Below are 115,343 nucleotides of genomic sequence, written 5' to 3'. Positions count from 1 at the left end.
GGTCGAGCATCTGCTGAACAACATTCAGGCTTCCGAATATCGTCAGGTCAACATCGAGGCACTGATGGAGCTGGCTGCCATCGCCGATCGCAATCCAGACCTCCAGATCGAGGAATACATTGTGCTGGATGTGCTGATCGGTCACGCCGTCCGACTCGCCTGGCTGGATCATCACCCTGATGCTGCGGATACCTACGATCAGCAAAAAGGAGTTGCTTGGCGATCGTTCTATGAAACCTCGCCCTATGTTTGCGCGAAATATATTGCGAAAGCACTGCGCTTCCTGACCGAACTGGGACAAGCCCCGATGCCTCGCGCTCCGATCTCAGCCTGAGAGAATCGAATTTTGCCAAATCCTCCCCGACTGAAAATCGATCGCCTACGATCTAAAGAAGGAGCGCGGCATTCGATCGCATCATTCCATTGTCATCACTATTGCCAGCAAATCAGATCATGCAGTTTATCGATCAGGCAGAAATTGAAGTTCAGTCAGGCTCAGGCGGAGATGGCATGGTTGCCTTCCGGCGCGAAAAATATGTGCCTGCGGGCGGTCCTGCGGGCGGCAATGGCGGTGCAGGTGGATCGGTTTATCTGAAAGCAGTTGAGCATCTGCAAACCCTGCTGGACTTTCAGTACGCCCGCATTTTTAAGGCAAAAAACGGTCAGCGCGGCGGTCCCAAAAACATGACCGGAGCTTCAGCAGACGATCTTTACATTGAAGTGCCTTGCGGCACAGTTGTTTACGACATCGAAACCGATGAGATTGTTGGAGATCTGGTCACGCCCGGACAAACCCTGCTCGTCGCGCAAGGCGGCAAAGGCGGGCTCGGCAACCGTCACTTTCTCAGCAACCGCAACCGCGCCCCCGAAAATGCTCTGCCCGGACTTCCCGGAGAAGAACGCGCCATTCGGCTGGAGCTGAAACTGCTGGCAGAAGTAGGAATTATTGGCTTACCCAATGCAGGCAAATCGACCCTGATTTCTGCCCTGTCTGCTGCCCGTCCCAAAATCGCCGATTATCCGTTTACCACCCTGATCCCTAACCTCGGCGTGGTGCGAAAGCCCACCGGAGACGGAACTGTTTTTGCCGACATTCCCGGACTGATCGAAGGGGCACACCAGGGAGCCGGACTGGGACACGACTTTCTGCGCCACATTGAACGAACCCGGCTGCTGCTGCACCTGATCGATGTGACTTCTGAAGACCCGATCGCTGCCTACGAAACGATCCAAGCTGAGCTTGAGGCATACGATCGCGGGTTACCCGATCGTCCCCAGATTCTTGCCGTTAACAAAATCGACGCTCTGCCGCCCGATAGCACGCTACCCAACGACCTCGCAGCCGAATTACACGATCGAAGCGGCTGTCCGGTCTTCATCATTTCTGCCGTTTCGGGAAGCGGACTGGATGAGCTGCTGCCAACAGTGTGGCAAATGCTTGACGAAATCAAAGCTTCTGAACCGAGTCAAACCGAGGACGAGGCGGGAATCGAAACCGAATTTGTCTGTCAGGAGCTTTAAACCTGGGCTCGCTGGAGGAAATTGCCGTTAGCTTTTAGCTTTGGGAGAAATTTGGTCTAGCTTGCTTTGGGCGTTTTGAAGCCGGTTCTGCGCTTTCTGGTAGACTGTCGTGCCGTTCTTCACTTTCTCAAGTTCGCGAATAATCCGCTGAAGGCTGACACTGAGCGATCGATTATTTGGGGGTGGGTTCGCCACCAGAATCTCGATTAATGCCTCTGCCTGCTCCAGAGCCTTCACTGAGTCCGCTTCTTGCTGCTTGCGAATCTGAATCTGCTCCAGATTATCCCGATACTGGGCAAGTTTTGTTTGCGCCTGCTGATAGCCTGCTGAATCTTCTGACGAGATTTTGGACAAGCGATCGATCGCCTCCTGCCACAAAGATTCCACCCGCTGCCATTCTTCAACCGGATGAGGTGGGTTTTGACTGGCTTCGGCAGCTCTCCGAGCAAACTGCGCTGCTGCCCCAATTTCACCCTGGCTCTGCAATGTGCTGGACTGCCCAATCACGGCAATAAACTCATTCTGAGCAGCATCAAGCTTTTGCGGAGCAAGTCTGCCTGCTAACGTTTCGGGCGGAATTTGAGCGAACTGCTCGATCGCTTTTTCCCATTGTCCGATCGCGGTTTGCTGAACCAGCAAGTTTTGAGCAGCGGCATATTGTTGTTTCGCGGCAGCGATTTGTTTTTCGGCTTCCAGCAATCTAGTTTCAGCGTTCTTTTCTTGAAACATTTTTGCCTGAAGGCGTCCGACTTCTGCTCTAGCAAGGTTAAATCCGGCGGCACTATAGGCAAAGACATACCAAGAGTTTGCACCCGCGACCTCTCGCCACTCGCTTTCTAACCAGATGGGTAGTCCATCAAGGTTTTTGTTTGCCTGCTCCAGCTTTTCCGATCCCCGGCTCAAATCGGCAAGAGAAGTCGATTGGTCTATTAGTTGTCTTGCTTGCTCAACCTGATTGATCGCGCCTTTAAACTGATTGTCGAACCGGATGTAGCTTGGCAGCAGCAGCAAAGGAGCCGATCGTGCGATCGGACGACGAATTGGAGGATAAGGCAAATTCACCAGCCACACCAACCCCACTGGAATGCTCGCTAGCAGAGCCAGCATGAGTGCGTAACGAGGCAATTGGGAAGCCTTGCGGAGTGGCTGATTTGGCTTTTGCTGTTCGGCTTTGAGCCGCTTTGCTTCTGCTGCCATTTCCGCTTCGATTTCTTTTTCTAAATCTGCTAATGTCTTAGGCTTGCTGCTAGAAGTGGGGGAAGTCGAGGAAGCGGTTTGACCAGAGGAAGTAGGTTTTTTCTGTTTCGAAAAGCGCAGCCTTTTCAGCGGATTCTTCATGGCATCGAGGATTGTGCTTAGGTTTAACTTGCCCAGGTTTAACTTGCCCGTGCTGCTGGCTTAAACATCAGATTCCAGTTGAGGCCGCTCAATTTCCCTTGCCTGTATCGTTTCCTTGCTGAACTGCGAATTTGCGATAACTCAAACTCCAGCCAACCTGATGCAAATTACAACCGAGACCTCCAATGAACAAAGAGAGATCGAATCGACCTCTCCTCCCTACTCTGCTATTCAGCAGCCTGACCAATGATCAGGAAATGGCGACATGAAGCAGTTCCCGCTGCGGGACGATCGGCGAAATATCCTGATTGCCACCCCTTGCTTAAACGGTCATTGCCACATCGGTTTGAGCAAAATTCATCATGCCAGAGTAGACCAAGCCGCGCTGCAAATCGAGGGTGAGAATCGTGCCGTCTCGGATGACCTCGGTTGCATTTTTCATGCCGACGATCACCGGGATTCCCAGCCGCAAGCCAATCACCGCTGCATGGCTAGTCAGGCTATCTTCTTCGGTCACAATTCCCGCTGCTTTGCGAATCGCTTCGACATAATCTGCATTGGTCTTTGGAACGACCAGAATTTCGCCCGAATTAAAGCTGCTTAGCTCCCGACCGTTCTGCACCACTCTGGCACAACCGCTTACTGATCCCTGACCAATGCCCACGCCTTTGCCCAGCACTGCCGTTACAACATCTACCTTGATCAGGTCTGTCGAGCCTGCCACACCTTGCAGCGTTCCTGCGGTCAGCACGACCAGATCGCCCTCTCGCAGCAAATTCTTTTCCTGAGCTACGTTAATTGCTGCCTGGAAGGTCTGACCCGTTGAAGGCAAATCCAGCACCAGGAGCGGACGCACACCCCATACGAGCTGAAGCTGTCGTGCGACATCGACATGGGGCGTTACTGCCAGGATCGGCTTATTGGGGCGAAATTTAGAAACGTTGCGGGCAGTGGCTCCGGTCTTGGTCAGAGTCATAATCGCGGCTGCCTGAAGCTGCTCAGCAATTCTTCCGACCGCCTGACTAATTGCGTTGGGGATCGATCGCCCCGCCATAATGTCAAAGCTGCGGTTTGGAGACTGATCCTGTTCGATTCGCATAGCGATTCTTGCCATCGTTTCGACTGCCATTACCGGATATTTGCCCACGGCAGTTTCGTTCGACAGCATTACCGCATCAGTTCCATCAAGGATGGCGTTTGCCACGTCGGAAATCTCGGCACGAGTCGGACGCGGATTGTTCACCATGCTGTCGAGCATTTGCGTTGCTGTAATCACCGGAATGCCCAGCCGATTAGAAGTTGCAATCAGCCGCTTTTGCAGCAGGGGCACTTCTTCCGCAGGCAGTTCCACGCCCAGATCGCCCCGTGCTACCATCACGCCATCGCAAAGCGAGAGAATTGCCTCCATTTGCTCGATCGCCTCATGCTTCTCAATCTTGGCGATCACCGGAACATTTTTACCCGCACTGGAAATCATCTCTTTGATCTCCAGCACATCCTGCGGATTTCGCACAAAGCTGAGCGCAACCCAATCTACACCCTGATCCAGCCCAAACATCAAATCTTCTCTGTCTTTGTCCGTCATTGCCCGGATCGACAGATAAACGCCGGGGAAATTAACTCCTTTGCTGTTCGATAACGGTCCACCGACAACAACGCGACAGTGCAATTCCTTGTTGACGCGATCGACCTTCTCCACCCGCATCTCCACGCGCCCATCGTCCAGCAAAATCGTTGCGCCTTCGGGGACTTCTTCCGCCAGCGGCCCATAGGTGACAGAACTAATTTCCTGGGTTCCCGGCAGCTTGCGGCTCGTCAGGATAAAGGGGTCGCCTTTCTCAAGCGTAATGGAGCCGTTTTCAAACTTACCCAGACGGATTTTCGGTCCCTGAAGGTCTTGCAAAATGCCAACGGGCTGATTCAGTTCAAACGAAATTTGCCGAATCAGACGAATGCTGCGCTGGTGGTCTTCGTGCGTCCCGTGGGAGAAGTTGAGCCGCAGTGTGGTTGCTCCCGCCTGAATCAATTCGCGTAAAACCTCTGGACTGCTTGTGGCAGGACCGATCGTTGCCACAATTTTGGTGCGATGAAGCGAATGGTGTGGTTGCATGAACGTTGATTTGGGCGATGAAAATTAGGCGGTGAAACGAAGGACACTCCTCTCGGAGCGGCAAAAGGGATAGTATCACGTTTAGGGAATGCGTTAACAGCAGTCTATCGGGTTCGCAGCAACAAGCAACACAAATTTGAGGAAATCCTCGAATTTTGAAGATTTCCTCACATTGGTTTCCTTACATTAGTTTCCTCTCATTAAGAGGGGGACTGGCGCAGCAGTTAACGCAGGCGAGTTCCCGTGCCTCCATCGGCGGGATCAAGGAATGGACGCAGATTTATCCCGCTGCGGCTGCTGCTTCGGGTTCTGGTTCCAGTTCCGGTCAGCGAAGAAAGGTCTAAGCCCACTGCCTGCCCAATCTGGTTCAGCAGCGACCCAGCACCGTCTCCCCTGTAGGTTGACACGGCAGCGGTATTTTGTCCGCCATCGGCTGTGCTGAGGTTGGCAAACACACGATCGCGGGTCGAGATCGGGTCTTGTCCTTCAGGAACCGTCAACACAATCCGGCAGCCCGGAACCTGCTCAGTCGTAACGCAAACCGTGTTATAGCCGTTTTCAACTGCCGTTTGCAGTTCCAGCAGCCCATCGGGACGGTAAAACTCCAGGCGACGGCTGATTTCCTGACAGCGACGATCGGCACTCCAGCCTCCGCCCATTTGTCCTGGTGCTGCCCAGGGATAGGCTTCTCCGGGCTGGCTCTGGGGGTTATACATGACCGTGTATTGCCCGTTCATCATCTGACAGGTGAAGCGGGTATCAGTGGTGGGGGTTGTCGTTGGGGAGGGCGAGGTCGTGGGGGGAGCCGACTGAATTTGAGCCACTAGCAAGCGATCGGGCTGCACACTCTCAGCCTGAGCAGGCACAGATCCATAACCAGACAGCACGGCGATCGTACTGATGCATACCGTTTGAACAAAATGGCGACGCTTCGGGTTAAACCAAACTCCTGGCATAGGAAACTCCTCTTTAGTAATTCAGTCAGAAGTAAATGAAATGCGAATCGAGCGACAGGGATAATCCTTTTTAACTCCTGATGTCGCCTCACCGCGACTGCGAATAATGCAGATGCGATCGGCTTGCGTCGCTAAGGTTCTTGAGATCGCTCATGGTAGAGTGCGACGTATTTTCGCTGTTAAGAGTGCCCACACTTGGCGATCGCTGGAAACAAATTTCAACAAAATATAGAATCTGAGCGGCTTTGGCGGATGAGGGGGGTGAGCAGGCGATCGCCAACCCTACTAACCAGCCTTATATCACAGCCGGTTCGATTTGCACTCATCAGCAAGAGTTATGTCGTTCGATAGAATTTAGGTAAACCTTTATGACGGAACCTCGACGTATTTTGTTACGATGTTTACTGGAAAAGGGCAGCCTTAAGTTGTAGTTGCTCTTACCCGCCTGCCGCTTTGGGAACGCGCAGAACGGGGTTTCTTCCACTGAGAAAACGACATTTATTTTAGACTGGCAGGGAAAGCCAGTCTTTTTTGCATTTTGGCTTCAACTTTAATTTCTTTCAACTCGCTCTCCCCGAAACGATGATTTCTCCCTTTACTGCTGCGCTTAAAGAATGGGCAGTTGCTGTTGATGCCCTCACTGCTGGAAGAACAATCGTCCTGCTTCGCAAAGGTGGGATTCGAGAACCGGGTGGCAAGTTTAAGATCGCCGATTCCCCCTTCTGGCTGTATCCCACCTATGAACATCAAAAGCCCCATTTACTCAAGCCGGGGTACGCAAATCGAGTCACGCCCGTCCCTTCGGGTTGGCATCCGGAGACGGTTAGGATTTCTGCGTGGGCTGAGATCACTGATCGCTTCGAGGTGAGTGATGCTGCGATCGTCGAAGCTCTGCTGCCCCTGCATATTTGGAATGAAGCCTTTGTAACGGAACGCCTGAAATGGAAGCCGCGTTTACCCCTATCGGTGCTGTTGCTGCGCGTTCACAGATTGCCGCAAGCGGTTGAAATTCCTTATTTGACTGAATATGGCGGCTGTAAATCGTGGATTAATTTGGCAGAAAGCTTATCTCCTGATGGAGCTCGTCCGGTTCTCGCGAATGCCGATTATCAGCAGCAGGTCGATGCGGTTCGGGCGGTGGCTTCGCAGTTCCCGGAAGGGGAAATCGCTGTGCCTGCAATCCCTCAAGACGAAAAGACAGGAGCAAGCAATGTCATCGTTTGAGCAGCGCATTTTTAGCAGAAGTTCGTTTTTTCCAGATGAAATTGTCGAGTTGCGTCAGGTCTGTTTCACTCCGGCTCGGGTTTTCACTCCCGGCAAATACATTGCGGGTCAACTACCTGATATCGCGTTTGAGCTGGGCTTGGTTGATCATTTGCCGCCTGTTAAAGGTAAAAGTGAAGAAGTTCAGCCTCCTAATCAACCTTTGAGGAAAAGGGCAGAAGGGGAATCAGGGGAGCCGGGATAATCGGGGGGATGGGTCGATCGATAGACGGTAGAGACAAAGTATTTGCGGTAATGTTTTTTGCAGGAAGTAAAAGTTCCTGGTGCAAATGCTTGCCTCTTAGAAAGGTTGTTTGAAAAGCAGTAATCCTTCCGAACTGCCCCTTTGTTTCCTAATCCTGGGGGAAACCGCGCCAGGTTATTCTGACTCTCAAAGTTTCCCAAAATTAGGGGATTTAGGGGACAATGTGGCACCTCTGCGACTGCTCAAACAGCCTCTGAAAGGTGTTTTGGTAACTGAATGGGAAAAGAAGTGAGAAGAGGAGTTTTCTGTGAATTCTAGTCTTGTTAAAAAAGAGGCAAATCTGCTGCACAAAGCCCTGATACCCCTCCTATCGATCGATGCCGGATTCACAGAGCTCATTCTGGTTGACATTGCCAAAATTATTCAAATTTGCGGGCGCAGCAATGGCGAACTGCGATCGACCGAACTGCTTGCTTATCTGGTGCTATACGCGCTGCTGAAGGAAGATGGCGAAAAGCTATATGCGGCTTTAAACCGATGGGATGTGACAGACGATCGCATCAAATATCAAAAAATTACGCTGCAAATCATGCTGAACCTGACGCAGGGACAGCCCGAAGATCGCCTGATGCTGCCTTCTGTTTTGAACCGATTAGACGAAGAAAAAAATACCCATTACCTCGACTCAATTACCAACGCAATTTATAAATTTGCTCAGACGATTGTAAAAGCTGATGACGCTATTTCGTTAGCAGAAATGGAAGCCCTCTCGCAGGTCTGGCAAATGCTTCATACTTATCAGAAGCTCGATCGCTATCAGGACGGTTTTCCTGCAACTAAAACGGCTGAATCAGCCGGGGAAGATGGAGTAAAGCCAGATGAAGCTGCATCAGAAGATCCAGCCCGGCTTCTCGAGAAAACGCTAACAGAACTGCAAGAATTAGTCGGTTTAGCCAACATCAAAGAAGAAGTTCAAACGCTCACAAATTTCCTGAAGGTGCAAAAGGTGCGAGCCGAACGCGGACTGGCACAAACCTCGGTTTCGCTGCACTGTGTTTTCTGCGGTCCACCGGGAACGGGCAAAACCACGGTGGCGCGATTAATGGGCAAGATTTTTCGCGGCTTGGGTTTTTTGAAGAAAGGCGAGCTCATCGAAACCGATCGCTCTGGAATGGTGGCAGGCTACGTCGGTCAAACAGCAAAAAAAGTGGATGATTTAATTAATTCTGCGCTGGATGGCGTCCTATTTATTGACGAAGCATACGCGTTGGTTCCTGAAGAATCAGGACGAGATTTTGGGCAAGAAGCGATCGATATTTTGCTCAAACGAATGGAAGATTACCGCGATCGAATGGTTGTGATTGTTGCTGGATACACCGATGAAATGACCCACTTTATTGGATCAAATCCAGGTTTAGAATCTCGGTTTAACCGTTATTTTTACTTCAAAGACTACACGCCCGAAGAACTGCTGGCAATCTACGAGAAAATGGGCGAAAAAAGCCACTTTAAACTGACTCCGACTGCCCGTGAAAAACTGCATCAGCTATTAGAAAATCTGTACGTTAACCGCGATCGAAACTTTGGAAACGGTCGTCTGATCAGAAATTTATTTGAAAAGACGATCGAGCGGCAGGCAAATCGCTTAGCAGTGTTGTCTAACTTTACCAACGAGATACTAATGACGATCGAACCCGATGATATTCCGACGCAGTTTGAAAGCGATCGAATGAGTATTACAAATCAGGCTTAAGCGGTTGTTTGAACAGTTGGCACTAGCGTTTTGCTTGCAGAATGACGATCGCGAGTCCGCCTGCGGCAAGTCCCCAGAAAGCGGAGCTAACACCAAGTAAGCTAATGCCCGATGCGGTCACGAGAAAGGTAATCAGGGCAGGTTCTCGGTGTTTCTCATTAGTCAGCGCGACGGCTAAGCTATTGCCGATCGTTCCCAGCAGAGCTAGCCCTGCGATCGCTAAAACCAACTCCTTGGGAAAGGCAGCAAAAACCGCACTTACTGTTCCACCCAATAGTCCAATCAGTGCGTAAAAGACTCCGGCAGCAACAGCGGCAATATATCGTTTTGAGGAGTCTTCGTGCGCTTCGCGTCCCAAGCAAATCGCGGCAGAAATGGCTGCCAGATTGATTGCATAGCCGCCAAAAGGCGCAAGAACCAGCGTTGCAGCTCCCGTCCAGCCAATCAGCGGCGAAATGGGAACCTGATAGCCAGAGGCACGGATCACGGCAACACCCGGAACATTTTGCGATGCCATTGTAATGACAAACAAAGGCAGGGCAACCCCAACCAAAGCGGCGATCGACCATTGAGGCGAAGTGAAAATTGGCTGACCGAACTGCAACTGAATGGTTTCAAAGTGCATTAATCCCTGGAGGCTAGCGATCGCCGTCCCGACCAGTAGAGCTACAATCACGGCATAGCGAGGCAGCAGGCGACGAGCCAGGAGGTAGGCGCAAAACATGGCAAAGCTCATGAGAAATCGCGTCTGCATCACAGTAAAGATCTCTAGCCCGAAGCGCAACAGAATTCCTGCCAGCATTCCAGAGGCGATCGACACCGGAATCCGATTCATCGCACGTTCAAACCAGCCGCTAAAGCCGCAGAGCGTCATCAGCACTGCCGAAATCAGAAAAGCTCCGACTGCTTCTGCCATTGGAATTCCGGCGGCTGCGGTCGTTAACATGGCGGCTCCCGGAGTAGACCAGGCGGTCGCGATCGGCACTTTGTAGCGCAGTGATAGCCCGATAGAGGTGATGCCCATGCCTAACCCTAGAGCCAGCATCCAGGAGCCAATCTCTGCCTCAGATGCACCCAGGGTTTGCGCTGCCTGAAACACAATCACCGCAGAACTCGTAAACCCGACTAATACCGTCACAAATCCAGCGACGATCGCCGAAAAAGAGAGGTCGTTGAAAAAGCTTTTTGCAGAAACCATTGCCCAAATCCCGTCGCTTAATCCCGCCCTTAAGCTACCAGTGCTGCGGCTCAGTTCTCTTGGACAAAATTGCTCTTGCGGTACTGTCCCGGCGTGATACCAAAGGTTTGTTTGAAACTGCGGTTCAGGTGGCTCTGGTCATAAAAACCGCTTTCTAGCGCAATCTCAGCCAGAGGCTTCCCACTGCGGAGCGATCGCTTTGCCTGCATGAGCTGCCAGTGCTTCTGATAGGCGTGGGGCGGCAAGCCCACCTGCTGCTGAAAACTGCGAATTAAGTAATAGGGACTTAACCCGACGAGATTAGCTAAAGTGTTGATCGAAACGGATTCCGCATAATGCGCTTCCAGGTATGCCCGGACTTGAGCAACGGCTTTTGATTCGGGCTGAGGCAGAGAAATTCGATCGCGGCAGGACGCATAACGTAGAAAAAGTTGAGACAAAGCTTTGAGTAAAAGGGACTGCTGTTCAAGCAGAGAAGCAGGTTGACTCAGGGCATGAAACAATTGATAAAATACGGTTTGCAGCGATCGATCCGCCACCACCGGTTCACGAAATGCAGGCATTTGCCCCTGCCATTCAAGCTGCGTCAGCACCGTTTCGACGATCGACAGGCTGAGGTACAGATCACAAAAGCTCCAGTGAGTTTGGGGCAGCACTGCTCCGGTATGCACAGTGCCCGGATTGATCAAATGAAAACTGCCGGGCGAGGCGATATAGGTTTGGCCTCCATGCTGAAAGCAGCCCTGACCGCTGAGGTTCATGCCGATCGTATAAGACTCATGAAAGTGTTTGCCAAAGCGATGGCGAGACAAGTGAGCGTGATACAGCTCAATTCCAGGAATACTTGATTCCCAGAGTCTGGCGAATTCTCTGTCTGGATGCTGGTCAGAATTCATCATTCACCTTGCCCCGCTCGCACTGTCCAACAACAAACCCCAACAACAAACTTCCCCCCAATTCTGAGAGGAAGCTGAATTTTAGCGAATTATCCTCAAGCGTTCATTGGATTAGAAGCGCATCACCCCCGGCGATCGAAGAAGATCCGTTACGCTGCGCTAATTCATCCTACTAAAGCAATCCGTTCAGGTATGCCTCGATCGCTGCATTGACCAGTTCCGTCATTGGTTTGCCCTGCTCGGTTGCCATGTCCTTGAGTCGCTGATACAGCTCAGGACGAACCGAAATTCGGTGGCGAGGCTTGCTAGTCGGGGCTATTTTCTCTTCCAGAACGGTGGGATCGTAGGTTGCCGCAAATTGACGCAGCGCCTCAAACCCGACGCGATGGCAGAAATCACCAAAGCTTTCCTCAGGCAGACGCGACTGCTTGAAGTAAATAAACAGCGGCTCCAGCGTCACCTCCAGATCATCGATCGCCATATTGTCCAAATAGGGAGCCGAGAGGCGCGTCTGGTTTGGCTCAGCACCTAGCCAGATTTGATAAGCATTCGGCGACTGACCCACAAAGCCCAGTTCTGCCAGATAAGGACGGGCACAACCGTTCGGGCAGCCTGTCATGCGGGTAACCAAGGATTCCTGCGGTAGTCCAACTTTGTTGAGCAGGGCGCGAATGCGATCGAGGATCGAAGGCATGATTCGCTCGGATTCCGTCACTGCCAGGCCGCAGGTAGGTAGCGCAGGACAAGCCATTGAGTAGCGAACGAGCGGATCAATTTCCGTCTCTTTTTTCACGCCGCAGCGATCGAGAATGCCTTGGATCTCGTCTTTGTTTGCTGGATCGATTTCCGACAGAATGACGTTGTGATTGGGCGTAAGGCGTATCGGCAGCGCAAATTTCTCCTCGATCTCGCGCAGAGCCGTCTTGAGCTGGAAGGAGCCTTCGTCCTTCACGCGCCCGTTTTCGATCGAGATGCCCAAAAACAGCTTGCCATCGCCCTGGTCGTGCCAGCCGAGGTAGTCTTCGTACTTGAACTCAGGCAGCGGTCTGAAGGGCTGAATCGGTTTGCCAAAATAGCCTTCGACCGTTTCGCGGAACTTGTCTACGCCCCAGTCGTGCAGCAGGTATTTCATCCGGGCATGCCTGCGGTTTGCCCGATCGCCGTGATCGCGCTGGGTTGCCAGGATCGCCTGCATCAGGTCATAGATATCGTCTTTGTCTACATAGCCGATTGGGTCTGCGGCACGGACGATCGTTTCTTCTTTATTGTGCGTCCGTCCCAGTCCGCCGCCTGCATAAACGTTGAAGCCTTCCAGCTCATCGCGATCGTTAAGGATGACCACCAGGCTCACATCCTGCGAGAACAAATCCACCGAGTTATCGCCCGGAACCGTGATGGCGATTTTGAACTTGCGCGGCATAAAGTACGTGCCGTACAGAGGTTCCTCGTTGTTAGGAATTGTCACTCCTTCACGAGTGCGCTGACGGGCTGCGATTACGTCCGGGTGAGGTTCTGCGGTAATTGCCTTCTCACCATCCAGCCAAATTTCGTAGTACGCACCTGTGTGGGGAGCCAGCAAATCGGCGATCCAATCGGCATATTCTTTAGCGTAGACGTAGGCAGGTTTATTCTTGTAGGTGGCAGGCGGAGCCATGACATTGCGGTTAATGTCGCCGCAGGCTCCTAACGTTGATCCCATGTTGCGAATCATCTCTGCCAGCACCGTTTTCAGGTTGCGCTTCAGAATGCCGTGGATCTGGAAGGCCTGGCGGGTAGTAACTCTCAGGGTGTGGTTGCCATACTGCTCCGAGAGGCGATCGAGCGTCAGGTAAAGCTGTGAAGGGATAAAACCGCCTGGACTGCGGGTTCGCAGCATAAACTGATAGTCTTTCTCCTGCCCTTTGACCCGGTTGTCGCGGTTGTCCTGCTGATAGGAGCCATGAAACTTGAGGATTTGAATCCCGTCTTCGCTAAAGTGGGTGGTGTCCTGAAGAATTTCTGTAGCGACAGGTTCTCGCAGCGCATGGCTACGCTCTTTAATTCCTTCGACTTTGGAAACTTTGGGTGCAGGAGAAATCGATCGCGGCGGAGTTGTAACCATTGCAATGAGCTAGTAAAGACAGAACAAGTGGCAAGAAAGAGTATTAATCTTGATCGGGAATTTGTAACCTGAGAATTTGCAACCTGGGAATTTATAACTTGGCGATGATGAACTCGCAGGATGGCGGACAGCGTTCGTTTATTCTAGGCTCTGTTTGACTTCATTGTCCTGACCTCATACCCGGTATCCCGATCGGAAATAAGGTGAATTTTGACATCATTACGATTCTAGCATCGCATTGCTGGAGTGAGTTTGTCTGCAGTGTTAGGAAAAGTTTGAGTTTGGTGAGTGAGGGGTAGGTGGCTTTAGCGGCGGGAAACGGCTTTTGAGTGTTTGAGATACCATCGCCAAGGCAGGTCAATGCCTTGAGTTAAGCCGATGCGGGTCGTTTGAACGAATTCGAGCTGACCGGAATCTAGCTGGGTTTGCCAGGCGGGGCTGCGGTGTTCGAGCCAGAGCGGGTTTCCTGGCTGAAGCGGCTGGGCGGTGAGGCTGGTGTCAATCCTGAGGAGGCGGCAGAGTTTTCCAGGTCCAGCGGCGGCGCGGTGAGGTTTGGCGGCATCGGGGGGAGTAATCCATTCCGGCAGTGTGTCAAGCTCCAGGGCACGGAACAAAACCGCGCTTGGTCTGCCTTCTAGATCAGTGACGACATTAAAACAGTGATACATGCCGTAGATGCGATAGACATAGCTCATCCCAGCTTTGCCGAATAGGACGCGGTTGCGATCGGTTTCCCTTCGGTAGGCGTGCATTGCTGGATCGTTGGGCGTGTAGGCTTCGGTTTCCACAATTAATCCCCGATAAATCTGTCCGTCGACAAACTGGCGCACGACAGTACAGCCCAGCAGGTCGGGAGCAACCTCGGTTGCATCACGGGAAAGCCATTCGGGGGCGATCGGGAAACCATCAGCGGATGGGGAAGCAGATAGCACAGGGGAAAACCAGAAGTTGCAGAATAAAAAATAAAGGCCTAACAAAGCACGATCGTAAAGAATATTAGTTCATCCTCGTTACCCCATCGATTTTTGCTCCACAATCGGATAAATTAATTTGGCTTTGATCCAGCAGTGCTGCATTTAGCCTGGTTTGATCCCGAAAGCCGAGAATATCCCTCCTTTGCCCGATCGTCTTTCGTGGATTGGATTCGGTAGAATCTCGATCAATGTCAACCTGCATTGTCAACCCGTCAACGTCAAAAACTAAAGGAGTGTGATTGCAACGATGGATGTCAAACTGATCTTATTGGCCCTGACCCCGGTTTTTATTGTGGCTTGCCTCTTCTTCGGCACGAGAAACGGCTTTTACGATACCGATAACTACCACGGAAATGGCTCTGCCCACTAACTCCTCAGTTGTCCGCTAAGGCACAATTAAATTCAGAATAAATTTAGAATAAAGTCAGGATTAATCCAGGCACGATCGGCGATGCCGCTCCGGTTTGCAGAGGCTTCACAGCCCTTTGAAAGGAGAGCAGGGATCGATCGGGTTTTTCCTAACTTTCACTTCTCCGGCATTGCGATAGATCCGGTTTGAGAGCATTATTCTCGTTTGCCCTTCGGGAAACTGCTTTGATCTCTTGCTGATGCTGCTACTGGTTACACGGAATCGCTGCTGTGGTCGAACTGGAATGCTTACCTTATGGAGCGGGTCAACAGGAAGAAGGGGTTGGTCTGCTGGTGCGAATGGGGTCGCATCGGATTCTGCTGGATTGCGGGTTAACAAATCTCGCGCCGCTGCTCCGTAATGCAGGTCAAAAACCGCCTGCTGATCTAGTGATTTGTACCCATGCCCATCCTGATCATGCCAGAGGGCTACTCGAACTGCATCGGGCGTTTCCTCAGATGCCGATTTATGCCAGTGAGGTAACGACACAGCTCCTACCGCTGAACTGGCTCGACCAGCCGGAAGTTTCTGCTTTTTGCCACGCCCTGCCCTGGCGATCGCCCGTTGAGTTTCGGGAAGGACTCAGTGCAGAGCTGGTTCCAGCAGGTCATCTGCCCGGGGCTGCTGCTATTTTGCTCACCCACACCACCCCAGAGCGATCGTATACGCTGTTTTACACCGGGGATTGCTTACTGTCGAATTCTCGTTTGGTAGATGGCCTGCCGCTGGAAGAGCTGCGCGGACTCAAGCCCGATGTGCTGATTATGGAAGGCAGCTATGGCACAGCCCGCTATCCCCACCGCAGACAGCAGGAAAACCAGCTTGCTGAACGGATTCATCACGCGATCGGCGAGGGTCAGTCGGTGCTGCTGCCGACTCCAACCCTGGGGCTGGGGCAGGAAATCTTGATGCTGCTGCGGAGCCATCATCACTTCACCGGACGCGATGTGGATATCTGGGTGGCGGGAAGCGTGGCACTGGGCTGCAATGCCTATCTGGAAATGCTGTCTCACTTTCCCAGTTCAGTGCAAAATTTTGCCCGGCATCAGCCCCTATTTTGGGATGAGCGTATTCGTCCTCGCGTGCGGCATTTGCACCTGAAGCAGAACGGTAAAAACGGGGGCAATAATGGCAACGGCAGTGCAGCCATGAATCGGTTTCCCTGCATTGTGTTGACCGACCAGGAAGCAGATCTGAGCGATTACTGCCTGCCCGATAGCGGTCCCTGGCTGCTGCTGGTTCCGCAACAGTTTGGGCGATCGGCGATCGACCCGGCTCTGCTGCAAATGCTGGAAGATTCGCCGACCCTAAATCGGTTGCTGCAAAGCGGACAATTATCGATCGAGTCTTATTTTCTGGGCGACCACTGCGACGGAACCGGAACCACTCAGCTCATTCATAATCTGCGCCCGCAGCACGTTATCTTTGTGCATGGTTCTCCGGCGTATCTTAGTGATTTAACCAGTCTGGAAGAACTGCAAAATCGCTATCATCTGCACACGCCTGCTGCCGGAATCCGAGTCGACCTGCCGATCGGTGAAACCTTTATTCAGCCTGCTGCCCCCGATGCCCGCTATGAAGGTGAACTTTCAGCTCAGGAAACGGCAGTCACGATCGTTGTACCCGCAGCCATTACCTCCGATCCCCGCTGGCAAAACTTTGCTGATACCGGGCTGATCGAGGCACGCTGGCAGGGTGAAGAACTGATTCTACGCGGACTGCATCAGCGTGAGCTATTGCATCAAAGCAGTGAGTCCAGCTTGCCCACCGATGTTGAATGCTGCGCAAACTGCCTTCACTTTCGGGGACAGCGATGCTGGAATCAGGCCTCGCCTTTATTTGGCTTTAAGGTAACGCCTGAAGGCTACTGTCCGGCGTTTGAGCCAGTTCCCGTGCGGCTGGACGATCGCTAGGGTCGCTCGAGTTAAGCCTCTAGGAATCTATCGCTTCACCCCAACCGGATATCAGCTTCGAATCGGCGAACTGTAGCCCCTAAACCACTAAAAATCGGGCAACCCAGCCGGATTACCCGATGCACAATTGGCTTAAACGCCTGAGTTCTGTTTAATACTGCGGTACAGACGGATCGATTTCCTGACTCCAAGCATTGATCCCGCCTTTAACGTTGATGCCGTCAATGCCAGACTGCTTCAAAACACCGATCGCTTTAGTCGATCGCCCGCCCATCTTGCAGTGAACAATCAGCTTGTGCCCGTTGACGAGTTCGCGCACTTTTTCAACGCCGCCACCCTCTTCGATATCTGGTAGAGGAACCAGCACCGAGCCGGGAATCTTGGCAATGTCGTACTCGTTCGGATTGCGAACATCGAGCAGCACATAGTCCGATGCGCTGCTATCGAGGATTTCTTTGAGCTGCTGAACGGTAATTTCTTCCATGGCTGCCTGTTGCTGTGCTTCTGCTGCTTTTGCTTGAGGAATGCCGCAAAACTCTTCGTAGTCAATCAGCTTCTCGATCACGGGACGAACCGGATTCGGGCGCAGTTTCAGTTCACGGAAGGTCATGTTTAGCGCATTGTAGAGCAGCAGCCGACCGCTCAGCGTTTGCCCCACGCCCATAATGATTTTCACCGTTTCCGTCGCCTGAACCACCCCAATCAGTCCGGGGAGAATGCCCAGTACACCACCCTCAGCGCAAGAGGGAACCAGTCCGGGTGGCGGCGGTTCAGGATAGAGGTCGCGATAGTTGGGTCCATCCTGATAGTTAAAGACCGTTGCTTGCCCTTCAAACCGGAAAATTGAGCCGTAGACGTTGGGCTTACCCGCCAGCACACAGGCATCGTTCACCAGATAGCGCGTCGGGAAGTTGTCTGTGCCGTCTACCACCACATCGTAGGGTTCGATAATGCCCAGCGCGTTTTCGGCAGAGAGACGAGTTTCGTAGAGGTCAACCTGACAGTAGGGATTGATTTCCAGAATGCGATCTTTTGCAGACTGAATTTTGGGCTTGCCAACCCACGACGTGCCGTGGATCACCTGCCGTTGAAGGTTCGAGAAATCGACTACGTCAAAATCAACGATGCCGATTCGCCCAATGCCTGCCGCCGCTAAATAGAGCAGCAGTGGAGAGCCGAGTCCGCCCGTGCCGATGCACAGAACACTCGCGGCTTTCAGGCGTTTTTGCCCCTCTAGCCCAACCTCCGGCAGGATCAGGTGACGCGAATAGCGTTCGTAGTCGTCTTTGGTTAATTGAATGTCATCCAGATTCGGATTCAGCATGATACGAGTAACACTGCATGAAGAGATACAAAGGTTTTGAGGGGATTGGGCGTGACTTGCCTTTTTCTATTACAGCAGGTCTGCTGCATTCTCGATCGCATGATGTTAAGAATCAGGATTTCTTTAGGGTTGGAGTGGGGAGTAGATGGGTGGATAGGGGGCAGGGGCAGGGGCGATAAAGGGTGAGGTTTAGAGCGTTTTGTGGGATTGAGCCAGTTTTCACGGATGCTGGGTAGAAATGGCTCGGAGATAATTCGCGTATTCGCCCTGATAACGATCGGTTGCCTGATGTCCCTCGTACCAAAGCCAAGAGTCTCGTTTACCTTGAGTATTGCTGTCATTTCGGGAGTATTTGGAGGGGGTCATGCTGGCTTAGCTCAGCCTGATCCTGCGGCAATTTCGTCTCTGACTGGAGGGCATACTGCTTCTACCGTATCTTCAGCACAGTTTACTTTTGCCCCGTTGTCGCCCTCATGCCCTTTCCCACCCATTCCCTTATCGGAATCGACTGACGAAATAATAAGTTTTTCCCTCTTCGTAAAACCTGCCACATCGGAGCCAGAGCAGGTTCAAAGCTCCCTGCTGGGGGAGAGTTCGGAAAACCAATGGCCGTTGGAAGCCGCAGGAATCAGTCCGGAAATTGTCAGGCTTATCCGCGCAGGGCAGCTTGAAGCGGCATTGGCGTTAGTACCAAAAATTCAGAATCCGTATGAGCGTGAGGCAACTCTAGCAAGTATTAGCGAGGCTTACCTTCAGCGCGGACAATTGCAGCAGGCAGAGACGATCGCGCTTGGTATTCCGGCTCCTTCCTTGCCAGAGGGCGAACTCCACGATGTCGAACCCTACGATGGTGAGTATCCTTTCGGGCGAGATTGGGCAATATCATCGGTCATCACCGCCTACATCAATGCCGGACAGTTAGACTCCGCTTTGGCATTGGTTAATCAGCGAGATGAGGAGGACAGGCTACCTTTTTTGCTTGACATTGCGGAGCATTATCAGGTGCAGGGTCAGCCAGCCAAGGCTTTAGCAGTGCTGGATCTTGCTCTAGCTAACTATCGCAGCGAAGAGGAAGAGAAAACGGAAGAACTCGCCAAATACTCCCTTGAAGCCGCCAATGCCATTCGCTTTACGACTCTTGCTAGGTTTATGGGAATTTATTCGGTGGCAGGAGGAGCGAGACAAGCTGCTGCATTAGCAAACGAACTGGTAACACTCGTTCAGAGCTTTACAAGGCAGACTTTGCTTACCCTATACATATTGCTGGGTACTGCCTACGTTTATGAAGCAGTAAACCAGAAGGAGCAAGCAAATTCTGTTCTTACGTTCGTTCTTCAGAGTACAGAAGCTCTGGAAGAATCGTATGTCAAAGCGATGATTTTATCTGGGGTAGCCAGAGTGTACACAGCCTTGGAAGAGAACGATCGCGCCCAGCAAGTTTTATATCAGGCTCAGGAGCTTGCTGATGCTGTCAGTGAAGCTTCTCAGCAGAGTGTCAGCACGGTGTCACTCATCCCAACCTATCTTGCACTCGGTCAACCTGAGAATGCCTTACGCATTACAGAAGCGATCGAACCCCTTGAATTACGTCAGCAAGTTCAGCAGGCGATTACTTGTGCCCAGGCAAATCCATCTCGGTAATCAGAAGTTCCTCGGGTTGAAACTGATGGGCTGAATCAAGCTGCCAGCCGCGAACGTCCTGTGCTTTACCCTGCTGCACAGAGACAATCACATAAACATATTCCGCCCAAGCCAGAACCCGATCGCATTCTGAAGGCACTGCATGATGATCCGGGTGAGAGTGATAGATACCCAGTACTGTCCAGCCTCGATCGCGGCAATATCTCTGAGCTTTGAGTAAATCTCTGGGATCGATCCAGTAGCGATCGGCTTTTGCGCCTTGTGCAATTTGGGCAGCCGGGATTTGTAGGGCGAGTTCGGCGGTTGCTTCCTTTGTCCAGGCGTTTGGCGTTTCGTAGATTTCGCAAACCTGTTTGTTGCCCAATTTGTTGCCCGATCGATCGCGTTGACCCAGCAGTAATCCGCAGCATTCTTCAGGATAGGTGCGCTCTGCCTGGGTTTGAATCTGGTGTAGCTGGGTTGGGGTCAGGTGCAGTGTCACGGGTTCTTTTCCCTTTATTCCCTGCCATTCTAGATCGGCTGCTTCGGGGTTCTCTCAGGAGAAATTTGAAGGATTAGGAAACTGGAGTTAATTTGCTGGGCTGAGACAGCAAGAGAGCCGATCGCCACAGACCACAGCGACAGACGATCGGGCAATAGTAGCGAATCAGGTTTTGCTGCCGTGCGCTGGGCAAAGTTTGAATCACATCATATTTGGCAATGGCTCTGGCAATTCGACGCGCATCATCGCTGGGGATGCCTGCTTGAGCCAACTTGCGCCAGTAGCGCAGCATCGTGTGTTTTGTGATGATGGTTTGGGCGATCGACTTTGCATCTTCGGGAGGGACACCGAGGGCAATCAGTTTTTGTGAATCAAAATGCAGCAGATTCATGGGGAGAATCAAGTCAGCCAGGGGCAGGCGAGTGATTTGCGGCTGGAGCTGAATCATAGAAGGCAGTGAAGCGAATGGTTTAGTTGATGAATGGTTTAGTTAATACAGTGATCCAAGCCTGCATGCGGGAGTTTCAGTCGTGACTCTATGATTTTCTGATGGAATTCTGCGTGATTTAAATCACTTTCGTGATTAAACTAGCGGTGTAGCAAGTAGCGGCCACTTGCCGATTGGGTAGGGATGAGCAATTTGCAACCTTTCTTCAGCCGCTTCGCTAGAATCCCCGCAATAATCATTAACACTTCAGCGATAATAGAACTACCACTGTGGGTGTTGCTGTCGCTTAGCGGTCAGTTTAAGCTTGCAGCAAAGCTGTCTCGTCTCGGGTGTTTTTTGGGAAGGTACTGTTTTGGGAATTGATCTTCGCAGCTACGTTTATCTCGACAACCTTCAGCCCCAGCACGCCGCTTACCTTGGGACGCAGGCATTAGGGTTTTTGCCCCTGCCGGGGGATTCCTCGCTCTGGGTGGAGATTGCGCCAGGAATTGAAATCAATCGCCTGATGGACATCGCCCTGAAGTCGGCTTCGGTGCGCCCGGGGGTGCTGTTTATTGAGCGATTGTATGGGCTGCTAGAAATTCACTCCAGTCGTCAGAGTGATACCCTGGCTGCCGGACGTGCAATTTTAGATTACATCGGGGTGAGTCCGCGAGACAGCCTTAAGCCCCGGATTATTTCCAGCCAGATTATTCGCAACATTGACGCTCACCATACCCAGCTCATTAACCGCACCCGCAAGGGAAATATGCTGCTTGCTGGGCAAACGCTCTACATTATGGAATGCGAACCTGCTGCTTATGCGGCTCTAGCTGCCAACGAAGCGGAAAAAGCAGCTTTGATCAACATTCTGCACATTTCAGCGGTGGGCAGCTTTGGGCGACTTTATCTCGGTGGCCAGGAGCAGGACATTATTGCGGCATCCAGGGCAGTGCTCGGTTCGCTGGAAAGCATATCTGGTCGGCAGCTTGAACTGGGCGGACGCAAAGAGTAATTCTTTTTTAGGTCAGCTTACAGCGAATCTATAGGAGGCACAGGCAGGGGCGCAGCGGGCATTATGGCAAATTCAGAACATCTGGCACTGCTGAAATGGGGAGCAATCGGCTGGCAAGACTGGCGACTGCACCATCCTGAAATTGACCCCGACTTGAACGAAGCGGATCTGCGCGGCTTTGATCTGAGCCGATTAGATTTGGGTCGGGCAAACCTGCGTCGAACGTCCCTGGCTTCGGCAAATCTGAGCCAGGCTGTGATGCGATCGGCTGACCTCACCCGTGCCAATTTATATGAGGCAATTCTGATTCACGCTGACCTGACCGAAGCAGACCTGAGCGATGCTCACCTGATTGGCACAACCGTAGATGGAGCTGATCTTCAAGGGGCAATTTTGCGGAATGCCGACCTGCGCGAAGCTAGTTTGATCCAGGCAGATCTGAGCCTGACGGATTTAATTGGAGCCGACCTCCGACAGGCAAATCTGCGATCGGCTGACCTCAGCGATACGAACCTGACGCGATCGGAGCTGTGCCGTGCGAATTTGAATGGGGCAAATCTCACCAGTGCCACCCTGAGCCGCGCCAATGCTTATCAGGCAGAACTTAATGCAGCTTTACTCTGCAAAGCAACGCTCTATAAAACTATCCTGGTCGAAGCTCGTCTGGTGAATGCAATTCTGACCGGGGCAACCCTGATTGAGGCGGCAGGCGATCGATCGGATTTAAGCTGGGCAAAATTGAGTAAGGCAAACCTGGCACAGGCAACATTCGCTGGAGCCAATTTGCGCGGAGCCGATCTAAGTCGTGCTTGCCTCAAGGAAGCGAACCTCAGCGGAGCCAATTTGCGCGGCGCAAACCTGACCCAGGCAGACCTGAGCGGGGCAAATTTAATGGCTGCCAACCTCACTGGCGCGAACCTGACGCTCACTCGTTTACAGAATACGATTTTGCCAGATGGTTCTCGTCATCACTAAGGTCATTACTAAGAAGGGGCAGATCAGACTACCCCAGGAAAAATAGATATGAGTAAAATAAAGGTAAGATGTGTAATATTTCGTAACTTAACAGCGGCGGCTCATCCATGACCTCAGCGACCTCCCTTTTTTCCCCAGTAGACGCAGATCTCCGGCTGCTGACTGAGAACCTGAAACAACTTGTGGGAGCCAGACACCCCATTCTTTACGCCGCAGCAGAATACCTTTTTGGGGCAGGAGGAAAACGGCTGAGACCTGCGATCGTCCTGCTGGTGGCAAGGGCAACGATGTCAGACGAAGAAATTACGCAAAAGCATCGCCGCCTCGCAGAAATTACTGAGATGATCCACACTGCGAGTCTGGTGCATGACGATGTAATTGATGAGTCCGAGCTGCGGCGGGGCGTGCCGACGGTTAACAGCAGCTTTGGCAATCGGGTTGCAGTGCTGGCAGGCGATTTTCTGTTTGCTCAGTCCTCCTGGTATCTGGCGAATCTGGATAATTTAGCAGTCGTGAAACTGCTCTCTGAAGTGATCCGCGACTTTGCAGAGGGCGAGATTCAGCAGGGACTCAATCGCTTTGATGCGAGTTTGTCGATCTCAGCCTATCTGGAAAAGAGCTATTACAAGACCGCTTCGCTAATGGCAAACAGCGCAAAAGCCTCTGCTCTCCTAAGTGGCGTTTCAGATGCACTGGCGCAGCAGCTTTATGAATACGGGCGTAATGTGGGCTTGGCATTTCAAATCGTGGATGACATTCTTGACTTCACTGCCTCTAGTGATGCCCTGGGTAAACCTGCTGGATCAGACCTGAAAAGCGGTAATTTAACGGCTCCGGTTCTCTTCGCAATGGAAGAAAAGCCTTATCTAGAAACCCTGATCGAGCGTGAGTTTGCTCAGGAAGGGGATCTGGAGCAGGCACTGGCACTTGTCTATGACAGTCACGGCATCGAACGCTCGCGGGAACTCGCCACCAAACACGCTCAGCAGGCGATCGCCAACCTCAGCGAACTGCCTGATTCAGACTCGCGCCAAACGCTGCTGGAGCTATGTGACTACGTTCTGAGCCGTTTATATTAATTGCTTCCATTAAGCGACTTTAAGCAAATCTCATAAACAGTTCCGCAGAATTGCGGGTCACGTTGGGCGATCGATTGAGCCACGCTGGAGCAAACCCTTTGCTCACAAACTCGCCGCCAAAGGCATTTGGCCTCCAGCCGCTATGACAGCTCGTCTATCCCAGATTCCTGCTGCTTTTGTCTCTCCCAATTTTTCGCGCGATCGTGCCCAACTCGCTCCTGTTAAGCTGATTGTCATCGGGGCGGGACGCTGGGGAACTCACCTCGTTCGCAATTTTCTCACCCTGCCGCAAGCAGAACTTCTGGCAGTGGTAGACCCGAATCTAGAACAGCTTCAGTCTTTGTCCGATCGCCTGGGACAGCATCATCGATTAGACGATCGCCCTTTGCTCACCGATTGGACAGAAGCCCTGGCGTTACCCGAAGTCGAAGCCGTCGTTGTGGCAACGCCCGCGATCAGCCATTTCTCCATTATTAAAGCCGCTTTGCAACAGGGCTGCCATGTGCTAGCAGAAAAGCCGCTAACGCTTGACCCCCGGGAATCAAGGCAGCTTTGTGAACTGGCAATACAGCAGCAGCGACAGCTTGTGGTCGATCACACCTATTTATTTCATCCGGCAGTGCAGCAGGGGCAGATCAGGATTCAGGCAGGTGATCTGGGTAATTTGCGCTATGGCTATGCCAGCCGAACTCACCTGGGTCCGGTGCGCCAGGATGTCGATGCTTTGTGGGATCTGGTGGTACATGACATTGCCATTTTCAACGCCTGGACGAGAGAAAGCCCGATCGCCGTTCAGGCTCAGGGAATGAGCTGGCTGCAACCGGGAATTTCTGATTTGGTGTGGGTGAACCTGAGCTATCCCAGTGGCTTTCGGGCAATGATTCATCTTTGCTGGGGCAATCCTGATAAGCAGCGGCGACTCTGTGCAGTAGGCGATCGCGGTACGCTGGTTTTTGACGAGCTAAATCCTGAATCGCCGTTAACCTTCCTGCCCGGCAGTTTCGCGTCTGCCAATTCTTCTGAAGGAATGCCATTTTCTCCGATCGCTCATCCATCTCAGCCCATTGCGATCGAGTCGCTTGAGCCGCTTCAGCAGGTCTGCCGCCATTTTCTCGACTGCGTGCAGCACAACACCCCTTCTGCCATATCCCCCGGAGAACTGGGAGCAGAACTGGTCGAAATTCTCACCGCGCTCACGGCATCGCTAAAGCAGGGTGGGCAGGAAATTAATTTAGTTCCCCAGCCTTGAGGGATTTAGGGGGCAATGTAGAAACCCCCACCCTGCTCAAACACCCTCTTAAACTAATAGCGAATCTGCAAAGTCACCGTTGCCTGAATGTCCTGCTCGCCTCCCACAACCGGCGTAGGGGCAGAGTCTGCGGCACCCATCGCGACATTCTGGCGGTACAGGGGCATTGGAGGCGGTTGCATAAAGGCATTGTTGATCTGAATGCTCACGACTTCTTCGCGGCTGAGTCCCAGCGCAGATAAAGCAGCATCTGCCTGCGTTTGGGCATCCTGCGTTGCTTCCCGGATTGCCTGCTGTCGTGCGGTTGCGATCGCCGCATCTTCTGCAATAAACGATACGCTATCGATCCGCGTTGCGCCTGCCCGCACTGCTTCGTCTAACAAAGTGCCTGCCCGCTCTGTGGGAATGCGGAAGCTCACCGTGTTGGTCGCCGTGTATCCTACGATTCTCTGGTTGCCGTTGTCGTAGTCGTAGCGCGGACTGAGATTGATTCCGGTAGTTTGCAGCTTGCTGACATTGCGCCCCCGTAAAAACTCCACCACCGCCGACGATCGCCGAGCGGCTTCTTGCTGCACTTCTTCTGCCGTTCTACCTTGCACTTCAACACCGAGCTGCACCTGAGTCAGGGTCGTGGCGATCGACTCAGTGCCTTGTCCGGTTACGGTAATGGTTCGTGTCATTGGCTGGGTTTCGTGGGCGAGAACAGGTAGAGTGAGCGAAATACTAGCAACCCCTAGCAAGAGCGGCACAGCAATGCCCAGGGTACGGCGGGAAAGACGAGACGTAATCTTCGACATGGTAATCTCCTCACATGGGTTCCTGATCGAATGACGATGGATTCAGGATGTTTCTACTCTGCCACGCCGATCGTCTCAGAGTGACTTTAGTTACAGTTTCGGAAACCCGCTAGGATGGAATTTTGCGATCGCCTGCCGCAAATCCCTTTTGGAACCGGAACTTTGACTTCTAACATGACTCACTCGACGCGAAAGCGATTTGGACAGCACTGGCTCCAGAGCGAAAAGGCTTTGACGCAAATCGTGAATGCTGCTGCCCTTCAGCCCACCGATCGCGTCCTGGAAATTGGTCCCGGAACGGGAATTCTTACTCGCAGGCTTCTGCCCCTGGCGCAGTCGGTTCTTTCAGTGGAAATCGATCGCGATTTGTGCAAGCTGTTGGTCAAACAGTTTGGTCAAACCAAAAATTTTTTGCTGCTTCAGGGCGATATTTTAAGCTTGAATCTGCCTGAACTGCTGACGAATGCTCCTGCCTTTCAAAATCCCAACAAAGTCGTTGCGAATATTCCCTACAACATCACCGGGCCAATCCTGGAACTGCTGCTGGGGACGATCGCTCACCCTAACCCAGAACCCTATGAGTCGATCGTCCTATTGATGCAAAAAGAAGTTGCCGAGCGGATCACGGCAAGTCCGGGTTCTAAAGCCTTTGGTGCGCTTTCGGTGCGCGTGCAATATCTGGCAGACTGCACCTGGATCGCAGACGTTCCAGCAAAAGCATTTCAACCACCGCCAAAGGTTGATTCCGCAGTTGTTCGCCTCACACCCCGATCGATCGCCTCCCCTGTAACTGACCCTCGCAAGCTCGATACGCTGGTAAAGCTAGGATTTGCCACCAAGCGCAAAATGCTGCGAAATAACCTGAAGAGTGTGATCGATCGCGACAAGCTGACTGAACTTTTGGAATCAATGCAGCTTAATTCTCAGGTACGTGCAGAAGATTTGAGCGTCGCAAATTGGGTAACGCTAAGTAATTCGCTAAGGGATGATTTGGGTGATGTGAAAGTGAATGATGAAGTGATCGAGGAAGAAACACACGAAAGCTCTTCTGATTAAGCGATCGGCTCATCCTAATTGCAATTCTGAGCTACGGTGTTCACATCAATCGATTCTGTTAGCGTTCCAGGCTTTGCAGCCCCCTAAATCCCCCACGAGTGGGGGACTTTGAACTCTTTGAGTTTTTCCCTGGAATTTCGCTATCGTTGGGTGTATTGCGTGACCTGGCGAGACAATCTTTGGAAGAAACCAATGGTAGAACCTGTAACCGCGATAACGGCAAGTGTAATCGCAAATCTGGCGTTTCAGAAGTTTGTTGAGGCGGGTGTTGGCAAAGTGGCTGAGAAGCTAACAGAAGGAGCCGTTGCCAAAATGGACGAGCTGCGAAAGCTGATCTGGAATAAGCTGCGGGGTCGATCGCCCAACATTGATTTTGCGTTAGAGAAGGTGGAACAGGGCGACAAAGCGGCTCTGAATACGATCGCCAAAAATCTGGACGTGGTGATGGATGAAGACCCGGAGTTTGCCACACAAGTTCAGACGATCGCCCATGAGATTACGCTGATGCTGGTAGAGGATAACAGCAGTACCGTGCAGAACAACTACGGCGGTACGAATTACCAGAACGTAATTAAAGGCGCATATAACACCAACTTTATTGGTGGAGAACACCATCACGGATAAACGCATTCTCTAGCCTTCACCCCGATGAGCGAAACGCAGCAAAACAATGACGCAGCAGAACAACTACGGGGGAATGAACAATCAGGTTAGAACGGCAGAAGATAATACAAACTTCATTGCTGAAAACATTTACTATCAGCAAGCCGCTCAACCGATCGAGGAGCCGATTTCGTTCAACGTTCCCTTTCCGCCGAACCCGTACTTCACTGGACGCGATGCATTACTGATGCAGTTGCATGAGGCTCTACAGCAGCGACGCGCCACGGCACTGTCAGGTTTGGGCGGCATTGGCAAGACGCAGATGGCGGTGGAATATGCTTATCACTATTTTGGGAAGCCGTATCAGTGGGTGTTTTGGGTGAGGGCAGATACCGAGCTGGAGCTGAGTACGGATTTTGGCAATCTGGCGCGTGCCCTGGCATTGCCGCAGCAGGAGGCGCAGGAAACCGAGAAAAAAATTGAGGCGGTGAAGCGTTGGTTTGCGAATCATAAAGACTGGCTGCTGATCTTTGACAACGCCGATCGCCCTGAACTGCTGCAAAAATTCCGTCCGCAAAATCCCCAGGGCTGTATTCTGGTCACGTCTCGCGCTCCCGTCCTGGATGCTGTGGGCATTGCTGAGGTGAAGCAGGTCTTGAAGCTGTCTCGGCAGGAGTCGATCGCCTTGCTGATGAAGCGTACCGGGCAGGAGCAGGGAACCGATGCCGAACGAACCGCAGCAGCGCAATTGGCGGCAGAGTTTGACGATTTGCCCCTGGCATTGGAGCAGGCAGGCGCATTTATCCGCGAACGGCAGATCCGCATTCAGGATTATTGGACGAGCTATCAGCAACAGCGATTCAAGCTGCTGGAACAGCATCCTGCCGGAGTCAACTATCCCGCCTCGGTGACGACGACCTGGGCAATTAACTTTCAAGCCATCCAGGAAACGGCTCCTGCTGCTGCCGATGTGCTTCAGTGGAGTGCGCTGCTGTCTGCCGATGCAATTCCCTATGAGCTGCTGGTGAAAGGAGCGAAACACCTAGGCGATCGGGTGCAGAATGCCCTGGCGGAGGCGGAGACAGACCCCCTGCAACTGGCAAATCTCCTCAATTCCCTGGCTTGCTATTCGCTGATTAAGCTGGAGCCTGCTGCCCAGTCCTACAGCATTCATCGCATGGTGCAGGCGGTATTGCGGCAACGGATGACTGATGACCAGTTGCAGCAGTGGGTGAACCGGGCGGTCGCCACTCTGAATGCAGCCTTTCCAGAAGTGGATTATGACCAGTGGACACAGTGTGCCCGTTTGCTACCTCACGTAGAGTCAATTCAACCCTATCTCCTCAATAAGCTAGAGGAGGCTGAAGCATTAGCACGATTGCTGAACCGGGCAGGATATTATCTCTACCAACGAGGACAGTACACGGAAGCAGAACCGCTCTTTCAACGATTGCTAGAGATTCGAGAAGCGCAGTTAGGAAAAGACTATCCTGCTGTTGCCACTAGCCTCAACAATCTGGCAGGACTCTACGACAGTCAGGGACGCTACTCGGAGGCAGAACCCCTCTACCAGCGATCGCTGAAGATTTATGAAGCGCAGTTGGGTAAAGACCATCCTGCTGTTGCCACTAGCCTCAACAATCTGGCAGGACTCTACGACAATCAGGGACGCTATCAAGAGGCAGAACCCGTTTACCTGAGCGCAATTTCCATCGCAGAGCAGCGGCTAGGAACCAATCATCCAAATACTATTCTGTTTCGAGCAAATTTGCAGCAGCTTCAGCAGAAACTCTCCGAGTCATTGAAGCCAAAGCCTGAGCCGTCGCGGGGCTGGGACTGGTTGAAATGGTGGCTGTCCTGAAGGGTAGTGTCGTCAGCGTGGTGTGCGGTTTTTGCCGTCTCCTAATCCTCGTCCTCTAGCAGCTTTCCCAGATTGTGAGTGTTCATCAACTCGCTGTACCGATCGGGCAGACTCTCTCTGAGAGTATCCTCAACGATGCTGCTTACTGTTTGATCGCTAAGACCTGCTAACGTCTTCAGCAGCCTATCCAGACTAGGCGAGATATACAGGCGCAGCTCTGCTTTCTTTTTCCTAGCCATCGAAGGTTCTTAATACACACCTAGCCTTTGCAACTCAACGATCGTAGCGGGGTTTCAGGATTATTCTTTGTTTTTGGCATTTCTATGTTGTACGAATTGCCGAATTTTCCTATAGTGAAATCAAGTTAAAAGCACCCAGAACCTTTATGACATCTAGGTTAACTTCCTATGGAGTTTCAAACATGATTACCCTTTCTGATGATGAGGTTGCTCTCATCCGTTCTCTGCTGACTTCCATTCGAGCCATCAAAGTGCGCGATATCGACAAAGCCCTGGTGATTCTCAGCAAAGCCGAACGCTTGTCAAATTCACGATCGACTCAAGAGGATCAGCCATGCTCGTTCTAAATGATGCTCAGGCGATCATCGTCAAAACCCTGCTGACTAAAATGCTGATCAACGACACCTATTCTGTGAGTCAGCTTGAAGAGGCAATTCGCTGGTTTGAGCGGGAAGACGGGCGGGTTTCCTGTCCCTTCGAGCAGGTCTGGAGCAAAAACTTAGCGCAGGAAATTGTTCGAGAGTTACGCGATCGACCTTAACCTCCCCCAGCCTTCAAAGTCCCCCACTCGCTCCTGTAGAGCGGCAGTAACCAATGGGGGATTTAGGGGGCAATGCAGGACAGTTGCGGCTCCTCAAATAACCTCTTGAGGGAGAATCAATTCATCCTGAAACCAAAGCTTGACTAAAGATCACCTTGAGCATTTATACTTAAAAACGAGGCTGGCGTTCACATTCGCCGCTTAGACCGAAATCCGAAAGATATTAATTCACCTGGGAGTGTAAAGTATCTTAAGATTGTCATAAGCATTTCTCATTTCAAGCCGAAATTAGCTGATCACACCAACTAGGAGGAAACCTATGGCACTTGTGCCAATGCGACTACTGCTGGATCACGCCGCCGAGAATGGATACGGCATTCCTGCGTTCAACGTCAACAACATGGAGCAAATCCAGGCAATCATGCAGGCTGCTGATGCCACAGATAGCCCTGTGATTCTGCAAGCTTCTCGTGGTGCCCGCAAGTACGCTGGGGAAAATTTCCTCCGTCACCTGATTCTGGCTGCGGTTGAGACCTATCCTCATATTCCGATCGTGATGCACCAGGATCACGGTAACGAGCCTGCAACCTGCTACTCCGCAATTAAGAACGGCTTCACCAGCGTCATGATGGACGGTTCGCTGGAAGCTGACGCCAAGACCCCCGCAAGCTACGAGTACAACGTTGCTGTCACCAGCGAAGTCGTGAAAGTCGCTCACGCGATCGGGGCTAGCGTTGAAGGTGAACTGGGTTGCCTCGGCTCGCTAGAAACCGGCAAAGGCGAAGCAGAAGATGGACACGGCTTTGAAGGTGAACTCGATCACTCCATGCTGCTGACCGACCCCGATGAAGCGGTTGACTTCGTTGAGCGGACTCAGGTTGACGCGCTGGCAGTCGCAATCGGAACCAGCCACGGCGCCTACAAGTTCACCCGCAAGCCGACCGGTGAAATTTTGGCAATCAGCCGCATCGAAGAAATCCACCGCCGCCTGCCCAACACCCACCTGGTAATGCACGGTTCTTCCTCGGTTCCCGAAGATCTGATTGCGCTGATTAACCAACACGGTGGTACTATCCCTGAAACCTACGGTGTACCCGTTGAAGAAATCCAGAAGGGTATCAAGAGCGGTGTACGGAAGGTGAACATCGATACGGATAACCGTTTGGCAATCACGGCAGCAGTCCGTGAAGCTCTGTCGGCAAATTCGAAGGAATTTGACCCCCGCCACTTCCTCAAGCCTTCGATCAAGTACATGCAGAAAGTGTGCGCCGATCGCTATCAGCAGTTCGAAACCGCAGGCAATGCGTCTAAGATCAAGCAGATTAGCCTGGAAGAGTACGCTGCCAAGTATGTGAAAGGCGAACTGGCTCAGGTGAGCAAGCGGACCGTGGGCGTGTAAGCTAACGTTCTGCCGTTTAGTTTAATCAATCAATCTGATCATCCTTTTCCTTCGATTCCGGGTAGGCTAGTCCTATCCGGTTTTTTGCTTGGGGTGTGCTAAAGCAAATGAACTATCCTGATCCCAAGAACCCGCACCCAATGCCGGGATTTCCTCAGATTTGTTTTATTCAAAACACAGTCTCTAATCCCAATATTTCGATCGGCGATTACACTTACTACGACGACCCGGAAGACTCCGAAAACTTTGAGCGCAATGTGCTATATCACTTTCCTTTTGTGGGGGATAAGCTGATGATCGGTAAGTTTTGCGCCATTGCGAGAGGAGTAAAGTTCGTGATGAATGGGGGAACCCATCGCATGTCTGGCTTCTCGACCTATCCGTTTGAGATTTTTGGGCAGGGGTGGGAACGGGTTGCTTCCAAGACCGATGATTCTGCTTATAAGGGCGATACGATAATTGGTAACGACGTTTGGATTGGCTACGAGGCGGTCATTATGCCGGGCGTGCAAATTGGGGATGGCGCGATCGTTGCAGCAAAAGCGATCGTTACGAAAGATGTGTTGCCTTACACGATTGTCGGCGGCAATCCGGCGAAGCAAATTCGGCAGCGATTCTCAGATGAAATCATTCAGCATTTACTAGAAATTGCCTGGTGGAACTGGGATATTGAGAAAATTACGAGGAATCTGGAAGCGATCGTGAATGCAGATATCGAAGCACTCGCAGCCTGTCGATAAATTCAGGAGAGTCAATTCATGATGCTCAAAAAAAGATTTGCGCTGCTTCAGTTTGCCATTGCTGGGCTGTGCCTTACTGCCGGGCAGACAATCGCCCAGACCCTTGCCCTCCCCGACCGTCTGATTGCGTTTAACTCACCGCAGGGTGAAGCTCTGCTGATAGAGAGTGCCGCCAGACAGGACTTTTGGAATCTCAGCTCGCAGTTTGTGACGCAGGTGAATCAAGCCTATTGCGGCGTTGCCAGTATGGTGATGATCCTGAATAGTCTGGGCATTCCCGCGCCGATCGCGCCTCAGTATGAACCCTATCGCGTTTTCACGCAGGACAATTTTTTTGACAGTGAAGCCGCCCGACAGGTGATCGCGCCTGAAGTGGTGCAGCGGCAGGGGCTGACCCTGGAAGAACTGGGAAAACTGCTCGAAAGCTACTCGGTGCAAGCCACGGTTCACCATGCGGGCGATACGTCGCTGGAAGAGTTTCGCAGACTGGTGATCGAAAACCTCAATCAGCCGCAGAACTATATTCTGATTAACTATTTGCGTCGAGAAATTGGACAAGAGCGAGGTGGGCACATTTCCCCGATCGCTGCCTATCATGCGGAAACCGATCGCTTTTTGATTCTGGATGTTGCCCGCTACAAATATCCTCCCGTTTGGGTGAGAGCCGATGAGCTTTGGCGATCGATGAACACGCTGGATACAACTTCAGGGAAAACCAGAGGCTTTGTTCTGGTCAGCCGAGGTCTGGTCGGTCGAGAATAATTTCAGTTCAGCGATCGCTCAGGCTGAAAAAGCTGAATCAGCCAGTTATCTTTTAACTCGTCCGTCACGACTTCCAGTGCGGCAAGCAAATCAACGTCTAAATCTCGGTTTTGAATATCGATCACGAGCTTGTACAGCAGCTCAAAATCAATCCGATCGTTTTCCTCCATTAGTCGATATACACCATTCGCCGCATTGTTCAACTTCTCGATTTCTTCGCGTCCTACTTTGCCTGTAATCGGTGGCTGTCGCCCATCACGCCATAGAAGAAACCGAGTGTCTTTGTGGCTGACAACTAATTCGTTGAAGTTTTTCAAACGGCTCGTGAATCCGCTGCCGTCGATTTGCAGAAATCCGATCGCCACCTTCTTAAGCTCAGACTGAAAAACACGATTTTCAGGCAATTTAGACTTACCTAATCGAAGACAGTCAATTTCAAAGGGCTGGATGAGCTGAAAAGCTTCGGCGATCGTCGTGAGTTTGCCAATATCGTCGCTGTCCGTAATAATTTGCAGTTTGTCATAGTCCTGCAAAAGTTCCGGTCTCTGCGATTTCAGATAGTCTAAAACCTGTCGTGTGGCATCAAGACGGACAATGAGAGTTTCATCAGAGCGATGAGCATTTCCATTCTGATAATGAGTGTTTTGATGAGGGTTGAACTCAGTATTCAGAAACGGCTGAAAAACGGGAGTCTCTCCATTTGTTTCTGTGCTGTAGATTGAGCCTAATCCGGTTGCGATCGCCTGAATTGCTTGCCGAAATTTGCTGAGCTCCTGCTCCAGGCGATCGAGTCGCTGTTCCGTAGAAATCGGGAATTCGGGGGAAGGATAGGATTCCGAAAATTCCTGAGCCGATCGCGGTAGGGGAATTCCGCGTGCCTTGTAGCGATAGTAGTCTGCTGCTCGATTCAGGGCGGCTCGAATCGGACGATGACTGAGAATTTGCTGAAGTTCTCCTGATGTAAATAGCTTTTCTAAATCAATGCCGATCGCCCTCACTTTAAGCTGCAAAATTTCCTTGATCTGCTGATTAGTTGGAGCTTCTAGAAAGACTTTGTGCTGCGAAATGCGATCGATCACTGAACCATCGAAAAAGGTTTGAAACTGCTGCCAGCGATCGGGAAACAGATTGAGAATAATCAAACTATTCGGAACGTAGGTAAAGACTTCTTTGACGGCTTCGCCAAATCGTTCCAGCAGATTTCGATTGCATTCCAGTCCTAATCCCTCAAGCTGATCAAATACAATGATTAGCGGTTCATCGAGCAGAGAAAGCTTGCTAAATACTGAGATTGCTTCTAATGAGAAATCCTCTTTGCTGAAGTCTGCGCTCCAGTTTTCTAAGCCGATTGATTCCGCATCTTCGCGCTCTAGCTCGTGAGCAACTAACCAGCGTGTTGCTAATTCTTTGCGTCGTGGTTCGGTATAGCTGCAAAATTTGATGATGCCTTTAATAATCTGCGCCGAGTAGCCCGATAACCCATATTGGCTTGTCCACCATTCATTGGTGCGTCGCTCAATATGCTGCCAGAGTTTGCGCTTCAAATCGGTTCCTTCTTTCGCCAAACTATAAAGCGCAAGCGGATTTTCTCCAATTCTCGAAAGAATGATTTCATCGTTATTGCTTTGCTGGGAAGTTGCCTGAAGAATTCTAACAAAGCTGTGTGCTAACAAATTCTCAAGCTGGGTAAAGCCATTTCCTGGAACAGTTTCGACAAACGATTTGAGAATGCGCGTGTAGATGTGATAGAGAACACTATCGGGATTATTCGGCTGACCGATAAACAGCAGACGATTCACCTGCAACAGCTCTTTTGCCAATCGCATGATCAAGTGCGTTTTGCCCGTTCCCGGTTCCCCGATCACTACGGCTCCCTGGCTCTGATGATTGCGATCGTCTCGGATATCATCGATCGTTGCCTTTAGCAATTCAAACTCATCCTGATAAATTTGCTTCAGGTCAGGATGGTCTTGAAAAGGATTATCAACCTTGCTGCTGCTAAAGGGATTCGGTTTATCTTTCAACGCCTTTTTCAGGGAGGACTGCGACTTCAGTTCCATAAGTTTCAGATAGAGCTGATAGGTAAATTCGGCATCGTAGCGGGCAGAGTGGGCTTGTTGGGGATTGAAGTATTTCTGGTTAACTTTTAAGTTTAATCGCTTACTTAAGTATTCGAGTGAGTAGCTGAGTAAATCGGGCAGATAATGCTGAGCCAGTTCATAAGTACAGCTAAACTGAATTTTCCTCCAGGTTAGTCCTGCTTTCCGACAGCTTTGCCGTAGAACCTGAATATCGTGATTTGCGGAGTGAAAAATCACCTGCTTTTGCTTTGCGAAATCAAAAAAGCTGGGCAGTATTGCCTGAAGCGGCTGTTTTTTAAGCTGGGTTTCTGTGTAGTTTGGATGGGCTGCGTCAAAAGCTTCGTAAACGAGCTGTCCTTCGCTGTTCAAAATCGCAATTTCGCGAACGATCTCGCTTCCCTCCGTGTCTACGACAATAAACTCTTTCACAGGTTTCTTTCACGGGTTTCTTTCACAGGTTGGCAATAGCTCAAATCAATCGAAGATTCATTTACACGCAAAGTTCTGTAGAGCGCGTACTCAGAGACTTACTGTAGAAGGTGGAATAGATTTCAGCAGTTATTTGTCTACTTCCCTTTATGGCTAAAGTCTTCGGTCGCATCACTGACGATTTACAAAAATTTATTCACGCGCAGCAAATCTTTTTCGTGGCGACTGCGCCCTTGAGCCCCGCTGGACACATCAATCTTTCACCCAAGGGGCTGGATAGCTTTCGCATTCTTTCACCCAATCGCGTTGCCTACCTTGACCTCACCGGAAGCGGTAACGAAACTTCTGCTCATCTAGCAGAAAATCAGCGAATTACGTTCATGTTCTGTGCTTTTCAAGGCAAGCCTTTAATCCTGCGGCTATATGGTCAGGGACGAGTGCTGACGCCGGATGCCCTCGACTGGCACACCCAGGCTGACTTGTTTCCCACGATTCCCGGAACCCGACAAATTATCATCGCCGAAATCGATCGCGTTCAGACTTCCTGCGGTACGGGCGTTCCGCTCTACGAGTTTGAGGGACAGCGATCGGACATCGTGGAATGGGCGCAAAAGAAAGGCGATCGGGGCATGTGGGACTACTGGCAGCTTAAAAATCAAACCAGCGTAGACGGTCTACCCACCCCGCTTGCAGGATGGATGGAGCGTAGCCAGCAGGAGATTGGCGGGAATTAGGCTCGATCGGGGCTAAACGATCGTGATTACTGTTAATTCAGGCGGGCAGAAGAGCCGTCCCGGTGGATAGGTTCCCAGTCCGCGATTCACATAAAGCAGATTAGAGCCGACCTGGTGCAATCCCTGCGCCCACTCCCAGTGCTGCAAAACTTTGTAGCAGTCTTCTTTCATATAAGGAATCCATTTGCGCCAGGTTTTGGGAACATAGCGACGCAGCCGCTGATAGCCTGTGGGAAAGGGTCCGAAACCGGGTAAAGCAATCTGACCGCCGTGGGTGTGCCCGGAAAGCTGAAGATCGACCCGCCAGGGCTGAAGTTTAGCGGCAGAGTCGGGATTGTGAGAAAGAACGATGCGGGGCGTTTCGGGGTGAAGCTGACTTAAGACTAAAGCAGGATTAAACTCACGCGACCAGAAATCTGCCAGTCCGACGATCGGAAGCTGTTGCCCTAGCGGGTAAGCAATTTCATTCCACAGCACCCGAATTCCAGCGCGAGTGAGGGCAGTTGTCACCTCGGTTCTGGATTGGGGCAGTTCCAGGTCGTGGTTTCCCAGCACCGCATAAATCCCCAACCGGCTCTCAAGCCGCTGAAGTCGATCGGCTAAGGCATAAATCGGAGTGGGGTCATCGGTGACATAATCGCCCGTGAGCACCACCAAATCTGGCCGAAGCGCATTGCTAGTTTCGATCGCCTCAGTGAGCATCTGCTCTGAAAGCCGGAGTCCGTCATAATGCAAGTCGGAGAGCTGTACAAACCGGATATTTTGGAGCTGGGGCGGTAACTGGGGAATGGCGATTGTGATCGCTTCAGTCCGAAGGGAGCCGGATAACAGCTTGTGCATGGGTGATATACGTTCTTCTGAACGGTCATCTCAGCTTACCAAATGGAGGTATCCGGCCTGGTGTTTGCTGTATCACAAGCTGCATCCGAATCTGGTTTGCTGCCTGATGCTAGTAACGAGTTCTGAAGTAACAAGTTCTGAAGTGACGAGTTCTCAGAACTGACGGGTTTTTAGTGGGGGTTTTTAGTGGGGATTGTATGGACAAGAGCAGGCAAACTGGCAGGAGCAGGAATCCAGGACAGGTTGTGTAAAGGCTTTGTGATAAATCAACAAGTATACTTATCAAAATGTCACATTCCCACGTATTTTTAGGAGGATTCAAGTCTCCTACTGTATAAAGTAATTGCAAATGAATTTCGTGCAGTGACGCGATAAGAGTTTTGACAAACTGTTGTCGATGCCATCTAGACGGAACAAAAGGCAAAATGGTAGAGATTCTACTGAGTGTTTTAGCTGGCCCTAATAAGATTTCAGGATTGACCCGAAGTTTTTACCTGAATCTCCGTATCCCTGAGTCGATCGAGAGAAATTAGGGCAAAGTTAAAGTCAAAGGGCATAGCGTGTATCCACAGAGATCCTACTGAGATGACTGTTGTACTACAAATTGGGGATCGATCGATCAAGGCTGAGGAACTGCTGCCGCTGATGGCGGGTTATCAGATGATGCCGCAGTTTGTTCAGGAACTCCTGATTGATCAGGCAATTCAAGCGATCGACTGTACAGAAGCAGAAATTGCCGAAGCACGTCAGCAATTCTACAGTCAAAACCAGCTCGAAGAAGCGGAAGCCCGGCAGTCGTGGCTAGCCTACTACGGTATGACTGAAGAGCAGCTCGATGCTCTGGCAAGCCGGGAAATGCGGATTGAGAAATTTAAACAGGCAACCTGGGGAAACAAGCTAGAGTCTTACTTCCTCAGCCGCAAAGACAGGCTCGATAAGGTCATTTACTCTCTAATTCGGGTTCAGGAACAGGACATTGGCGTTGCCCAAGAGCTTTATTTCCGGGTGTTGGAAGGCGAACAGAGCTTTGCTGAACTGGCACGCAGCTACTCAAAGGGTCCAGAAGCGCAGACCGACGGCTTGATCGGTCCGGTAGAGCTGAGCGTTCCCCACCCGACTCTGGCACAGCTTCTGATGCTCAGCCAGCCCGGTCATATTAGCCCTCCTACCCGTGTGGGCGAATGGATCGTCCTGGTTCGTCTGGAAAAATTTATTCCCGCCCAGCTTGACGAATCGATGCGGCGGAGATTGTTAAACGAATGTTTTAATACCTGGCTCAAGGAACAATTGGAACAAGTCGATTCCCTGAGTTTTAATCCTTCTACGGCTGCCCCCCTTGCCACATGACCTATACCAAATCCACTGTTCAAGACTTTGTCGCGGCTGTTCCGCCGTTCGACCAGCTTTCGCCCAGTGCCTTGTCCTACGCGACTGAGCGGTTTCAGCTCTTGCGTTACCGGATGGGGCAGGCGGTGCTGGTGCGCGATCGACTCCCCAATCAGGTCTGTATTGTTTATCAGGGACAGGTGCGGCTACTGGGCTATGATCCCCGGACGCAAAAGCCTGTGACGCTGCAACTGCTTCAGCCGGGAGCTATTTTTGGCTGGGTGGGGCTGGTGCGCGGTGTCCCTTGTGAAACGGTGATCGCCTCGACGGAAACAATCTGCCTCACCCTATCAGCCACCGATTTTCTGGCGTTGCTGGAGCGAGAACCGACCTTAGCCAGTGCGTTTCGCCAGCGTGCGCCGCTGATGGAAGTCTTTGACCTGCTGGGCACAGAGCTACACCGTCAGGCAAATGGCGATGCTGACTTGAAAGAGCTATCGTTTCAGGCAGAAACCGAAGCGGTGGTATGCAACCTGCCCCCCGGACGGACTCCGATCGCCCAGCTTGAACAAAATCGGATCTGGCTCGTAAGCGGCGGCGGCGAAATTGAAAATTTCCCGGTCGGAAGTCGGCTGACGCTAAACGGTCGGCTCAGCGGCGTTGAAGTGACGGGCAGCCGGCCTGCGCGAATTGTGGGCTTTCCAGAGATCCTGACCGAACAAATTGCTGATGCCACCCCGGAGCCGATCGAATCAGCGGCGATCGAGCCAGAGCTTGAAATTCCCTACGCGCCCGATCGTCCCGGAGAAGCTGATCCCAGTCTCACGGCGGATAAAAAATCCTCTGGGCGGCCCAATTATCCCTTTGTGCGCGGCAAGGGTGAGCTGGACGAAGCAATGGCTTGTATGCAGATGCTCTGCAAGCACTTCAATATGCCGTTCCGCAGCGATGTGGTGAAGCGCGTTTTGGTGAGTCAGTCGCAGCGGATGGGCGCCGTCTCCCTGGAGCTGTGTGGCGCGGTTGCCGAAATGATGGGCTTGAATGCTCAGCTTGTGGTAGCTCCAGCCAATGCGATCGGTCGTATCGAGGGTCCGGCTCTGCTGAAGTGGCAGGATGGAATTGTGCTGCTGTATGAAGCGAGCGAACGTGAACTGGTGATTGCTGATCCCCAAAGCGGCATTCGGCGACGCAAACCTGCGGATTTTGCTGAAACCTGGGGACAGCAGGGTGAGATCCTGCTGCTGAAATCGACCAAGCAAACGCCGCAGCAGCGATTTGGATTGAACTGGTTTTTGCCAGCCGTCCAGAAACACAAGCGGGTGCTGATCGAAGTCTTCATTGCCTCTTTCTTTGTGCAGCTCTTTGCCTTGGCGAATCCCCTGATGGTGCAGGTGATCATCGATAAGGTGATTGTGCAGAAAAGCATCGCCACGCTGCATGTTTTGGGGTTTCTGCTGCTGGCACTGGCACTCTTTGAGGCGCTTCTCACCAGTGTACGAACGTATTTGTTTGTGGACACCACGAACCGGATCGATATGTCGCTTGGCTCAGAGATTATCGATCACCTGCTGCGGCTGCCGCTGCGCTACTTTGAACGTCGTCCGGTTGGAGAACTGGCAACACGGATCAATGAGCTGGAAAATATTCGGCAGTTCCTCACCGGGACGGCTCTGACCGTGGTGCTGGATGCGATATTCTCCGTGATCTACATTGTGGTGATGTTTGTTTATAGCTGGCTGCTGACGCTGGTGTCGCTGCTGACGATTCCCCTGTTTATTCTGCTGGCAGTGTTCGCTTCACCCCTGATTCGTAACCAGCTTCGCGTTAAGGCGGAGCGAAACGCTGAAACCCAGTCTTATCTGGTGGAAGTGGTTTCAGGGATTCAGACCGTCAAAGCCCAGAATATGGAGCTACGGGCACGCTGGCAGTGGCAGCAACGCTATGCCCGATATGTCAGTGCAGGCTTTAAAACCGTTCTCACTTCCACGACTGCCGGGTCTGCCAGCAACTTCCTGAACCAGCTTTCGGGTCTGCTGGTGATCTGGGTCGGAGCTTATTTGGTGCTGCAAGGTCAGCTCTCACTCGGTCAGCTCATCGCCTTCCGAATTATTGCCGGATATGTGACGAGTCCGCTGCTGCGTCTGGCGCAACTTTGGCAAAACTTCCAGGAAGTGGGTCTGTCGATCGAACGACTCAGCGACATTGTAGACTCGGCTCCCGAAGCGGATGAAACCGATCGCCAAAATATCCCGATGCCTCCAATTCAGGGTCAGGTTAAGTTTGACGACGTTTCGTTCCGGTTTGGCACGAGTGGACCGTGGCAGCTCACCAACGTCAGTCTGGAGTTTCCTGCAGGCGCGTTTGTCGGGATTGTGGGTCAGAGCGGTTCCGGGAAGAGTACGCTGATGAAGCTGCTGCCCCGACTCTATGATTTGGAAGAAGGGCGAATCATTATCGACGGCTACGACATCAGCAAAGTCGAACTCTACTCGCTGCGACAGCAAATTGGCATCGTGCCTCAAGATACCCTGCTGTTTGAAGGTAGTGTGCAGGAGAATATTGCCCTCACCTGTCCCAATGCTTCGGCGGAAGAAATCATCCGGGCGGCTCAGGCGGCGGCGGCGCACGACTTCATCATGGAACTGCCCAACGGCTACAACACGCGAGTGGGTGAACGCGGAGCTTCCCTTTCGGGTGGACAGCGGCAGCGGATTGCGATCGCCCGCACGGTGCTGCAAAACCCGCGTCTGCTGATTCTGGACGAAGCGACCAGCGCACTGGACTATGACTCGGAGCGGCGCGTTTGCCTGAATTTGGCAGAGGTGTTTAGCGATCGAACCGTATTTTTCATCACGCACCGACTTAGCACAATTCGCAATGCCGATATTATTTTGATGATGGATAAAGGTTCGCCTGTTGAAATTGGTACGCATGATGAACTCATGGCGCTGCGGGGACGCTACTATGCCCTCTATCAGCAGCAGGAAGCTGAAATGTAGTGTGCATCTATCACGGATGGTTTCTCAGATATTCTCTAAGATGGATGCAGAGGGAGCCATTTCCGCTTTGGAATACACCGAGTCTTGCAGTTTTCCTTCACTCAGTCCCCCTTAATCCACGATCCGCAAAGGAGCTTTCTTGCAATGAACGGAAGGAACGGAGCCGGAAAAAACGGCAAATCGAGCAGTCTTGCCCCCCTGAAAGTGCCCGCTCACCAAAACGGCAACGGCAAACAGAGCCGGGCGGAGCTAGCAGAGACCGGAGCTGCTGAAGATAAGCTGATTCGGGCAGAATCCTTCGATCAGCCAATTCTGTTGCAGCAAACTAGTTTGTGGTCGCGCTGTATTCTCTGGGGGATTATGGGCGTGGCTGGCTTTGTGATCGTCTGGGCAGCGGTTGCTCAAATCGAAGAAGCCGTTCCTGCTGCCGGACAGCTCCAGCCTGAACAAAGCGTGCAGCCCATTCAGGCTCCGGTGGGCGGTGTGGTGCAGGAAATCCTGGTGAAAGATGGGCAGAGCGTGAACAAAGGCGATCTGCTGATTCGGTTTGACCCAACGGCTGCGGCAGCCCAGGAAAAATCGCTCGAACAGGTCAAAGCCTCGCTGACTCGCCAGAATCAGTTTTACCGTTCTCAGTTGGCGGGTTCTGTGGCTCCCAGTTTAGCGACCGCTCAGCAGCTTAATCTGTCTCCCGAAGTGCTGTCGCTCACCGAAAACCGCTCAGCTCTGCTGGCTGAAAATCAGCTTTATCGGGCACAGTTCGGCGGCAGCGGTGCAGGTCTTTCGCCAGAGCAGCAGATTCGTCTGCAAGCCAGCCAACAGGAATCTAGCACCAGAGCGGCGGCGGCTCAGTTTGAAGTGGCTCAGCTTCAACAGCAGCTTACCCAGACCGAACAGCAGCTTGCCTCGACCCGGCAAAGTCTAGCAATCGACGAAAAAATTTATAGCGATCTGGCTCCGCTATTGGTTGACGGCGGCATTGCCCGAATTCAGGTGGTGAAGCAAGAGCAGCAGGTGATTCAGTCCCGGTCAGAAGCCAATCGTTTGGCTCAGGAAGCGGCACGGCTGCGCTTTTCGATCGCCCAGGCTCAGCAAAAGCTGCAAAATACTGTTGCCACTACCAACACTGATCTGCTCAGCAAAATTGCTGAAAACGACAAAAGAATTGCGGACATTGATAGCCAAATCAATAAGGCGATTCTAGACAACGAAAACCGCATTTCTGAAATTGACAGCCAGCTCAGCCAGGCGAAACAAACCCTGCGCTATCAGGAACTTCGGGCGCCGATCGATGGCGTTGTCTTTGATCTGCAAGCTAAGGGATCCGGATTTGTCGCGAACAGTACCGAGCCGATTCTGAAAATTGTGCCGAGCAATGCGCTGGTGGCTGAGGTCTTTATCACCAATCAGGACATTGGCTTTGTTGCCGAAGGATTGCCGGTCGATGTGCGCGTAGACTCGTTTCCATTTAGTGAATTTGGCGATATCAAAGGCAAAATCATCAACATTGGCTCGGATGCGCTACCGCCGGATCAAAACCATCAGTTTTATCGTTTTCCGGCAAAGATTCAGCTTGATCAGCAGTATCTTGCAGTGAACGGCAACAAGATTCCGCTCCAATCCGGGATGTCGATCAGCGCGAACATCATTACCCGCAAGCGATCGGTGATGAGCATTTTTACCGATTCCTTCTCGCGGAAAGTGGATAGCGTTAGAACGGTTCGATAACTTCGAGAACGGTTCGATCGCCGTTTGGAACAACAATTCGCGATCGGCTTCTCGATGTGCTATTCTAAAAGAGACCTGGACTCATGCAATTACAACGCCCAAACTTTGTCAGGACCGGAAGGTAGCAGCAATACGGGATGCTTGCAATCGGCGTGAACTCCGGGTCTTTTTGTTGGATGGTTATTTGTTGAATAGTTTTAATTAAGTAATTCCATTGATTTTTATTGGGTAATTTCCCCTCAGGTGGTTGGGTAATTTCCCGCTCAGGAGCAGCGACGGAACCGATCGCATTTTGTAAGCTAGAGAAAAACTAGTCCTTGCAAACAGGAAGCTTCAGCGATGGCAGGTCTTGGTGATTTCGTTCAAAAAGCATTTTATTTAGGTGTGGGAGCTGCCTCCTACGCGGCTGAAAAAGCAGGCGGTAAACTAGCAGGTTTGCGGGTTCAGGCGCAAAAGCTGGCAGACGAGATGGTGGCACGCGGCGAGATTACTGCCGAAGATGCGAAGCGGATAGTCGATGAAATGATGAATCGGGCACAGCAAGAGCAGCCGTCTGTGAATGAGCCGCGATCGACCGAACCGCGCCGGATTGAGATTTTAACCGACGACGAACCTGAGCCTGCCGCGGACGCTGCCGCGGAGACGAAAGCCGCTGGACCGGAATCTAATGTCGATGACTTGCGAGCACAAGTTGCAAAACTTCAAGAAGAACTGCGGCGGCTCAAACGAGAGTAGAGTAGTCACAATAGGCAACTCACTAAACATTACCTTCGCAGTTTATGGATGGCTGGCAACAGGATTGGCTCCGGTCTTTAGACTCGGTGACGAAAGAAGTGGAGCAATTTTTTGAAAACGTTGGGCGTGAATTAGATGATTTCGCAGATGCTGTGATTGAGTTTTCCGAAGAAGTGATGGAAGAAGTGGAGCGATCGATCGTTCCGAAACTCGATCAGTTGGATCATCAAATTGCGGATTGGGTTGAACCCGTGATTCAGATAGTTCTGGGCATGGAAACCACGCTCGATCGTGCCGTTGAACCTGTGACGCACACCGTTGAACCCTGGCTGAATCAACATCCGGTTTGTATTGGCTGTCAGCATTACCACGGGCAAGTTTACGGCGGAAATTTGCTGATTTGTGCCATGCATCCCTTTGGCATAGAAGAGGGCGTTGATCAGTGCGTGGATAAAGAACTCGTTTCCTGGTCGTTTCCTGCCCTGCATTCCCAATCCTCTGACCTGACTGATGATCAGTACTAAGCGACTTGCCGATTTTTCTCTGAATATTCCGGGCGAGCTGCTGCTTATCCGTAGAAGGAATTGGTAGATGCACCCTGATTGTTCCCCTGGTTCATCCAGGGGATTTTTTATTTGTCGCCATCTTATTTGTCGCCATCTGGGTTCGCCTGTAACAGGTTCAACTTTTAACTGTAACCAGTTCAACCGCAACAAATTTTCGCACCGAGTTAATCAACCCGATTCGATCGCATTCACTCAATTCGCTGGTTTGAATCCTTCGTTCTTTCAGCTTGTTTGTTGCCAGCAGTTCTGCGCGATAGGTTCCCGCTAATAAACCCGATTCGATCGGCGGCGTAAAAGCCTGTCCATCTTTTTCTATCACTAAATTTCCAATACAAAATTCTGTAACTTCTCCTCGATCGTTCCACAGCAAGACTTCTTCTGCGGGAAAACAGGCTTGCTTAACCCGTTCATAAATCGATCGCTCTGTGGTTTTGTGATACAGGAAGGGATAATTTGACTCGATTGGAAAAGGGGCAAGCTGAGCTTTGATCGTATGTTGGGCAGTGGCCCAGGGCCGATAGCTTAATTCAAACTTGCCCGATCGCGAAACGGTTAGACGTACTTTATATTCCTGACTCGCTCCTCTGCTCAGCCTGCTTTCTCCATCCTTCATTGAAGAATTGAGAGAACCCATGGAGGACTGCCGGCATTCCGCTAACATTCGATCGGCTTGCTCTAGAAGTGCCTGCTCAAGGGTCACAAGATCGATCGCATTGCCAAAATAATCGGCGGATTGTTGCAAACGCTGAAGGTGACGCTCGAGCAAGAAATATCCGGTTGTGGGTGTCCAGAGAATGGTTTCGAGCAGATCAAAAGCGGGCTGCGATCGGGTGAGAATTTGCGCTTTGGTGTAGCACTCTTGCAGTTCGGCAGTGTCGGCTGAATCCCACACAATGCCACCTCCGGTTCCGTATTCTGCGGTGTGTGTGGTGCGATCAATCAGAATGGTGCGAATTGCGACGTTGAACTGAGCTTTCAGCGATGTCCCTGCTCCGGGTTGAATCCAACCGATCGTTCCGGTATAGAGCCTGCGAGGATCGGTTTCCAGTGCTGTAATAATTTCCATTGTGCGGGCTTTCGGCGCACCCGTAATCGAGGCAGGCGGAAACATTGCCTGAAAAATCTCGGTCATCGACGCAGCTGTATTACACTGCACAGTGCTGGTCATTTGCCACAGCGTCGGATATTGCTCCAGGTCAAACAGTCCGGGAACTGAGACAGAACCAACCTCGGCGATCTGTCCCATGTCGTTTCGCACCATGTCCACGATCATCAGATTTTCTGCCCGATTTTTCTCAGACAGAGTCAGTTCAATCGCCTGCTGACAGTCGCGCTCATGCCATAGCCCGCGGGCGATCGTACCTTTCATCGGACGCGAAACCAGCCGACGATTCTCCAGGGTAAAAAACAGTTCCGGGGATGCCGAGCAGATATACCAGTCGGGAAGCTGCAAAAACGCGCCATAGCCCGCACCCTGCGCCTGAATTAACTGCAAGAAAAGCTGAAACGGATCGCCCTTGAAAGCCGATCGCAGTCGAAATGTATAGTTGACCTGATAGGTATCTCCGGCGTGAATTCTGTGCTTAATTTGCTCAATTGCCGATCGATATTCTCCATCCCCAATTGATGGCTGCCAATCGAGCGGCGACAGAGAAACTGGATTCGCAGGCAGTTCAACAATCTGCGGCGGAGCAAATAGCCCAAACCAGATCAGGGGAAAATTAGCCGGGTGAACGGTCAGTGTTAGATCAAAGGCAGGAGCGGCTTCATAGGCAATCATTCCAGCAGCGTGAAGCGATTCGCGGGTGACCCGCTGTTCAATGTCTTGCAGCATGGGCACGACCTGATCGATCGCCTGGGTCGTGTAAATTGCGATCGGCTGCTGAAACAAAAGCCACTGACGGCGATCCGCATCGTGTAGCAAAATTGAATGATCAGACAGCGAAAAATCAGGCTGGGCAGCAGTCATCGGCTCTTTCCATCGCACAGGCTTTAATTATGGCGAATTTATAGCGAACCGATGGCGGACAAAAGTCGAATTTATAGCGAATTAAAGCGTTGCTGAATCGGGATATGAAGGGTGCAAATTTAGCTTCTGCATCGCCCCCTAAATCCGCCAATGCTGCGGGACTTTGAATTCTGGTTCCCCCCCAAGTTGGGGGACTAGGGGGCGTATCATACGCTTATTCAGCAACGCCCGAATTAATTACAGGTCGATCGTGCATTTTATTCGATCGCTGCTGTGAGTGTATTCGATTCTACAAACAATTCTATTCATAACAGTATTGTCATATATATTTTGAGGGATGAAGAAGCGATCGAGGATTGCCTAAAATCGCCTCAATTCATGAATTAATTCACGAATCAAATCATTAGATTCCAATCACTGATTCAAACTGACGATTTTCAGAACCTTCTAACCCTGATCCTCTGATTCTCTCAATCTGCTCCAAGCCCTATGGTGATTTGCATTGCAGAAGATCGTCAGCGCGAAGAAATTGCAGTCAAGCTGCTGCTGCTCAGTCTGGCAAAACACTGTCCCCATGTGCCAATTGAACTGTTCTTTCCGCCTGCTACGGAAGCGTTTAAAGCCTGGGCTGCTGCCCTGCCGCAGGTTCATCTCAGAACTACGCCGATCGCCACGGCTGCGGGATGGGATATTAAACCCTACGCGCTGCTGAAGCTGCTAACAGAAGGACACCGTGAAGTCTGGTGGATTGATTCCGACATTATCGTGACCCGCGATTTTCGACAAACGATCGCCCCCCTGACCGACGCTGATTTGGTAATTGCGGAAGAGGCGTTATACGGTCACTATCGCGATGAAGGCTATCGGGCGCGGGCGTGGGGATTTGCGCTCGGGCGCAGCTTGCCCTTCAATCTCAATTCGGGTGTGATGCGAGTGACGCAGGCGCATCGATTGTTGTTGCAGCAGTGGCAGCAGTTGCTCGAAACCGAGGTGTATCAGCAGGCACAGCAGCAGCCCTACGGTCAAAAGCCGTTTCATCTGTTTGGCGATCAGGACGTGTTGACTACACTGCTCAGCACTCAAGAGTTTGCCCATATTCCACTGCGGATTCTAAAGCGCGGCACAGCCATTATTCAATACTTTGGGCTTGCCGGATATACGATCGCCGAGCGGCTGCAAAATCTGGTTGACGGAATGCCGCCGTTTATCCACGCGCAGCGCGAAAAACCCTGGCATCGATCGCTTATTCCACCTGGGCTTAAGCCGTTGCGGCCCTATTTAGACTTTGTGCAAATGGATATTTCGCCCTATTGCTTTGCCGCAGCCCCGTATCGATCGCAGCTTGCCGAAGATCTGCCCTGGCTGGACGCGCACTCGCGCCTGGGCAAAATCCTACGTGGATTAGGCTTGGGAAATGCTGCATTCATAGGTTTGCCGATCGCCCTCGGCTACAGTGTAATTCGTGCGATTAAACAAATGCGGGGAATCGACGATCGGTTCGATCCGCAGCAGGCGTATCAGCGAGTGATTCTTGCTCAGACTGATGAACAAACAGCGGGAAAGGCGAGCGTGGAGAAAGTGGAAACAATATATTAACTGCTCTGGAGTTTCAGTCGGGTTTGGATCAGGTTAAACAAATGGTTGAGCTGCACAGGCTTCGTCAAGTATTCATCGGCTCCGGCTGTAAGACAGCGTTCGCGATCGCCCGGCATTGCCAGCGCAGTCAGCGCAAATATCGGAATATTCGCGGTTGCAGCATACCGACGCAGAGCATCGATCGCCTGTAGACCGTTCAGGCGGGGAAGCTGAATATCCATCAAAATCAGGTGGGGCAAATAGGATCGAGCGAGATCGATCGCCTCGATACCGTCTTTTGCCAGCAGGATGTGAAAGCCCTTTGCCTGCAAATAGTTCATCAGGGTCATAACATTATCGGGATGGTCTTCCGCCACCAGAATCACGGGCTGCATTGCACCCTGAGCACTCGTCGCGGCGGCGCAAACAGGTAAGCCCGAAGCCCGCTCAGCCGAAGACGAATGGGATTGCGAGAACCGCCAGGGCAACAAAATGGTGAAGCAGCTTCCTTGTCCCGGTTGGCTATCGACTAAAATTTGACCGCCATGCAGTTCCACAATTTGTTTGACCAGAACTAGCCCCAGACCCGTTCCTTCATAGCGACGAGAGAGGCTGCTATCAATTTGGACAAAAGCCTGGAATAGCTTTTCGAGATCGGCAGGGGCAATGCCAATTCCTGTATCGGTAACGCTGCACTGCAACCACTGTGTGGCTGGACTGCCCTTGGCCTTTAGCGTAATCGAGCCGCCCTCTGGTGTGAACTTGACTGCATTACTGAGCAGATTGATGAGCACTTGACGTATGCGACGTTCGTCTAATTGAATCGATGCAGAAGGATTAGCAAGCTCAAGATTGAGCGAAATGCTTTTTTCGTGTGCCTGATGCCTCACAAAGTCAAGACTGTCTTCGCAGAGTTCCTCGATCGAAACCGGAGCAATTTGAAGTTCAAGCTTGCCTGCCTCGATTTTTGCCAGATCGAGAATGTCGTTAATCAGCTCAAGCAGGTGACTGCCGCTGTTTTGAATTGTGACGAGAAACTGTCGCTGCTTGTCATTAATCGCTCCAAAAACTTCGGTTTGCAGCACTTCAGATAAGCCCATGATCGCGTTGAGCGGGGTTCGCAGTTCATGGCTCATATTCGCGAGAAATTCATCTTTCAGGCGGGTTGCTTGGGCAAGTTCCAGATTGGTTACTGCTAAATGCTCATTAGCGCGTCGGAGCTGTTCTTCAGCCTGCTGTCGCTGGTATTGCAGTGCCTTCTTCTCGGTAATATCTTCTGACATGCCGAGACTGTAAAGTGGATGACCTTGAGAATCACGCATCAGTGCGACCGTTACATTGCACCAGATGACTTCGCCCTGTTTACGAATAAAGCGTTTTTCCATTTGAAAACTGGTCTGTTCGCCGTTCATCAAGGTATCAACCCGCTGGAGATCCGGTTCAAGATCTTCGGGGTGAGTAATATCCCTCAGGGTAAGACTGGACATTTCCGCATCGTCATAGCCTAGAAGCTGTCGGTGCGCGGGATTGTAGCGCACCAGTTTGTACTGATCCTGCACATCGAAGATTATGATTCCCATCGGGGCATTTTCAAAAATGCTGCGAAGCTGCTCCTCGCTCTGCCGAAGGGTCAATTGGGAGCGTTCCAGGGCGTGAGTGCGTTCCTGAACCCGCCGTTCTAGCTCTTGATTAAGCTGCTGGAGGTCGGTCTGCATCTGCTCAAGGGCTGCTTCGCGCTGTTTGGCTTTAGTAATGTTGACGCCAATTCCTAATGCGGCATAGGTGTTGCGATCGGCAAGGAAAAGGGGGCGCTTTTGCCATTGATACCATTGCTGCTGCCCATTGATCGCGATCTCCTCTTCGGCGATAAATAGGGGCTGTCGGTTTTGAATGACTGCGGCATTCTGGGCCATAAATTCTTGCACGAGGTGCGGATCTTCGACCAGATCTGCAATTTTTTTGCCGATTAAATCTTCGACTGTAGTGCTGTAGTAATCTGCTAAGGCTTGATTCGCAAGCACATAGCGTCCTTCCAGGTCTTTCACAAAGATCAGGCTGGGATCGGTATCAATGACGGTACGAAGAAAATCTTGCTGCTGCTGAAGCTGTGCTTTGGCACGAACGCGATCGGTAATATCCTGCAAAATTCCGACCAGACGAACAGATTGAGCATCGTAGTACCAGCATCCTTTTTCACAGAGCCATTGAACTCGGTTGTCGAGGTGCTGCACCTGATATTCAATGCTGTAGCTCGATCGATCGGTGAGTGCAGTATTAATCGCGCGATTCACCTGTTCTTGATCGTCTGGGTGGAGTCGATCGCGCCATTGGCAATAAGAGACAGGGGAAATTACGGGAGAGATTTCGGCAGAGAGTCCAAGCAGGCGAGCAACTTGAGGATTCCACAAGACCTGATCGCGATCGAGATGCCATTCCCAGCAGCCAATTTCTGCCAGTTCAATCGCAGCCGCACAGGTATCAGACAGAAGGCTTTCGGGTCGGAAGGGTGCTTGATCAGTGAGACGATAGGAAGCTGGTTCTCTGAGCAGGCGATCGTTGGGAGAAGACATTGCATTTACGTTAGCAGGCAACTTGCGGTACTGCGAGGGCTAGGATAGCGAAAATCATCAGTTCTTGCGGTGCCTAATTTCCCTGTGAAAAATTAAAAAGTGACTCAAAAAATCATTAGCCAAGGCAAGACGACCGGGCAAGAACTGAGATCGATCAGGAAACGTTTCTCATCAATTTCGCAAAAACTCATTGCGGGCGATCGATTAAGGCAACATATCAGGCAACCTACTAAGGCAACATGTCCAAGATGCCCATCCGCCCAGGCAGAATTTCGAGCAATGCTCAGGGAGAATCATTCTGAGCGAGAACTTCCTGAAGCTTCGTGCGAAACTCACCCTTAGGATGCGCCCCTTTCACTTCTCCGATGATTTTGAAATCTGCTTCGGGCGACGCACAAATCAGGTAGGTGGGCCAGCCCATTTCTGCTTTATCAGGATATTGCGCCAGGAGAATTTTGCGATATTTGCGGTAGGTGGCAGTATCCTGCATCTTGACATCTACAAAGTCTAAACCCAGTTCTGAGACGACTTTCTGGTCATAAAATGCCATTTTGTGGCACAGTCCACAATCTTCTGAAGAAAATTTGATAACGGCTACACTCATAGATTTTCTCTGGTTCTCAAAAACGATCGAATTCGCTTGGGATAACGACTGTGCAATGACTCCTTCGATTCTATTGAATCAACCGGGGTCTGAAAACCAGTTTACAGGGGAGAGACTGCAAAGGCTTGGGGTGGGGAAGCTTGGGATAGGAAAGAGGGTTTGAGGAATCGCTTGCCAGAGCAGCAATGACTTTTCCCCGTTCAGTGATGTTGCCGATCGAACAAGGAAAACAAGAATGAGTCAGCCCCACGTGAGCGTTGTCATTCCTACCTACAACTGCGATCGATTCTTGCCCAAAGCGATTGAGAGCGTGCTGCGGCAAACCATGACTCAGCATGAAGCGATTGTGATTGATGATGGTTCAACGGATAACACAGCCGCTGTTTTGCAGCATTATCAGGACAGGTATGCTGTTTCGGCAAGATTGGCTGCTGCAATCAGGCGGATTCGCTCGGCGATTGTCGATGTCTGAAGAGACGAAACTGGTGCTCTGGCTGGCGCGATCGCGCTGTGAGGCAGAGTGGTTGTGGCAGGTGACGGTTAGCTATCGGCAGCGCGAAGACAACGCCACCCATAAAGAACTGCTCCAGGCAGAATCTCTGTCTGCCATTCTGGCTGAATTTTTTTCCCAGGGTGAGCTGCCAGAATCAATTCGGCTGCTAGAGAACTCGGTGTGCTACAACATGCTGGTCTGGCTTGCCTAGTATCTCTACCACACCGGACATTTGGCAGAGGCAGTGCGCTTTCTTAAGCAGGCTTATTTCTATTCCGCCTATTCTCCAATAGAGGCGATCGTTCACTAGGCAAATTGCTTCGCCGAGTTTTCTAAAAGCTGGCACAGCAAGTTTGACGTGCAGCAACTCCGGCGATCGAGCGAGTGGCGGCAATTAATCCAGTAGATTGTAGGAAGAAGTTCGGGGTGCTTAAAGGAAGCACTTGACCTGATGCCAGTTTTGCTGCTCATCCTGGCAGTAGTAGCAGCCTTCCCACCAGATGCACTGACGATAAGATTGCTCGACTTCTCTGCTTTTCCTGGGCTGCTCATCGCTCAACAGCGCAACAATTTCCTGCTTGCGATCGATCGTTTTGGCAGCAGCAGCATCGAGCGTTTTTTGCAGAGAGTGCTCAGTCAGGTTTGATGGGATCACAGTAAACCTCACAAGAAATGGCAGTAAACAAATATCAACAGCAGAGGAAGATTGAAGAATCTTAATCCCTTTATGTTCTGTTGTAACTCGCGAACCAAGGGCAAAAATAGACTCTTTAGTATTATTTAATTTCTATGATTGATATGACTAAAGCTCTATTGATGCGGTTCCAGGCTCTCGCGAATTTTAGACCCAGCCTTATATAAAGCTTGAACAGATAAAGCTTGAGCAGATAAAACTTGAACAGTAACCGCAGCCCGATCGGGTTCTGATTAAATCAGCGGCGGAGCAATCGTCCAGCCTGTTTCGCGCACAATTTTGCTTTCGGAGGGCGCAACCTGATTCCAGCGGTAGCCCATGTAGTGAGCGATCGCCATGACGTAAGGCTCCCAGCGACGGCGCATTTTAATATATTCCTGAACCCCTGCTTCGACATCGGGCACGGTTTCAATGTCTTCCTGGCGTAGCCGCTCGATCGCCTGAAGATATCGCTGTCGCAAAATAAAGTCATCCTCTCCAGCCATTTTGAAGCTGCGCTGGGGCAGAAACGTATAAGACAGTTCCATCAGCAAATGCTGTCCGCCGTTTGCCAGTCCTGCAACAACCGTGGAACGAATAAAGGCACGATAGCGATCGGGATGAAGAGCCGTATTAATCAGCGTCACCGTATCCATTGCCAGCCAGACAATTCGCGCGAGGGAATACAGGTCATTCTCAAAGCGAAAATAGTGAACGACAGGATAAGCATGGTGTGATTCCAGCAGGGTCAACAAGCTTTCGGCAATTTTCGCCACATCGTCGCGGGCATCGTTAAAGTCTCCGGCTGCGCCCATGCGGGCAACCAGTTCGGCGGCATTGGCTTTTCCCATTGTGCGGTGGTGCAGCATCAGCGCAAGGATATTTCGCTGACTCAACGCGCTGTAAATCGCCATCAGGTAGGTAATAGTGAGCGTAAAAATGGCAAATCCCAGCCCTGCTTCGATCACGGTTACGATCCGAACCCAGTCCGATCGCGGCACCAAATCGCCCACTCCTAGCGTCGTAAAGACATAGCCGCTGTAATACAGCGCCGTGCTAAAGCTAATCGGCGTCAGACCTTCGCTCGCCTGAATTTCCATCCCCAATTCTGTCCAGTACACGCAGGCAAAGCCTACAATCAAAAGCACAGTCCAGGCAGAAACCACCAAAATCAGCAGGGTTGGACCACAAAACGATAAAATTGCTGCACCGAATCGCTCCGATCGCTGAATCGCTGCTCCAAGCCTGGCAATTCGCTGAAATAGCCGCCAGGTTCCTTTGCTGATCGCCGTACTCAGCCATCCCTTACCGCTGCGGGGATAGAGCACGATCAAATAAATATCAATCAGCGAGATTAGAATCAGGACAACTCCAACCAATTGGATTAGCCTATCGAACAAGGGGTGCATAGTTACGGTGCGATACGATAACGGTGTGACGGCGCAAAATCAGCATTCACAGCCTAGACTGCCGGACTCAACTGCAAACCCTGCCGCAGGACTTAAATCATGAGTGCCCCTGTCTCTAACTCCTTTCGTTCTCCCGTCCCCATTGCCCCTCTCGATCAATACAATCAGCGTCTCGTTGAGCGGTTGCATCCACCGGACTGGATCAATCCTGAACCTGCCCGACGCTATGACCTGGTTGTAGTTGGCGGAGGCGCAGCCGGACTGGTGACGGCAGGGGGAGCGGCTTTGCTGGGTGCAAAAGTGGCTCTTGTTGAAAAGCATTTGCTGGGCGGAGACTGCACTAATGTGGGCTGTGTGCCTTCTAAAACGCTAATTCGATCGGCAAGAGTGGCAGAAACTGCGCGATCGGCAGCAGACTATGGCATCGAAACCGGAGCGGTAAAGGTTAATTTTGCGGCAGTGATGGAGCGGCTACGGCGCATTCGATCGGACATTAGCGTGCATGATTCTGCCCGTCGCTTTCAGGATGAGTTTGGCGTGGATGTGTTTTTTGGGATGGCAAGCTTTGCCGACTCAGACCGTATCACCGTTGCCGGAAAAACACTGTGCTTCAAAAAAGCTGTCTTGGCCACCGGAAGCTACCCCTCAATTCCCTTGATTCCCGGACTGGATGCCGCAGGTTATCTCACCAACGAAACCGTCTTTTCAATCACCGATCGCCCTGCAAACCTGGCAATTATCGGCGGCGGCTATATCGGCTGCGAAATGGCACAGACCTTCCAGCGGCTAGGTTTACAGGTGGCGCTGTTTGTGCGGGGCGATCGCCTTCTGAGTCAGGAAGATCCCGATGCGTCTGAGATTATTCGGCAGCAGCTTGAACAGGCGGGAATTCAAATTCTGCTTAACAGTAAGATCTTGGGTGTGAATGGTTCGGACACAGGTAAGACGATCGAATACGAACAAAATCAGCAAGCCCAGAAGATAACCATTGATGAAATTCTGGTGGCAACCGGGCGATCGGTCAACGTAGACGGCATGAACCTCGATCGCGTTAATGTGGAGTACAGCGATAAAGGCATTGTGGTGAATGATTATCTACAAACCACCAATCCCAGAATTTATGCGGTCGGTGATAGCTGCCTGAAATGGAAATTTACCCATGCCGCAAACGCAGCCGCACGAGTTTTATTACAGAATGCGCTGTTCGCAGTTGGCGGCATTGGACGCAAAAATATTAACTCTTTGGTGATGCCCTACACCGTTTACACTGAACCCGAAGTCGCCCACGTGGGAATGCATCTTGCAGAAATTCAGGCACAAAATATTCCCGTTGAAACCCTGTGCCAGCCTCTTACCAAAGTCGATCGCGCCGTGGTTGACAGTGAAACGATCGGCTTTGCCAAAGTCCATCTCAAGCGCGGAACCGATCGCATCTTGGGCGCAACGATTGTCAGTCCTCAGGCAGGTGAACTGATTACGCTCTTCACTCAGGCAATGACGAATGGATTGGGACTGAAAGCGATCGCCAAAACGATTTATCCCTACCCGACGCAGGCAGAACTCATTCGCAATCTGGCAGATGAGTACAGTATCCGGCAGCTTCAGTCGCTCAAGCCGATTACGTCTCGCTGGCTTGCCTGGACGCACGGCGGCTAGTGCAAATTAACGCTCCAAATCCTCGATCATCTTCGGCACACCTGCCGTCAAATTCTCATATCCTTCCGGTGTCACCAGCACATCATCTTCAATGCGAATGCCAATGCCGTGCCAGCGGGGATCAACGGCAGGCTGTCCTTCCGCAGGTTGAATGTGAGGTGAGATATAAATTCCAGGTTCCACAGTAAGCACCTGTCCCGGCTCTAGACTATGGGGTGTTTCGCCGTGCTGATAAACGCCCACATCATGCACATCCAGCCCCAGCCAGTGCCCGGTGCGGTGCATATAAAACGGCTTGTATTTCTCTTCTTGGATGATCTCCTCAATGTTGCCCTGAAGCAGTCCCAGATCAATTAATCCCTCTACGATCACTCGCACTGCAACATCGTGGGTTTGCTTGTAAGGATTGCCGGGATACACCTGGGCGATCGATTGACGCTGAGCCTCCAGCACAATTTCGTAAATTGCTTTTTGCTCCTCAGTGAATTTGCCGTTTACCGGAAAGGTGCGCGTGATATCGGAGTTGTAGTAGCCGTAGGCGCAGCCTGCATCAATTAACAGCAAGTCATCGTCCTGCATCTGGCGCGTGTTTTCGGTGTAGTGCAGAATGCAGGCATTTTCCCCTGATGCCACGATCGATGGATAAGCCGGACCGATCGCCCCCTGCAAACGAAAGGTATGCTCAATTTCCGCCTGCACCTGATATTCATAGTGACCCGGACGCGCAAAATCCATCGCTCGCTGGTGAGCCTCGATCGCAATTTCTGCCGCTTTTCGCATCAGATCCAGTTCGGCTGCGCTTTTAATTTGCCGCATCGGGTGGAGGAGGGCGATCGGATTTTCGAGTGCAACGGGACCGTAGCCCTTGCGGGGGTAGGTTCTCAAAAGCTGCTGCCAGTGCTTCAGAATCGTTTCGTTAAATGCTTTGTCGCGGCCAATCGAGTAAAAGATGCGATCGGCTGGCTCGAGATACTGGGGCAGTTTTTCTTCAAGTTCATCGATCGGATACACGATATCTGCGCCGAACTGTTCTTTGGCAGCTTCCACTCCGACTCGATAGCCCGACCAGGTTTCTTTCTCCAGATCCTTCGGGCGCACAAACAGAATAAATCGATGCTCTTCATGGTGCGGCGCAAGTACGGCAACGGCTCCCGGCTCATCGAATCCGGTCAGGTAATAAAAGTCGCTGTCCTGCCGAAAGTTGTACTCTACGTCATTGTGCATTGTTGCCAGCGGCGCACTGCGAAACACTGCCGTTCCTTTTCCCAGCTTTGCCATTAGGGTTGCGCGACGCTGAGCATATTCCGTTGCCGTAATCATGGGATTTGAGGATAGGGATTACATCAAGATTGCTAGTGTTCTCTACTTTAGCGAGTTCAGCTTTCAGATTCCAATCATCATGGACGATCGCCGCAAGATAGATTTATATTGATGGATAAAGCATTTGCAATTGATTTCTGCTTAAGCATTTTAAGCTTGTGCAGTGCGTAAGCCGGGTCAAACGACTTTTTATGAAACCCACCCAACCCTATCAGCCCTTCCTGCTCCGCATCCTCCACGGACTCATCGGAATTTTTGTGATTGGGGCGATCGTCACTGCCTACTGGACTTACGACACTTATGACAAACGCTGGGGCGGAATTGGACTGCCTCACTTTCCCGAAATCGAAGGTATTCATGGCACGTTTGGACTATACGCGCTGCTGCTGTTCCCGGTGTTTGCCATCTACGCACTGCGACGCGGACAAAAACGCCTGCTTCAGCCTGATTCCCTCACAAAACTGAGTCAATTTAATACGCCGATTGGGTGGTATACGCTGCATCGCGGTGCGAATACCCTGTCGCTGCTGGCTCTCACGTTTGCGCTGTTTTCCGGCAAGATGATGGACTCAGGCTGGCTACCTCGCGGCGAACTGAATCATCCTTGGTACTCCGTTCACCTCATTTCCTGGGTGGTGATGGTGCTGACGCTGGCAATTCATCTGCTGATGAGCGCGAAAGTAGGCGGTTTGCCTTTACTGCTCTCAATTTGGCAGTGGAAATTTCGCCCTGAAGAAAGCCCAAAACAGTGGCGATCGCACATTCAGAAATGGTGGTTTCAGATCCGGTCAGGTGATACCAGCAGTTTGCTTTGGGTCAGGCGATCGATGCTCTATCGAGGGCTGGAGGCAGCCATAATAATTAGCCTGATTTTTGCCTGGATTATTCCGCTGCTAAAGGGTTAGTAGCTGTTTTAAAGCTCGAAGAGGCTAGACAGAGATTCGTGGATCGATCGCTTGTCAAACTCATCAACTACAGGGGTTACGGCGATCAATTACCATTCTGATAGGAATAAATTCTTATCCTATCAACCGACTTGTCCTGAGAGTACGCTATCCTAGCTATTTAAGAGATTGATTGCCCATTGGAGTCTATGTTTCTGAACGTTCACGATCCTCTTGAAAATCAAAGCTGAGCTATCTTGATTTCACTCCTAACTCCTGAATTGCTCCAGACCCATTTGTTTCCAGCGCAGCAGTATCGATTTAGTAACGGGCTAACGCTAATTCATCAGCAAACGCCAGCCGCCCCAGTAGTTACCGTTGATGTGTGGGTGAAGGCGGGGGCAATCTTGGAGCCGGAACCCTGGTCGGGGATGGCACACTTTCTAGAACACATGATTTTCAAGGGAACCCATCAGCTTCCACCCGGCTTGTTTGATCAGATTATTGAAAGTCGCGGCGGCATGACCAATGCAGCAACGAGCCACGACTACGCCCATTTTTTCATTAACACAGCAGCGATTCACCTGCCCGAAACCCTGCCTCATCTGGCAGATTTGCTGCTGAATGCTCAGATTCCAGACGAGGAGTTTGATCTGGAGCGCGATGTCGTTTTAGAAGAAATTCGGCAATCGCTCGACGACCCAGACTATCTCGGCTATCAGTCGCTTGTCGAAAACATCTATCAGCGGCATCCCTACGGGCGTCCAATTCTGGGCGATGCTCAGCTTTTGCTCGCTCGCTCGCCCGACGAAATGCGCCATTTCCACCGCACTCACTATCAGCCGGAAAATATGACAGTGGTGATTGTCGGCGATGTGGCATGGGAACCGACGCTGGAAATAGTCAGCCGTTCCTTTGCTCAGTTTGCGCCGCGATCGAACTGTCCTTTGCCCGAGGTCGAAGCCGAACCGCCAATTACTGAGATTCGCCGACAGGAGCTTCATCTGCCTCGATTAGAGCAGGCGCGGCTGATGATGGCTTGGATAGGACCGGGCGTGGACCATTTGCGGAGTGCCTACGGGCTGGATCTGCTTTCGGTGCTGCTGGCAGGCGGGCGAACCTCGCGACTGGTGCGCGAACTGCGGGAAGAACGCTACCTGGTGCAGGACATTATGAGCAGCTTCTCGCTTCAGCAGGATTCGAGCCTGTTTACGATCACTGCCTGGTTAGAGCCGGAGCATCTGGGGCAGGTCGAGGCAATTATTGGCGATCGCTTAGCAGAGTTGGCTGAGGTTCCCCCGTCGCCCAGCGAATTAAACCGCTATCAGCGATTGCTCTGCAACGACTACGCCTTTTCAACCGAAACGGCAGGACAACTTGCCGGACTCTACGGTTACTACAGCACGATCGCCGAACCGCAAATCGCGACGGCATATCCGCAGGTGATTCAATCCTTCCAACCGGAGGAACTGCGAAACATTGCCCGTCAATACCTGTCGCCGCTACGCTATGCTGTAACGGTGCTGAAGCCCTGCTAAAGTCAGGAAAATTAGGGTCGGGAAAGAGAGAAATTTAATGCAAAATCGTATTGTGCATCGTGCTGTCCTGCCCAACGGGATGACCGTTTTGTGTACTGAAAATGCGGCAGCCGATATTGTGGCAGCGCGGGTGTTTATCCGGGCGGGTGGACGCTATGAGCCGATCGCTCAGGCAGGGCTTTCGCACCTGCTGGCAGCCGTGATCACCAAAGGAACCGATCGCCTTACGTCGCAGGAAATCGCCGAACGGGTTGAGTCCGTTGGGGCAAGTTTGGGAACCGATGCGGCGTCAGACTACTGTTTGCTCAGCCTCAAGACTGTGTCGGGCGACTTTCCCGAAATGCTAGAGCTGGCGGCAGAACTACTCCGATCGCCTGCCTTTCCCGAAATGGAAGTCGAGCTAGAGCGGCGGCTCACCCTGCAAGGAATTCGATCGATGCAGGAACAGCCCTTTTCCGTGGCAAACAATCAGTTACGGCAGGCGATGTACGGTGAGCACCCCTATGCCCTCCCCGGATTAGGAACCGCCGAAACCGTATCTAGCCTGACTCCGGCAGACCTGCATCATTATCACAAAACTTACTTCCGTCCCGATAATGTGGTGATTAGCATTGCCGGACGCATTCAGCCCGATGAAGCAATGGCACTGGTCGATCGCACGTTGGGCGACTGGGAACTTCCTTTGCAAACAGACGGATCGCCCTTGCCCCTGCCCACCCTGGAGCTGCCGCCCGTGACTCCAAACCCACAGTGGCTTGTAACCCTCCAGGACACACAGCAGGCGATCGTGATGCTGGGTTATCTAGCAAGCGAAGTTCACAATCGAGATCATTTAACCCTGAAGCTACTCAATACTTATCTGGGAAGCGGTCTATCGAGTCGGCTATTTGTCGAGCTGCGGGAAAAGCAAGGACTGGCTTATGAAGTGTCTGCCTTCTATCCTACCCGGATCGATACCTCCCACTTTGTTGCCTATATCGGCACTGCGCCAGATAATGCTGCCGTTGCGCTGGAAGGACTACGATCGGAAGTTGAGCGGCTGCAAACCGTTCAGCTCACCGACGAAGAACTTCAGGCGTCAAAAAACAAGCTGCTGGGACAATACGCCCTCGGCAAACAAACCAACGCTCAGCTTGCCCAAATCTCTGGCTGGTACGAAACGCTGAAATTGGGCATCGACTACGACGATCGCTTTCAGCAGCAAATCCCGACGATCACTGCTGAAGACATTCAGGCAGTCGCCAACCGCTATTTCACCCAGCCCTATGTGTCCCTTGTCGGGTCGGAAAAGGCGATCGATCAGGTGGAGCAGGTGAAGCGGTAATGGGTTTTTAGACGTGCCGCACATCGATAAGGGCGTTTCGCGAAACGTTATTTACCGCATCCAGGCATTTACTGCATCCAGACAGCCCGCTTGCACCAGGAGATATTTTTTGCCGTTCCGTAGGGTAATCTAAACAAAAATCTGTCGTTCATTTGCTAATGGGGAATCGCAATGAGAATTGCCGTTCTATTCGCAACTGTAATCCTGGCACTTTTTTGTTTCTTGTCTCCTGTTTCTGCTGATAATGTCGTGCCAACGGATCGAATTGACCCTAAAATGCAGCTGCTTGAAACGCGATCGTGCATTGGCTGCAATCTCCAAAATGTTGATCTGAGCGGTGAGGATTTGAGAGGCGTTAACCTGAGTCGTGCCAACCTGGAAAACGCAAATCTAAAGGGCGCAAAGATGATGGCGGTCGTACTGCGCGATGCTGACCTAAAACGAGCCGATTTGCGACAAGCCGATTTGTTGGCGGTCGATTTCACCGGAGCTAACCTGAAGGGCGCCCAATTTTCGCGAACTGATCTGGCAGCCGCTCGCATTTGCCGGACGATCGATCCCAATGGCAAGCTATCGCAGAGAGACTGCTAAAGTAGCTCATGCTTGAGATCTCGGAGGCTCGGTTTGGTCAAGGTTCCTTTTGTGAACGGCATCCTGAGCCTCAAGGGAATTCCCTTATTTGCGGTATCGCTGTGCTGCCAGCACCGTCGCGTATGGCGTTTCGTGCAGGTGTGCCTTGTTTGCAGAGCCAAACAGCTTCATTTTTTCGGTAATCACGTCCTGCATCGCAGCGATCGATTCTTCCATGCAGGGCAGCAGGTCGGCTTTGGGGGCAGTGCAGACTTCGGAGGCGATCGTCGTCATGTATGCCTGGCGTACTTCGGTATTGACGTTGAATTTGCAAACGCCCAGTTCGATCGATTTGCTGATCATTGGGGCAGGCAGTCCCGACGCGCCGTGCAGCACCAGCAAAACATGACCGACTCTTTCTCGAATGCGAATCAGGCGATCGAAGTCCAGACGGGGTTTGCTGCGGTATTCGCCGTGGACGTTGCCAATTGTGACTGCCAATGTATCAACCTGGGTTTGCCGCACAAATTCGCCTGCCTGAGTTGGGTCGGTCATTTTGGCTTCTTTCTCAGAAACCGATAGACCATCTTCCGTGCCGCTGATTCTGCCAATTTCCGCTTCAACGATCGCGCCCTGAGCATGGGCAAGCTGAGTCATTTCACGGGTAAAAGCAAGGTTCTCTTTGTAGGGCAAATGGGAGCCGTCTGCCATGATCGAACTCATTCCGGCAGTCAGGGCAAACTCGATCGCGCTGGCAGAAGTGCTGTGATCGAGATGGACAGAGACGGGGACAGAGGCAGTTCGGGCAGATTCTAAACAAAGTAAAACCAGGGGCGAGCCGCCATACTTCACTGCACTGGGATGAAGTTGCAGCATTGCTGGACTGCGGTTTGCTTCTGCCGCACCGATCACTGCCCGTACCCCCTCCAGGTTATAAACATTAAATGCTCCGATCGCGTAAATATTGCGGTGAGCGGTTTCTAACAGTTCCAGCGTAGAGGCAAGCATGGTAGTTTCCTGGCGTGAGAATGGATTGCTTGAGGCGGTGCGGTTTTTCCTGGGAGGGGAGCGATCGTTTCTTCAGCTTATGTCATCTGAGCGGGCGGAAAACGGCAGGAGTGAAATCATGGCTCTTATGGTCAAGAACTCTTATAGAACGGGCGCTTCACCACTGTTGCCGGATAGCTCTTGCCCCGAATCTCGACTTGCAGCACTCGATCGAGTTGCGCCAGTTCAGCTGCCACATAAGCCAGCGCGATCGGATAGCCCAGCGTTGGAGAAAGAGTGCCGCTCGTAATTTCGCCGATCGGTTTGCCTTCAGACAGTACCGGATAGCCGTGACGGGCAATGTTGCGGCCTTCGGTTCGCAGTCCGACCAGTCGTCGCTGCAGTCCGTTTTGTTTTTGCTGCTCCAGCACCGATCGCCCGATAAAGTCCCCTTTGCGATCGAGATGCACTAGCCAGCCTAAGCCTGCTTCCAGAGGCGTAGTGGTTTCGTCGATATCCATGCCGTAGAGTGCCATTGCTGCTTCTAGCCGCAGGGTGTCTCTTGCGCCCAAGCCACAGGGAACGACACCCACTGATCGCAGTTCTTCCCAAAGTGCTTCACCTACGCCCGGCTCAACCATCACTTCGTAGCCATCCTCGCCTGTGTAGCCTGTTCGTGCCAGAAATCCTGGCTGTCCCAAAACTGTGCCTTCGAGATGCCCGAATCGTTTTACCTGAAACAGGTTTTCCTGCACAAAGGCTTGCAGTTTTTCGATCGCCTGTGGACCCTGCACTGCAACCAGCACTTGGTCAGCTGACAAATCGATGAATTCAATCTGATTCAGGTCAAGATGCCTTTTGAGCCAATTGCGGTCTTTTCCGGTTGTTGCGGCATTGACGATCGTAGTCACGCGCTGCACTCCGTCTGGGGTTTCGCCCTGGTAGTAGATAATCAAATCGTCGATAATGCCACCACGATCGTTCAGCAGCACTGTATATTGAGCTTCTCCCGCCTGAAGCCGACTCAAATCAGAGGGCACAAGCAACTGCAATTGCTCAATCAGCCTCTTTCCCTGCAAGACAAACTTACCCATGTGGGAAATATCAAACATTCCAGCCGCCTGTCGGACTGCCTGATGTTCTTTGCTAATGCCCTCGTACTGCACAGGCATTTCCCAGCCGGAAAAGGGAACCATTCTGGCTTTTAGCTCCAGGTGGCGCAGGTGCAGCAGGGTTTTGAGGAGTGCAATATCAGAGGTAGGGTCTGCCATAGTGGAGAAGAGAAACAACGATATCTTCTTCCATTTTTAACGCTGATTCAGTCATGCGAAAGATCGAGGGGGCGAACCTTTCGTTACACTGCTCTATCAAGCGACCACAGCAGGCACAAATCTGTTTTGCGATTCTTTCAACGGGATCGTCTAGGGGTTGATACCTTACGATTTTCGATGATTGCTCTCGATTCAAATCCAACCTTGTTTAGCAACGTTTAGCGATGTTGAGCAATCTGTTGAGCAATTTATTTATCACAGACAATACCGCCTGGGTTGAATATCCATCCGAGTTGATTGAATATCTGGGTTGGGAATATCTGGGTTGAATAGATCGGAAACAGGGCTGCGCCTGGTAGTAATACCCGTTTGCAATTTGCCTCAGTCTTCGCGGCTCAGAACATTTTGTCATCCGGCAATTTTGCAGCATTAGGAACGATCGCCCCTCCCGCTTTTGCTCTTACGATCGCGAATAAAGCCGAAACATCAGTTGACTGCTCGCAGTTGCCGACTTGATCACCAGCGACAGCACACTGCGCCAAACCGTTAGATTACTGGGCAGTGCCAACGCCGATCGCATTCCCGCAACTAGAGCCTTTGTCAGTTGTCCAGCTTGATAGCTGCGCCACGCCTCCCCCAGTAAAAAGTTTTGCAAATGCTGCTTTGCCGTCATAGGCGGCTTGTCGTGTTTCTGGGGTAAGGCAGGAGGACAGCCTCGTTGCAGCGCATCGTGACCCTGCTGCTGTCGCTGTCGCTGAAATTCACGGGCAATCTGGTCAAAAAACTCGCGCTCGGTTGAACTGCGGGTATGGGTGATCGAAGTTTCATGCAGGCGGTAGTGATAACACATTCCGGGCAGATACCAGACGTTTGTGGCATCGCCCAGCCGGAGCTGCAAATCAATATCTTCAGCCGTGACGAAATAAGAGCGGAAGCCCTCGATCGATCGCACAATGTCCGTTCGTATCACAAAGGTGCAGAGATGGGTGCGCGCGGTTCCGGCTTGCAGTTCGCCCGTAATGTCTTCGATTTCCTGGCTCCAATTAAACGCGGTGACGGAAAGCCCTTTGGGATCGATCACGCGATATCCCCCACAGACGGCTCCTGCTTCTGGGTGCTGCATCAGCCAATTGATCTGCCTAAACAGCCGCCCGGCCGGATAGCAATCATCGGCATCACAGCGAGCGATAAACTTGCCCCGTGCTGCCGCAAGCCCAGTGTTCAGCGCGGTTGCAATGCCTTTGCCCTGGTTGTAAAGCACCACAAGGCGATCGTCCCGAATTTGTTTGAGGACTTTCAGCGATCGATCGGTCGAGCCGTCATCCACGACAATCAGCTCTAGCGGAATGCGGGTTTCCTGCAAGATCGATCGCACCGCCTCTCTGATGTAGGACTCTGCATTATAGAGCGGTAGGATGACACTGATGAGCACAGGCTGCGAGTTGGTAAGCACCACGGGTTTTTCCTCAAATTGGGCGGCTCTGAGAGGGATTGAGATCCTGGGAAATGACTGACAGGTTGTGGAACACACGCGGACGTTGCACAGCAAACGATCGAGTTCGGCTTCAGGGTTGTTTTATCAAGGTCGTTCGTCAAAGCGCAAGGCTTGGGGATCGGGGTTGGGTGGATCTAGGTTTGGTTCTGGTTGAGCGATGCCTCCTTTGATTTCAGCGATTTCAGCAGGGCGCAAGCCAGCAGCTTCCAGCCTTCGAGATAGTGCGGCAGCAGGCAAACTGCTTTTAAGCCGTAGAGCGCAGCCGTCGATCGATTGCCGCTTTCAAACGCCCACCAGCCGTATTGCAGCATAAACTGATGGCGCGATCGGCGGTCTTTTCCCGGTCGCCACAGATCGTCTGCTTCAAACCTGCCCTGAATCTTGCGGCGTTTCCAGGCGAGTTCGCAGGCTTTGCGGGCTTGCTGACGCTGAATTGCACAGGCTTGGGCACTGACTGAGCCAGGGTGCAGGCGATATCTCAAAACTGGAGCGGAGAGATTGGCAAGCTTCCCCAATTCGCCCAGCTTCAGCCACAAATCCACATCTTCCGCAGGCAGCAGGCTGGCGTCGTAGCCGCCGATTTGCACCAGTGCCGATCGCCGCATCATGGCTGTGGGGTGACAGATGCTGCCATGTCCGGCGAGGGCAGACTGCTGAATTGTGGGATCGTCAGAGGCAACGCTTAGCGTGGTCAGGAACCGTCCGCGATCGTCGATCATCTCATACGAACCGCCCACACAAACAACCTCCGCGTGATCCACTAGGAAAGAAACCTGCCGCTCGAACCGATCAGGAAGGGCAATATCATCGGCATCCATGCGGGCAATCAACTCGCCCCGGGCAGTTTGCAGCATTTCGTTGAGTGCTACGGCAAGTCCAGTATTAGGGCGGCTGTGGAGGCGAATTCGCTGATCCCGGGCGGCATACTGCTGCAAAATCTTCAGCGATCGATCGGTGGAGCCATCATCAATGATCAGGAATTCAAAATTGCTGAACGTTTGATTCAGGATGCTTTCGATCGCCTGCGCGACATATCGCTCTGCGTTGTAAACGGGCATCAGCACAGAAACCAAGGGAGCTGTCATGATTACAGGTGAGGGATACATAAGGATGGAGAACATCAAGAAGATGCGGAACATCAAGCAACTGGGAACGGTTTAATCAAGGCACAAGCCAACAGGTTCCAGCTTTCCAATGAGCCTGGATTAAGGGCAACGGCTTGAATGCCGTATTGCAGAGCCGACCGCCGCTGTCGATTGCCAAATGCCCACCAGCCGTATTTGACTGCAAATGCATGGCGGGAAGCGCGATCGGGCGTGGGTCGCCAGCCGCAAACCACCGTAGCTTGAGGTTTATCGCGAATCAGTCCCTTTTGCCAGGCGCGATCGAGCACGGTTTGAACTTCGTGGGGCGGCAAAGCCTGATACCGATCGCAAATCGAATTGCCGTGCAGCCGATACTGAACTACCGCTTTGGGCAGATTGGCGAGTGCGCCAATTTCGCTCAGCCGTAGCCACAAATCCAGATCTTCCGCCAGGGGCAAGCTTTCGTCGTAGCCGCCAACCTGAAGCACTGCCGATCGCCGCATTAGCGCGGTGGGATGTAAAAAGCTCACTTGTCCCGCTTGCAGCAGTGACCTGATTTCCTCGTTTCGCTCTGCCAGCGGGATCTCGGTCATGAGCCGTCCCTCGCGATCGATGAGCTGAAACGCGCCCCCGACCCAGACGACATCCGGCGACTGCTGCAAAAAAGCGACCTGGCGGGCAAGCCGATCGGGAAGTGCCACATCGTCGGAGTCCATCACCGCAATGAACTCGCCCTGTGCCTCACGCAGCAGCTCATTCCGCGTCTGGGGAATTCCACGATTTTCGCGGCTGATCAGCCGAATCCGTGAATCTTGTGCTGCATAGTGCTGAAGAATCGGCAGCGATCGATCGGTTGAGCCGTCATCTAAAACAATCAGCTCAAAATCGCGAAAGCTCTGCTGCAAGATACTTTCGATCGCTTGTCCCACAAAGCGTTCTGTATTGTGTACCGCCATCAGAACCGAAACGATCGGGCGTGTCTGCTCCCGGTGGTCTGGCTGGTGTTCTGGATGCTGCGGCAGGCGATCGATTGATTTCATACTGTCTCGACCTCTGGCAGTGGTTTGATCAGCGCGCAGATCAGCAGCTTCCAGCCGTTCAGGTTGAGCGGTAGCGTTCGCACTGCTTTGATGCCATACACGATTGCCGCCTGCCGATCGCCCCGGAGAAAGAATCTCCAGCCATAGTCGGTCACAAACTCGTGGCGCGAAGGACGATCGATCGGTCGCCAGGGTGGAGCTTCTTTAAACTTGCCGCTGATGCCACGCCGCTCCCAAGCACGCCGACAGGCTTCTCGCCGATCGTCGGTTTGCCGCAGCTGATTGCTTTCGCTAATCGATTTTGGATGCAGCCGATATTGCAGCACGGTTTGCTTCAGGTTCGCCAATTGCCCCACTTCGCCCAGCCGCAAAAACAGATCCAGATCACCAACCGTTGCCATTGTTTCGTCGTAGCCCCCGACCTGAAGCAGAGCCGATCGCCGAATCAGAGCGCAGGGGTGATTGATCGGGGTAATGCCCGACAAAGCGGAGGCTTGAATATCGCGATCGTGTTCTAGCACCTCGCGGTGAACCAGGAAGCGTCCGGCTTCGTCGATCCAGTCCTGTGAACCGCCTACGCAGACAACCTCTGGGTGAGCTGTTAGAAATTCGACCTGCTGTTTCAGGCGATCGGGCAGGGCGATATCATCCCCGTCCATAACCGCCACAAATTTGCCCCGTGCCTGATCAATTAACTCGTTTCGAGTTTTGGCAACGCCCCGATTTTCCCGCCGCGTTAAGCGAATTCGGGCATCTTGCGCGGCATATTTTTCTAAGATTTTTCCCGCTCGATCGGTAGAACCATCGTCAATAATCACAAACTCAAAATCTGTAAAAGTTTGATTCAAAATACTTTCGATGGCTGCCCGAAGAAAACGCTCATTGTTGTAAACCGACATCAACACGCTAACGGCGGGAGGGGAAATGTTCATAGTCCTCCTGTAAGCCCTTCTTCTGTAAACCATCCTCTTGTAGCCTATTCTCCTGTAACCCAATGGATTGCAGATGAGACTGCGGATTGGGCTGCGGCATTCCACGACCCAAAAGCTGCCACTGGCGGGGCTGATAAAAGAACCCCCGATTCAGGTGAGATGCGCTCTCGACCGTGAACGGCAGCGACTCGTAGGAGTCTAGAAGATAGAGTAAACCGTCCTTAATAAAGGCATTCAGCGTGTAGGAACCGGGAAGCAATCCCAGATAAGGCAGTGCCAGGCGCAGTTCATAAATTCCGGGCGCAACTTCAAACATTTCATCGTCGTATGCACTGCTTAGGTGAAGTGCCAGGCTGTTATCCCGGGCGGGTTGATAGACGGCAAGAAAAAGGCTGAGCTTTTGAATCGGTTTAACGACGCGACAGCGCACACAAAAGGATACAGGCTCCCCGCTAATCGGCGCAGCGATCGTGTTTCCGGCGGCATCGCGGCAATCGATCGATAAGATATCGGCTCCGGCACTATCGGTTTCAGGTCTTGCAGGTAATACCAGCGGAAAAGTGTCAGACGATCGCTGAATCGAAAACAAATCTTGCTCATAGCGATCCATGATTTCGCGGGCATTTCCGGCGGCAATTAAACGCCCCTGGTTGAGATAAATCCCAGAAGAACAAATGTTGAGAATGCCCTGGAAGAAATGGGTGACCAAAACAAATGCCGTTCCCTGCTGGAGTAGATCCGCAAGCCGCCGCTCGCACTTGGCACGAAATCGCGCATCTCCGACTGCCAGCACTTCATCGATCAGCAAAACATCGGGGTTGGTGTGAACCGCGCAGGCAAATCCTAACCGCGCTGCCATGCCAGAACTGTAGCTGTATACAGGCGCGTCAATGGCTTCGCCGATCTCGGCAAATTCGACCACCTGCTCAAATCGTGCATCGATCTCGCGGGTGGATAAACCCAGAATCGACATATTGGCATAGATATTTTCGCGCCCGCTCAGAACAGGGCTGAAGCCCGCTCCCAGTGCCAGCAGTGGGGCAACTCGTCCGCGCACCCAGATCGAACCTGTATCGGGCCTGATCAGACCGCTAATCATTCTCAGCAGGGTGGTTTTGCCGCTGCCGTTTGCCCCCACCAAGCCCAACGCCTCGCCGCGTCGCAGTTGCAGGTTAATGTCTTGCAGTGCCCAAAACTCTCCGGCGCGAAGCCGATCGGGTCTTTTCGTTCCGGTTAGCTCGGAGCCAATGTCCTGGATGCCGTAAAACAGCGATCGTTTCAGGCTGCGGCAGAATTTTTTTGACACGCCCTGCACCGACAAGATGACATCACTCGATTCATCTGTGTCCCCAGCGTGGTGTATCCCGTTCTGGAAATGATTTTGAGTCCAGTCCATCATGCGCTAATTCGCTCGATCATAAACGGCATCGCAACTCGATACACGAGCCAGCCTAGCAGCAGCACCAGCAGCGCGGTCAGGCTTGCCAACCAGAAAGCCCCGGGGTTAGACACCGTGCCGATCGTTGCCAGTTCTCTTGTCGTCATCAGTAGGGGAGTGACAGGGTTTAGCTTCACCAGCATGGCAAACAGACCGGACTGGGGCAAGGGATACAGCACCGGCGTGATAAATAGCCACCCCGTCAGCAGCAGGGTTAAACCTCTGGAAATATCCTCATACAGTCCACCAAACGGAGCCAGCAGCAGCCCAATGCCTGTCCCGAAGCCAACCAGGTGGAGCAGTGCCACGGGGGCGACGATCACCGCCCAGGTAACAGGCATTTTGAACCAGAGGAACAGTGCCACAATCAGCACCAGCTTGATTAAAAAATTGAACCCGACTTGCCCCAGTTGAGAAAGCACCAACGCTTCGCGAGGAAAGTTAATCCGCGACAGCAGATACTTGGCATTCAGGATTGCTTGCACCTGCCCGGTCACAGATTCAGCAAAGGTTTGCCAGAGGGCCATACTCAGCATCACATACGCTGGATAGGGCAAGTCGGTCGCGCCCACGTTGAGCACTTGGGCATTGTTTGCCAGTGTCAAACCCGCCGCAGTGGCGATCGGCGGCACAAACGCCCAAAAAATGCCAAGCAGTGACTGCCGATACTGGGCACGGATATCGCGCACCAGCAGCCGCCATGCTAGCTCTCGCGCTGCCAGCAGATCCCGCCTCATTGCACCGATCAGCTTGAGCGGATGGCGCAGCAGGCTATCAGCGGAATAGAATGCTTCAGCGGAATGACCTTCAGCGAAATGATTCTTAGCCAAAGAATCGGGTCGCAATCCCGGTAGATGCTCGCTCTGCTGGGGCATAAGTATATGAGTATAAGTACGGAGGCAAAAGCGATCGCTACGAGAAAATTAGCAGTGATATTCCTGACACCGCAAGCGTAACTCAGAAAGTTGACCGTAATTCTGCTGAAACTTCATCAAAAGTTCAAGAAGTCTTTACAGAAATTTCTTTAAGTCGTGCAGCACGGATGTTTGTACCGCAATCCTTGCGACCGAGTGAGCAACTGTTAGGGCAAATCAAGGCTGGGCACACTTATAGATAAACTTTGTTAGTCGTTGTCGTTTATGAAACGCCGCCCAATTGTAAGGTACACGGTTGCTGCTGCTGTTGCCGGGGTTGCTGCGACGAGGTCGATTACCCCGCAGGGGAAACTGCTTCGCATCGCTCCTGATTCAGCCCTGGGGCAAACTGCTGCGGATGCACCTTCTGATTCAACATCTTCTGATGCAACCTCTGATCCGGCATCCACGGTTCGCTGGCGCATTGCAACGAGCTACCCGAAATTGCTTGACCTGCTGTATGGAGCCGTCGAACTTTTCTGTCAGCGCGTTAGTGAACTAACCGACGGACGCTTTGTGATCACGCCCTATCCTGCGGGTGATATTGTTCCAGCCCTGGAGGTGCTCGATGCGGTTTCTCAAGGCACGATCGAGTGCGGTCATACGTTTAGCACTTATTACATTGAACAAAGTCCTGCATTAGCATTTAGTGCTGGAGTTCCGTTTGGTTTTACGGCGCAGCAGCAAAGTGCCTGGCTCTACGAAGGCGGTGGGTTAGAAGCGATTCGTCGGGTTTATCAAAGATTTAACGTGATCAATTTTCCGGCAGGCAATACAGGGGCTCAGATGGGCGGCTGGTTTCAACGCGAAATTCAGCGCACTTCGGATTTCAAAGGATTAAAGATGCGGATTTCCGGGCTAGCCGGGCAAATCATGAGTCGCCTGGGTGCAGAAATTAAAATGTTGGCGGCTGATGAGATTGTTCAAGCCTTTGTTCAAGGAGAAGTAGAAGCGGTTGAACTGACTGGACCCTACGACGATTCAAAATTAGGACTGCACAAAGCTGCTCGGTTTTACTACTATCCTGCCTGGTGGCAGCCGAGTGAATCGGTGGATGTAATTATCAATCTGGAGCAGTGGAATCAATTGTCGCCGCAGTTTCAAAAGGTCATTGAGATTGCTGCGATCGAAGCAAACATTTTGACACTAGCAAAATACAATGCTGGAAACACCAAAATGTTGCAGCGGTTAAAAGCAGAAGGAGTTCAATTAAAGTCTTTGAATACAGAGATTTTAGAAGCGGCTGAGCAAGCAACATTCGCGTTCTACGAGGACATTGCCAGTCGGGATCCTGAGTTCAGTCAAGTTTATCAGCCGTGGAAAACTTTCCGCGATCGAATTTATCAGTGGCATCGCATCAACGAACTTAGCTTCGCCAATTTTGCGTTCACCCATGATGCTTAGCCTCATCATTTCCGCTTTTGAATGTGCTGCCTTCTCTGTTCTTCCAATCGTTTTTCTCTATTGCTATGAAACGTCGTCAATTTGCGCGTCAGGCTGCGATCGCGACTGCAAGTGCCACGCTAGCTGCCTGTACTCAGAAAGCTGCCCCAACCATCTCTTCCCAGGCTGCCGTTTCTGAAACCCCTATGATCCGCTGGCGGATGGCAACAAGCTGGACAAAATCGATTCCGATCGTCTTTAGCGGTGCTGAGATTATTGTTCAACGAGTGGCTGAAATGACTAACGGGCGGTTTGTCATCACCCCTTATGCCGCCGATGAAATTGTTTCCGGGTTGAAAGTGATGGATGCCGTTCAGGCGGGTACGGTAGAGTGCGGCCATACCTTGAGTTACTACTACACCCAAAAGAATCCGGCTCTGGCATTTGCTTCCACGATGCCGTTTGGTCTTACGGCTTATCAACAAAATGCCTGGATGTATGAAGGCGGAGGCTTGGAAGCCCTGAATCAAGTCTATGCAGCCTTTGGATTAATCGGGTTTCCTGCTGGCAATACCGGAGTCCAAATGGGAGGTTGGTTTAACCGCCAGGTCAACACCGTTGCTGATCTGAAAGGGTTAAAGATGCGGATTCCTGGCTTAGGTGGACAAGTCTTGGCCAAGCTGGGAGTCGAGGTGAAGCTTCTGGCAGGAGGGCAAATCTACGCGGCTTTAGAAAAAGGCGAAATCGATGCCGCAGAATGGCAGGGTCCAAACGATGACGAAAACCTTGGACTGGATCGGGTTGCGTCTTTTTACTACTATCCGGGCTGGTGGGAACCCGGCACAAATTATGCGGTGCTGATCAATCTTCAGGAATGGAATCAATTGCCTCAACGATATCAGCAGATTTTCCAAGCCGCTGCTGCTGAAGCAAACCTAAAAGTTCTCGCCCAATATGATATGGCGAATAGTGAACGGTTGAACCAACTGCTGGCAAAGGGAACCCAGCTCCTTCCCTTTAATTCTGAAATTCTCAAAGCGGCTCACAAAACTGCTTTTGAAATCTATGAAGAACTGGCGATCGAACACGCGGAATTCAAAAAAATTTACCAGAATTGGAATGAATTTCGATCGCAAATCCATCAATGGAATCGCATCAATGAATTGAGCTTCTCCAGTTTTGCCATCAATCGAAACCAGCCTTCTAGCCTATCGTGAGAACTCTTCATGCGTTACAAATATTTTCAGCCCCTTGAGGCATTGATTCAAAAAGCGACTGGCGTTAAACCAAGCCTAAACAATCGAATCAAGCATCTCAAGTTAGGAGAAAAGCTGAATTTAGGATTTGGAACGCTGGTCGTGCTCACTTTTCTGGTGGTTGGTCGCACGTATTTAAGCAGTGTTCAGGCAACAGCCAATATCAATCAAACACAAACGGTTAGAATGCCTTCTGCTTTGGCTTCTGCGACAGCGCAGACCAACTTGCTGAGAATGCTTTCTGATGTCCGGGGATATCTGGCAACCGGAGATTCCGAATACCGTTTTCGCTATCAAAAAACGCGCCAGTCGTTTGAAACAGACTTAACGACGCTGAATAATTTACTCAGCGACCAGGCGACAAGTAAAAATCAGCAGCAACTGCAAAATCTGAAGCAAATTTACCAGCAGTGGTCGGTGCTGCCCGATCGCCTCTTTAAGCTCCACGACGATACGATCGAAAATCAGCCTGCCCTGAAGTTATTAGATCAGGAAGGTGAACTTTTAATTGTCGGTATTTCTAACCAAATGCAGCAGATGCTAGAAGAGCAGGAAGGTCAATTAGCCTCTGCGGAAGCTGCAATTTTGTTCAGGGACATGCTGGAGTTTCGCAACTCTTTTGCGCTCTTAGTGTCGGCACTGCGAACCTATATTGTAGTTCGTGAACCTACCTTTCGATTTGAATACGGCAGGAATTTGCAAGCAAATCGACAAGCCTGGGAGCGGTTAACCAAAAAAAAGAATGAGATGACCCTCAGCCAGCAAGCGTCGCTGCAAAAGATTGCTCAACAGCGGCAATCCTTCCTCAATCTACCGGAAACGATGTTCAAGGCGGTAGCAAGCGATCGCTACCGGAATGATTTATATCTGTTTAATTCTGAAGCAGAGCCGCTGGCAACTGAAATGTTGTCTATTCTGAATGAGATTGTGCAAGATCAGCAGACTGCACTGACACAAGAACTAGAAGTCGGAAATGCCAGTCTCACCGATGCTCAATGGAAAAATCTTTTCACCGGATTGATCGCCGTAGGTTTAAGTGTTGGCATGACGGTATTTTTTCGACGGCACATTGCTCAACCCGTGCAGCGATTGACCGAAGCCACCAGTCGAATTACAGCAGGCGATTTTGACGTGAGTGCACCCGTTGAATCTCAGGATGAAATTGGACAACTTGCCCTGACCTTCAATCAAATGACAAAATCGCTCAAAGAATCCCGCGATCAGCTCGAACATTACAATCGCAACTTAGAGCATGAAGTCAGGGATAGAACGCAAGAATTGCAGGAAAAAAACCAGCAGCTCGAACAGGCATTTGATGATCTGAAACAGACGCAAGCCCAACTGGTGCAAACCGAAAAAATGTCCAGTTTAGGGCAGCTCGTAGCGGGCATTGCCCATGAGATTAATAATCCGGTCAATTTCATTCACGGCAATGTGAATTTTGTTGATCAATATGCCCAGGATTTGCTGGGATTGGTTCATCTTTATCAGTTGCAGTATCCAGAACCCGGCTTAGAAATTCAAGACAGACTAAAAGACATTGATTTTCAGTTTCTCGAAACGGATCTCACTCGAGTGCTGGCTTCGATCAAGGTCGGAACAGAACGCATCCGAGAAATCATCAAATCGCTGCGCCTGTTCTCCCGGCTGGACGAAGCAGAAGTCAAAAACGTTGATTTGCATGAGGGTATTGATAGCACGCTGATGATTTTGCAGGGTCGCTTAAAAGCAAAAACCGATCGTCCTGCAATTGAAGTCATTAAACACTATGGTGCGCTGCCAAAAGTTGAGTGCCATGCCGGACAGCTCAATCAAGTGTTTATGAATCTTTTGAGTAATGCGATCGATGCACTCGAAGAATCAAATCACGATCGCTCCTTTACAACGATTGAGCAGCAGCGCAATACCATCTGGATACAAACTGAAGTAATGAAGAACGATCGCGTTAAAATCACCATTGCGGATAACGGAATCGGGATGTCAGAAGTCGTGCGATCGCGCCTGTTTGACCCTTTTTTCACAACAAAGCCCGTTGGCAAAGGCACAGGCTTAGGGCTAGCCATCAGCTACCAAATCATCACCGAGAAACACAATGGACAACTGTACTGTGATTCTACACCCGCAAAAGGAACCAGATTTTGCATTGAAATTCCAAAGCAACAGCCCTTTGCATGATCGGAGGAGTCTTTGAGTTCTCCCTGGCTGCTAAAGAACCCTACTTGCCGCCGCTTTTTTTCGCTTTGTAGCCCATCTGCGTCAGGAGTTCGACGAGCTTTTGAGTATGGTCGCCCTGAATCTCCATTTCGTTGTCTTTCAGTGTTCCGCCTGTGCCGCACTGGGCTTTGAGCTTCTTTAATAAATCTGCCAGCGTTTCAGGCTTTGCTTGAAATCCGCTAATGACGGTGACGGTTTTGCCGCCTTTGCCCTTGCGGGTTGCCTGCACGCGAAGATTTTGCTGGTTGGGCGGCAGTTCCTGAACCGGACGCTCGAAGGCATCGGTGTTGGGGTTGCCGAACTCGGAGTAAACTACGCGATTGGTTGCAGGGCTGTGAGCAGATGAATCTTTGCGTTTGGATGACATGGGCGTGATGAAATCTGTGGCTTTTTTGGTGGCTTTTCTATAAGAACCAGGGAGAAGCGAAGCGACCCAGTTTCCCCTTTCGAGGCGATCGTTTTTTGCAGACCCGGAACTTCTTTATAATAAGGACTGTTCCATTATCCCATTGGATTCCGTGACCTACACTCCCGTTCCCCCCTCCCAACCCCTTGACGCGACCCAACGCCCAGACACCCTAGGACGCTTCGGTAAGTTTGGCGGCAAATATGTCCCCGAAACGCTAATGCCTGCCCTGAGCGAACTGGAAACGGCTTTTTATCAGTACCGCAATGATCCAGAATTCCAGGCAGAGTTTCAAGGCTTGCTAAAGGACTATGTGGGCAGAGCAACACCGCTCTATTTTGCGGAACGGTTGACTCAGCACTATGCCAAACCCGACGGCACGGGCGCACAAATTTACCTGAAGCGGGAAGACCTCAACCACACCGGGGCACACAAGATTAACAATGCTCTGGGGCAGGTGTTGCTGGCAAAGCGAATGGGCAAACAGCGGATTATTGCAGAAACGGGAGCCGGACAGCACGGAGTCGCTACGGCAACGGTCTGCGCCCGGTTTGGTCTGCACTGCATTATCTACATGGGCGTGCATGACATGGAGCGGCAGGCGTTAAATGTGTTTCGGATGCGGCTGATGGGAGCAGAGGTGCGTCCGGTGGCATCGGGGACGGGAACTCTGAAGGATGCCACGTCTGAGGCAATTCGGGACTGGGTAACGAATGTGGAAAGTACGCACTATATTTTGGGGTCGGTGGCGGGTCCACATCCTTATCCGATGATTGTGCGCGACTTTCAGGCAGTGATCGGGCAGGAGACGCGGCAGCAGTGCATGGAGAAATGGGGCGGTCTGCCAGATATGCTGCTGGCTTGTGTGGGCGGCGGCTCGAACGCGATGGGGCTGTTTCACGAGTTTGTGAATGAACCCTCGGTGCGGCTCATTGGAATTGAGGCAGGCGGAGAGGGTGTCGATTCTGAAAAACACGCAGCAACGCTCACGCGGGGCAGAGTCGGCGTTTTGCACGGGGCGATGAGCTATTTGCTGCAAGACGAAGATGGACAGGTCGTAGAGCCATACTCAATCAGTGCCGGACTGGATTATCCGGGCGTTGGACCCGAACACAGCTTCCTCAAAGATGCCGGACGCGCTGAGTATTTCAGCATTTCTGACCAGGAAGCTCTGGAAGGACTGAAGCGACTTTCCTGCCTGGAGGGAATTATTCCTGCGCTGGAAACGGCTCACGCGATCGCCTTCCTCGACCAACTCTGTCCCCAGCTCACGGGCAGTCCCCGGATTGTGATCAACTGCTCTGGACGCGGCGATAAGGATATGCAGAACGTAGCCAAGTACCTGAGTTTGGGTTAAAGCATGACATTCACCGAGTTTCAGGTCTGCGATCGAGACATCTCAGATGAAATTTTGGCAGGCTATCTTGAGTCCGATGCACTGGCAGTGGATACCGAAACAATGGGTCTGCTGCCGATGCGCGATCGGCTCTGCGTCGTGCAGCTTTGCGATCCGCAGGGACGAGTGGCAGTGCTGCGAATTCAGCAGGGACAAACCGAAGCCCCTAATCTAAAGCGGCTTTTGGAAGCGGAGCAGGTGTTGAAAGCCTTTCACTTTGCCCGATTTGACCTGGCAACGATTCGCTATCACCTGGGAATCGAGGTCGCTCCGGTGTTTTGCACCAAGATTGCCAGCAAGCTTGCCCGCACCTATAGCCCCCGCCACGGACTTAAGGATGTGGTGCTGGAGCTAGAGCGGGTCGAACTCGACAAAACGGCACAAAGCTCCGACTGGGGCAATGCCGTAAATTTATCCGATGAGCAGTTGCGCTATGCCGCGAATGACGTGCGCTATTTGCTTAACATTCAGCAAAAATTAAAGGAGATGCTTCAGCGAGAAGGACGCTGGGAACTGGCGCAGGATTGCTTTCGCTGCTTACCCACGATCGTCTCCCTGGATCTGATGCAGTACCAGGGCATTTTTGAGCATTAGTTTCGAGCAATAATGTCAAGCAATAGTTTCGAGCAGCGGTAAAGTTGCGCCTCAGGGCTGGATTAGCGTTTCTTTGATCTTCCGGATGATTGGGCAAATTAACTGGCTCTCTTTGGGCGGCAGAGCCGATCGCAGCAGGTTCTCCAGTGCTGAGTACACAACCTCGCATCTGGGCTGAATTTTGCGTGATCGAGTAATAGTCTGGAACCAGATCAGTAAATCTTCCTGAAGCCAGGCTTCACCCAGCAGCATTGATTGCACTGCATGATGAAAGGTGTAGCGGACATCGTGCCGACACTGCACCGAAACATCTCTGCCCTCCATCTGAAAAATTTGGGGATGGGAAGCAGAAACGCGCTGATAAAGCTCGTTGAGAATTCGCTCTTCTGCTTGTGCGAGCTTGCTATAGAGCTGAAAGCGATCGATTGTCATCTGGGAAAGCTGTTCCAGTTCGACTAGCTCTTGATCTGTAGCGTAGCGACCATCAATTTCAGCAATGCGATCCAGTACATCAAACATCAAATGTTCTCCAGACCAGGTAGAATCACAAATTTATTCTTCCCGCTGCCATTTTGAGTGATTCGATCGGGTTGAAAAACTTAACACGTCTAAAAAGTGCCTTAGAAGGTTAAATGGGCGATTGGGGTGGGAGTGTGCTTGAGGCATAGGATAGGTTCTACATTGCCCCCCTAATTCCCCCCTAATGGGGGGACTTTGAAAGCAAGGATGATTCTTGAGGAAACTGATAATTTAACGCTCGGTTCCTCCCAGAATTAACCCGCAGGGGGCAGTTCGGCAGGTGGTTAACTCAGCAAACCGGAATGCTTCAACGGCTATAAATCTCCGTCATCTGACGCAGCCGATCGCTAATCTCCTGGGTCAGCAAGCCCGAGTCCGTGTATCGCCATCGCCACTGTCCGGCATTGGTGCTGGGATCGTTCATGCGGGCGCGGTTGTCCAGTCCCAGCACGTCCTGAAGCGGCAGGATTGCTAGATCTGCGACCGAGAACAGAGCCGCTGAGATAAATAGCCAGTTGATTTCCTGAATGTCTTCTGGTGTCGCGTAGCCCCAGTATTTTGTGACAAACTGCTTTTCGTGATCGCCGGCTTTTTGCCACCAGCCGATCGTCGTATCGTTGTCGTGCGTGCCAGGATAAACGACGCAGTTGGGGATATAGTGATGGGGCAGATAGGCGTTATCAGAACCGCCGCCAAAGGCGAACTGAAGAATTCGCATTCCGGGGAAGTCGAAGCGATCGCGCAGTTCCTCTACTTCGGGGGTAATGATGCCCAGATCTTCTGCCATCACCGGTAGAGAACCGACTGCCGCCTTCAGCGCCTCAAAGAATTTTGCGTCTGGGCCTTTGACCCATTTGCCATTAATCGCCGTAGTTTCTCCGGCAGGAACTTCCCAGTATGCCTCGAAGCCCCGGAAGTGATCGATGCGGACAATATCGACATAAAGCAGTGTTGCCTTAAACCGCGCAATCCACCAGGCAAAATTGGTGCTTTCGATCTGATTCCAGTCGTAAACCGGGTTGCCCCAGAGCTGACCCGTTGCGCTGAAGTAGTCCGGTGGCACTCCGGCAATATAGGCAGACTCTAGCGTTTGTGGATCGAGCTTAAAGGTTTCGGGGCTAGACCAGACATCCGAGCTGTTGTGGCAAACATAGATTGACACGTCGCCCACAATTTGAATGCCTTTGCCGTTGGCATACGCCCGCAGTTTGCGCCACTGCTCAAAGAACTGGAACTGCATGAATTTTTGAAAGGCAATGCTGTCCTTTAGTTCTTGCCGTTTGGCTTCGAGGGCATTGGGTTCGCGACGGGCGATCGATCGCTCCCACTGGCTCCAGGGCTTGCCGCCGTTTTCTTCCAGCAATGCCATAAACAGCACAAAGTCATCTAGCCACCAGGCTTGCTCCCGGCAAAACTGCTCGTATTCGGGATTCGGTTCTTTGTTGAGTTTTTGGGCAAAGCGATCGAATGCCTGCTTCAGGTAGCCGTACTTAACCGGAATTACGCGATCGAAATCCACGCGGCTATAGCCCGGTTCGCCTGATTCAGGGAGCGGCTGAAGCTGGTCAGCCTCCAGTAAGCCTTCTTCTGCCAGGGTTTCGAGGCTGATCATCAGCGGATTTCCGGCAAAGGCACTGAAATTCATAATGTAAGGCGAATGCTCGTCTCCGGTGGGTCCCAGCGGCAACACCTGCCATAGCTTTTGTCCGCTGCGCTCCAGAAAATCGATAAACTCATAAGCCGATCGTCCTAAATCCCCAATGCCAAATCGTCCGGGAAGGCAGGTGGGATGAAGTAGAATGCCACTGGCGCGTTGAAAGGTCACGGTTTTTTCCTGCTAGCGACTGATATTAATGAATGCAAAAGATTGTAGAGTTTGGAGCCGAAAATTTCCTCTTACCTGAGTTGATTTGCAGTGGATTTGCGATCGAATTCAGAAGGGCGATCGCATCTCTTCCAGGGCAAAATACCAACCTAACCAGTGAATTTACCGGGTGTAAAGGCAAAAATTGTAAGAATATCGAGATATTACGGAAAGGCTTTGCAAAGTTCCGGTGAAATCGGCGTCCTCCTCTAGGAGGATTGAATTTTTCATTTTTAGAATGGGCGCATCCAGAAAGCGCGGTTAAGCAACAGCCTTTTAAGCGGGTATTTGAGAAGTCTCTGAGGTTTGACATTGACTCTGCTATTTCCCTTTTTGCCCCCGCCGCTGGGGACTTTGAAACCTAGAGGAAGAGAGGTTCCCCTAGAATTCGGGGGCTAGGGAGGCGGATCACTGTTAGGATTTTTCAAACATCCTGCAAACTTCCGATTCAGGGTATTTCAAGCAGAGTATTTCACAAAATACTTTTATCAGATCTGCGGCTCTTTTCTGGAGAGTCGAGATCATCGCTTCAATCGCGAATTGGCTCAAGCGATCGATCGCCGCTCTGGTCATTTTCTTGAGATTGTCAGTGATGGCTACCACAACTTGAGCTAGTGAACTACGCTTGAATGAAAAGTCTGATTAACACTCCATCAGGGTCGCAACCCCGGAAATGTATCGCATCTACCCGCTCAGCCACCGTCTCCAGGTCACCCACCTGCTCTAGACTTACGATTTCCGCTTGATTGGTTGGCTCTCTGCCTTCAGTAAGACAGAGAGTTGGCTTGCAATTGGCACAATCGATCGAGAAGGTGAAAAACGGTCAATCCATTTTGCTCAGATGATCTGGCTGCACAACTGCTGCACAACCAGATTGCCAAGGACTTGCGACAGAATCCAGCGAACAGCCGATCGGTTTTTAGGGAAACATACTATGCAGAAGACACCACTCAACGACGATCCCCTTTGGTTTAAAGACGCAATCATTTACGAAGTGCCCGTGCGTGCCTTTGGTGACAGTGACGCAGACGGCATCGGCGATTTTCGCGGCTTAACTGAGAAGCTGGATTACATTCAGGATCTGGGAGTAACTGCCATTTGGATTCTGCCGTTTTTTCCGTCTCCCCTGCGCGACGATGGCTACGACATTTCCGACTACACCAGTGTTAACTCGATCTACGGCAACCTGGAAGATTTTCAGGCATTTCTGGATGCGGCTCACCAGCGCGGCATTCGCGTAATTATCGAGCTAATTATTAACCACACTTCCGATCAGCATCCTTGGTTTCAGCGTGCCCGCAAAGCACCTCCCGGCAGCCCGGAGCGCGATTTCTATGTCTGGAGCGACAATCCCCAGAAATACAAAGGGGTGCGGATTATCTTCAAAGACTTTGAAACCTCGAACTGGACATGGGACCCGGTGGCTCAGTCCTACTACTGGCATCGCTTTTATTCGCATCAGCCCGACCTTAACTTTGAGCATCCAGAACTGCAACGCGCCCTCTTCGATGTGGCGGACTTCTGGCTGAGCATGGGCGTGGATGGCATGCGCCTTGATGCAATTCCCTATCTGTACGAGCGGGAAGGCACAATTTGCGAAAATCTGCCCGAAACCCACGAATTTCTGAAGCGGCTGCGGAAATATGTAGACGAAAATTATCCCAATCGAATGCTGCTGGCAGAGGCAAACCAGTGGCCCGAAGATGCGGCGGAATATTATGGGCGGGGCGACGAGTGCCACATGAACTTCCATTTTCCGCTGATGCCGCGCTTGTTTATGTCGCTGCAAATGGAAGACAGCTTCCCGATTATCGACATTCTTCAGCAAACGCCGCAAATTCCCGATAACTGTCAGTGGGCGCTCTTCCTGCGAAACCACGACGAACTCACGCTGGAAATGGTGAGCGACGAAGACCGTGACTATATGTATCGCGTTTATGCTCAAGACCCGCAGGCGCGGATCAACTTAGGAATTCGGCGGCGGCTGGCTCCGCTGCTGGGCAATAACCGACGGCGGATTGAGCTGATGAACTGTTTGCTGATGGCACTGCCGGGTACGCCTGTGTTGTACTACGGCGACGAGATCGGCATGGGCGATAACATTTATCTGGGCGATCGCAACGGGGTGCGAACTCCAATGCAGTGGAGCGGCGATCGCAATGCCGGATTTAGCCGTACCAATCCACAAAAGCTGTATCTGCCTGTAATTGTTGACCCGGAATATCACTACGAAACGGTGAACGTCGAGGCACAGCGGGCAAACCCGAACTCGCTCTGGTGGTGGACGAAGCGGCTTCTGGCAATTCGCAGCCGTTACCGTGCCTTTGGGCGGGGAACCTTTGAACTGCTCTATCCTGAAAACCGCAAAGTGCTGGCGTTTACGCGCACCTATCACGATGAGCACATTCTGGTGGTGGCAAACCTGTCGCGCTTTGTGCAAACCGTGGAACTCGATCTGTCTGCCTTTAAGGGCATGGTTCCGGTCGAAATCTTTGGGCGCAATGAGTTTCCAGCGATCAACGACAAGCCCTATTTCCTCAGTTTGGGTCCCCACGCTTTCTTCTGGTTCACGATTCAGGTGCCGCAGGGTCAGGCTTCGATTCAGCCCATGAAGCAGCCGACCACGATCGCCGTGAATGGCGACTGGCGCGATGTTTTCCTGAAAGCCGAAGCCAGAAAATCTCTGGAAACTGCTCTGCCTGCCTATCTGCGAAGCTGTCACTGGTTTGGCAACAAAGCGCGGCTAATTCAAAATGCGACGGTGGTGGATGCTGTGCCGATCGAGCCGCCCCTGGAACTGTCGGACTCGCCCTATCCGCCCGTTGCTCCGTCACCTTACTATTTGCTGCTGACGCGGATCGACTACACCGAGGGAATGTCCGAAATCTGCGTGTTGCCGGTCGCCTATGGGGTAGGCAATGAACCAGGGCAGGCAATCGTTTATCTGGAAGGCAAAACTAGTTCTGGTGTGCTGTATGACGCGATGCACCAGCGCGACTTTCTCTCGATTCCGCTGGCGGCAATTACTCATAAATTGCAGTTTCGCGGTAGTGCAGGTGATATCGTTGCGGTGCAGGCAGAAGCCTTTGCTCAGATTGCCGCTACTCCCACCCATCCGGGCATGAACTCGAATCTAGAACCGCATCTGATGCGCGGCGAACGAAGCAATGCGATCGTGTCTTACGGCGATCGGTTTATCTTGAAGCTGTATCGCAAAACGGATCAGTGCATTAACCCAGATCTGGAGATCGGGCAGTTTCTTACCCGCAGTTCGGCATCGGTCGGGCTGCCCAACCCGGATAACTTTGCTCCGGTGGCAGGCTGGCTGGAATATCGGCGCAAAGGGGCTGAACCCATGACGATTGGCTTGCTGCTCAAAATGATTCCCGAAGCGCGAGATGCCTGGAGCTACACGCTCGACTCGATGCGCGACTGGTTTGATAACATTCTGACGCTGCCGCTGGAACAGATTACGCTAACTTTCCCAGCAGAGTCGATCGAAGAGGCTCTCGAACAAGACGTGCCCGACCTGGCTCATAAAACCATGAGCGGCTATCTGCTGGCAGCGGAACTGCTGGGACGACGCACCGCCGAAATGCACCTTGCCCTCGCATCCGAGCCAGATTATTCCGGCTTTGTACCCGAAGACTTCACGGCGTTTTACCAGCGATCGATCTACCAGTACATGAGAAACCAGGCGGGACAGGTGTTGCTAGAGCTGAAAAAGTACGTCGGACAGTTGCCCGAAGACTTGCAGCGTCAGGCCCAGTTCATTCTCAACTACCGGGAGCAGCTTTTAGGGCGATTCCGATCGGTGATCGATCAGCCGATTGCGACCATGCGGATGCGCTGTCACGGCAACTATCACCTGGAAGAGGTGCTGTACACAGGCAAAGATTTTGTGATTGTGGACTTTGAGGGCGAACCCACCCGACCCCTCACCGAACGCCGCATGAAACGATCGCCCCTGCGCGACATCGCCGGAATGCTGCAATCGTTCTACTATGCGTCCCAAATTGCGCTGCGACGCGAAATCGAAACCGGACTGATCCGCAACGAAACGCTGCCTGCAATGCAGGAATGGACTCGTTTCTTCTGCGCCTGGACGAGTGTAACGTTCCTCAAGTCCTATTTGGCAAGAACTGATCACGCGCCTTTCCTGCCGCGAACCTACTCAGAAATGCAGATTTTGCTCGATGCCTATCTGCTCGAAAAATCGGTGTACGAACTTGGCTATGAGCTGAGCAATCGCCTCGACTGGGTAGATATTCCGATGCGGCGCGTTTTGGAGCTGATGCGCTTGCCGCAGGAGTAGGTGGGTGGATGGGAAATAAGGTGATGGAAAGGTGGGGAACGGTAAACAGCAAAGGCTCTTCTGCTCCTTTCTTCCTTCTTCATTCCTTTATCTCCTTCTTCCCTCTCCCGCCTTTTCTTCCCAAACGTTCACCAATCGATCGATCGCCTGTTCCCAGGAGTGTTCTGCTGCAAATGTTCGAGCCTGTTCTCCCATTTGTTGACGCAGTGAAGGGCGATCGATCAGCGTTTTGAGTTTTTGGCTGAAATCGTTGATATTATCGGGTTCAAAAAGCTCGCCTGTTGTGCCGGGCTGAATGCTTTCGATAATGCCTCCGGCACGAGGGGCAAGGACTGGAATTCCTGCGGCGGCGGCTTCCAGAACGGTGAGACCCTTGGTTTCCTTCTGGGATGCGGTAATGTGCAGATCACTGTTGATCAGCAGAGCAGGGACATCTTCTGGGGAAATGCGTCCCAGTAAATGCACTTCGGGCAAAATCGCTCGGAGGCGATCGCGGATTTCAACTTCCATGGGTCCGTCTCCGGCAATCAGCAGGGCGATCGAGCTTCGATCAAGTGATGGAGCAAGCGTTTCAAATGCCTTGAGCGTAAATTTCCAGCCTTTGTCCGGCGTGAGGCGACCTAAAAAAGTGAGCTTGGTTTTGCGATCGACCGAGGGCAGATGATATTTTTCGGCAAAGAAGCGATCGTGTTTCAGTTCAGGACGATATTGGGAGAGATCAATTCCGAGAAACTCACCTCGAACAATATTTTTGATGCCCATTTGAATCAGTTTTCGACCTGCATCTTCACTGCTGACTAACGTTGCAGTATAGGAATTGTAGATGCCCCGCACAATCCGACGCGAAATCCGCTGAAGTATCGCGATGATGAATTTTGGAAGCGGCAAATAATCTTCGATGTATTCAATCAGATTGGTATGAAAGAAGCTAACGCAGGGAATCTGGTGCTGCTTTGCATACGCAACGCCAACCACTTTTTGCATACTGAGATGCAGGCGATCGGGTTCGTCCACGTGAATGATTTCTGGCTGAAACGCTTCTAGTTCTCGCATCAGTGCCGGATATGCCTTGCCGCTTATATTGCGCTCAAACTGCAAATCGAGAAACGGCTCACTCTGGAGCGGCACAATTTTCACCCCCGGTAGAATGTTGCCCACATACTGCTGCCAGTGGGGATATAGGGTGGCGATCGGCTGATAGTCGGGACACAGCACCAGCACTTGATGTCTATCCCGGCTCAGTTTTTGCAGCCTCTGCCAAACCGTTACCGTTACGCCATCGACCACAGGCAAAAATCCAGACGTGATAATTGCAATTTTCATCTAGAATCGGGTCAGCTAACTGGGTCAGAGCCTCGTTCAGAATATCACGGTGATTCATGCTTGAAGTTTGTTCCTGGACAGTGCCGCCTTCTAATCCGCAGCTTTCCGATCGGGAGGTTCACATTTGGCAGGCGGATTTGACTTGCTTGGATGCCGAAGTGGAAAAGCTGGCTCCCTTGCTGAGTGCAGACGAACAGCACCGTGCCGCCCAATTTCGATTTGAGCGCGATCGCAGAAAGTTTATTCTCGCTCGCGGCATCCTGCGAAACCTTTTGAGCCAGTACCTTCAGTGCGATCCGAGCACCCTCAGCTTTGAATATGGAAAATACGGCAAACCCACTCTCATCGGATCTAATCTGCTGTCATTTAATTTGGCGCATTCGGGCGATCGAGTGCTTTATGCCGTGACCCAGCATGACCCGATCGGCATTGATATCGAGCAGTTGCGTCCGGTGCAGCAGATTGAACAAATTGTCAGCCGCTATTTCTCGCCCGAAGAACGGCAGGCTTTTCAGTCGCTTCCGGTCAACCAGCAGCCGCTTGCTTTTTTTCGTGCCTGGACGGGGAAAGAAGCATTTTTGAAGGCGATCGGGAGCGGTTTATCGTTGCCGTTGGATCAGGTGGCAATCACCCTGTTACCCGGTCAACCTGCCGAACTGCTGGGACTTCCTGCCGGCCATTCGGTCAAACAATGGAAGCTGCATCAATTTGTGCCTGCTGCGGGGTATGTCGGGGCGATCGTCGTGCCGCAAAAATCTTTGCAGATTGGTTTCTGGCAGCTGTAAGTTTACACGTAATTCAATGTAAGTCTAATCGATCTGCTGAAGTCAGGTCATGGATTGAGTCACGACGATTGAGTCACTACGCCTTCTAACTCTTCGTCGGTTTGCTGGTAAAGCTGCCGCAGGTGTGCCAGAGTTTCGGGGTCGGGTTGCCAGAATCCGCGTCCCTGTGCCTCTAGCATTCGTCCGACGATGTTGCGAAACGCTTCTGGATTTGCCTGCCGCAGCCGTTCTACCATTTGAGCATCGAGCGCGTAGGTTGCGGCTGCCTGATCGTAGACCCAGGTTTCCTGAAAGTCAGTGGTTCCTGCCCAGCCTATCAAAGCTGTCATGCGCTGAGAAATTTCATACGCCCCGCCCGAACCCTGAGCGATCATTGCTTCTGCCCATTTGGGATTGAGCAGTTTCGTGCGATATTCCATTCGCAGCAAGTCTTCCAGCTTTCGGGGGGTGGTGTCGTTCGAGAAACTTTCCACAAAGCTGGTGGTCACGTTTCGATCGCCCTGCATCTCAGCCGCTTTTTTTAGTCCGCCCGTGTTCGCGTAGTATTCCTGAATGTCGGTCAAGCCATACTCGATTGAGTCAATCTGCTGCACAATGCGATCGGTGGTTTTCAGCAGCGTTTCCAGAATTTCTGGACGAGCCTGCCCTTTGTCTTGGCGTCCGTAGCTAAAGGTATTGCGCCCTGTCCAGGTTTGCCCCAATTCATCGCCCGATTCCCAGTTAGAATCTGTAATGCGATCGTTCACAAGTGAACCAAAATCACCGGAAGGGTTTGAGAACAGTCTTGCAGATGCGTTATCGATGCCCTTGGCTTGCAGAGCAAGAGCGTGTTTACGAATAAAATTTTGGTCGATCGGTTCCTCGATCGTGGATGCTCTGAGGAACAGATCGTCTAATAGCTCAATCACATTCACAAAGCTATCGCGAAAGATCCCAGAGAGGTTTCCCAGCACATCGATTCGGGGATGGTTCAGTTCTGAAAGCGGCTTTAGCTCATAGCGCACAACCCGCCCGGTTCCTTCTTTCACAGGCTCCGCCCCTACCAGTTCGAGAAGAATGCCGATCGATTCTCCTTTTGTTTTGATTGCGTCCAATCCCCAGAGCATGACGGCGATCGTTTCAGGGTAAGTGCCGTGCTCTTGCAAATGCTGAGCGATGAGCGTTTGGGCGATTTTTCGTCCCCGCTCGTAGGCGGCGGCTGAGGGCATCCGGTAGGGATCAAGCGCATGAATGTTGCGTCCGGTGGGCAAAACGCCGATTCCATCTCGCAGCAAATCACCGCCCGGAGCCGGAGGAATGTATTCGCCGTTGAGTCCGCGCAGCAGATTTGTGAGTTCGTCGGTGGTTTGGCTCAGCAGAGTTTTGATCTGGAGAGCGATTTGAATTTCAGAATCAGTCAATTGAGCTTGAGTTGGGTTAAGTGAATCTGTGCAAACGGCATGAATGATCTCATCGGGTAGTCGATCGCCAAAATAAGCTTGGAGATAGCTTTGCAATTCTTCAGCACCAGGAGTTTCCCCCAAGATGTGTAGACCAGAAGAAAAGAGCCGATTTTCTAACACCTGCAAATATTCATAAAGCCGAATCAGGTAATCATCAAACGCATGATTGCTAAACAGCCGAATATTTTCTGGCGTGAATTCAATTCCCGATCGCTTGGCTTCTGTAAAAGGACAATCTGTATCCAACCCTGAATCCAGAATCTTCTTGCAGATTGCCTCCTTCAGCAGATAATTCTTTTCTGGATCTTCGCGATACTCTGCAATGAAATCTCGCAGCGCAACCAGCTCCTTATACAGTCCGGCTCGACCATAGGGTGGCACGTTGTAAGACACTAAAACTCCATAGCCACGCCGCTTTGCCAGAATCGACTCTGAAGGATTATTCGCAGCATAAAGATAGAGATTTGGCAGATTTCCTAACAAAATATCCGACCAGGAATAGCCTGTATTGCCCAGCGGAGAACCAGGAAGCCATTCGACCGTGCCGTGCATTCCAAAATGAACGATCGCATCTGCCCTAAACTCATTTTGGAGCCATTTATAATAGGCAGCATATTGAGGATGAGGCGTAAGATCTCGCTCAAACATCAGCCGCATTGGATCACCCTGCAATCCTAAGGGAGGCTGCACGCCAATCCACAGATTTCCTAACTGAATGCCGCCAATCTGAAAGCGATCGCCGCTTGTTTTAATGCCACTTGCGATTAAAGACTGCCACTGTTTTTCAATCCGGCTTGTGAACAGATAGCCGAGCCATTTTTCCAGCGTTCTGGCATTAACTTGAACTGTATCCTCCTGCTCAGAGGCAAACGCTTCATCGGCCTGTTTGACCTGGCGAATTAATTCCTCTCCGTCTTCGGGCAATCGGCTGTCACCAAGCCAGTAGCCTTCGGTTTTCAGGGCCTGCAGCAGCTTGATCAGCGACTTTGGCACATTCAGCAGGGCTGCCGTTCCCGCTGCGCCGTATCCGGGCGGAAAGCCGTAGAGAATAATGGCAATCTTGCGTTCTGCGGCGGTTTTTTGTCGCAGCGCGATCCAGTTTTTGACCCGTCCGGTGAGCCGCTTAACTCGCTCTGGAATTAGATAAATTTCATCCCCCACCAATCCGCCCAAGGGCACGGTATCGATCGCTCCATCCAGCTCTGGCAGCGCGTACAATACCACACTCTGCAAACCGCCAATTCCCTGCCTTGTCCAGGAATGAATATCCTGAATCAGCAAGGGAGCCGCGACAAAATAAGGCACGTTCTTCGCGCTGAGAATTCGCTTTGCCACCTCTACCTGCCGACCCGCCTCCATCGAGCCTGCCGGACCTCCTACCAGCGGAAATCCAATGGTTGAAACGATCGCGTCAATTCTGGCGGCTTCTGGCATCAGCGATAGAATTTCCCGATTTCCCTGCTGTTGTTGCCGTTGCTCATCATCGGTCGTGAGCCAATCCCGCACTGCCACATGGCCCTCGACCCCGTTGATAAAAATCGGTAAGGGAATTAAACCGGCCGCTTCAAAGTGCCGAATCAACTGGGGAATATAGGGCTGCTTTGTAATAACGTGCTTGCGATAAAGCAAAATGGCAACGATCGGAGAACCAGCGCAAATATTTTCAGGAATCTCTGAATGAATATTTTTGTGAACCTCTGGGTGAATTCCTGGTTGAACCGAACTCGATCGCCCTAAATTATCCTGAAAGTACCAGTTTAGATACGCCTGCGGTGATGCAAAATAGCCTGAATAATCCGGGTGAAGCAAACCCATATTCGGCGTTTCAATGGTTTCTGGAATTTCTCCCACCGAAAGCCCCAGATATCGCTCCGCCAGAAACCAGAACAGAGCCGCAACGTTCCCAGAACCACCGGCATTCCAATAGCCGTAGATAATTAGCCAGTTGCGAAGATCCTGCACTTTGCCGATTGGTACATACTTGAGCAGTTTCGGTCCCACCTTTAAAAAGCTGAGATATCCGGCAAGTTTATCTTCTTCGCGCTGCGTGCCGCCAAATTTGCTGAGGATAAACTGTACAGGTTTTGGCATTCCCTTCGGTTTGTCGCCAATGCTGAATTTGCCGATTTGCGTCAGGCTCATCAGCTCCAGCGCAGACTCAAACACGAGCCGAATCGGAATGGATGCAATTCGATCGCGTAGCCACAAGACCTGATCATAATCAAACAGCAAACTGCCAAAAAAGACATCTGCGCTTTGTAATGCCTGTTCGACTTGCGCTGCCTGAGACGTGAGATCTCGATCGCTAAAGACCTGAATCTCCAGATCGGAACAGCGAGACTGCGCCTGCTGTGCTGCCTGACGGTATAAATCAGCGTTAAAAGATTCAAACCCCGCAATTAGAACAATTCGTTTCATGTCTCGCTTCGTGCCCTACTCAGTGCCATAGCAGAATCGCCCTGCCTTTAATTCTAAAGGGATGTTTGAGAAGTCACGATCGCGGCCTGACCTATCTCTCTGTTGCTTCTCTCTGTTGCTTCTCTCTGTTGCTTCTCTCTGTCGCCTTAGTGTCGCCTTAGTAAGGATGTTGACAAAACCACGCCCTCAACAAACAGGTGATGAAAAATAACCCCTCACCGGGCTGGGAAGGGGCTGTTTAGGAATCTACAAAGTAACGAATCTCTGCAAGGGGGCGAATGAGTTGAGCGACTAGCCGTTGAGCCAGCGAGCTGCATCCTTCGCGTGGTAGGTGAGAATCAGGTCTGCGCCCGATCGCTTGAAGCCAGTTAGCGTTTCCATCACGACGCGCTGTTCATCGACCCAGCCGTTTAGCGCCGCCGCTTTCACCATTGCATACTCGCCAGAGACATTGTAGGCAGCGACAGGCAGATTGGTTGCCTGCTTCACGCGCCAGATAATGTCCATATACGCCAGAGCAGGCTTCACCATAAGCATATCTGCACCTTCGGCAATGTCGAGTTCGATTTCCTTCAGGGCCTCCTTGCCATTTGCCGGGTCCATCTGATAGGTGCGACGATCGCCAAACTGTGGAGTAGACTCTGCTGCATCGCGGAACGGACCATAGTATGCCGAAGCATATTTTGCAGCGTAGGACATGATCGGAATATCCTGATAGCCTGCTTCATCCAGACCCGATCGAATTGCCTGCACAAAGCCATCCATCATCCCGGAGGGCGCGATAATATCAGCTCCTGCTTTTGCCTGCGCCACAGCCGTTTTTTTCAGCAGTTCTAGCGTGGGATCATTCAGCACGCGCCCGGTCAGGTCGCCCACTTGCAAATAGCCGCAGTGACCGTGGGAGGTATATTCACACAGGCAAGTGTCGTTGATGACGATCAGATCAGGGACGGCTTCCTTTACCGCAGTGGTTGCGCGTTGAACAATGCCGCACTCATGCCATGCGTCGGTGGCATCGGTGTCTTTGTCGGCGGGAATGCCAAACAGAATAATCGCGGGAATTCCCAGGTCGTAAACTTCTTTTGCTTCTTCGACAATTTTGTCAACCGAAAGCTGATAAACGCCCGGCATCGATCGCACCTCGTTAGCAATCGACTCACCCGGAACCGCAAAAAGCGGATAAATCAGATCGCTGGTCGTCAAAACGTTTTCCTGCACCATGCGGCGGAGCTGCGGATGGCTACGAAGGCGACGGGGGCGATGGGTCGGAAACATAGATTTACTAAAAGAAGTCTGCTTGCTGATTCTTAAAAGTTTAGAACCTGAACGCCCCCCTTACCTCTACGGGAGTTACAAACCGTAAAGATACGCTTGATCAAATGCGCTTACTGCGACCTGAGCTTCACAAACTGAAACGTAATCGTTCCAGCGATCGTTCTCAGCAGCGAGAGCACTAGGGCAAAACGATTGGGGCAAAAGGACTGGGCAAAACGAAAAATCCCTGCCTAATCTCCTGAGATATGAACAACCAGTTCCCTGCGGTGGCTGTGATCTCGATGCTCCCACACATAAATACCCTGCCAGGTTCCCAGTACAAGACGACCGTTTGCGATCGGAATTTGCTCTGAAGTGTGAGTCAGGACGGTGCGAATATGGGCAGGCATATCATCCGGTCCTTCGGTGCTGTGAATGTAGTTGTACCCGTCGGGCACCAGTTTCGCCAGAAAGTTAGACAAATCTTTTAACACGTCTGGATCAGCATTTTCCTGAATAATCAGACTGGCAGAAGTATGGCGAAGAAACAGCGTACAAAGCCCGGTTTGAATTCCCGCATCAGCAACGATCGCCGCGACTTTTGAGGTGATTTTATGGAGAGATTTGCCGTTGGTCTGAATGGTAATCGCTTGCTGATAGTGAGCCATAGCGCGGTGTTAAGAGCCTGTTTTTATTTCTGTTCCTGTCTTTATTGTAAAATTCTTATTGTAAAATTTCCGCTGTTCATCTTGCTTCATTTCGATATTCTGGTGGGCTTCACTAATTCTTGGCGTCTTATCCAGCAGTGTCATGAAGCCATGTCCCTTTTGCTTGTTTTTGATCTAGGGATACACTATCTAGCGATACACTTCAACTCGTTTGCGCTAGTATGTTGAGATTTTTTAAAAATTTACAGTTTTGATTCATTTTGGCATCACCGATTCTCAAACGTTTTTCTTTCATCGTTCGCTCGATCGCACAATGGCTTTTCAAGCTGTAAATGCTCGGAGACGACCCAAATTCAGCGAGATGACTGCGAACTTCAGAACCTTAAAAAGGGACGTCGGCGATCGGGACGTTATTATGCGAGATTTAATTTAAATATTTGCTAAATTCGCCAATTTGCCAGACTCGACAGAAAGATCGATTTTAACCAGCCGTCGTCTTAACTCAGGAACTTTCTACAAACAGCACCGTCAATACACGATGGAACCTACAGAATCACTGTGATTCTGCACTCATTTGAGGCTGTTGACCCATGCTGTTCAACTCTTCGTCTCGTCCCGCTAATCAGGGCAACCCATTTGCCAATCGCACCCGCTTGTTTAACTTTTCATCTGACTATGGCGACAGCCTGAAGAATGCCGAAAATATTGGCAGCATCAAGCGCGGCAAAAGCTACGACTATTCCGGGGACGTAGGCGGTGACGATCTCGATTTCTTTAAATTTAAGCTCGATCGCCGGGGCAAAATCTTTGCGACGCTCAACAACAAAAGCGATCGCGATGAACCGATCGCCATTAGCCTGCTAAATCGTCAGGGCAAAGTGGTGAAAGCCCAAGATAACTTTCTGTTTGCCAACGTTGAAGCAGGGGAGAGCCAGACGATCTCCGTGAGAGGACTGGCAAAAGGAACTTATTTTCTCCGCATTCAGAGCGAAAACGGACGGGACGAAGACTATGATCTGAACTTATCCCAGTCTGGCTCTTCCTCACCGACCCCGGGATTTGATCAGTCGGTCAATCTCGGTACGCTGCGACCGGGCGATCTTTTCTCTGAATCGGGAACGGTGGGCGGCAGCGACGTTGACTTTTACCGCTTCAGCGTAGACAACACCAGCCGCATTTCTGCCCGTCTCAGTAGCTCAGATTTCAACGCAGACCCGATCGCCTTCTCGATTCTAGACAGCCAGCGACGTACGGTAATGACCGAGAGCGGCAGATTTTTGTTTAGTAACGTGGAAGGCGGTGATAGTGACACGCTGTTTGCGCCCACCCTGGCTTCGGGAACGTACTATGTGCGGGTGCAGAGCGAACAGGGACGCAACGAACCCTATCAATTGTTGGTAGAGCGATCGACAGTGACGGTGACTCCAATTTAGCGTTCCTGCTCTGACTCGTCCCTCTAGGACGTGCTTTAACGCTTTCTAATGGTGGTTTACTTACCGATGGTAAGTGACTGATCCGAGCGCTTTTACAGCACATTCTGGGGGGACAGTTCACCGCTAGCTGATTTTAAACGTCCTCCTATCGAACGGGGGAAAATTTCCTGCGGCGATCTGCACAAACTCCTTTACTCGCTTCATGACTCGATCGCTTAAATCTGGCGCATCCGCATCAAACCATTCGATTGATCGATCGGCGTGAAACCAGGTACGCTGCTGCTTGGCAAATTGTCGGGTATGCAAAACGACGCGTGATTGTGCTTCTGTCAGTGAGATTTCACCGGAAAGAAACTGCCTGATTTCCTGATAGCCCAGGGTGTTGAGCAACGGTAAATCGACTCCATATTTCTGGCAAAGGCGATCGACTTCTTCGACAAAGCCATTGGCAATCATCTGAGCAGTACGCTGCTCAATGCGTCGCGTGAGCTGCTCCCAGTTCGCATCCAGCCCAATCTGCAAAATCGGATACGGGGGCGGTTGTTCGCCCTGCTGCTGCGAAATCGGACGACCCGTGACATAAAACACTTCTAATGCCCGCAAAGTTCTGACCCGATCGTTGCAGTGAATCTTTTCGGTCGAAACCGGATCAACCTGCCGCAGCATCGCATAGCACTGAGGTTGACCTAACGCCTGAAGCTGCGATCGAAGTTCGGGCTGCGGAGCTACTCTAGGAATTTTTAAGCCGCGCACGATTGATTTAATATACAGCCCCGTACCGCCCACCAGTAGAGGAATCGCGGTTTGCGACTGGTGCAGACGATCGATTTGTTGCTGTGCCAGGGTTTGATAATCTGCCAGAGTCAGCGTTTCGGTGGGGTTACAAAGGTCGATCAGGTGATGGGGAGCCTGCTGACGTTCGGCGATCGTGGGCTTGGCAGTGCCGATGTCAAACTCCCGGTAAATCTGCCGCGAATCGGCACTCAAAATCACGCCCGGAAGCTTTTGGGCTAAATCGATCGCCAAACTTGATTTTCCGGTTGCCGTTGCCCCACCGATCGCGATTAAAATAGGGACAGAAGCGTTTAGTACATCTGTATTTCTCTGACTCATTCTGGCTTGTTCAGGGGGGTCACAGGGACAGCAGCGCAAGTGGGGTGATTAGAAGGAGATTCGATCCCCTTTTAAAAGTTCGCCTCAGACCGCTCAGAAACCGTCTGAAACCCTTTTGTGCTAGAATTTCTGTATGATCTGATGTTTTGAGGTAAAAGTGGGCCTCAAGCAATTTTAGGAGCACTTCATTCATGACGACAAATTATGGTGCTGATCAGATTCAAGTCCTGGAGGGCTTGGAAGCAGTCCGCAAGCGTCCGGGCATGTATATCGGCAGCACAGGTCCGCGAGGTCTGCATCATCTAGTCTACGAAGTTGTGGATAACTCCGTTGATGAGGCGTTGGCAGGCTACTGTAAACAGATTGAAGTCAGCATTAATGCCGATGGCTCCGTCACCGTTACAGACGATGGACGCGGCATTCCCACCGATGTCGTCGCTCGCACAGGCAAATCAGCCCTCGAAACCGTACTCACCATTCTGCACGCAGGCGGTAAGTTTGGCGGCGGCGGCTATAAGGTGTCTGGTGGTCTGCACGGCGTGGGGATTTCGGTCGTAAACGCGCTGTCGGAATGGGTCGAAGTCACCGTTTGGCGCGACAAAAAACAGCACAAGATGCGGTTTGAGCGGGGCATCACCGCAGGCGAGATGCAGGTGCAGCCGACCCAAGAAAGCCGCACGGGAACATCGGTGATGTTCAAGCCTGATACTGATATCTTTACCACGGGCATCGAGTTTGACTACAACACGCTGGCGGGTCGTTTGCGGGAGCTGGCATATCTGAATGCCGGAGTCAAGATTACATTCAGGGACGATCGCCTGGAACTGCAAAAAGACGGCGAGACGCGGATCGAAACCTATTTCTATGCAGGCGGCATCCGCGAGTATGTCACCTACATGAACCACGACAAGCAAGCCATCCACGAAGAAGTGGTCTACGTGAGCGGCGAGCGCAATAACGTGCAGATCGAGGTGGCGTTGCAGTGGTGCGCCGATGCCTACACCGATAATCTGCTGGGCTTTGCGAACAACATTCGCACGATCGACGGTGGCACACACCTAGAAGGACTGAAAGCCGTCCTGACTCGTACCATGAATGCGATCGCCCGCAAGCGCAACAAGCTCAAAGAAAACGAGTCCAATCTGGCAGGCGAAAATATCCGGGAAGGTCTAACGGGCGTGATCTCGGTGAAAGTGCCTGACCCCGAATTTGAGGGACAAACCAAGACCAAACTGGGCAATACCGAAGTGCGTGGCATTGTCGATTCGCTCGTGGGTGAAACCCTGACCGAGTATCTGGAGTTCCGCCCCGGTGTAGCAGATTCGATTCTGGAAAAGGCGATTCAGGCGTTTAATGCGGCAGAGGCGGCGCGGCGTGCCCGTGAACTGGTGCGGCGTAAGTCGGTGCTGGAATCCTCGACGCTGCCCGGAAAACTGGCAGACTGTAGCTCTCGCGATCCCAGTGAATCCGAAATCTTCATCGTAGAAGGTGACTCCGCAGGCGGCTCGGCAAAGCAAGGGCGCGATCGACGCTTTCAGGCAATCCTCCCTTTGCGCGGCAAGATCCTCAACATCGAGAAAACCGACGACGCGAAGATCTATAAAAATGCCGAAATTCAGGCACTGATTACCGCGCTCGGTCTGGGCATCAAGGGCGAAGAGTTTGACGCTTCCCAGTTGCGCTATCACCGCATTGTGATTATGACCGATGCGGACGTAGACGGCGCCCACATTCGCACCCTGCTCTTGACCTTCTTCTACCGCTATCAGCGATCGATGGTCGATCAGGGCTATGTCTACATTGCCTGCCCGCCGCTTTATAAGGTGGAGCGGGGACGCAACCATTACTACTGCTACAGCGATCGAGAGCGAGATCAAATCATTGCCGGATTCCCAGAAAACGCCAAGTACGAAATTCAGCGATTTAAGGGTCTGGGTGAAATGATGCCGCAGCAACTCTGGGATACCACAATGAACCCGGAGACGCGTACCCTGAAGCGAGTCGAAATTGAAGACGCCGCCGAAGCAGACCGAATCTTTACCGTACTAATGGGCGATCGGGTGGCTCCCAGACGCGAGTTCATCGAAACCCACGGTTCGAAGATCAACCTGATGGATTTGGATATTTGATCTGGATATTGAAAGCTGATGGATTCGCGCAGGGTGAGGGATTCGCAGAAAAGCTAATTGTTGGGTTCGGAGTCAGATGCGCGTCGGCTCAGCGTCGTTTCACAGTCTCGTTTCACAGCAAAATTCAGCAATAGCACGGGTAGGATGACCTCAATCCTTTGCCCGTGCTGTTTTTATGTTTCCAGGTCTACAAGCCTTCTGGGAACTCACCGCTTGAGAAAACCATCAAATATAGTTCAAAGATCAGGCAGCGGCAAGCGGAATGCGCCGAATGCAGGGATAACTTCAACAAAGTGCAAAATTTCAATACATTCTTTGTAAAAGGATGGGAAATCGGGGGTAGTTTTGGGCAAGCTATTAAGAGAGCGATCGGAATCTACCTTAGGATAGATGTTAAGCTCGTATAGACCGAATCCCCGTTCCGTTTTCGTCATCCTTACACGCAATTCATCATGACTTTCAAGAGCCGCAATTTCAACTTCCCGATTTGGCAGTATCTCAACCAGCACGTCTTCGATAGCAACCGTCCGCTTATCTTGAGCCCTCACCGCTTCTGGAGACGGCATCATATCCACCATTTAGAGCGTTGCTGGTTCAGCTCCCATCCCGAAGAGCATTTTCGGAACTGAGCGGCTCAGGGTAAAAATCACCGAAACCTGCTAGGGCTGTATTTTCTTCACTACACAATACTAAAACGGAAAGGGGCTGATGCCCCTTATTTTTTAGCTTATCACGATTTAATTGAGCGCGATCGTTTATTCATCAGTTCCCGGTAGGACGGAGCGCAGAAGGCTGCTCCCTTGGTGAAGGCAGTGCTTCTCTAGCGGCGTATTCCTGCTTCGATCGCTGCTCTTGTTTCGTTTATGAACGCGGATGAATGCAGATTAGTTCTGCAAAACCGCTTTGCGCTACTTGAGCTGCAAACACTGTTCCGTGACCGACTTTGCCAGGGATCGCAGCATTTCGGTGGTCGCGCTCCAATTGACGCAGGCATCGGTAATGCTTTGCCCATAGGTCAACTGGCTGAGGTCTTGCGGAATCGGCTGCTTGCCCTCCACCAGATGACTTTCAACCATGACGCCCATAATGTGCTTTGAGCCTGCGGCAAGCTGTTCGGCAATGTTTTCCAGGACGAGGGGCTGGCGTTGGTGGTCTTTCCCAGCGTTGTCATGGCTACAATCGATCATCATGCGGGTGTTGAGCTTCAGGCGTGCCAGTTCCTTCGCTGCGTGCTGAACGTGATCAGTGTCGTAGTTGGGACCGTGCTTGCCGCCGCGCAGCACCAGATGCCCGTCAGGATTGCCCGTGGTCGTGACAATGCTTGCCAAGCCGTCTAGATTGATTCCCAGGAAACGATGGGGCTGACTGGCTGCCAACATCGCATTTGCCGCCGCTGAAAGACTGCCGTCGGTATTGTTTTTAAAGCCGATCGGCATGGATAGCCCCGATGCCATTTCGCGGTGAGTCTGGCTTTCGGTGGTGCGTGCGCCGATCGCCGTCCAGGAAATCACGTCTGCAATATACTGCGGAATAATGGGGTCGAGCAGTTCGGTTGCAGCGGGGAGTCCGAGCTGTGCCAGGTCGAGCAGGAGTTTGCGGGCAACACGCAGTCCAGTGTTGATGTCGTAGCTGCCGTTCAGGTGAGGATCGTTGATCAAGCCTTTCCAGCCGATCGTTGTGCGCGGCTTTTCAAAATAGACTCGCATGACAATTTCTAGATCGTCTTCGAGTTCCTTTCGCAGCACTGCTAGCTTTTCGCCATATTCCAGCGCAGCATTCACGTCGTGCACCGAGCAGGGTCCGACAATTACCAGCAGTCGTCGATCTTCTGCCTGCAAAATATGACGGATTCGATCGCGGGTTTCGGCGACCAGGGTGGCAGCGGTTTCAGTAATGGGTAGCTCGTGATGGAGCATCGCCGGACTGATCAACGGGCGGGTTTCAACAACGTGCAAATCAAAGATTTTGTGCATGGTCAACTCACAGGGTCGCGGTTCGCAAGAGCGGATGAATATGGGTGGCTGCGGTTCCTTTAGAGTTGCGCGCAGCACTAATCGAACTGATCAAAAGCCTGATTAAAACAGTTAGCCCCAAACATTCTACCGAATCCTGAGGGGTAACCCTGAGGGTTTACTTCAGCCTGAACTAAAGTTTTTCCAAGCTTCAAATCCAATTTTTAAATGGGGAATGAGGAGGTGGGCAGTTAATTTGGGTTTGAGGAAAGCGGGTGAAGGAACTGGATTGGTGTTTAGGGTGATTGAAGATTGAGAGATCTATGTTGGCTCATCGGCGGGTTGAGAAAGCGCGTCAGGGGGTTAATCCGACCGTGATTTGTCAGGTTTCGGTGGGGCGAGTTGGGGGATGTTCGGTTTTTGCGGGGGGATTCGCTGTTGCTGTCTAACCTTGTCGTGCCCGACCTGAATGCTTTCCTGGATGGGTGAAATTGCGGCGGCGATCGAGCGATACCAGACAGCGATACCAGACAATGAGTTAAAGGCATTACCATCGGGCGATCGGTGAGAAATCCGATAGGGTCGCTTTGTGAACCATTGTGAATTGTGAGCCATCTTGAATGGGCATAGAGGAGCAGCGCATGAGCCTGACTGAGCAAGTTTTGTCGCAGATTCCTGGCAATGTTTTAGCGGGGTTGCGGCAGGCCGATCTCCTGTGGCAGTCCTACAAATCTAATCAAACCGTGTTGCCCGTAACAGAAGTTGTGCGCGTCAATGCGAATGCTCTGGAGGCGACAGCGTGGGATGTAGTGATTTGTGGGGGGACGCTGGGAATTTTGCTGGGAGCAGCACTGGCACAACAAGGGTGGAAGGTTGCGCTGATCGAACGGGGAACACTGCGGGGACGCGACCAGGAATGGAATATTTCGCGCAAAGAGCTGCACGTTCTGACGGAAATGGAACTGCTGACCGCAGCAGAATTAGAACAAACGATCGCTACAGAATTTAATCCGGTAAACATTCGCTTTCATCAAGGCGTTAATCTTGCAGTGAACGACGTGCTGAACGTGGGCGTTGATCCGGTGTATTTGCTGGAGCGACTCAAGCAGCGATTTCTGGAAGCCGGGGGATATTTGCTGGAGAATACTGCTTTCATAGGAGCGATCGTTCACAAAAACGGGGTAAAGATTTCCGTTGAATCTCAAGATAAATTTCAAAGCAAATCCGAAACCGAATCCCGGACTGAATTCGAAAATCATGCAGGTGGGAATTCCAGTTTGACAGCGCGTTTACTAATCGATGCGATGGGGCACTTTTCGCCGATCGTCCGTCAGGTTCGCAGCGGGTCTAAGCCGGATGCCGTTTGTCTAGTGGTGGGAACCTGCGCGGAGGGCTTTACGGCGAACCAGACGGGCGATCTGTTTGCTTCAATGACACCCATTCAGAATCAGTGCCAGTATTTTTGGGAAGCGTTTCCGGCACGAGATGGACGCACAACTTATTTGTTTACCTATCTGGATGCTCATCCCGATCGCCCCAGCTTAGAGCAGCTCTTTGAGGATTACTTCACTTTGCTACCGAACTACCAACAGGTGGATCTGGCGCAGCTTCAGTTCAAGCGGGCTTTGTTCGGCTTTTTTCCCTGCTATCGGGAGAGTCCGCTACAGTCGCCCTGGGATCGGTTTCTGGCGATCGGGGATAGCAGCGGGGCACAGTCGCCTTTGAGCTTTGGCGGATTTGGCGCGATGATTCGGCATTTGCAGCGATTAACAGCGGGAACCGATGCCGCTCTGCGAAGTAATCAGCTCGACCGCCGATCGTTAAATCTGCTGCAACCCTATCAGCCCAGCCTCACCGTCACCTGGCTCTTTCAGCGGGCAATGAGCGTGGGCATGGAGCAGACGATCGATCCCAATCAAATTAATAGGCTGCTGTCTGCTGTCTTTGAGGAAATGCGGCAGCTTGGCGACCCGGTGCTGAAGCCGTTTCTTCAGGATGTGGTGCAGTTTCCTGCACTGTTTCAAACGCTGATGCAGGTTGGGGTCAAGCATCCGGCGATCGTGCTTAAAATTATTCCCCAGGTGGGAGTTGCTGCCCTGCTGGAGTGGACAAAACACTTCGCCAATCTGGGGCTGTATCATCTTCTGTCTTCTCTCCCTGCAAACCCCCTGATTTCCTCAACTCCCCTCGAAAAAACTCAGTCTGAGGCGTGGCAATATCGGCTCGATCGCTGGCGAGATGCCTGGAAATATGGCTCAGGAAAGGATTATTAAAGACCCGTTAAACTGGATAGGTGAGATACATTTTGAAAGGATACCCGCATGGACTTTCCCCTGGCGCGGCAGCGATTTTACCAGGAAATCCATCAGCCTGATGAAGAGATTAATCTGGCGCGTGCTGCCCTTTATCTGGCGCAAGAGGAATACCCGGATCTGGACGTTGAGGAATACCTGAACGCCCTGGATACGATGGCATCAGAAATCGCTGAACGACAGCCTCAAGAGGCTTACCCGCTTCGCACGATTAAAACTATCAACCAGTACCTTTACGAAGACCTCAAGTTTCACGGCAATACAGACGATTACTACGACCCGGATAACAGTTACCTGAATCAAGTGATCGATCGGCGGGCGGGAATTCCGATCACGCTGTCGCTGGTCTACCTGGAAGTGGCGAGGCGGCTAGGGTTTCCGATGGTCGGCGTGGGCATGCCGGGGCATTTTTTGATTCGTCCCGTGGTGGGTGAAATGCAGATTTTTGTCGATCCGTTTCGGCGGGGCGAAGTCATGTTTGCGGAGGACTGTCAGCAGCGGCTCAGCGAAATTTACGGCAGACCGATCGAACTCCGTCCCGAATTCCTGGAGCCTGTGACTGCCCGCTATTTTTTGGCGCGAATGCTGAACAACCTGAAAGCCATCTACCTGACCCGAAGCGACATTCCGCGATCGCTGGCAACCATTGAGCGAATTTTGCTGCTGTTTCCTGACTCGCCGACCGACCAGCGCGACCGAGGCTTGCTGTATTACCAAACCGGACGCTGGACTGAAGCCAGCCAAGATCTCGAAGACTATCTGCTGCAAACTCCCGATGCTCAGGATGCAGTCGTGGTGCAAGAGCTGCTGCGGCGGATGGGACGGGAGGTTTAGTCTTCTGTGGGAGCGTCTGCGGCGTTGAGATCCTGATAGGCAGCTTGGGTCAAGTCCTGCAAGGATTGGCGAGTGGAGGTAGGGTCGTCACGGAGGCGATTTTTGGATGTCTCTGAAGGTTCTGCGCTGAGCCAAAGCAGATATTCAATGTTTCCGGCGGGTCCAAGTAGGGGCGACCAGGTAAGCCCGCGATCGTGCCATCCCAGGGCTTCTGCGCACTGCAACACTTGCTCGATCGCCCCTGCCTGATCCTTGAGATCGCGCACAACGCCTTTTTTGCCAATTTTCTCTTTGCCCACTTCAAACTGAGGCTTGACCAGCAAAATGGCTTCGCGTGGGGTTTGCAGCAAATCCCAGAAAGCGGGCAGCACCTTGGTCAGGGAAATAAACGAGACATCGATCACGCCCAGATCCGGGTAGGGGCGATGCGAAGCAGTTCCCCCTTCGGGGTAATCGTCCCCATATAGCTCTTCCGGTTTCAGATAGCGCAGGTTGGTACGTTCCTTCAAAATCACACGCGGATCTTGCCGCAGTCTCCAGGCGACCTGTCCATAGCCCACATCAATGCCGTAAACCTGTTTTGCCCCTGCTTGCAGCAAACAGTCCGTGAAGCCCCCGGTCGAAATGCCGCCATCCAAACAAACACGATCGGCGATCGGAACTTGAAAAACCCGCAGTGCTTTTGCCAGCTTTTCACCCCCCCGTGACACGTAGGGCGATTTTTGCTTGACCTGAATCTGGGCTGCGGTGTCAACTTCGGTTCCTGGCTTATCCACTCGCTGCTGATTGACCATCACTTCTCCCGCCCGAATCAGCCGCTGTGCCTGCTGTCGAGAAGTGCAGAGATTCAGTTCAACTAAAAGCGCGTCAAGACGTTGTTTCGGCAAGGGTCAATCTCTTAGAACGTCAGGTCGGTGGTGGGCTGGCGGTTAATCGTGAGACGGACGATCGACAAGGTGAGAATCAGCAAAAACATCGCTAAACCGATCGTGCAGGCATAGCTAATTTCGAGATCCTGAAAGGCTTTCTCGTAGACGTAGTAAACCAGGGTTTTAGAGCTGCTGCGCGGTCCGCCCTGGGTCATGATAAACACTTCTTCAAAGACTTTGGTGGCAGAAATGGCTGAGATGACCCCCACGAGCAACAGATAGGGACGCATCAGGGGAACCGTAATATCCCAATGTTTGCGCCAGCCGTCGGAGCCGTCGATCGCCGCTGCTTCATACAAATCACCCGGAATGCTTTGAAGTCCCGCCAGATAGATCACCATGTAGTAGCCCAAGCCTTTCCAGATCGTGACGATCATGACGCTGAACAAGGCAAACCGAGGGCTGGTGAGCCAGGGAATGCCGTCCTGAGAGAGGTTGAGCCACTGCAAAAACTGATTGAACAAGCCGTTCTCAGCATAGAGCCATCGCCACGCAATTCCTGCTACCACCATCGAGATCACCACAGGAGTATAGTAGGCGGCACGAAACCAGCGAATGCCTTTGATTGGCTGATTCACCAGAATGGCTAAACCGAGGGGCAGCATCACCAGGATTGGGACAACGCCGACCAGATAGACGATCGTATTTCTCAGGGTTTTCCAAAAGATAGGATCGGTCAGAAGTCGCTGAAAATTCTCGAAGCCAATCCAGATCGGCGGCTCGGTAATGTCATATTCGTAGCGGGTGAAGCTGAGAAAAAACGCTTGCAGTGCCGGATAAAACACCGTCAGCCCCAGCAGCAGCAGCGCAGGCAGCAAAAACAAATAGGGCGTGAGACGATGCCAGGACGGTTTGGACGAAAAGGCACTCCAGGATTTCAACATAGGAGGCAGGCGTCGATCGATTAAAGGGGCGACAGATAAGGGGCGATAAGATTAAGTTGGCGAATCAAGCTGGCGAATCACGTGGCCGAATCTTCCGCCCGATCATAGCCCGTTTCGGTGGATCTGGCGATGTGAAGCAGTTCCCCTTTTGTTAAGCATTCCTTGAGAGAAAACGGCATCGAGAAGAATACGCCACAATAGAAGGGTTAAGCCTCGATCGAGATGAAATTGAAAGGTTATTTCCTATGGAAATGCACGAACTGATTACGCTGGCACTGATGCTGACTCCAGGGCTACTGCTGTCGATCCTGGTGATGGGCATTTTTGCCTTAGGCGGTTAAGCACTAGCGATCGGCTGCGATTCGGTGTATTTGTGGGATATTCCTTACTATATGCAAATTTCTGGGTTGCAGCTGACGCGGCTTGATTATCAGCAGAATGAATCATCTACCCCTGGGAAAGCCAGTTCCCGGCAATCGTCCCGCCCCCACGACTTCCCCGACCGGTTCGACCGAGATTCTCCATGTTCTGAAGTACAACATTACGGCTTTGGAAGAGGGCGTGCTGCTTAGCATTTGGGAACCCGCCGCGAGAAACGACACGCGGGTCAAGCCTTTTCTATATATGGTGAAATATCGATTGCCCTCTGAAGCAGATGCGCGAAAACTGCTGGCTCACTACATTTCTGCCTATAAAACGGGCAGCCTAACCGCTCATGGATTTTAGGAGGACGATCGATTTGCCGCAGCATTGCGCCGCAGCATTTCGGGTTTAATTCGCCGCAGTGCAGAAGCCGGAAAGCGTTGATCCCATTCTTCGTCTGAGAGGTGGGCGATCGTCTCTAATTCGGGAGCCACGTTCCAGGGATAGGGCTGAAACTCTGCAACGTCGGTTTCCTGGGCGAAACGCTGATTCCAGGGACAGACATCCTGGCAGATATCGCATCCGGCGATCCAGCCCTGCATTTTGCTAGCGATTTCGGGTGGGAGGGTGTCGGCGCGATTTTCGATCGTGTGATAAGCAATGCAGCGATTCGCGTCTACGACAAAGGGTTGCGTAATTGCTCCAGTCGGGCAGGCTTCTAGACAGCGGGTACAGGAGCCGCAGTGCTGCGTATGGGGGCGATCGGGCGGCAGTTCCAGATTGGTTAAAACCTCGCCCAGAAATACCCAGGAGCCATACTCGCGGGTGATCACATTGCTGTTTTTGGCAATCCAGCCGATGCCTGCCTGCTCTGCCCAGGCCTTATCCTGAATTGGCCCTGTATCAGCGTAGTATCGCGCCTCAATGCCTTCGCCCTGCGCCTGAAGCCACTGGGAAAATGCCTTGAGTTTTTTGTGCAGAATGCGGTGGTAGTCTCGTCCCCAGCCGTAGCGCGAAATTTTAGCGTACTGTTCGCCTTCAGGTCGTTGCTGGGGAGTGTAGTAGTTCAACGCGACGCAAATGACCGATCGCACCGAGGGCAACAGCGATCGCACGTCCTGCCGTCGGGGGTTTGCCATCCATTCCATATCTGCTGCATAGCCGCGATCGAGCCACTGTTGCAGCGCAGGAGGATGAGGCTCTACGGCATCAGCAGAGGCAATTCCTGCTTTGTGAAAGCCAATTTCTAAAGCTTTTTGCTTGATTGTGTCGCTATCAATGCAAATCATTACAGAATCCTGGGATTGAATGAGGCGTGAAAGAATGGGAAAGGCAATCGATCGGGCTATCCTGGAAGTAGCCTGAGTAGGATTACTCATTTAAACAGCTCTACCAGAGCTACAGGCATTCACCGATTTCCATTTTTTGATTCCCATTGTCATGGACTTCTTCCGCCAGTTTGCCAAATCTTTTCGCAGTGCAGCCAGCGATGATAGCTTTCTCTCTGGGCTGAAGCGCGTGGAGACGATCGTCGCCAAGATTTTGTCCCTGGCAATGGTGGTGGTCATTTTTGTCAGCGTGCTCGAGCTGTGTCTGTTTATTGGCAAGGAAGTGTTGCTTAACGACAAGCTGGCAGACCCCGAGCAGTTTCATACAGTGACGCTGATCAAGGTGTTTGGCTTGTTTCTCAACATTCTGATCGCGCTGGAAGTGCTGGAGAATATTACGGCGTATCTGAAAAAGCACGTTGTTCAGCTTGAACTAGTGGTGATCACATCATTAACCGCCGTTGCGCGAAAAATTATTATCTTCGACTTCTCAAAATCTGGCGGCCTGGAGCTGATGGCACTTGCGTTAGCAATCTTTGGATTGTCGATTAGCTACTGGATCGTGCGCCGCACCAATAAAAGCACCGGATCTTCCCACTAATTGAATCGGCATTCCTCCTGCTTTTTTGTGAACAGTTTTCTAGACAGATAGGATAGACTGTCATTTTGTGAATTTCTATAAACTGCGGGAGCATTGAGAGAATGGGCAAAAAGCCGATCGATCAAGGTATTGGCGTTGACAAACTAAACGGAAAAAAAGCGGACAAGGCAAGCAAAAAGCAGCGCGAGATTTTAGCTGAACCATTGGTTGCCCCAATTGCTGTTGCTCAGGAACCGCAAAAGAACCAGGACATTAAACCCGTCGCGCCAAAGAAGACCTGGACGATCGAAGATAGCGAGGAACTGTATCGCATTAATGGCTGGGGCGAGCCATATTTCTCGATTAACGCTGCCGGACACATCACCGTATCTCCGAGGGGCGATCGAGGCGGTTCGCTGGATCTGTATGATCTGGTTCATGCGTTGAAACAGCGCAATCTCGGTTTACCCTTGCTGATTCGCTTTTCTGACATTCTTGAAGACCGGATCGAGCGGCTCAATGCCTGCTTTTCCAAGGCGATCGCCAAGTATCGCTATCCGGGTGTGTATCGCGGCGTGTTTCCCGTCAAGTGTAACCAGCAACGGCATTTAGTCGAGGATCTGGTGCGCTTCGGCAAACCCCATCAGTTTGGGCTGGAGGCAGGCTCGAAACCAGAATTGCTGATTGCCCTGGCAACGCTGGATACGCGCGGTGCGCTGCTGATTTGCAATGGCTACAAAGATCGCGAATATATCGAAACGGCAATTCTGGCACAGCGATTGGGGCATACGCCGATTATCGTGCTGGAGCAGCTCGAGGAAGTTGATTTTGCGATCGAAGCGGCACGTAAACTTAATATTCAGCCGATTCTGGGCGTGCGGGCAAAACTGAGCGCAAAGGGCATCGGTCGCTGGGGAACGTCGGCAGGCGATCGGGCAAAGTTTGGCTTGACGGTTCCCGAAATTATCCAGACGGTGGAAAAGCTGCGTCAGGCAGGAATGCTCAATGCGCTACAGTTGCTGCACTTCCACATCGGTTCCCAAATTTCTGCGATTAGCGTCGTCAAAGACGCCCTGCGAGAAGCCAGCCAAATCTACGTCGAGCTTGCCCGCCTAGGTGCAGACATGAAGTATCTGGATGTGGGCGGCGGTCTAGGCGTGGACTATGACGGCTCCAAGACCAATTTCTACGCTTCCAAAAACTACAACATGCAGAACTACGCGAATGACGTAGTGGCAGCAATTAAGGACGCTTGCGAAGGTGCTAGTATTCCGGTTCCGACCCTAGTGAGCGAAAGCGGACGGGCGATCGCCTCTCATCAGTCAGTATTGGTATTTGACGTGCTGAGTACAAGCGAGGTTGTGGTCGAACAGCCAGAGCCGTCGCAGGAGCAAGACCATCTGGTAATTCGCAATCTCTACGAAACCTATCAGTCGATCAACGCTGATAATTATCAGGAGATGTATCACGACGCGACCCAGTTTAAGGAAGAAGCCGTAAGCCTGTTTGGTTTTGGCTATCTCAGCCTGACCGATCGCGCCCGGGCAGAACGACTTTACTGGTCATGCTGCGGCAAAATTCTGGAAATCGCCCGACAGCAGGACTATGTGCCCGACGACCTGGAAGATCTGGAAAAGATCATGGCATCGATCTACTACGTCAACCTATCGGTGTTTCAGTCGGCTCCCGATAGTTGGGCGATCGATCAGCTTTTCCCGATCATGCCCATCCATCGTTTAGACGAAGAACCGACCGAGCGCGCCACGTTAGCGGATCTCACCTGCGACAGCGACGGCAAAATCGACCAGTTCATCGACCTGCGCGACGTGAAATACGTCCTGGAACTGCACGACCTGGAGCTGATCGAGCAACCCGACCACCCAGACGGCACAAAACCCGTCTCCCGCTACGAGCCATACTATCTGGGAATGTTCCTCAGCGGTGCGTATCAGGAGATCATGGGCAACCTGCACAACTTGTTTGGCGACACGAACGCAGTGCACATCAAGCTAACGCCAAAGGGCTATCAGATTGTTCATGTGGTGAAGGGCGACACGATGACTGAAGTTCTGGGCTATGTTCAGTACGACTCAGAAGATCTGGTCGAAAAGATTCGGATGCGATCGGAGCAGGCTCTCCAGGAAAACCGCATCACCCTTCAGGAAGCACAGCTTTTGCTGCAAAACTACGAGCGCAGCTTGAGCGGCTATACCTATTTGTCCCTATAGAGTTTGTGCCTGTAGCTGCATTGTCAGAATGACCCAATTTGGGTCAAATATTTGTTTGAGAAGCCGTAGAGGTTTTGCATTGCCTCCTCTATTTGCGACTTCTCAAACATCTTTTCGTAAGGGCAAGCGCAGTGTGCCCCAAGTTTGAACTAGCTACAAAATGCGATTTAGTAGACTCTGCGGCTAGCAAAAGCGTAGTACAGCCAGAGGGCAATAACTGCACCAATTACAGCGATCGCCAGTCCGGTAAAGGTGAAACCGACTCCGCTTAATGCGAGAGAACCTGTCGTGAGCAGGGTGTAGAGTGTGCCACCGACAAAGGCACCAATAATTCCTAAAAGCATGGTTCCCAGGATACTGCTGCTCTGGTAGCCCGGATAGATTGCTTTTGCGATCGCACCCGCCAGTAGACCCATCACAATCCAAGCTAAGATACCCATACTGAAAATTCTCCTTTCCAACGAGATTTTAATTCAATATTCAAAGCTGCTTATTGTTGCTTTGGCGTGTTTGCTTTGTAAACCAATGTAACCCATGTACAATTGCAGTTTACCTAATCAGAGTTTCTTAATCAGACTCTCTAAAGAGTGAAAACTAGAGCGAAAACTTCTCCAGTCGAAGATAGAGCTGTATTATTCTTCTCTCTCTTGCGATACAAATACAATTGAATTGATTGGTTAGAAATATCTAATTCATGTCAGAAAAAGCCAATATAGATGGCAATTTAGCAGATGTTAACCTTAGCGTGACAGATGCTTCGTATCGCGACCTGCCTCCATCTCAGTCCAATCCCCCGATGGAACAAATGATGCGGCATTTGCAGCGATCGAACCAGATTGCCTGGCGAGCACGCCAGTTTGGACACCATCCCTTTGGGGCGATTCTCGTTGCGCCGGATCACGAAACCATCTTGCTGGAGCAGGGCAATGTGGATACAGTGAACCATGCTGAATCTGTCCTGATCCGCAGTGCTTACACTAACTTCAGCCCCGAATATCTCTGGGACTGTACGCTCTACACTACGGTTGAACCCTGTGCAATGTGTGCAGCAACACTTTATTGGGCAAATATCGGTCGCTTAGTGTATGGCATTGCCGAGGAGCAGCTTTTGCAGCTCACGGGAAACCACGCCCAAAATCCGACGCTGAATCTGCCCTGCCGTGAGGTCTTCAAACATGGACAGAAATCCATTCAAGTTTGGGGACCGATCGCCGAAGTGGAAGATGCGATCATCGAACTCCACCGCGATTTCTGGAATTCTCTTTAAGCGATTTCCTGGTTAATTCGATCGCCCTCAGTTAGGTCATGCTTTTACAGGTTAACTGAAGACGATCGCGGCAAACCCTATCGTTCTAGCACGCTCATAAACTTCCCTCGCGCAAACGGAGCCGGGATGATGGGCGTAAATTGCACTCGATCGGTTGCAATCCGCTTGACGTAGAACTCGTTGATCTGGTGATTCACCCATTCGCGTGAACCAATAATCCAAATCTGACCTTTTTCGTCAGGCGGAACGGGCAGCAGTTCGTTGAACTCTGTAGACATGATATTGATGCCTCGCTGTTTTGTGATGTTGAAGGGAAGAAAAGCTTAAGGCGTGGTGTCCTAACCACTTGTTTCGCTTCAGCAAGGCGATCGATCGTAAAATCAACACAGCCTGCCTCCTGCTCACTCCAGGAGTTAGGTTAGCTGGTTAGTGAGTGTGCCACCACTCCTAATCAGCGTTTCACCTTAAGCTTTATCTACTGGTACAAACATAACCAGTATCGTTCAGCATAAAGGAAGGATTTGCTGCACGCAAGCGTAGTGAGAGAGTTTTTGGGGCGAGAGAGTTTTTGGAGCGATTGTCCAGAGAGCTACTTTGTGCAGGGTTTTGTTAGAAGCCGATCGTTAGAGATAGTTTCCATTTTGTCATATTAGACGGAAAGGAAAGCACAAGCAGGTGAAGAAACGCTAAAAGATTAGCTTAGGAAGGGCGCTCGAACTATTATTCAGAAAAGCGATCGGGCTAATATCTAATTTTGATAATTAGACAGAATAAATCCTATCTATTGAGCGGTAAAAACAGACCAAAAAAATAAAGGATTTGGGCTAATGGCTGGAATTAGGGGGATTAGATGGAAAATTTGTCAGGCTAATGTGCGATCGGGAGGATTAGACAGAATTCATTCAGTCTAATGACTTCTACGAGGTGAATAGCCCGAATCAGCTCAGCCTAATTAAGAATTCGACCGCTAGATTATCTGTGGGGCGGTTATTAGTTTAAAGCTTTTCCGCTAGAGCAAATCTTCTAACAGGTTTGATGAGCCAAACTAAATGAGTGCGCTTGACATATCCTCTCGATAAAGTCGATAGAATGCTTGCAAGCAATTGTAAAGAATCTGGAGTATTTGATGAGTAAACTGGGTTGTACTTGCGGGCATATCATTTGTGACCAATCAGACTCATTACCCTACAAAGGTCGTGTTCTCAAAGACCAAGATCATGAAGCCGTTTTGGAGGGTATTGCTTCTGATGTAGCTTCATACATCAAGTCGCTTCTAGGTAAGGACAAGGGGGAGTGGATCGCCCAGTCTCCCTGGTTGCAAGGCAAGGAAAACGGCGCTGTAATCTGGGACATTATGATTCAGTATTGTTTGAAGTATCCAGTTGCTCTCTACGAGTGTGAAAACTGTGGACGGTTATGGGTACAAAAGGGTGTAAAGTCTCAAGATTTTGTCAGCTATGTGCCTGAGAATCCCGAAATTAGAGCGGTATTGCAATCTGAGCGTCATAATCGAGTGGAGTAGAATTTGTTGGATTATAGATTGGTTCCTGAAGCGGTCGAACAACTCTGGTGAAGAGGATTTCCGGGGTTGTCTGTGGGGTTGTAAAGGCTTTTGAAACCGCTGACCAGAACCGTTAGCTGGCTTCATTTCTGGGTTGAGACGGTAGTTGCTAGATCATCGGCTAGTGTTTAGCATCAAATTAAAGAAGGCGGCAAGCATTGAGGAGTACTTATGGTACAGATTGATCGAACTAATGCCGCGATCGTCGGGCTAGATTTGTATACAGTTGCAGAACGCCATCAGCCGGGTTTGGTTGAAGTAATTATCCAAGAGCAGATTAAATCTTGGCAATCCAATCCTTATTTTTTGTCAGCTAGTGTGCATCAAAGCTTAGACGGAGTGCGTGTCTTCACCTACAGCCAGTGGCAGCCTAAATTCGATCACCGCAGTTTGCCTCGTCCAGCTGTATTTAGTGAGTTTTACCCGCCGGATACTCTCCAGCTAGAAGTTTCTGCCAGTCAATCAGTATCAGGAGAGGTTGAAATTGTTGTAGGCGATCGCATTACGCATCTCGCTGAGTTTCGGATGATGCCATCAAATCAACCAGAAATGGTGAAGCGAACAACGGATGAACTTGAGCGAGCGATGAGTAATTCATCAGGATTAATTTCAGCAACATTTCACCGCAGTTTAGACGGAACGCGTATGTTCAATTATGGGCAATGGGAGAGCAAAGAGGCATTTGAGGCAATTCTCAAGCAGCCTGGGTTCAATCCAGATAAGCCGTATTGGGAGGGTTTAGCCCGTAACGAGTTTCATCTCTACAATGTTGTTCATGTAGAAACAAAAACAGCCTAACAACCCGTTGATCATTCAAACTTGGAGTCACAGAATGGTTGCGATTCAAAAGGACAACACTTTGCTGGCATCGATCGACTTATTCTCTACTTCCTTAGACAAGCAACAAGAACTTGCTGAACAGCTCTCAAATTATGTGCAATTTGTTGTTCAATCTCAGCTTGAATGTGCATCGGGTAGCGTGAATCGTAGCCTTGATGGAGAGCGAGTCATGTGCTATCTACAATGGAAAACAGAACAGGCATACATAGATTTTATAGAATCAGAGCAGGGATATTCAGGATTTAATTTATTGGATTCTCATGTGTATGAAGTTGTCGTTTCCCAGCCGGATGACGCAGATTTGACCATTAAAGCAGGACGATTATTGCACCTTGGAGAGTTCCGCCTATCACCTGAAAACCAGCCCCGTCTTGTAGCATTGGAAGCTGAGATTCCACCGATTTCGCTTCAACATTCCGATCTCTTATGTGTCAACTTTCATCGTTCACTAGATGGGACACGGACAATGAATTACGGGTTTTGGAGTACGCTAGAGCACTTCAATAGATTATTGAGTGAAGAACGGTTTGCGCCAGTGCGGGATTACTGGCGAGGGTTGGCAGAGAACGAGTTTCATGTGTATGAAATTGCAAGTGTTTTTGAGGAGTGATAAATGAGGTATTGTTACATTTTCTATAGTTGAACTTCTGGAGTTAATATTATGCTCACTAGTTTTTAGTTTGCCTGCGAAGAATTATCAACCATAAATCATTTTTTATACTGTGAGAAGAACTAAGTACGATAAGGAATAGTTGTCCTACCTAGCTTGAGTTGCTGAAAAGCATTGATGCAACTGAAAAAAACATTGCGCCCAGTATCCCAGCCTCCCTTTAGAGTGCCGCTTCGCGCTGTTCTGATTATTCCCTTTGTTTTGCAAGTTTCGATCGCGGTTGGGTTAACGGCTGTCTTCTCATTACGTAATGGTCAGAATGCAGTCAATGATGTTGCCTCTCAGTTGCGAGATGAAGTAACAGCACGGATCTCTCAACATTTAGCAGATTACGTCGAAACGCCCCAACTCGTTACAAAAATCAATGCGAATGCCGTTCAATTTAACACGATAAATTTGCAGAACGCAGCCAGCGTAGAGCGACATCTCTGGCAACAAATGCGCGTGTTTAACTCTTTACAACCGATCGCCTTTGGCAGTGAGCAAGGAACTATTCATTCGGTCGATCGGACGCCTGGTGGCTCTCTGGTCATCCGGGCGATTGATTCATCTACCAATGGTCAGTACCACACCTATAGCATTGATCAACAAGGTAACCGCGATCGCTTACTTCAGGTCAACACGACCTTCGATCCACGCAACCGCCCCTGGTACGTCGAAGCCGTTCAAGCTGGACAACCGACCTGGACTGACGTTTATCCCTACTTCTCATCAATGGGGTTAGCAATTAGTGCCACCCGTCCCTTTTATGATCAAACGGGGCAACTGTTGGGCGCGACCAATGCTACCCTATCTCTCGCTGAATTGGGCAACTATTTAAGCAACCTAAAAATTGGGCACTCTGGACAAACATACATTATGGAGCGGTCAGGTAATCTGATCGCGAGTTCTACCTCTGAGCAACCGTTTCTCCTGCAGCAGTCGAACGGAGAGGAGAAACGGAAACAGATAGCGGCGATCGCCAGTCGAGATCTAGTCACCCGGCAAACTACCCAGCACATCGAACGCTATTTCGGTAGCTTTGACAATATTCGTCGTAGTCAGCAACTTACTTATACCGTTGATGAGCAACAATACCTGATTCAGGTGGCTCCGTTTAGCGATCGATATGGGTTAGATTGGCTGATTGTGGTGGTCGTTCCAGAAGCCGACTTTATGGAACCCATTGAGGCGAATACCCGTACCACAATTTTGCTGTGTTTTATAGCATTGGTTGTGTCAACCCTAATGGGTATCTTGACTTCCTATTGGATTGCCCAACCTATTGCCCGTGTGATTGTAGCGGCTCAACAAATTTCTCATGGCAAGTTAGATCAAACCATAGCCGCTAGAAATATTAAAGAATTGGATGAACTCACTCAAGCCTTTAACCACATGTCTGCTCAGTTGCAAGCCTCGTTTACTGCACTAGAAGACGCTAACGAGGAACTAGAGGCGCGGGTCGAACAGCGAACGGCAGAACTACAGGAGCGATCGCTGCAACTGAAACAAGCTTTTGACTTTGAAGCAACGCTCAAACGCATTACTGACCAAGTGCGCGACACCCTAGACGAGTCGCAAATTTTGCAAACTGTTGTGCGAGAAGTAACAGCAGTACTGACTGCCGAATGTTGCTCAACCGCAATTTATGACTTGGAGCAAAATGTTTTACTCATTAGTTACGAGTATGCAAAACCCGATTGGGCTGCTAGCCAGGGGAAGCAGATCGCGCTAGATGAGGGCCCCCTTGGCATCCACTCACACCTCATACAAGGGCGAACTCTCCAATTTTGTCAGTTATTCCCCCGGTTTAATCGACTCCGCGCCAGCATTTTCGCCTGCCCTGTGTTTGGCGAACAAGGCATCTTGGCAGACATCTGGTTGTTTCGCCAACCTGACCAAATTTATAGTGATCTTGAAATTCGTCTGGTGCAACAGGTGGCAAATCAATGTGCGATCGCTATTCGTCAGGCACGGCTGTACCAAGCAGCCCAAAACCAGGTTGAAGAATTACAGAAATTACATTGCCTCAAAGACGACTTCTTGAGTACCGTGTCTCACGAACTGCGAACTCCCGTCTCTAATATGAAATTAGCCATTCACATGCTGCGATTGGCACCCAACTTAGAGCGACAACAGCAGTACCTCAACATTTTAGAAACAGAGTGTAAGCGAGAAGTTGAACTCATTAACGATCTACTCGATTTACAACGACTGGAAGCCAGCGACCAGCCGATCGCTCTAGAACCCATTGATTTAAAGGAATGGCTACCTCCCATCATCCAATCGTTTCGATCGCGACTGCACGATCGACAGCAAACCTTCACGCTAGATCTGCCTGCAACGCTACACGCTCTCTATTCCAACCCCGATAGCCTGGCGCGGCTTTTAGCAGAACTGCTCAACAATGCCTGCAAGTACACTCCTTCCCAATGCGAAATTTGCTTCACCCTTAGTCAAGACCTCGACGCATCTCATCCTGATCAATCCCCTTTGCTGATAACACGATTTGAGGTTCGTAACCAGGCAGAAATTCCCCCAGCCGAAATTCCTCACATTTTTGAGAAATTTTACCGTGTCCCCAATGCAGATTTATGGAATCAGGGTGGCACTGGTTTAGGACTGACACTGACCAAGAAATTGGTTGAGCAACTGGAAGGCGAAATTACAGTCAACAGCGAAAAGGGCTGGACAACCTTTAAGATTATGCTCAGAAATACTTTGTTGTAATTATCTTATTTCTGGGTTGCAAAGCTAGTAAGTAGTGGAGAGCGATCGCTTCTTTTGTATATTTAAGGCGATCGCACCAGACAACTAAAGTTGAGATTGATTATTGCCAGGGCTGAGCATTAAATCCGTGTTAGAAAAGCCTCGCTCTTAACTCCCAATGCATTCGGATGACGCTCCTCACGGAAAAGGATGTAGCGTCTTATCTACTGCACGTATGATTGTTCGGTAAAACGAGTTACATTGAGCGGTTTATTAACCTGGCAAGTATAGAGAGTGCATAAGGTCAGGCAGCATAAGCAATGGCAGGATGTTTAAAGTACCGCACGATGCGCCCCGGCAACTTCTGAAGCTTATGCAGATGAG

General features: G+C 51.4%; 97 protein-coding genes, 1 other RNA gene and 1 pseudogene (1 of these 99 running past the window's edge). 53 read left to right on the top strand and 46 right to left on the bottom strand.

Annotation, left to right across the window (positions count from 1 at the left end; translation table 11 throughout):
• Both NDI45_RS02520 and obgE read left to right on the top strand, forming a co-directional pair.
• A protein-coding gene (locus NDI45_RS02520) for a glycoside hydrolase family 15 protein (RefSeq protein ID WP_348246093.1) crosses the window boundary here: on the top strand, window positions 1-334 show its 3' portion. 2,957 nt of this gene lie to the left of the window's left edge; 334 of the gene's 3,291 nt are visible here — the last part of the coding sequence; its start codon lies off the left edge, out of view; its stop codon occupies window positions 332-334.
• Between the two features lie 119 nt (window positions 335-453).
• Complete coding sequence (gene obgE / locus NDI45_RS02515) at window positions 454-1,521, top strand: GTPase ObgE (RefSeq protein ID WP_190794526.1); 1,068 nt, start codon at window positions 454-456, stop codon at window positions 1,519-1,521.
• Between the two features lie 27 nt (window positions 1,522-1,548).
• On the opposite strand, the gene NDI45_RS02510 is transcribed toward obgE, so the two are convergent.
• From NDI45_RS02510 to NDI45_RS02500, 3 genes are all read right to left on the bottom strand, one after another.
• The gene (locus NDI45_RS02510) at window positions 1,549-2,859 is read right to left on the bottom strand and encodes a hypothetical protein (protein ID WP_190794525.1); all 1,311 of its coding nucleotides are present in this window, start codon (window positions 2,857-2,859) and stop codon (window positions 1,549-1,551) included.
• A gap of 322 nt (window positions 2,860-3,181) precedes the next feature.
• Window positions 3,182-4,969, bottom strand: a complete 1,788-nt coding sequence (pyk, locus tag NDI45_RS02505) for a pyruvate kinase (protein WP_190794524.1) — start codon at window positions 4,967-4,969, stop codon at window positions 3,182-3,184.
• Between the two features lie 224 nt (window positions 4,970-5,193).
• A complete protein-coding gene (locus tag NDI45_RS02500) occupies window positions 5,194-5,925 on the bottom strand; it encodes a COP23 domain-containing protein (RefSeq protein ID WP_190794523.1) in 732 nt (243 codons plus the stop codon).
• Window positions 5,926-6,507: 582 nt separating this feature from the next.
• On the opposite strand from NDI45_RS02500, the gene NDI45_RS02495 reads away from it, so the two are divergent.
• From NDI45_RS02495 to NDI45_RS02485, 3 genes and pseudogenes are all read left to right on the top strand, one after another.
• Window positions 6,508-7,149, top strand: a complete 642-nt coding sequence (locus tag NDI45_RS02495; protein WP_190794521.1) for a DUF1802 family protein — start codon at window positions 6,508-6,510, stop codon at window positions 7,147-7,149.
• Window positions 7,136-7,393 carry a hypothetical protein gene (locus NDI45_RS02490; RefSeq protein WP_190794520.1) on the top strand — a complete coding sequence of 86 codons (258 nt, stop codon included), beginning with the start codon at window positions 7,136-7,138 and terminating at the stop codon, window positions 7,391-7,393. Before NDI45_RS02495 ends, NDI45_RS02490 begins: the two co-directional genes overlap by 14 nt.
• A 910-nt stretch (window positions 7,394-8,303) precedes the next feature.
• Window positions 8,304-9,146 (top strand): annotated as a pseudogene (locus tag NDI45_RS02485) (AAA family ATPase); the annotation flags it as partial.
• Between the two features lie 22 nt (window positions 9,147-9,168).
• Here NDI45_RS02485 and NDI45_RS02480 read toward each other — a convergent pair.
• The 4 genes from NDI45_RS02480 to NDI45_RS02465 form a co-directional block, all read right to left on the bottom strand.
• Window positions 9,169-10,344, bottom strand: coding sequence for a benzoate/H(+) symporter BenE family transporter (locus NDI45_RS02480; RefSeq protein WP_190792197.1), 1,176 nt, complete (start codon window positions 10,342-10,344; stop codon window positions 9,169-9,171).
• A gap of 50 nt (window positions 10,345-10,394) precedes the next feature.
• Entirely contained in the window at window positions 10,395-11,243 is an 849-nt protein-coding gene (locus tag NDI45_RS02475) for an AraC family transcriptional regulator (RefSeq protein WP_348246089.1), read from the bottom strand.
• A gap of 169 nt (window positions 11,244-11,412) precedes the next feature.
• On the bottom strand, window positions 11,413-13,341 hold the full coding sequence (sir, locus tag NDI45_RS02470; protein WP_348246087.1) for a sulfite reductase, ferredoxin dependent: 1,929 nt from the start codon (window positions 13,339-13,341) through the stop codon (window positions 11,413-11,415).
• Between the two features lie 305 nt (window positions 13,342-13,646).
• Entirely contained in the window at window positions 13,647-14,273 is a 627-nt protein-coding gene (locus NDI45_RS02465; protein ID WP_347277882.1) for a DNA-3-methyladenine glycosylase, read from the bottom strand.
• Window positions 14,274-14,954: 681 nt separating this feature from the next.
• Between NDI45_RS02465 and NDI45_RS02460 the strand changes: the two genes are divergently transcribed.
• Window positions 14,955-16,637 carry an MBL fold metallo-hydrolase gene (locus NDI45_RS02460; RefSeq protein ID WP_347277881.1) on the top strand — a complete coding sequence of 561 codons (1,683 nt, stop codon included), beginning with the start codon at window positions 14,955-14,957 and terminating at the stop codon, window positions 16,635-16,637.
• 151 nt (window positions 16,638-16,788) lie between these two features.
• Here NDI45_RS02460 and moeB read toward each other — a convergent pair whose 3' ends face one another.
• Together moeB and NDI45_RS02450 are read right to left on the bottom strand one after the other, a co-directional pair.
• Window positions 16,789-17,961 carry a molybdopterin-synthase adenylyltransferase MoeB gene (moeB, locus tag NDI45_RS02455; RefSeq protein ID WP_348246084.1) on the bottom strand — a complete coding sequence of 391 codons (1,173 nt, stop codon included), beginning with the start codon at window positions 17,959-17,961 and terminating at the stop codon, window positions 16,789-16,791.
• A 219-nt stretch (window positions 17,962-18,180) separates the two neighbouring features.
• Complete coding sequence (locus tag NDI45_RS02450) at window positions 18,181-18,327, bottom strand: hypothetical protein (RefSeq protein ID WP_190792194.1); 147 nt, start codon at window positions 18,325-18,327, stop codon at window positions 18,181-18,183.
• Between the two features lie 246 nt (window positions 18,328-18,573).
• Between NDI45_RS02450 and NDI45_RS02445 the strand changes: the two genes are divergently transcribed.
• Complete coding sequence (locus NDI45_RS02445) at window positions 18,574-19,602, top strand: hypothetical protein (RefSeq protein WP_190792193.1); 1,029 nt, start codon at window positions 18,574-18,576, stop codon at window positions 19,600-19,602.
• Here the strand turns inward: NDI45_RS02445 and NDI45_RS02440 are convergent.
• Together NDI45_RS02440 and NDI45_RS02435 are read right to left on the bottom strand one after the other, a co-directional pair.
• Entirely contained in the window at window positions 19,571-20,083 is a 513-nt protein-coding gene (locus NDI45_RS02440; protein WP_190792192.1) for a Mov34/MPN/PAD-1 family protein, read from the bottom strand. The two genes, NDI45_RS02445 and NDI45_RS02440, sit on opposite strands and share 32 nt — an antisense overlap.
• Before the next feature lie 73 nt (window positions 20,084-20,156).
• Entirely contained in the window at window positions 20,157-20,531 is a 375-nt protein-coding gene (locus NDI45_RS02435; RefSeq protein ID WP_190792191.1) for a hypothetical protein, read from the bottom strand.
• Between the two features lie 352 nt (window positions 20,532-20,883).
• On the opposite strand from NDI45_RS02435, the gene NDI45_RS02430 reads away from it, so the two are divergent.
• The 4 genes from NDI45_RS02430 to NDI45_RS02415 all read left to right on the top strand — a co-directional run bounded on the left by NDI45_RS02430 (window position 20,884) and on the right by NDI45_RS02415 (window position 24,828).
• Window positions 20,884-21,525, top strand: a complete 642-nt coding sequence (locus NDI45_RS02430; protein WP_190792190.1) for a hypothetical protein — start codon at window positions 20,884-20,886, stop codon at window positions 21,523-21,525.
• 63 nt (window positions 21,526-21,588) lie between these two features.
• On the top strand, window positions 21,589-22,500 hold the full coding sequence (locus tag NDI45_RS02425; RefSeq protein ID WP_348246081.1) for a pentapeptide repeat-containing protein: 912 nt from the start codon (window positions 21,589-21,591) through the stop codon (window positions 22,498-22,500).
• A gap of 107 nt (window positions 22,501-22,607) precedes the next feature.
• On the top strand, window positions 22,608-23,579 hold the full coding sequence (gene sds, locus NDI45_RS02420; RefSeq protein WP_348246079.1) for a solanesyl diphosphate synthase: 972 nt from the start codon (window positions 22,608-22,610) through the stop codon (window positions 23,577-23,579).
• Window positions 23,580-23,721: 142 nt separating this feature from the next.
• Window positions 23,722-24,828 carry a Gfo/Idh/MocA family oxidoreductase gene (locus tag NDI45_RS02415; RefSeq protein ID WP_190790886.1) on the top strand — a complete coding sequence of 369 codons (1,107 nt, stop codon included), beginning with the start codon at window positions 23,722-23,724 and terminating at the stop codon, window positions 24,826-24,828.
• Between the two features lie 53 nt (window positions 24,829-24,881).
• Here the strand turns inward: NDI45_RS02415 and NDI45_RS02410 are convergent, their stop codons facing one another.
• Entirely contained in the window at window positions 24,882-25,625 is a 744-nt protein-coding gene (locus NDI45_RS02410) for an SIMPL domain-containing protein (RefSeq protein WP_190790887.1), read from the bottom strand.
• Window positions 25,626-25,799: 174 nt separating this feature from the next.
• Between NDI45_RS02410 and rsmA the strand changes: the two genes are divergently transcribed.
• The 3 genes from rsmA to fxsT all read left to right on the top strand — a co-directional run bounded on the left by rsmA (window position 25,800) and on the right by fxsT (window position 29,145).
• Window positions 25,800-26,681 (top strand): 16S rRNA (adenine(1518)-N(6)/adenine(1519)-N(6))-dimethyltransferase RsmA, encoded by an 882-nt coding sequence (gene rsmA, locus NDI45_RS02405; RefSeq protein WP_348246406.1) that lies wholly within the window; start codon window positions 25,800-25,802, stop codon window positions 26,679-26,681.
• Between the two features lie 192 nt (window positions 26,682-26,873).
• Window positions 26,874-27,305, top strand: coding sequence for a hypothetical protein (locus tag NDI45_RS02400; RefSeq protein ID WP_348246076.1), 432 nt, complete (start codon window positions 26,874-26,876; stop codon window positions 27,303-27,305).
• Between the two features lie 46 nt (window positions 27,306-27,351).
• On the top strand, window positions 27,352-29,145 hold the full coding sequence (fxsT, locus tag NDI45_RS02395; protein ID WP_348246074.1) for an FxSxx-COOH system tetratricopeptide repeat protein: 1,794 nt from the start codon (window positions 27,352-27,354) through the stop codon (window positions 29,143-29,145).
• Window positions 29,146-29,186: 41 nt separating this feature from the next.
• On the opposite strand, the gene NDI45_RS02390 is transcribed toward fxsT, so the two are convergent.
• Window positions 29,187-29,384, bottom strand: a complete 198-nt coding sequence (locus tag NDI45_RS02390) for a hypothetical protein (protein ID WP_348246072.1) — start codon at window positions 29,382-29,384, stop codon at window positions 29,187-29,189.
• Between the two features lie 182 nt (window positions 29,385-29,566).
• Between NDI45_RS02390 and NDI45_RS02385 the strand changes: the two genes are divergently transcribed.
• The 5 genes from NDI45_RS02385 to NDI45_RS02365 all read left to right on the top strand — a co-directional run bounded on the left by NDI45_RS02385 (window position 29,567) and on the right by NDI45_RS02365 (window position 32,826).
• Window positions 29,567-29,731: a hypothetical protein gene (locus tag NDI45_RS02385; protein WP_348246070.1), complete on the top strand. Its 165-nt coding sequence runs from the start codon at window positions 29,567-29,569 to the stop codon at window positions 29,729-29,731.
• A complete protein-coding gene (locus tag NDI45_RS02380; RefSeq protein WP_348246068.1) occupies window positions 29,719-29,925 on the top strand; it encodes a hypothetical protein in 207 nt (68 codons plus the stop codon). Before NDI45_RS02385 ends, NDI45_RS02380 begins: the two co-directional genes overlap by 13 nt.
• A 319-nt stretch (window positions 29,926-30,244) precedes the next feature.
• A complete protein-coding gene (gene fba, locus NDI45_RS02375) occupies window positions 30,245-31,324 on the top strand; it encodes a class II fructose-bisphosphate aldolase (RefSeq protein WP_190790893.1) in 1,080 nt (359 codons plus the stop codon).
• Window positions 31,325-31,431: 107 nt separating this feature from the next.
• Entirely contained in the window at window positions 31,432-32,064 is a 633-nt protein-coding gene (locus tag NDI45_RS02370) for a Vat family streptogramin A O-acetyltransferase (RefSeq protein ID WP_190790894.1), read from the top strand.
• A gap of 18 nt (window positions 32,065-32,082) precedes the next feature.
• Window positions 32,083-32,826 carry a phytochelatin synthase family protein gene (locus NDI45_RS02365; RefSeq protein ID WP_348246066.1) on the top strand — a complete coding sequence of 248 codons (744 nt, stop codon included), beginning with the start codon at window positions 32,083-32,085 and terminating at the stop codon, window positions 32,824-32,826.
• A 2-nt stretch (window positions 32,827-32,828) separates the two neighbouring features.
• On the opposite strand, the gene NDI45_RS02360 is transcribed toward NDI45_RS02365, so the two are convergent.
• Window positions 32,829-35,336: an exonuclease domain-containing protein gene (locus NDI45_RS02360; protein WP_348246064.1), complete on the bottom strand. Its 2,508-nt coding sequence runs from the start codon at window positions 35,334-35,336 to the stop codon at window positions 32,829-32,831.
• 149 nt (window positions 35,337-35,485) lie between these two features.
• Here NDI45_RS02360 and NDI45_RS02355 point away from each other — a divergent pair, with 149 nt between their 5' ends.
• Window positions 35,486-36,070, top strand: a complete 585-nt coding sequence (locus NDI45_RS02355; protein WP_348246062.1) for a pyridoxamine 5'-phosphate oxidase family protein — start codon at window positions 35,486-35,488, stop codon at window positions 36,068-36,070.
• Between the two features lie 12 nt (window positions 36,071-36,082).
• Here NDI45_RS02355 and NDI45_RS02350 read toward each other — a convergent pair whose 3' ends face one another.
• Entirely contained in the window at window positions 36,083-36,910 is an 828-nt protein-coding gene (locus NDI45_RS02350) for a metallophosphoesterase (protein WP_190792071.1), read from the bottom strand.
• Between the two features lie 585 nt (window positions 36,911-37,495).
• Between NDI45_RS02350 and NDI45_RS02345 the strand changes: the two genes are divergently transcribed.
• The 6 genes from NDI45_RS02345 (at window position 37,496) to NDI45_RS02320 (ending at window position 44,222) form a co-directional block, all read left to right on the top strand.
• The gene (locus NDI45_RS02345) at window positions 37,496-38,257 is read left to right on the top strand and encodes a peptidylprolyl isomerase (protein WP_190792070.1); all 762 of its coding nucleotides are present in this window, start codon (window positions 37,496-37,498) and stop codon (window positions 38,255-38,257) included.
• The gene (locus tag NDI45_RS02340) at window positions 38,254-41,235 is read left to right on the top strand and encodes a peptidase domain-containing ABC transporter (protein WP_190792069.1); all 2,982 of its coding nucleotides are present in this window, start codon (window positions 38,254-38,256) and stop codon (window positions 41,233-41,235) included. The genes NDI45_RS02345 and NDI45_RS02340 overlap by 4 nt, the downstream gene beginning before the upstream one ends.
• A gap of 144 nt (window positions 41,236-41,379) precedes the next feature.
• Entirely contained in the window at window positions 41,380-42,963 is a 1,584-nt protein-coding gene (locus NDI45_RS02335; protein ID WP_190789888.1) for an HlyD family type I secretion periplasmic adaptor subunit, read from the top strand.
• 72 nt (window positions 42,964-43,035) lie between these two features.
• Window positions 43,036-43,132, top strand: an RNA gene (gene ffs, locus NDI45_RS02330) — signal recognition particle sRNA small type.
• A gap of 170 nt (window positions 43,133-43,302) precedes the next feature.
• Window positions 43,303-43,698, top strand: a complete 396-nt coding sequence (locus tag NDI45_RS02325) for a hypothetical protein (protein WP_190789887.1) — start codon at window positions 43,303-43,305, stop codon at window positions 43,696-43,698.
• Window positions 43,699-43,742: 44 nt separating this feature from the next.
• Complete coding sequence (locus NDI45_RS02320) at window positions 43,743-44,222, top strand: hypothetical protein (RefSeq protein WP_348246058.1); 480 nt, start codon at window positions 43,743-43,745, stop codon at window positions 44,220-44,222.
• A 157-nt stretch (window positions 44,223-44,379) separates the two neighbouring features.
• Here NDI45_RS02320 and pabB read toward each other — a convergent pair whose 3' ends face one another.
• The gene (pabB, locus tag NDI45_RS02315; RefSeq protein ID WP_348246056.1) at window positions 44,380-46,233 is read right to left on the bottom strand and encodes an aminodeoxychorismate synthase component I; all 1,854 of its coding nucleotides are present in this window, start codon (window positions 46,231-46,233) and stop codon (window positions 44,380-44,382) included.
• Between the two features lie 489 nt (window positions 46,234-46,722).
• On the opposite strand from pabB, the gene NDI45_RS02310 reads away from it, so the two are divergent.
• Window positions 46,723-47,829 carry a nucleotide-diphospho-sugar transferase gene (locus NDI45_RS02310; RefSeq protein ID WP_348246054.1) on the top strand — a complete coding sequence of 369 codons (1,107 nt, stop codon included), beginning with the start codon at window positions 46,723-46,725 and terminating at the stop codon, window positions 47,827-47,829.
• Here the strand turns inward: NDI45_RS02310 and NDI45_RS02305 are convergent.
• Both NDI45_RS02305 and NDI45_RS02300 read right to left on the bottom strand, forming a co-directional pair.
• A complete protein-coding gene (locus tag NDI45_RS02305) occupies window positions 47,826-50,378 on the bottom strand; it encodes a PAS domain S-box protein (protein WP_348246052.1) in 2,553 nt (850 codons plus the stop codon). The two genes, NDI45_RS02310 and NDI45_RS02305, sit on opposite strands and share 4 nt — an antisense overlap.
• Before the next feature lie 283 nt (window positions 50,379-50,661).
• The gene (locus NDI45_RS02300; RefSeq protein WP_190793066.1) at window positions 50,662-50,982 is read right to left on the bottom strand and encodes a thioredoxin family protein; all 321 of its coding nucleotides are present in this window, start codon (window positions 50,980-50,982) and stop codon (window positions 50,662-50,664) included.
• 235 nt (window positions 50,983-51,217) lie between these two features.
• On the opposite strand from NDI45_RS02300, the gene NDI45_RS02295 reads away from it, so the two are divergent.
• Window positions 51,218-51,454 (top strand): glycosyltransferase, encoded by a 237-nt coding sequence (locus NDI45_RS02295; protein ID WP_199296681.1) that lies wholly within the window; start codon window positions 51,218-51,220, stop codon window positions 51,452-51,454.
• The gene (locus tag NDI45_RS02290) at window positions 51,447-51,686 is read left to right on the top strand and encodes a hypothetical protein (protein ID WP_199296680.1); all 240 of its coding nucleotides are present in this window, start codon (window positions 51,447-51,449) and stop codon (window positions 51,684-51,686) included. Before NDI45_RS02295 ends, NDI45_RS02290 begins: the two co-directional genes overlap by 8 nt.
• 219 nt (window positions 51,687-51,905) lie before the next feature.
• Here NDI45_RS02290 and NDI45_RS02285 read toward each other — a convergent pair whose 3' ends face one another.
• Together NDI45_RS02285 and NDI45_RS02280 are read right to left on the bottom strand one after the other, a co-directional pair.
• Window positions 51,906-52,130, bottom strand: coding sequence for a hypothetical protein (locus tag NDI45_RS02285; RefSeq protein WP_190793065.1), 225 nt, complete (start codon window positions 52,128-52,130; stop codon window positions 51,906-51,908).
• A gap of 272 nt (window positions 52,131-52,402) precedes the next feature.
• Window positions 52,403-53,527 (bottom strand): potassium channel family protein, encoded by a 1,125-nt coding sequence (locus tag NDI45_RS02280; protein WP_348246049.1) that lies wholly within the window; start codon window positions 53,525-53,527, stop codon window positions 52,403-52,405.
• Between the two features lie 129 nt (window positions 53,528-53,656).
• Here NDI45_RS02280 and NDI45_RS02275 point away from each other — a divergent pair, with 129 nt between their 5' ends.
• Window positions 53,657-55,213, top strand: a complete 1,557-nt coding sequence (locus NDI45_RS02275; RefSeq protein ID WP_348246047.1) for a mercuric reductase — start codon at window positions 53,657-53,659, stop codon at window positions 55,211-55,213.
• Window positions 55,214-55,219: 6 nt separating this feature from the next.
• On the opposite strand, the gene NDI45_RS02270 is transcribed toward NDI45_RS02275, so the two are convergent.
• The gene (locus NDI45_RS02270) at window positions 55,220-56,533 is read right to left on the bottom strand and encodes an aminopeptidase P N-terminal domain-containing protein (protein WP_190793062.1); all 1,314 of its coding nucleotides are present in this window, start codon (window positions 56,531-56,533) and stop codon (window positions 55,220-55,222) included.
• A gap of 191 nt (window positions 56,534-56,724) precedes the next feature.
• Here NDI45_RS02270 and NDI45_RS02265 point away from each other — a divergent pair, with 191 nt between their 5' ends.
• The 4 genes from NDI45_RS02265 to NDI45_RS02250 all read left to right on the top strand — a co-directional run bounded on the left by NDI45_RS02265 (window position 56,725) and on the right by NDI45_RS02250 (window position 60,870).
• Window positions 56,725-57,438, top strand: coding sequence for a cytochrome b/b6 domain-containing protein (locus tag NDI45_RS02265; RefSeq protein WP_190793061.1), 714 nt, complete (start codon window positions 56,725-56,727; stop codon window positions 57,436-57,438).
• A 236-nt stretch (window positions 57,439-57,674) separates the two neighbouring features.
• Window positions 57,675-58,955, top strand: a complete 1,281-nt coding sequence (locus tag NDI45_RS02260; protein WP_242067446.1) for a pitrilysin family protein — start codon at window positions 57,675-57,677, stop codon at window positions 58,953-58,955.
• A 37-nt stretch (window positions 58,956-58,992) separates the two neighbouring features.
• The gene (locus tag NDI45_RS02255; RefSeq protein ID WP_190793060.1) at window positions 58,993-60,279 is read left to right on the top strand and encodes a pitrilysin family protein; all 1,287 of its coding nucleotides are present in this window, start codon (window positions 58,993-58,995) and stop codon (window positions 60,277-60,279) included.
• A gap of 171 nt (window positions 60,280-60,450) precedes the next feature.
• A complete protein-coding gene (locus NDI45_RS02250; protein WP_199296679.1) occupies window positions 60,451-60,870 on the top strand; it encodes a pentapeptide repeat-containing protein in 420 nt (139 codons plus the stop codon).
• A gap of 84 nt (window positions 60,871-60,954) precedes the next feature.
• Here the strand turns inward: NDI45_RS02250 and NDI45_RS02245 are convergent, their stop codons facing one another.
• The 8 genes from NDI45_RS02245 to NDI45_RS02210 form a co-directional block, all read right to left on the bottom strand.
• On the bottom strand, window positions 60,955-61,857 hold the full coding sequence (locus NDI45_RS02245; RefSeq protein ID WP_348246043.1) for a class II fructose-bisphosphate aldolase: 903 nt from the start codon (window positions 61,855-61,857) through the stop codon (window positions 60,955-60,957).
• A gap of 131 nt (window positions 61,858-61,988) precedes the next feature.
• Window positions 61,989-63,107, bottom strand: a complete 1,119-nt coding sequence (gcvT, locus tag NDI45_RS02240) for a glycine cleavage system aminomethyltransferase GcvT (RefSeq protein ID WP_190790578.1) — start codon at window positions 63,105-63,107, stop codon at window positions 61,989-61,991.
• A gap of 460 nt (window positions 63,108-63,567) precedes the next feature.
• Window positions 63,568-64,563 (bottom strand): glycosyltransferase family 2 protein, encoded by a 996-nt coding sequence (locus NDI45_RS02235; RefSeq protein WP_348246041.1) that lies wholly within the window; start codon window positions 64,561-64,563, stop codon window positions 63,568-63,570.
• A gap of 173 nt (window positions 64,564-64,736) precedes the next feature.
• The gene (locus tag NDI45_RS02230; RefSeq protein WP_190792231.1) at window positions 64,737-65,687 is read right to left on the bottom strand and encodes a glycosyltransferase; all 951 of its coding nucleotides are present in this window, start codon (window positions 65,685-65,687) and stop codon (window positions 64,737-64,739) included.
• Window positions 65,688-65,740: 53 nt separating this feature from the next.
• The gene (locus tag NDI45_RS02225; protein ID WP_348246039.1) at window positions 65,741-66,727 is read right to left on the bottom strand and encodes a glycosyltransferase; all 987 of its coding nucleotides are present in this window, start codon (window positions 66,725-66,727) and stop codon (window positions 65,741-65,743) included.
• On the bottom strand, window positions 66,724-67,659 hold the full coding sequence (locus NDI45_RS02220; protein ID WP_190792233.1) for a glycosyltransferase family 2 protein: 936 nt from the start codon (window positions 67,657-67,659) through the stop codon (window positions 66,724-66,726). Before NDI45_RS02220 ends, NDI45_RS02225 begins: the two co-directional genes overlap by 4 nt.
• Window positions 67,634-69,058, bottom strand: coding sequence for an ABC transporter ATP-binding protein (locus tag NDI45_RS02215; protein ID WP_242067365.1), 1,425 nt, complete (start codon window positions 69,056-69,058; stop codon window positions 67,634-67,636). Before NDI45_RS02215 ends, NDI45_RS02220 begins: the two co-directional genes overlap by 26 nt.
• Window positions 69,055-69,972 (bottom strand): ABC transporter permease, encoded by a 918-nt coding sequence (locus tag NDI45_RS02210; RefSeq protein ID WP_190792234.1) that lies wholly within the window; start codon window positions 69,970-69,972, stop codon window positions 69,055-69,057. Before NDI45_RS02210 ends, NDI45_RS02215 begins: the two co-directional genes overlap by 4 nt.
• A 264-nt stretch (window positions 69,973-70,236) precedes the next feature.
• On the opposite strand from NDI45_RS02210, the gene NDI45_RS02205 reads away from it, so the two are divergent.
• The 3 genes from NDI45_RS02205 to NDI45_RS02195 all read left to right on the top strand — a co-directional run bounded on the left by NDI45_RS02205 (window position 70,237) and on the right by NDI45_RS02195 (window position 74,825).
• Complete coding sequence (locus tag NDI45_RS02205; protein ID WP_348246036.1) at window positions 70,237-71,415, top strand: ABC transporter substrate-binding protein; 1,179 nt, start codon at window positions 70,237-70,239, stop codon at window positions 71,413-71,415.
• A gap of 65 nt (window positions 71,416-71,480) precedes the next feature.
• On the top strand, window positions 71,481-72,611 hold the full coding sequence (locus NDI45_RS02200) for an ABC transporter substrate-binding protein (RefSeq protein WP_190792236.1): 1,131 nt from the start codon (window positions 71,481-71,483) through the stop codon (window positions 72,609-72,611).
• A 9-nt stretch (window positions 72,612-72,620) separates the two neighbouring features.
• A complete protein-coding gene (locus NDI45_RS02195; protein WP_348246034.1) occupies window positions 72,621-74,825 on the top strand; it encodes an ATP-binding protein in 2,205 nt (734 codons plus the stop codon).
• Between the two features lie 40 nt (window positions 74,826-74,865).
• Here the strand turns inward: NDI45_RS02195 and NDI45_RS02190 are convergent, their stop codons facing one another.
• On the bottom strand, window positions 74,866-75,231 hold the full coding sequence (locus NDI45_RS02190; RefSeq protein WP_348246032.1) for a translation initiation factor: 366 nt from the start codon (window positions 75,229-75,231) through the stop codon (window positions 74,866-74,868).
• 151 nt (window positions 75,232-75,382) lie between these two features.
• Between NDI45_RS02190 and trpB the strand changes: the two genes are divergently transcribed.
• Window positions 75,383-76,627 (top strand): tryptophan synthase subunit beta, encoded by a 1,245-nt coding sequence (gene trpB / locus NDI45_RS02185; RefSeq protein WP_348246030.1) that lies wholly within the window; start codon window positions 75,383-75,385, stop codon window positions 76,625-76,627.
• Window positions 76,628-76,630: 3 nt separating this feature from the next.
• Window positions 76,631-77,260 carry a ribonuclease D gene (locus tag NDI45_RS02180; RefSeq protein ID WP_190793683.1) on the top strand — a complete coding sequence of 210 codons (630 nt, stop codon included), beginning with the start codon at window positions 76,631-76,633 and terminating at the stop codon, window positions 77,258-77,260.
• Between the two features lie 51 nt (window positions 77,261-77,311).
• Here NDI45_RS02180 and NDI45_RS02175 read toward each other — a convergent pair whose 3' ends face one another.
• Both NDI45_RS02175 and malQ read right to left on the bottom strand, forming a co-directional pair.
• A complete protein-coding gene (locus NDI45_RS02175) occupies window positions 77,312-77,779 on the bottom strand; it encodes a hypothetical protein (RefSeq protein ID WP_190793682.1) in 468 nt (155 codons plus the stop codon).
• A gap of 307 nt (window positions 77,780-78,086) precedes the next feature.
• Window positions 78,087-79,604 (bottom strand): 4-alpha-glucanotransferase, encoded by a 1,518-nt coding sequence (gene malQ, locus NDI45_RS02170; RefSeq protein WP_190793681.1) that lies wholly within the window; start codon window positions 79,602-79,604, stop codon window positions 78,087-78,089.
• 973 nt (window positions 79,605-80,577) lie between these two features.
• Here malQ and treS point away from each other — a divergent pair.
• Window positions 80,578-83,958, top strand: a complete 3,381-nt coding sequence (gene treS / locus NDI45_RS02165) for a maltose alpha-D-glucosyltransferase (protein ID WP_190793680.1) — start codon at window positions 80,578-80,580, stop codon at window positions 83,956-83,958.
• A gap of 87 nt (window positions 83,959-84,045) precedes the next feature.
• Here treS and NDI45_RS02160 read toward each other — a convergent pair whose 3' ends face one another.
• Window positions 84,046-85,281, bottom strand: coding sequence for a glycosyltransferase (locus NDI45_RS02160; RefSeq protein WP_190793679.1), 1,236 nt, complete (start codon window positions 85,279-85,281; stop codon window positions 84,046-84,048).
• A 56-nt stretch (window positions 85,282-85,337) separates the two neighbouring features.
• Here NDI45_RS02160 and NDI45_RS02155 point away from each other — a divergent pair, with 56 nt between their 5' ends.
• A complete protein-coding gene (locus tag NDI45_RS02155; protein ID WP_348246026.1) occupies window positions 85,338-86,066 on the top strand; it encodes a 4'-phosphopantetheinyl transferase superfamily protein in 729 nt (242 codons plus the stop codon).
• Between the two features lie 59 nt (window positions 86,067-86,125).
• On the opposite strand, the gene bchH is transcribed toward NDI45_RS02155, so the two are convergent.
• The 4 genes from bchH to NDI45_RS02135 all read right to left on the bottom strand — a co-directional run bounded on the left by bchH (window position 86,126) and on the right by NDI45_RS02135 (window position 91,992).
• A complete protein-coding gene (gene bchH, locus NDI45_RS02150) occupies window positions 86,126-89,926 on the bottom strand; it encodes a magnesium chelatase subunit H (protein ID WP_348246024.1) in 3,801 nt (1,266 codons plus the stop codon).
• 291 nt (window positions 89,927-90,217) lie between these two features.
• Complete coding sequence (gene hemB, locus NDI45_RS02145; protein WP_190793676.1) at window positions 90,218-91,201, bottom strand: porphobilinogen synthase; 984 nt, start codon at window positions 91,199-91,201, stop codon at window positions 90,218-90,220.
• Window positions 91,202-91,431: 230 nt separating this feature from the next.
• Window positions 91,432-91,848 (bottom strand): secondary thiamine-phosphate synthase enzyme YjbQ, encoded by a 417-nt coding sequence (locus NDI45_RS02140; RefSeq protein WP_348246022.1) that lies wholly within the window; start codon window positions 91,846-91,848, stop codon window positions 91,432-91,434.
• 9 nt (window positions 91,849-91,857) lie between these two features.
• Entirely contained in the window at window positions 91,858-91,992 is a 135-nt protein-coding gene (locus tag NDI45_RS02135) for a hypothetical protein (RefSeq protein ID WP_348246020.1), read from the bottom strand.
• 446 nt (window positions 91,993-92,438) lie between these two features.
• On the opposite strand from NDI45_RS02135, the gene NDI45_RS02130 reads away from it, so the two are divergent.
• Window positions 92,439-93,281 carry a pre-peptidase C-terminal domain-containing protein gene (locus NDI45_RS02130; protein ID WP_348246018.1) on the top strand — a complete coding sequence of 281 codons (843 nt, stop codon included), beginning with the start codon at window positions 92,439-92,441 and terminating at the stop codon, window positions 93,279-93,281.
• Window positions 93,282-93,404: 123 nt separating this feature from the next.
• On the opposite strand, the gene miaA is transcribed toward NDI45_RS02130, so the two are convergent.
• Window positions 93,405-94,394 carry a tRNA (adenosine(37)-N6)-dimethylallyltransferase MiaA gene (miaA, locus tag NDI45_RS02125; protein WP_348246016.1) on the bottom strand — a complete coding sequence of 330 codons (990 nt, stop codon included), beginning with the start codon at window positions 94,392-94,394 and terminating at the stop codon, window positions 93,405-93,407.
• Window positions 94,395-94,585: 191 nt separating this feature from the next.
• On the opposite strand from miaA, the gene gyrB reads away from it, so the two are divergent.
• On the top strand, window positions 94,586-96,523 hold the full coding sequence (gene gyrB / locus NDI45_RS02120; RefSeq protein WP_348246014.1) for a DNA topoisomerase (ATP-hydrolyzing) subunit B: 1,938 nt from the start codon (window positions 94,586-94,588) through the stop codon (window positions 96,521-96,523).
• 236 nt (window positions 96,524-96,759) lie between these two features.
• Here gyrB and NDI45_RS02115 read toward each other — a convergent pair whose 3' ends face one another.
• The 3 genes from NDI45_RS02115 to NDI45_RS02105 form a co-directional block, all read right to left on the bottom strand.
• On the bottom strand, window positions 96,760-97,101 hold the full coding sequence (locus NDI45_RS02115; protein ID WP_348246012.1) for a hypothetical protein: 342 nt from the start codon (window positions 97,099-97,101) through the stop codon (window positions 96,760-96,762).
• A 330-nt stretch (window positions 97,102-97,431) separates the two neighbouring features.
• Window positions 97,432-98,496, bottom strand: a complete 1,065-nt coding sequence (locus NDI45_RS02110; RefSeq protein ID WP_348246010.1) for a 3-deoxy-7-phosphoheptulonate synthase — start codon at window positions 98,494-98,496, stop codon at window positions 97,432-97,434.
• 342 nt (window positions 98,497-98,838) lie between these two features.
• Window positions 98,839-99,090 carry a hypothetical protein gene (locus NDI45_RS02105; protein ID WP_190793669.1) on the bottom strand — a complete coding sequence of 84 codons (252 nt, stop codon included), beginning with the start codon at window positions 99,088-99,090 and terminating at the stop codon, window positions 98,839-98,841.
• Window positions 99,091-99,116: 26 nt separating this feature from the next.
• Here NDI45_RS02105 and NDI45_RS02100 point away from each other — a divergent pair, with 26 nt between their 5' ends.
• Both NDI45_RS02100 and NDI45_RS02095 read left to right on the top strand, forming a co-directional pair.
• Complete coding sequence (locus NDI45_RS02100; protein WP_190793668.1) at window positions 99,117-100,748, top strand: FAD-binding oxidoreductase; 1,632 nt, start codon at window positions 99,117-99,119, stop codon at window positions 100,746-100,748.
• A 48-nt stretch (window positions 100,749-100,796) separates the two neighbouring features.
• Complete coding sequence (locus tag NDI45_RS02095) at window positions 100,797-101,621, top strand: SirB1 family protein (RefSeq protein ID WP_190793667.1); 825 nt, start codon at window positions 100,797-100,799, stop codon at window positions 101,619-101,621.
• Here the strand turns inward: NDI45_RS02095 and NDI45_RS02090 are convergent.
• Complete coding sequence (locus tag NDI45_RS02090) at window positions 101,618-102,508, bottom strand: TlyA family RNA methyltransferase (RefSeq protein WP_190793666.1); 891 nt, start codon at window positions 102,506-102,508, stop codon at window positions 101,618-101,620. The two genes, NDI45_RS02095 and NDI45_RS02090, sit on opposite strands and share 4 nt — an antisense overlap.
• An 11-nt stretch (window positions 102,509-102,519) precedes the next feature.
• Window positions 102,520-103,434, bottom strand: coding sequence for a sugar ABC transporter permease (locus NDI45_RS02085; protein ID WP_190793665.1), 915 nt, complete (start codon window positions 103,432-103,434; stop codon window positions 102,520-102,522).
• A 438-nt stretch (window positions 103,435-103,872) separates the two neighbouring features.
• On the opposite strand from NDI45_RS02085, the gene NDI45_RS02080 reads away from it, so the two are divergent.
• On the top strand, window positions 103,873-104,160 hold the full coding sequence (locus NDI45_RS02080; RefSeq protein ID WP_190793664.1) for a hypothetical protein: 288 nt from the start codon (window positions 103,873-103,875) through the stop codon (window positions 104,158-104,160).
• Here NDI45_RS02080 and queG read toward each other — a convergent pair.
• The gene (gene queG / locus NDI45_RS02075; RefSeq protein ID WP_190793689.1) at window positions 104,157-105,086 is read right to left on the bottom strand and encodes a tRNA epoxyqueuosine(34) reductase QueG; all 930 of its coding nucleotides are present in this window, start codon (window positions 105,084-105,086) and stop codon (window positions 104,157-104,159) included. The two genes, NDI45_RS02080 and queG, sit on opposite strands and share 4 nt — an antisense overlap.
• A gap of 151 nt (window positions 105,087-105,237) precedes the next feature.
• On the opposite strand from queG, the gene NDI45_RS02070 reads away from it, so the two are divergent.
• Together NDI45_RS02070 and speA are read left to right on the top strand one after the other, a co-directional pair.
• Window positions 105,238-105,726, top strand: coding sequence for a phosphate-starvation-inducible PsiE family protein (locus NDI45_RS02070; protein ID WP_190793663.1), 489 nt, complete (start codon window positions 105,238-105,240; stop codon window positions 105,724-105,726).
• Between the two features lie 101 nt (window positions 105,727-105,827).
• Complete coding sequence (gene speA / locus NDI45_RS02065) at window positions 105,828-107,933, top strand: biosynthetic arginine decarboxylase (protein WP_199296742.1); 2,106 nt, start codon at window positions 105,828-105,830, stop codon at window positions 107,931-107,933.
• Between the two features lie 167 nt (window positions 107,934-108,100).
• Here speA and NDI45_RS02060 read toward each other — a convergent pair whose 3' ends face one another.
• A complete protein-coding gene (locus NDI45_RS02060) occupies window positions 108,101-108,373 on the bottom strand; it encodes a GlsB/YeaQ/YmgE family stress response membrane protein (RefSeq protein ID WP_190793662.1) in 273 nt (90 codons plus the stop codon).
• Window positions 108,374-108,729: 356 nt separating this feature from the next.
• Here NDI45_RS02060 and NDI45_RS02055 point away from each other — a divergent pair, with 356 nt between their 5' ends.
• The gene (locus NDI45_RS02055; protein ID WP_347277910.1) at window positions 108,730-109,200 is read left to right on the top strand and encodes a nucleoside deaminase; all 471 of its coding nucleotides are present in this window, start codon (window positions 108,730-108,732) and stop codon (window positions 109,198-109,200) included.
• A gap of 77 nt (window positions 109,201-109,277) precedes the next feature.
• Here the strand turns inward: NDI45_RS02055 and NDI45_RS02050 are convergent, their stop codons facing one another.
• Entirely contained in the window at window positions 109,278-109,478 is a 201-nt protein-coding gene (locus NDI45_RS02050) for a hypothetical protein (RefSeq protein WP_348246006.1), read from the bottom strand.
• A gap of 848 nt (window positions 109,479-110,326) precedes the next feature.
• On the opposite strand from NDI45_RS02050, the gene NDI45_RS02045 reads away from it, so the two are divergent.
• The 4 genes from NDI45_RS02045 (at window position 110,327) to NDI45_RS02030 (ending at window position 114,980) form a co-directional block, all read left to right on the top strand.
• Entirely contained in the window at window positions 110,327-110,722 is a 396-nt protein-coding gene (locus NDI45_RS02045) for a hypothetical protein (RefSeq protein WP_348246004.1), read from the top strand.
• A gap of 210 nt (window positions 110,723-110,932) precedes the next feature.
• Complete coding sequence (locus NDI45_RS02040; protein WP_348246002.1) at window positions 110,933-111,559, top strand: antibiotic biosynthesis monooxygenase; 627 nt, start codon at window positions 110,933-110,935, stop codon at window positions 111,557-111,559.
• Window positions 111,560-111,593: 34 nt separating this feature from the next.
• Window positions 111,594-112,211: an antibiotic biosynthesis monooxygenase gene (locus NDI45_RS02035; RefSeq protein WP_190794835.1), complete on the top strand. Its 618-nt coding sequence runs from the start codon at window positions 111,594-111,596 to the stop codon at window positions 112,209-112,211.
• 225 nt (window positions 112,212-112,436) lie between these two features.
• Window positions 112,437-114,980 carry an ATP-binding protein gene (locus NDI45_RS02030; RefSeq protein ID WP_348246000.1) on the top strand — a complete coding sequence of 848 codons (2,544 nt, stop codon included), beginning with the start codon at window positions 112,437-112,439 and terminating at the stop codon, window positions 114,978-114,980.
• The last annotated feature ends 363 nt before the right edge of the window (window positions 114,981-115,343 follow it).

It is taken from the genome of Leptolyngbya sp. GB1-A1 (assembly GCF_039962475.1).
GTDB lineage: Bacteria > Cyanobacteriota > Cyanobacteriia > Elainellales > Elainellaceae > Leptolyngbya_A.
Note: the sequence above shows the minus strand (reverse complement) of the source record. Positions and strands in the feature narration are given on the sequence as shown.

What these genes read in the sequence shown, in the direction of transcription:
- obgE (WP_190794526.1), top strand. Translation starts at nt 454, where the DNA reads ATGCAGTTTATCGATCAGGCAGAAATTGAAGTTCAGTCAGGCTCAGGC.
- NDI45_RS02510 (WP_190794525.1), bottom strand. Translation starts at nt 2,859, where the DNA reads ATGAAGAATCCGCTGAAAAGGCTGCGCTTTTCGAAACAGAAAAAACCT.
- pyk (WP_190794524.1), bottom strand. Translation starts at nt 4,969, where the DNA reads ATGCAACCACACCATTCGCTTCATCGCACCAAAATTGTGGCAACGATC.
- NDI45_RS02500 (WP_190794523.1), bottom strand. Translation starts at nt 5,925, where the DNA reads ATGCCAGGAGTTTGGTTTAACCCGAAGCGTCGCCATTTTGTTCAAACG.
- NDI45_RS02495 (WP_190794521.1), top strand. Translation starts at nt 6,508, where the DNA reads ATGATTTCTCCCTTTACTGCTGCGCTTAAAGAATGGGCAGTTGCTGTT.
- NDI45_RS02490 (WP_190794520.1), top strand. Translation starts at nt 7,136, where the DNA reads ATGTCATCGTTTGAGCAGCGCATTTTTAGCAGAAGTTCGTTTTTTCCA.
- NDI45_RS02480 (WP_190792197.1), bottom strand. Translation starts at nt 10,344, where the DNA reads ATGGTTTCTGCAAAAAGCTTTTTCAACGACCTCTCTTTTTCGGCGATC.
- NDI45_RS02475 (WP_348246089.1), bottom strand. Translation starts at nt 11,243, where the DNA reads ATGATGAATTCTGACCAGCATCCAGACAGAGAATTCGCCAGACTCTGG.
- sir (WP_348246087.1), bottom strand. Translation starts at nt 13,341, where the DNA reads ATGGTTACAACTCCGCCGCGATCGATTTCTCCTGCACCCAAAGTTTCC.
- moeB (WP_348246084.1), bottom strand. Translation starts at nt 17,961, where the DNA reads ATGCTGAATCCGAATCTGGATGACATTCAATTAACCAAAGACGACTAC.
- NDI45_RS02450 (WP_190792194.1), bottom strand. Translation starts at nt 18,327, where the DNA reads ATGACCCCCTCCAAATACTCCCGAAATGACAGCAATACTCAAGGTAAA.
- NDI45_RS02435 (WP_190792191.1), bottom strand. Translation starts at nt 20,531, where the DNA reads ATGATTCAGCTCCAGCCGCAAATCACTCGCCTGCCCCTGGCTGACTTG.
- NDI45_RS02425 (WP_348246081.1), top strand. Translation starts at nt 21,589, where the DNA reads ATGGCAAATTCAGAACATCTGGCACTGCTGAAATGGGGAGCAATCGGC.
- sds (WP_348246079.1), top strand. Translation starts at nt 22,608, where the DNA reads ATGACCTCAGCGACCTCCCTTTTTTCCCCAGTAGACGCAGATCTCCGG.
- NDI45_RS02415 (WP_190790886.1), top strand. Translation starts at nt 23,722, where the DNA reads ATGACAGCTCGTCTATCCCAGATTCCTGCTGCTTTTGTCTCTCCCAAT.
- NDI45_RS02410 (WP_190790887.1), bottom strand. Translation starts at nt 25,625, where the DNA reads ATGTCGAAGATTACGTCTCGTCTTTCCCGCCGTACCCTGGGCATTGCT.
- rsmA (WP_348246406.1), top strand. Translation starts at nt 25,800, where the DNA reads ATGACTCACTCGACGCGAAAGCGATTTGGACAGCACTGGCTCCAGAGC.
- NDI45_RS02400 (WP_348246076.1), top strand. Translation starts at nt 26,874, where the DNA reads ATGGTAGAACCTGTAACCGCGATAACGGCAAGTGTAATCGCAAATCTG.
- fxsT (WP_348246074.1), top strand. Translation starts at nt 27,352, where the DNA reads ATGACGCAGCAGAACAACTACGGGGGAATGAACAATCAGGTTAGAACG.
- NDI45_RS02390 (WP_348246072.1), bottom strand. Translation starts at nt 29,384, where the DNA reads ATGGCTAGGAAAAAGAAAGCAGAGCTGCGCCTGTATATCTCGCCTAGT.
- NDI45_RS02385 (WP_348246070.1), top strand. Translation starts at nt 29,567, where the DNA reads ATGATTACCCTTTCTGATGATGAGGTTGCTCTCATCCGTTCTCTGCTG.
- NDI45_RS02380 (WP_348246068.1), top strand. Translation starts at nt 29,719, where the DNA reads ATGCTCGTTCTAAATGATGCTCAGGCGATCATCGTCAAAACCCTGCTG.
- fba (WP_190790893.1), top strand. Translation starts at nt 30,245, where the DNA reads ATGGCACTTGTGCCAATGCGACTACTGCTGGATCACGCCGCCGAGAAT.
- NDI45_RS02370 (WP_190790894.1), top strand. Translation starts at nt 31,432, where the DNA reads ATGAACTATCCTGATCCCAAGAACCCGCACCCAATGCCGGGATTTCCT.
- NDI45_RS02365 (WP_348246066.1), top strand. Translation starts at nt 32,083, where the DNA reads ATGATGCTCAAAAAAAGATTTGCGCTGCTTCAGTTTGCCATTGCTGGG.
- NDI45_RS02355 (WP_348246062.1), top strand. Translation starts at nt 35,486, where the DNA reads ATGGCTAAAGTCTTCGGTCGCATCACTGACGATTTACAAAAATTTATT.
- NDI45_RS02350 (WP_190792071.1), bottom strand. Translation starts at nt 36,910, where the DNA reads ATGCACAAGCTGTTATCCGGCTCCCTTCGGACTGAAGCGATCACAATC.
- NDI45_RS02345 (WP_190792070.1), top strand. Translation starts at nt 37,496, where the DNA reads ATGACTGTTGTACTACAAATTGGGGATCGATCGATCAAGGCTGAGGAA.
- NDI45_RS02340 (WP_190792069.1), top strand. Translation starts at nt 38,254, where the DNA reads ATGACCTATACCAAATCCACTGTTCAAGACTTTGTCGCGGCTGTTCCG.
- NDI45_RS02335 (WP_190789888.1), top strand. Translation starts at nt 41,380, where the DNA reads ATGAACGGAAGGAACGGAGCCGGAAAAAACGGCAAATCGAGCAGTCTT.
- NDI45_RS02325 (WP_190789887.1), top strand. Translation starts at nt 43,303, where the DNA reads ATGGCAGGTCTTGGTGATTTCGTTCAAAAAGCATTTTATTTAGGTGTG.
- NDI45_RS02320 (WP_348246058.1), top strand. Translation starts at nt 43,743, where the DNA reads ATGGATGGCTGGCAACAGGATTGGCTCCGGTCTTTAGACTCGGTGACG.
- pabB (WP_348246056.1), bottom strand. Translation starts at nt 46,233, where the DNA reads ATGACTGCTGCCCAGCCTGATTTTTCGCTGTCTGATCATTCAATTTTG.
- NDI45_RS02310 (WP_348246054.1), top strand. Translation starts at nt 46,723, where the DNA reads ATGGTGATTTGCATTGCAGAAGATCGTCAGCGCGAAGAAATTGCAGTC.
- NDI45_RS02305 (WP_348246052.1), bottom strand. Translation starts at nt 50,378, where the DNA reads ATGTCTTCTCCCAACGATCGCCTGCTCAGAGAACCAGCTTCCTATCGT.
- NDI45_RS02300 (WP_190793066.1), bottom strand. Translation starts at nt 50,982, where the DNA reads ATGAGTGTAGCCGTTATCAAATTTTCTTCAGAAGATTGTGGACTGTGC.
- NDI45_RS02295 (WP_199296681.1), top strand. Translation starts at nt 51,218, where the DNA reads ATGAGTCAGCCCCACGTGAGCGTTGTCATTCCTACCTACAACTGCGAT.
- NDI45_RS02290 (WP_199296680.1), top strand. Translation starts at nt 51,447, where the DNA reads ATGTCTGAAGAGACGAAACTGGTGCTCTGGCTGGCGCGATCGCGCTGT.
- NDI45_RS02275 (WP_348246047.1), top strand. Translation starts at nt 53,657, where the DNA reads ATGAGTGCCCCTGTCTCTAACTCCTTTCGTTCTCCCGTCCCCATTGCC.
- NDI45_RS02270 (WP_190793062.1), bottom strand. Translation starts at nt 56,533, where the DNA reads ATGATTACGGCAACGGAATATGCTCAGCGTCGCGCAACCCTAATGGCA.
- NDI45_RS02265 (WP_190793061.1), top strand. Translation starts at nt 56,725, where the DNA reads ATGAAACCCACCCAACCCTATCAGCCCTTCCTGCTCCGCATCCTCCAC.
- NDI45_RS02255 (WP_190793060.1), top strand. Translation starts at nt 58,993, where the DNA reads ATGCAAAATCGTATTGTGCATCGTGCTGTCCTGCCCAACGGGATGACC.
- NDI45_RS02250 (WP_199296679.1), top strand. Translation starts at nt 60,451, where the DNA reads ATGAGAATTGCCGTTCTATTCGCAACTGTAATCCTGGCACTTTTTTGT.
- NDI45_RS02245 (WP_348246043.1), bottom strand. Translation starts at nt 61,857, where the DNA reads ATGCTTGCCTCTACGCTGGAACTGTTAGAAACCGCTCACCGCAATATT.
- gcvT (WP_190790578.1), bottom strand. Translation starts at nt 63,107, where the DNA reads ATGGCAGACCCTACCTCTGATATTGCACTCCTCAAAACCCTGCTGCAC.
- NDI45_RS02230 (WP_190792231.1), bottom strand. Translation starts at nt 65,687, where the DNA reads ATGACAGCTCCCTTGGTTTCTGTGCTGATGCCCGTTTACAACGCAGAG.
- NDI45_RS02225 (WP_348246039.1), bottom strand. Translation starts at nt 66,727, where the DNA reads ATGAAATCAATCGATCGCCTGCCGCAGCATCCAGAACACCAGCCAGAC.
- NDI45_RS02220 (WP_190792233.1), bottom strand. Translation starts at nt 67,659, where the DNA reads ATGAACATTTCCCCTCCCGCCGTTAGCGTGTTGATGTCGGTTTACAAC.
- NDI45_RS02215 (WP_242067365.1), bottom strand. Translation starts at nt 69,058, where the DNA reads ATGATGGACTGGACTCAAAATCATTTCCAGAACGGGATACACCACGCT.
- NDI45_RS02210 (WP_190792234.1), bottom strand. Translation starts at nt 69,972, where the DNA reads ATGCCCCAGCAGAGCGAGCATCTACCGGGATTGCGACCCGATTCTTTG.
- NDI45_RS02205 (WP_348246036.1), top strand. Translation starts at nt 70,237, where the DNA reads ATGAAACGCCGCCCAATTGTAAGGTACACGGTTGCTGCTGCTGTTGCC.
- NDI45_RS02200 (WP_190792236.1), top strand. Translation starts at nt 71,481, where the DNA reads ATGAAACGTCGTCAATTTGCGCGTCAGGCTGCGATCGCGACTGCAAGT.
- NDI45_RS02195 (WP_348246034.1), top strand. Translation starts at nt 72,621, where the DNA reads ATGCGTTACAAATATTTTCAGCCCCTTGAGGCATTGATTCAAAAAGCG.
- NDI45_RS02190 (WP_348246032.1), bottom strand. Translation starts at nt 75,231, where the DNA reads ATGTCATCCAAACGCAAAGATTCATCTGCTCACAGCCCTGCAACCAAT.
- NDI45_RS02180 (WP_190793683.1), top strand. Translation starts at nt 76,631, where the DNA reads ATGACATTCACCGAGTTTCAGGTCTGCGATCGAGACATCTCAGATGAA.
- NDI45_RS02175 (WP_190793682.1), bottom strand. Translation starts at nt 77,779, where the DNA reads ATGTTTGATGTACTGGATCGCATTGCTGAAATTGATGGTCGCTACGCT.
- treS (WP_190793680.1), top strand. Translation starts at nt 80,578, where the DNA reads ATGCAGAAGACACCACTCAACGACGATCCCCTTTGGTTTAAAGACGCA.
- NDI45_RS02160 (WP_190793679.1), bottom strand. Translation starts at nt 85,281, where the DNA reads ATGAAAATTGCAATTATCACGTCTGGATTTTTGCCTGTGGTCGATGGC.
- NDI45_RS02155 (WP_348246026.1), top strand. Translation starts at nt 85,338, where the DNA reads ATGCTTGAAGTTTGTTCCTGGACAGTGCCGCCTTCTAATCCGCAGCTT.
- bchH (WP_348246024.1), bottom strand. Translation starts at nt 89,926, where the DNA reads ATGAAACGAATTGTTCTAATTGCGGGGTTTGAATCTTTTAACGCTGAT.
- hemB (WP_190793676.1), bottom strand. Translation starts at nt 91,201, where the DNA reads ATGTTTCCGACCCATCGCCCCCGTCGCCTTCGTAGCCATCCGCAGCTC.
- NDI45_RS02140 (WP_348246022.1), bottom strand. Translation starts at nt 91,848, where the DNA reads ATGGCTCACTATCAGCAAGCGATTACCATTCAGACCAACGGCAAATCT.
- NDI45_RS02135 (WP_348246020.1), bottom strand. Translation starts at nt 91,992, where the DNA reads ATGACACTGCTGGATAAGACGCCAAGAATTAGTGAAGCCCACCAGAAT.
- NDI45_RS02130 (WP_348246018.1), top strand. Translation starts at nt 92,439, where the DNA reads ATGCTGTTCAACTCTTCGTCTCGTCCCGCTAATCAGGGCAACCCATTT.
- miaA (WP_348246016.1), bottom strand. Translation starts at nt 94,394, where the DNA reads ATGAGTCAGAGAAATACAGATGTACTAAACGCTTCTGTCCCTATTTTA.
- gyrB (WP_348246014.1), top strand. Translation starts at nt 94,586, where the DNA reads ATGACGACAAATTATGGTGCTGATCAGATTCAAGTCCTGGAGGGCTTG.
- NDI45_RS02115 (WP_348246012.1), bottom strand. Translation starts at nt 97,101, where the DNA reads ATGGTGGATATGATGCCGTCTCCAGAAGCGGTGAGGGCTCAAGATAAG.
- NDI45_RS02110 (WP_348246010.1), bottom strand. Translation starts at nt 98,496, where the DNA reads ATGCACAAAATCTTTGATTTGCACGTTGTTGAAACCCGCCCGTTGATC.
- NDI45_RS02105 (WP_190793669.1), bottom strand. Translation starts at nt 99,090, where the DNA reads ATGGCTCACAATTCACAATGGTTCACAAAGCGACCCTATCGGATTTCT.
- NDI45_RS02100 (WP_190793668.1), top strand. Translation starts at nt 99,117, where the DNA reads ATGAGCCTGACTGAGCAAGTTTTGTCGCAGATTCCTGGCAATGTTTTA.
- NDI45_RS02095 (WP_190793667.1), top strand. Translation starts at nt 100,797, where the DNA reads ATGGACTTTCCCCTGGCGCGGCAGCGATTTTACCAGGAAATCCATCAG.
- NDI45_RS02085 (WP_190793665.1), bottom strand. Translation starts at nt 103,434, where the DNA reads ATGTTGAAATCCTGGAGTGCCTTTTCGTCCAAACCGTCCTGGCATCGT.
- NDI45_RS02080 (WP_190793664.1), top strand. Translation starts at nt 103,873, where the DNA reads ATGAATCATCTACCCCTGGGAAAGCCAGTTCCCGGCAATCGTCCCGCC.
- queG (WP_190793689.1), bottom strand. Translation starts at nt 105,086, where the DNA reads ATGATTTGCATTGATAGCGACACAATCAAGCAAAAAGCTTTAGAAATT.
- NDI45_RS02070 (WP_190793663.1), top strand. Translation starts at nt 105,238, where the DNA reads ATGGACTTCTTCCGCCAGTTTGCCAAATCTTTTCGCAGTGCAGCCAGC.
- speA (WP_199296742.1), top strand. Translation starts at nt 105,828, where the DNA reads ATGGGCAAAAAGCCGATCGATCAAGGTATTGGCGTTGACAAACTAAAC.
- NDI45_RS02060 (WP_190793662.1), bottom strand. Translation starts at nt 108,373, where the DNA reads ATGGGTATCTTAGCTTGGATTGTGATGGGTCTACTGGCGGGTGCGATC.
- NDI45_RS02055 (WP_347277910.1), top strand. Translation starts at nt 108,730, where the DNA reads ATGGAACAAATGATGCGGCATTTGCAGCGATCGAACCAGATTGCCTGG.
- NDI45_RS02050 (WP_348246006.1), bottom strand. Translation starts at nt 109,478, where the DNA reads ATGTCTACAGAGTTCAACGAACTGCTGCCCGTTCCGCCTGACGAAAAA.
- NDI45_RS02045 (WP_348246004.1), top strand. Translation starts at nt 110,327, where the DNA reads ATGAGTAAACTGGGTTGTACTTGCGGGCATATCATTTGTGACCAATCA.
- NDI45_RS02040 (WP_348246002.1), top strand. Translation starts at nt 110,933, where the DNA reads ATGGTACAGATTGATCGAACTAATGCCGCGATCGTCGGGCTAGATTTG.
- NDI45_RS02035 (WP_190794835.1), top strand. Translation starts at nt 111,594, where the DNA reads ATGGTTGCGATTCAAAAGGACAACACTTTGCTGGCATCGATCGACTTA.